Below are 115343 nucleotides of genomic sequence, written 5' to 3' on the forward strand. Positions count from 1 at the left end.
CGGCGCGGCTCGGACCGAGCATGGACACGAGCAGTGCTGTGGCCCTGAACAGCTGGGTCGAGCTCAGCTGGCGCTGATCTCCGGCGACACGAGGTTGACGACGATCGACTGTCCACCGAGCTTGGCGTGGATTTCGGGATGTTCGAACCCCGAGGACAACAGGTAGCTGCCGAGCATCGTGAGCAACTCGTCCAGATCCATCGTGGGATCGGAGGAATGCGTGCTCGAGGGTGAGGCCTGATTCGCGATGAGTTCGGTGTGGGTGAGTCGACCGGCCACTCGAACGGCGGCTACACCCATCGCGTCGCGCCGTACGACGGTGCGACTCCGAGTCTCGAGTGTCCTCGATGATTCGCGTGTTGAAGCTGGCACTGAAAGGTCCTCTCCGCTGCTGTGTGCGGCCGTGGTTCGGGTAGGAAGCGGAAACGTGAATGCATCCGATTGCTTGGGTGCGGTCGACAGAAAATCCGCTGTGGCGGTGGCACTGCTGGAACCGTTGCTCGTGGAAAGGTTGCTCGCAGAACCGTTACCCGTGGGAAGGTTGCTCGCAGAACCATTACTCGCGGAACTACTGGCTCTCAATCCGTTGCCGGAACCGTTGGGGCCCGTTATTCCGTGAGAATTCTTGTCTTCCATTGTTCGCTCCTGATGCCCGTAAACAGACCGCTGGTTTGCTTAATCGACGCAAACATACCAGGAGTCTGTTTACTGTTACACCCCTTGTGGAGTTCGGCGTTGAATGCGCAGCCACATCGCGAAGCCCCACAGAACGAAGAATGCATAGACCAGATAGAGGATCGCCGACGGGTAGTACCCGGCCCGGAATAGAAGGGGAACGCCGACAGCGTCGACGCCGATCCAGATGAGCCAGAACTCGGTCCAGCCGCGTGCCATCCCGTACGTCGCGAGGATCGAGCCGGTGAAGATCCAGGCCTCCGCCCACGCTCCGTACGAGCCGAGAAGGTCGAAGATCCAGGCGAAAGCGATTGTGCCGCTTGCCATGACGGCGATCATGGCGACTCGCTCGCGAGTTGTCGCCCAGTGGGGCAGGACTGCGCGACCGGAGTCACGTGCCCCACGTCGCCACTGGGTCCACCCGTAGACGCTGACGGTGATGAACAACAACTGACGGCCGGCCTGGCCGTAGAGATTGAGCTCTTGCGGCGTGTGGAAAAGTGCGCCCATGAAGACCGTGAACAACAAGGCATTTCCGGCTATACCGACAGGCCACGCCCATACCGAGCGTCGTGCGCCCGCGATCGCGGAGCCTATTCCGAACGCGTTTCCGATGATCTCTCGCCAGAGAATCGTGGCGCTGCCGATGTGCAGTTCAGCGTCGAACAGCGCCTCGATCAGGCTCATCAGTCCGCAGCAGCGACGAGGGGTTCGAGCGTCAGATCCGGGAGTTCCTTCTGGATGTACTGCAGGCGCCACTTGTCACTGACAAGGGCGAGCAGGACACCGTCGGATCGGGTGAAGACCTCCACACCGCGCTGACGGTTCAGTTCGACCTCGGACGCGGCGTCGGTACGGCGGGCCAATGCGTAGCCGAGAGGTTCCATCTTGGCCTCGACGTTGAACTCGGCCTTCATGCGCGCTGCGACGACCTCGAACTGCATCGGGCCGACAGCAGCCATGACGGGGGAGGCGTCGCCGCGGATGTCGTTGCGGAGAATCTGGACGACGCCCTCGGAATCGAGTTGATCGACTGCACGGCGGAACTGCTTGTACTTGCCGGCGCTTTCGGCGCGCAGGATCGAGAAGTGTTCCGGCGCGAACGACGGGATCGGCGGGAACTCAACCTTCTTCTCGGTGTACAGCGTGTGGCCGGGTGCGAGTGCGGTGGCGTTGACGAGGCCGACGACGTCGCCGGGGAACGCGGATTCGACGGTGGAACGTTCACGGCCGAATACCGTCTGCGCGTACTTGGTCGTGAAGGGCTTGCCGGTTTGAGCATGTGTGACAACCATGCCGCGCTCGAACACGCCGGAGACGATGCGCATGAACGCCAGACGGTCACGGTGCGCGGTGTCCATACCGGCCTGCACCTTGAAGACGACCGCACTGAACGGATCGGTGACCTCGCGCGGCTTGCCGCTGAGGTCTTCGCGGCCCCGCGGCGGCGGCGCCAATTCGACGAGAGTGTCGAGGATCTGGCGGACACCGAAGTTGAGCATCGCGGACGCGAAGATCACCGGGGACGTCTGACCGGCGAGGAACATCTCCTGATCGTGGTCCTGGCCGGTAGCGGAGAGCAGTTCACTCTCCTCTGCCGCGGTCTCCCACTCGGAGCCTTCCTTGGCGAGCGCCGCGTCGGCGTCCATGACCTCTTCGGGGGCGATCTTCGCGCCGCCTGCGGTACGGGTGAAGCGGACGTACTCGCGAGCCTCACCGTCTTCGCCGCGCCGCAACAGTCCTCGGAAGTCGCCGGCGATGCCGACGGGCCAGTACAGGGGAGTGGGCGTGAGGCCGATGCGTTCGCTGATCTCGTCGAGCAGTTCGAGAGGAGTCTGGCCGGGACGGTCCCACTTGTTGATGACCGTGATGACCGGAATGCCGCGGTGACGGCACACCTGGAACAACTTGAGGGTCTGCGGTTCGAGGCCCTTGGCAGCGTCGATGAGCATGACGGCTGCGTCGACGGCGGTCAGGACGCGGTACGTGTCCTCGGAGAAGTCGGAGTGACCGGGGGTGTCGACGAGGTTGATGACGTTGATCTGCTCGTCCGGGGTCTCGGACGAGTGGTAGTTGAACTGCAGTGCGGTGGAACTGACGGAAATGCCGCGGGCCTTCTCCATCTCCATCCAGTCCGAGACCGTCGACTTGCGTCCGGCCTTGCCGTGGACGGCACCAGCCTCGGAGATCTTCTTCGCGTGCAGTGCCAGCGCTTCGGTGAGTGTCGACTTACCGGCGTCAGGATGCGAGATGACGGCGAAGGTGCGGCGACGCTCCGCCTCGGCGGACAAGCCCTTGGTCGTCGTCGTGACCGCGACCGACCCGCTCTCGGTTGAATCGGGGCCTTCGGTGTCGGACTGGACAGTCGAGTCGGAAGGGACGGTCGAGTCGGACGGGGTAGTCAACGAAGAACCTCTCGAAGTGGGCGTCGGTGCCGGCGACGTGCCGGTGCGCGGACAGGTGGAGAGTGCGGCAGCACAACAGAGAAAGGATACTCGCAGACCACGAGGCAGTAGCCACTGCGGCGTAACACTCGGCGAAGGATCGCTGATTATCAATGTATGTGTGTGTTCGAACACACAGCCATTTGTGTCCTGCGAAGAGTTGCACTGAATCGAAGAGTGACACTGACCGAGGAGTTGCGTTGAGCAAGTTCACCGAAGAGATGTACGCGACCGCCGCAGTCACCGACCGCGGCCTGGTGACGGGAGAGCCCGACAACGCTTTCCGTCAGACCTGGGGCGACATCCACCAGGAAGCTCGGCGCATGGCCGGTGGCCTGGCCGAGGTCGGCATCGATCGCGGCGTCGCGATCGGCATTCTCGCCGGACAGCCCGTCGACATCGCGCCTGCCTGCCAGGCGACGTGGATGCGCGGTGCGTCGGTGACGATGCTGCATCAGCCGACCCCCCGAACGGATCTGGGCGTCTGGGCTCAGGACACCGAGACGGTGATCGACATGATCTCCGCAAAAGCCGTCATTCTGGGTGCACCATTCGACGCGGCCAAGCCGCTCCTAGAAGAGCGAGGCATCACCGTCGTGACGGTGGACGAGCTTCGTAGCGGAACGTCGATCGATCCCGTGGAGACGGCTGAATCGGATATCGCACTCCAACAGTTGACGTCAGGTTCCACCGGTTCGCCCAAGGCCGTGCAGATCACGCACGAGAACTTCTACACAAATGCGTACGCGATGATCAACCGCATCAAGTTCTCCATCGAGGACGACGTGATGGTGAGCTGGCTTCCGCTCTTCCACGACATGGGCATGGTCGGCTTCCTCACGGTTCCGATGCAGGTGGGCGCCGAGGTCATCAGCATCACGCCGATGGATTTCCTGCGCACCCCGGTGCTGTGGGCGGAACTCATGGGCAAGTACGGCGGAACTGTCACCGCCGCACCGAACTTCGCGTATTCGCTCTTGGCTCGTCGACTCGCACAGGCAGAAGACGGGGCAGTCGACCTGTCCAGCGTCCGATACATGTGGAACGGCGCCGAACCGGTGGATCCCGACACGATGGATGCCCTCGCCGAGGCCGGTGCGCGTTTCGGTTTGAACCCGACCGCGCTCGCTCCCGTGTACGGAATGGCGGAAACCACGCTCGCCGTGTCGATTCCGGATCCCGATCAAGGTCAGGTCCTCGACTACGTCGATCCCGACTTCCTCGAGTCGATGTCTCGGGCGGTGCCGTCCAATCGCCCCAACGCTCGTGCCCTCGCCACACTCGGAAAGATGGTGCCTGACCTCGAGGGACGCATCGTCGACCGCGACGGCCAGGTGCTTCCGGCCCGCGGCGTCGGAATCATCGAGGTTCGCGGCAAGGCAGTGACCCCTGGTTACGTCACCGTGGAAGGTCACAAGCCGGCGCAGGACTCCGACGGTTGGCTCGATACCGGTGACGTCGGGTACTTCACCGAAGAAGGACTGGTCGTGGTGTGCGGGCGAGTCAAGGACGTCATCATCATGGGCGGCCGGAACGTGTACCCCACAGACATCGAACGGGCGGCCGGAAGCGTTGCCGGTGTGCGCCCGGGAAATGCCGTCGCAATCCGTCTCGATGCCGGCCAGAAGCGTGAGAGCTTTGCGGTCGCCGTCGAGACCAACGCTTTCGAAGATCCGGAAGAGGTCAAGCGCATCGAGCGCGAAGTGGTCCACGCCGTGGTTGCCGACGTCGGTGTCCGACCTCGCGCCGTTGCGGTTCTGGGCCCCGGCAGTATTCCGAAGACGTCGTCGGGAAAGCTCCGCCGCGCCAATTCGGCTGCCCTGCTGGGTAACTGACTGTCAGTGCAAGCGGTTCTGTGCGGCTTCGAGCCCGAGTTCGAGCAGTAGCTCGACTGCATCCGCAGCTTCTTCGCACACGAGATCGAGTTCTTTTCGCTCCGTGGACGAGAACGGCTTGAGAACGTAGTCCGCCGGGTCCATGCGGCCCGGCGGGCGACCGATCCCGACGCGCGTGCGCAGGTAGTCCTTGGTGGTCAACGAACTCGAAATGGACCGCAGACCGTTGTGTCCGCCTTCGCCGCCGCCGAGTTTGAGTCTGATGGTCCCGAAATCGAGATCCAGTTCGTCGTGGACGACGATGATGTTCGCGGCATCGACCGAGAAGAATCGCGCGAGACCGGCGACCGCGCCACCCGAGAGATTCATGTACGAGCGTGGTTTCCCGAGAATCACGCGTCGGCCGGCGAGGCGACCTTCGACGATTTCGGCGCCACTCTTCTTGTGTACGTTGAACTTTCCGCCCATGCGCCCGGCAAGGGTGCCGGCGACCATGAAGCCGACGTTGTGCCGGGTCTTCTCGTACTGCGGGCCGGGATTACCCAGGCCGATGACGAGGGCGGTATCTGTGCTCAACGGACGCTACTTTCTGGCTTGTTTTTCCTGCTACGCACGAACGGCGCGTCACTCCGAATCGGAATGACGCGCCGCGCGCAGTGAGTTCTGTTGGAACCGAGAGGATCAGGCCTCTTCTGCAGCCTCGTCGGCGGCGGGAGCTTCTGCGCCCTCTTCGAGGTCAGCCTCGGTCGGTGCAGCAACGACGTTGACGATCAGGGTGTCGGCGTCAGCCTGCAGGACGGAGCCGGCGGGCAGTTCGAGCTGGCTTGCCAGGATCTGGGTGCCGATTTCGAGGCCCTCGACCGAGACCTCGATCTGTTCGGGGATGTGGAGGGCGTCTGCCTCGATGGAGATGGTCGATGCATCCTGCGCGACCATGGTGCCTGCAGCAGCGTCACCGACGACTACGACGTGAACGTCGATGGTGACCTTCTCGCCCTTCTTGATGACGAGGAGGTCAGCGTGCTCGATGTAGCTGCGGATGGGGTGCACGACGACCGACTTGGTCAGTGCAACCTGCTCCGTGCCCTCGATGTCGAGGGTGAGGATGGCGTTGGTGCCCTGTGCGCGGAGGATGCGAGCGAAGTCGCGAGCCGGCACGTTGAGGTGGCGGGGATCTTCGCCGTGGCCGTACAGAACCGTGGGGACCTGGCCGTCGCGACGTGCGCGGCGAGCTGCGCCCTTGCCGAATTCGGTGCGGACGACGGCGACGAGGTTGTTTTCTTCAGACATGATGAAACGGCTCCTACAACTCACGGGGTTCGTGCTCGGTTTACTGACGTGTGGTTTTGCCTGCGGCAAGGCGGACAGGCGCGCACACGGCCAGGAGCGAAACGCTCGAGCTGAGCCGTAGCCGCGTCGATCACGGTAAACCTGCAACGTGTGGAACTGCTGCGATTCACCCTCGCCGAGACAACTTTGGATACGTTACCGGAGTTTGCTCCCCGCCGCTAATCGCAGGTGGTGGGGACCTGGCCGTGTGGACGTGGTTCGCGTCACATCGAAAGCGGTAGCCTGACGGAGTGACCACCGTGGGGAGCGCTCCCGAAGGCAGTCGGCTCGGTGCCGTCGTGCCGGGTACCGACCTGTCGCAACATGCGCGCCTACTGAGCCGGGTGCACGACGCAGTTCTCTCGGGGCAGGAACCACCGGCGCAGCCGCGGACCGTCGTGGCGCGGTCGTGGTCGCGGGTGGCTGCGGGTGGGCTCGCGCCCGATCATTGCGGCGCGTCCGCTGTCGCCGATTTCTCCGAGTTGGAGTCGAGGCGTTCGCGTACCGCGCTGCGCAGCGTTCTGCCCGAACTGAGAACCACGCTCACCGAGGTCGCCGAGGACGCGGGCTTCATCGTGGTCGTTGCCGACGCCGACGGTGTCCTGCTCTGGCGCGAAGGGGCGAAGACCGTCAAACGTGCGGCGGACGCACTCGGGTTTGCCGAAGGCGCGCGCTGGTCGGAGCAGTCGGTGGGTACCAACGCGATCGGTACCGCGCTGATCGAAGATTCTGCGGTGCAACTCTTCTCGGCCGAGCACTATGCGCCGACGCATCACAATTGGTCATGTACCGGCTCACCTGTGCACGACCCCCGGACAGGCGAGATCCTGGGTGTGGTGGACATCAGCGGGTCAGCAGCCTCGGTGCATCCCACCACTGTCGCGCTGGTTCGCACCGCGGTTCGCCTCGCGGAGGCGACGCTGTGGCGCGAGCATGCAGCTCAGCTCGATCGCCTGCGCTCGCGGGCGGCGCCATTGTTCGCGGCGGGCACGGGTCCGGCATTGGTGGTCGACGAGTTCGGCTGGGTGGCCGGCGCCAGCGGGATTGCCGCGCCTGACCGGGTGGCGGCACCCAGTGCGGGAAAGCCCGTCATCGTGCCAGGTCTCGGGATGTGTCTGCCTGAGCCGCTCGGTGACGGCTGGCTGTTGCGCACCGGCGTCGGCGGGCCGGTGATCGAGCTCGAGCTGTCGCTCGGTGCATCGCCGCAGGTGACGGTGCGTGGTGATGCAAACTGGACGCGCGCGCTTTCGCCGCGTCACGCTCAGATCTTGCGTGCGCTGGCAGCCGTGGGATCGGCTGGCGTGGATGCCGCAGGCCTGAGCGAAGTGCTCTTCGGTGATCGCGAGCATGTAGTGGCAGTGCGCGCCGAGGTGTCCAGATTGAGGAAACACCTCGGCGCGGTTCTGCAGACTCAGCCGTACCGCTTTGCCGACGGCGTGCGGGTTGTGGTGACCTAGCGCGCTGCGCTGATTCCGGCACGACGTCCGAAGAAGCTGCCGTCGCCGAGACTGGTTCCGCTGGCGTAACCACCTGCGCAGACACCGGACGTGCAGCGCCCCGCTGCGAACAGTCCGGGGATCGGCGCACCCGAGACGTGCAGAACCTCGGAATCGACGGTTGTCTTCAATCCTCCCAGCGTGAATCCGCCTGTGCGGCCACGTAGATCGATTGCCGCGAACGGGCCGACGATCGGCTTGACCCACTCGGACTTCTTGCCGAGCACCGGGTCGGACCCTTCAGCCGCGTGACGGTTGTAGAGGTCGACGGTCGATTGCAGCGATCCGGCGGGAAGCCCCATCTCGGCTTCGAGTTCCTCGACGGTTTCCGCCACCCAGGTCGGCTGCGCCCGCAACTGCGCACTGGACGATTCGGCATTCATGCCTTCGTCATACGCAGCTTCGTCGATCACGAGGAATGCCTGGTTGTCCTGCTGGAACAGTGTTGCCTGTCCGATGCGGCCCGGGTAGGTGTCTTCGGGGATGTATCGCTGACCACGGCCGTTGACAAGAATGCCGCGCACCATCAACTGTGGGTCGCAGAAGAACGCGACCTCGGTGGCGTCCATGTGTGCGGTGTCGGCGCCCAGGGCCTGACCGATCTGGATTGCGCGGCCGTCGTGCGCTTCGATCGAGGCCGCCGGGTGGCCGAAGATACGCGGTGCGTTCGAGCGCACCATCTCGTTGTTGTACGCGAAACTGCCCATCGCAAGCACGACGCCTTTGCGGGCACGAATCGCGACGTCCTTGCCGTAGCGCTTCGCGACAACTCCCACGACCCGATCGCCGTCGACCACCAAAGTCTGGACACGCAGATCGTATTCTGCACGGACACCGAGCTTTTCGGCCGTCTCGACGAGTGGCTTCATCAGCATGTAGCCGCCGCCCTGCTCGCCGGTCTTCTTCTCGCTCATCTGCGGGACGTGTCCGCGAGGCGCGGGATCGACGAGCGCGTTGAACGGTGCGGCGTTTTCGCCGCCTGAGTACATGAGGCCGTCGTCGTACGGCGGTTCCCAGCCGGGCTGACCCCAGAACGATTCCTTGAACGGGACGCCGGCGTCGACGAGCCAGTTGTAGTGATCGACGCTGCCCTCGCAGTACGCGTCGATCTTCGTGTCGTCGGTTCCGGGGCCGAGCGCTGCCTTCATGAACGTCTTCATGTTCTCGACCGAGTCCTCGAACCCGCACGCCTTCTGCAACGGCGTTCCACCGCCCAGGTAGATGAATCCACCAGCCAGTGACGCGGCTCCGCCCCAACCGCCCGTCCGCTCCAGGACGAGCACCTCGGCGCCCGCACGCGCTGCTTCGATCGCAGCGGTGACGCCGGCGATGCCGTATCCCGCGACGACGACGTCGGCCTCGTAGTCCCAGGTGGTGATGTCTGCAGCGGAGATCGGTCTGACGGTCGGGTCGGCCATGCGAAGCGTCCTTTCGGAAGACGAAACTACTGATCGCCACACAGTTGCAGTTTCGACTTCCGCGGATCAGGCGTGGTCCCGGTCAACGGGAGGTTTGTAATCTCCTGACCGCGCTAAGGAATGCGTCCAGGTCCGCTTCGTCGACGAAGTAGTGCGGCGATGCGCGAACCACGGCGTCGAGCCCGCGTGCATCCATGTCGAGGAGCGTGGACCCGCGACCGCTGACGGTGACGGTGATGTTCTGTGCTGCAAGCTGATCCCGCACGAGGTGCTCGGAAATACCTTCGACGGTGAAGGAAACGACGCCGCTCAGCTGGGTCCCTCGATCGTGGACGTCGACTCCGGGAATCGATGCCAGCCCTTGCCGCAGCGCGACTGCTCTGGATTCGATCTGTGCCCACACCGTGTCGGTGCCGATCGAGAGCAGATAATCGGCGGCGACGCCAAGACCCAGGCGCGCAGCGACACTCGTCTCCCAGAGTTCGAATCGTGTTGCGTCCGGTGCAGGGACGAAGCTGTTCTCGCTCGTCCATTCCGCTCCGTGCAGGTCCATCGCAGCAGGTTCGAGCGCGTCGACGAGTCCGGGGCGGACGTACAGGAATCCGGTTCCGCGTGGCCCGCGGAGCCACTTGCGGCCGGTGGCGCTGAGGGCGTCGATGCCGAGTTCGGTGACGTCGATGGGCAACTGGCCGAAGGACTGGCACGCGTCGAGCAGAACGAGAGAGCCATGGGCTCTGGCCAATTCGACGACCTCGCGGACGGGGTTGATCAGGCCGCCGTTGGTGGGGACGTGGACGACGGAGACGAGGCGAACCCGATCGTCGAGCATGTTCTCGAGTGCGTCGAGGTCGATGCGTCCGTACTGATCGCTCGGGATGATCTCGACGTGGGCGCCGGTCGAACGCGCCCGACCCAGCGCGGCGATGGCGTTGCTCGCGTATTCGACTCCGCTGATGAGGATTCGATCACCAGGTCCGAGCGAAACCGAAGCGAAGAAGTCGTTCCACGCGCGGGTCGCGCTGTCCGTCAACGCGATATCGGTTGCCTGAGCGCCGATGACCCGGGCCAGCGAATGCGGAACAGCAGCCAGGGCGCCGCTCTGACGAGCAGCTGCGACGTATCCGCCGACGTCGGCTTCACGTCGTAGGTGCTCGATCATCGTGGTCAGCACAGGCTCGGGTGGGAGCGAGGATCCCGCGCTGTCGAGGAACACCTTGTCGAGGCATCCGGGAGTGTCGCGGCGGATCGTGTCGAGATCGAACATGGCACCTTCCGTTCATGTCGGTGTGGTTCAAACTACCTGTGAACGAAGCTGTCCCGATGGAGCGAAGACTGGGCACGTCCGATGCCGTGGTGATCGGCCTCGGCGCGATGATCGGCGCCGGAGTCTTCGTGGTGTTCGCGCCCGCTGCCGCGGTGGCCGGTACCGGGTTGCTTGTGGGCCTGGCGATTGCAGCGTTCATCGCATTCTGCAACGCGACGTCGTCGGCGCAGCTTGCGGCCAGATACCCCACGTCAGGTGGGACCTACGTCTACGGACGTGAGCAGCTCGGACCCTGGTGGGGGTTTGCCGCAGGCTGGTCGTTCGTGATCGGGAAGACCGCGAGTTGCGCGGCAATGGCCCTGACTTTCGCGACGTATGTTGCGCCTACCGCCTGGCGTGTTCCCGTCGCGGTATTGGTGGTGGCGGTGCTGGTTGCAGTCAACTACCGCGGAGTGACACGGACGGCGCACATGGCCAGGGTGATCGTCGCTGTGTCGGCGACTGCACTGTGCGTAGCGCTGCTGGTTGCCGTCGTCGGTCCTGGTGCAGTGCGCGAGCTCCCGGATCTCGCGTTCGGGTCGTGGTACGGAATCCTGCAATCGGCGGGGCTGCTGTTCTTCGCCTTCGCCGGCTACGCCAGGATCGCGACGCTGGGGGAGGAAGTGCGCGATCCGCGCCGCACGATTCCGCGGGCGATCCTGATTGCTCTCACCGTCGCCGTCATCCTCTATGCACTGGTAGCAGTGGTGCTGTTGGTGACGTTGGGACCTGATCGGCTGGCGAACTCGGCACGGCCCTTGGCCGATGCAGTGGGCGCGACCGGGTGGAACTGGGCAGTTCCCGTAGTGGTGATCGGTGCCGCGGCGGCGTCGGCGGGGGCGCTGCTGGCTCTGATCGCGGGGGTGAGCCGTACGGCGATGGCGATGGCACGCGAGCGTGATCTGCCGGTTGCCCTGTCGGCCGTCCACCCACGGTTCGAGGTACCTCACCATGCGGAACTTGTGGTCGGTGCTGTCGTGATCGTTTTGGTGTCGACAACCGATCTTCGTGGGGTGATCGGCTTTTCGTCGTTCGGAGTGCTGCTCTACTACCTCGTCGCGAACGTGAGTGCGTACAGCCAGCGCGGGGTGGACCGGATGTATCCGAAGTGGCTGCAAGCGGTCGGCGCGGCTGGTTGTGTCGTTCTGGTGGTCACACTTCCGTGGATTGCGGTTGTTTTCGGGGTAGGTGTTGTTCTGGCCGGTTGTGGGTACCGGTGGATACGACTGAAGAAATTCAACGACACGTAACACCACAAAGGGTGCATCTCGGACGTTGGCGTTCTATCGTCGGTAGCGACCGCGAAGACCGCCCGAAGGGGAAGTCGAATGGTGACAGCAGCGTTGACAGCAGCACAGACCACGCAGGTGGATTCGCGTCCTGCGGCCGAGGCCTACGTCGGTGGTGTGTGCTTCAAACAGGGGCCACCCCGCTTGGTAGGAGCTGAGCTCGAGTGGCTGACCAGCCACGTTCCCGGTGGAGAGAGGCCGTCAGCCGCGACTCTGGCAAGGGCACTCGGGCGACATGCACCCACCAGTATCGACCCGGATTCACCGGCGGCACCGCTTCCGCGTGGCAGCCTCGTCACCGTAGAACCTGGCGGACAAATAGAACTCTCCTCAGCGCCGCGCACGTCCGCTCGCGAACTGTGTGACTGCCTCGACGACGACCGTCGTACTCTCGAAACACTCCTCGCGCCGTACTCCATCGAAATCAGTTCGGCGGCGGCCGACGTCGCCCGCCCACCTTCCCGGATTCTCCGGCTGCCGCGTTATTGCGCAATGGAATCCCGCTTCGCCGGGATAGGACCGTACGGCACCTTGATGATGTGCAATACCGCGGCAGTACAGATCAGTGTCGATGCCGGCGGCAGCCCGGAGTCCATCGCCCAGCGTTGGCGGCTCCTCGGGGACATGGGCCCGGCTCTCATCGCAGCGTTTGCGTGTTCTCCACGCTTGCAAGGGGTTCCGAAGGGAGATTGGGCGTCCCAACGCATGCGGACGTGGCTCGAACTCGATTCCTGGCGAACGGTCGCAGTCCCGGAAGTGCAGGACTACGCCGGCTGGGCGCTCGATGTTCCGCTGATGTGTGTGCGAAACGAGGGTGACGATTGGACGGCTCCGCGGGGTGCCACTTTCGGAGACTGGATAGACGGCGCTGTGGATGCCGAGATCGGACGCCGACCCGTCTGGGCAGACTTGGACTATCACCTGTCCACGCTGTTCCCGCCGGTTCGCGCCGTCGGGCATCTGGAGGTTCGCTACATCGATGCGCAGCCGGGAGATCTGTGGCGAGTACCGGTAGCAGCGATCGACGCGTTGCTGTCCGGGCCTGCCGTGATGAGGGAGGCCAGTGATGCTGCAGCATCTACGGCCGGGCGGTGGCGAGACGCGGCGGAGTACGGATTGGACGATGTCGAACTGCGTTCGGCTGCAACCTCTCTGATGTCGCTCGCCGCGTCGTACGCGCCAGAGCCGCAGTTCGTTCGTCTTCTCGATGCCGCAGCCGAACGGTGTTGTCGCGCAATCGTGCCCGGTGAGAGCGACACATGACGGGGGAGATCACCAAGGAAGCGGTCGAGGCCGTACTTCTGCGAGCGCGTGAGCGGTCGACGCTGCTCACCGACTGCGTCGACGATACCGAATTGATCGCTCAGCATTCCCCGTTGATGAGTCCACTCGTGTGGGACCTGGCGCACATCGGTAATCAAGAGGAACTCTGGTTGGTGCGTGATGTCGGTGGCCGCGATCCGGTGCGTAGCGACATAGACGAGCTGTACGACGCTTTCAAGCATTCGAGATCGTCGAGACCCACACTTCCCCTGCTCAACCCGGCCGAGGCGCGCGAATACGTACGTACGGTCCGTGGGAAGGTCTGGGATGTGCTCGAAGCCAGCACGTTCGGTCGTACAGAACTCGACGTGGACGGTTTTGCCTTCGGGATGATCGCGCAGCACGAGCAGCAACACGCCGAGACCATGCTCGCGACCCACCAATTGCGTTCGGGGCCCACGGCACTCGTTGCGACTCCCGCTCCGCAAGCGGCCCGCATGCCGGAACTCGACGAGGTCACCATCGCGGCCGGCCCCTTCGTCATGGGGACCGACGACGAACCGTGGGCACTCGACAACGAGCGCACTGCGCATCAGGTCTATGTCACCGACTTCGCGATCGACAGATTCCCGGTCACCAACGGGCAGTTCGTCGAATTCATCGAGGACGGCGGGTATTCCCGACCGGAACTGTGGTCTCGCGACGGTTGGCGGCATCGCGTCGACGCGAAACTTCGTGCACCCCTGTTCTGGGAACACGACAGTTCGGGTTGGTGGCACGAGACTTTCGGCGTCGAGGCTCCGGTTCCGCCGGACAAGCCGGTCGTGCATGTGAGCTACTACGAGGCCGAGGCCTACGCCAGCTGGGCAGGCAAACGGCTTCCCACCGAGGCGGAATGGGAAAAGGCCGCGCGCTGGGATCCGGAATCCGGAAGATCACGACGGTTCCCGTGGGGGGACGCGTCCGCAGACGAGAATCTCGCCAATCTCGGTCAACGCCATCTCGGCCCCGCCGGCGTCGGTTCTTACCCAGCAGGGGCGTCAGCAGCGGGTGTCGAGCAGTTGATCGGCGACGTATGGGAGTGGACGTCTTCGGGTTTCCATCCGTATCCGGGTTTCCGGGCTTTCCCGTATCGGGAGTACTCGGAGGTATTCTTCGGCGGCGACTACAAGGTGTTGCGAGGGGGATCGTTCGGGACCGACAGCGTTGCCTGTCGTGGGACGTTCCGTAACTGGGACCATCCGATCAGGCGCCAGATCTTCTCTGGTTTTCGTTGCGCCAGAACGATTTCGGGTAGACCCTGACATGTGTCGGCACCTCGGGTATCTCGGGCCGCCACGTTCGGTTCGTGAACTCATCCACGACGGCGAGAACTCACTGATGCGACAGTCGTGGGCACCTCGCGAGATGCGTGGCGGCGGGACCATCAATGCCGACGGATTCGGTGCGGTGTGGTGGAACGGTGGAAGGCAGGGACGGTACCGCAGTATCTCGCCGATCTGGTCGGACCCGACAGTCGACGAGACGTTGTCCCACATCGGTTCCGGAGCCGTCCTCGCCGCCGTGCGTTCCGCGACGGAGGGGATGGCCGTCGAGATCGGTGCCTGCGCACCGTTCGTCGACGGAACCTACGCCTTCAGTCACAACGGAGCGGTATCCGGTTGGCCTGGATCACTTGCCGACTTGGCGGCAGAAGTTCCGGCCGTCGAACTGCTGAAGATGCCCGCCCCGACGGATGCTGCCTTGTTGTGGACAGTGCTTCGGCATCGGTTGAAGTCGAAGCCCGCGGAGGTCGCCGTGACGAGCCTCGTTCACGATGTGGCGGCGGCGGCGCCGGATTCACGATTGAACCTCCTGTTCGGCGACGGGCAGGAACTGTGGGCCACGGCTTGGGGCCACACGTTGTACACGCGGGTCGACGAGTCGCGGGCCCTGATCGTTTCCGAACCGTTCGATCGATCCCCGGACTGGGAGCAGGTGCCGGACCGGCACATCGTCTGCGCGCGTCCCGGCCATGTGATCATCACCCCGATCCCGATGGGAGAAAAATGAAAACCCCTACGCTCGAGGTTTATCTGACACCGGCCGAATCGGTCGACGCACTGCGAGCCGAGGCCAGGGAAGGGCTCAGCGCAACGCCGAAGTGGCTCTCGCCCAAATGGTTCTACGACGCGCGTGGAAGTGAACTGTTCGAGGAGATCACGGCCTTACCCGAGTATTACCCCACCCGTACCGAACGCGGCCTTCTCGCTCGGTACGCCGACGAGATCGCGGCGTTGACCGAACCCGAGATCCTGATCGAACTGGGTTCAGGTTCCTCGGAGAAGACGCGGTTGCTCCTCGACGCGATGACGGCTCGCGGAACTCTGCGAATGTATGTACCGCAAGATGTTTCGGTGACGGCCCTCGAAGGCGCGGCGCAGCAAGTCGGTGCCGAGTTTCCCGGAATCGACGTGCTCGGAGTGGTCAGCGACTTCACCGGTTCGCTGCATCATCTGCCCGGTGGTGGACGGCGCGCGGTCGCTTTTCTCGGCGGAACTCTCGGTAATCTCGTTCCCGCAGAACGAGCCGAGTTCCTCTCGGGGATCGCAGCGGTGCTCGCTCCGGGGGAGAACCTGATCCTGGGTGTGGGATTGGTGATCGATCCGGCGGTTCTCGTGCCCGCCTACGACGACGCTGCCGGCGTGACTGCCCAGTTCAACCTCAACGTTCTCGCGGTCCTGAACAAGCAACTGGGAGCGAACTTTCCCTTGGAAGACTTCCGTCACGTCGCGCTCTGGGATGCCGAGAACCAGTGGATCGAAATGCGGTTGGAAGCACTTCGTGAACTCTCGGTGCATATCGACGACCTGGATCTGGAGATCACCTTCGCGGCGGGCGAGCAGCTGCGCACCGAGATCTCGGCGAAGTTCACCGAGGACGGGATTGCCGCGGAGCTCGCGTCCGCGGGCTTCGGGGTACGGAAGGTGTGGACAGATCAGGATCAGCGCTTCGCGTTGTTGTGCGCGCAGCGGGCGTGAAGCGAGCGCATGTCAGCGGATGCTGTCTCCTCCTAGAAGTGTCTCAAAAGTTCTGTAGGCGGCAATATTTGAGAAGTGTCGAGAGTAGAGATCGGCGGTGCCAGTATGGACAGCGTCGGACACCGGCGCAAGATCCACGAGATGCGCGAGTTTTACATAGGACTGGTCATCGCTCGCGCCGAGCGGATACTCCTGCTCGCCGGCCTTGCGCTCGAATTTTGACTGCGCCTCAGCGGGGTCGCCAGCCCAGATGAGATAACAGTCCTCTCGGTAGAAGCACCCGACCCCGTCATTCTTCCCCAACTCGAATATCGCTATGCCGAAGTACGGTTGATCTCGTGTCGGATGCTGAGTCATGCGATTGAACGTAGTGACATCGGAGCGCAAAAGGTATCGGTGAATACCCCGGGATTCCGCAAAACTTGTCGGAGGGCGCCCGTAGAATCGCTCATATGTTCGAATCGAAGACTTCCGCGGGCGCGCTGTTTCGGCAGCATGCGGAAATCGCGCGCGCCCACTTCCTCGAGATCGATGCGGTCACTGCGCTGTACTTGGACCGTTGTGAGGAGGATGCCGCGGTTGGAGTCAATGAGGCTTTTCGGGGCAATTCGCGCACGTGGAGATCGCTTCGATACTGAGCATTACGGAGTACGCCGCGCAGAAAATGATTGCACTGGGATGTGACCTGCGCTGGCGACTTCCGCGGGTGGCGGCCGCTTTTGCTTGCGGTGACATCGATCTGGCCAAAGCGACGGCACTGTCCGAAGCTCTCGCCAACGTTTCCGAGCACGCGCTCGATGAGATCGAGCGCCTCCTCGTGGACGGTGCCTGCCGTGCAACCGGTAACAAGTTGAAGGCGCGCGCACGAGGTCTCATTGCTCGGTACGACCCTGATGGGGTGCGTGCCAGGCGAGTTCGCGCGGAGGCGGATCGGGACGTTCGAACGTGCGCGTCGCACGACGGTATGTCGACTCTGGACGGAATGCTTCCAGCGGTCGGCGCTCAGACTTTGGCCACCAGGCTCCGAGCGATGTCGATGCAGGTGTGTGGTTCCGATCCGAGAACTTTCGGGCAACGTCGTGCCGATGCACTGATCGCATTGGCGGAAGGAAAGACGTCGTTGGATTGTCAGTGCGACGGCGATTGCACCCGTAGGGATGATACGAAGACCTCCGCGCTCCCGATTGCGACAATTCTTGTGGGTGTCAACGCTTCCACCCTGCTCGGATTCGACGACCTGCCAGGCTATTTGCAGGGGTACGGCCACATCGATGCCGACCTTGCGCGCGCGATCGCCGCGGACGCCACCTGGCAGAGAGTCCTCACCCTTGCACCGTCCGAGGTGCAACATTGTTCGACTGCGGGGGCAGTCGGACCGGTGCTCGGCGTGGGTCGGTCGATGCGCTCACCGGAGATATTGCCCGCTGCGGCAAGGGATAATCGCTCGAGAAGGAACAGTGGTTCGCGGCGCGGTGAATCCACGTACCAGCCGTCCGCGGCGTTGGCGACGATTGTAAGGACGCGAGACGGTACGTGCCGCTTTCCGAATTGTGTTGTGCGTTCGGATAGTTGCGATATCGATCACACGGTGCCGTTCGATCACGGCAACCCCGCTCAGGGAGGGCCTACTGCAGAACGAAACTTGGCCTGTCTGTGTCGAAAACATCACCGACTGAAGACGTTTGGCAGGTGGACAGTGAAGCAAATCGGAGGTGGTCTTCTGGAGTGGAAAGATCCGTCAGGACGACGAACGGTTACCGCGCCCGTAGGCCCATTCTGTGACCCGGAACCGAGAGTGCCCGACGCGGCGAGACTGCATTTGACGGACGACGATGCGCTGGAACGACGTTTCGGACTTCGGGACAGGGGAGCGGAAGCGGATCTCGAATACCTCCTGGACTGGAGTGTGCCCGGCTGGCGGAAGGCACGATCTGCATCAAGACGTAACGCGTCCCCACTGGCGAACGCCTTCCCGGAGTTTGCCGACTTCTGAAGGGGTTTCGTTTCTCCTGTGGCCTGCGGGTATAGCGAGAGGGCCCGAAAAATGGTGTTTGTCTGTTTATAGTGAGGCGCAGAACGGTTTCCGACCCGAGGAGAACGCGTGCGTCATCCGAAGCTCGCCGCATTGACCGTGGCCCTGACTGCAATACTGGTGATGCCGGTAACGCAGAGCGTGGCTCAACCCTTCCCCTTCGACCCCGGCAGTTTCGGCAACGGAAGCACCGGATCGCTGGGCGGTGACGACCCGGACATCCCCATCGAGAACACCCTCCCGCAGCTGTCGGTCACCACACTCGTCGACGGACTCGACCACCCCTGGGACGTCGTGGCAGCCCCGGACGGCGCGATCCTGACCGGGGAACGGTCCGGCGGATTCTTCGTTCGCCGAGGCGACAACACGACAGGTCCAGTCTCTGCTGACCTTTCGGATCTCTACGCTCAGTCCGAAACCGGGCTCATGGGCATCGCGCTTGCCCGTGACTTCGCTCAGTCGCGCACCCTCTACACCTGCCAGGGATTCAGCGCTGGGGGAGTCACGGACGTTCGAGTGATCTCGTGGACCGTCGACGCCGGATGGACCGCCCTCACTCGAACCGGAACCGTATTGCCAGGAATCCCGGTCTCGTCCGGGCGTCACGGGGGTTGCCGAATTCTGGCGGCCCAGGACGGAACGCTGTTCGTCGGGACGGGTGACACCGCGACGCCGAGCGTTCCGCAGGATCCGAATTCGCTGGGCGGCAAGGTCTTGCACATCAATGCCGACGGATCTCCAGCAGGGGGGAATCCGAATGCAGGCAGCCCCGTCTACACGCTCGGGCATCGCAACGTCCAAGGCTTGGCCGTGCAACCTGGAACCGGCCGGGTCTACTCGGTTGAACAGGGCACAAGCGTCGACGACGAAGTCAACCTGCTTACCCCCGGCGGAAATTACGGCTACCGCCCGGATCGGCTTCCCGGAACGTACGACGAATCCGTGCCGATGACCGATCCCGTGCGAGTGCCGGGAGCAATTGCGGCGGTGTGGCGTTCGGGTAGCTCCACGTTGGCTACCGCCAGCGCTGCCTTCACGGGCGGAGCGGCGTGGGGCGCCTGGGACGGTGCACTCGTAATGGGTGGTCTCAAGAGCAAGGAACTGATCTTCCTCCGCCTCAGTGCCGACGGACGCTCGGTCGACGCGCAGACCTTCGGATTGGTGAACCAGTTCGGGCGCTTGCGCTCGGTGACTCCGACGCCGGACGGCTCGCTCCTGGTGACCACCGACAACGGAGCAGGCGACAAGGTGCTGCGGGTGACGCCAACGCCCTGATCTTCAATACCAGGCGATGACCCGGCACGGACCACCCGAACCACCCGCATGCGTCGGCGCTCCCACCATCACCGTGGCGCCGACGGCCGGGAGTGCGGACAGGTTCGCGAGGGCTTCGACTGCGTACTTTCCTGAGCCCAAAGCGCTTCGGTGAGCCCCGTGGGTGGTGCTTCGGCCCCCGTCGATGCTGAGGGTGTCCGAACCCACGGCCACTATGTCGCGCTCGCGGACGAGGAAGTCGATCGCTTCGGGGGCGAATCCCGGAGTGTGTTGCACGCCGTGTACATCTCGATTCGTGAAGGAACCACCGGCACCGGCCCGAGTATCCCAACCCGAGTTCATCGCAACCAGGCTGCGAGGAGAGATCTTCCCGTGGACGGCTTCCCAATCGAGGATGTCCTGGAGGGTGAGCAACGAGTCAGGGTCGACGGCGGCTCGGACGCTGATATCGACGACCGCAATCGGTACGACGAGGTCGGCGACCGGAATCTTCTCGACGGTGATTCCGTCCGCACTGGCGTGCGCGGGCGCGTCGATGTGCGTACCGGTGTGTTCCTCGAGGCGGAGTTCGTTGAGGTAGAAGTTTCCGCCGAAACCAGCGGACCCGAGCGAGCCCATGGACCCGCCGGCGTCGGCGATCTTCGCCAGGTTCCTCATCTCGAACGAGCGCGCGCCCGGCCACACCGGGAAATCCGGGGTCAGTACATGGGTCAGATCGACGATGGTCCGACCCGATGGCGCTGCCGACGCAGTGGGCTGCACCGCGCCGGCCACGACGGTCGCGCCGAGCGCAGTAGTGCCGAGCGCCGCGAACATCGATCGTCGGCTGACTTTCCTGCCCTCTCGTCCGATCGATTCGTAGACCTCCGACAACACCTTCGGTGAGCACATCAGAAACTCCAGATCACTGGGATCAACACCGTCGCAACTACCAGGAACCACAACAACATCGGGAGTCCGAGCTTCCAGTAGTCGCCGAACTTGTATCCGCCAGGTCCCATCACCATCATGTTCGCGGGAGTGGCGACGGGTGTCAGGAAGGAGGCTGCGGCAGCGACAGTCACCGTCATCAGAAGGGGCAGCACCGAGATATCGAGTTCGCCGGCGACCGAGATGGCGATCGGCGTGATGATCAGCGCGGTCGCGGTGTTGCTGATCAGCTGACCCAGCGTCGCCGTCACGACGAAGAGTCCGGCGACGACGACATACGGGCTTGCACCACCGACGACGTCGACGAAGGCATGAGCGAGTTTCTCGGCTGCGCCGGTCTGCTGGATCGCGGTCGAGAGCGGGATCATTCCGCCGACGAGAATCAACGTGGTCCACGAGATGGACCGATGCGCTTGCTCCACGCTGATCACTCGTAACAAAACCATTGCACACGCCGCGAGGAGTCCGGCTATCGCCGACGGTACCAATCCGAAGGTCAACATCACGACCATCGCCGCGACGACGACGAGGGCGATGACCGCACGAGTTCCCAACGGCGCTGCCTGCTTACGGATCTGACCAGGTGCGTCGACCACGAGGACGTTCGGATCGACCGCGGTGTGCGTGTCGAGATCGTCCCAGCTGCCTTGCAGGAGGAGCGTGTCACCTGCCGCCAACTTGACGCCCTTCGGGCCGCAGTCCTCACCGGCACGCTGGACCGCGAGGATCACCAGATCGCCACTGTCGGTCACCATGCCGGGAAAAGCCCTGTCGCCGATCATTTCCGAGCGCGGCGGGATTATCACTTCGACCACACCGTCGTGCTTGGTGATCAAGGGCTCTGCGGACGGCGCATCCCTGCCCATCAACTGATACTGCTTCGCGAGGGTCTTGGCGTGCCGGCTCAGGTCAGGCGACATCGACGTCCCCGCACGATGGGGGAGGACGTGAGGACCGAGAAGTACGGCGATCGCGATCGTCCCCAATACGAGCGGCGCACCGACCAAGGTGAAACTGAAGAACCCGAAAGCACCGGCCCCGGATTCCTCGGCGGCTTCGGAAACGATGATGTTGACCGGTGTTCCGGTCAAGGTGAGCATCGAACCGGCATGGGCGGCAAATGCCAACGGCAGAAGCAGTTGTGACGTCGACTTACCGAGACGCACTGCCAAGACGACCACCATCGGCACCAACGCGGCTACGGCTCCGTTGACGCTGATCAATGCGGTCAACGCGGCAACCAGCAACATGATCGCACTCAAGAGACGGACTCGGGATTCACCGACTTTTGCCAGCAATTTCTCGCCCGCCCACGTGGTGACACCGGTGGCGTCGAGGGCTTCGCTGACGACGAAGAGCGCGGCGATGAACACCACCGTGGGATCGCCGAATCCGGCAAGCGCCTGCTCCATCGTGATGACACCGGTGGCGTAGAGCGCCAGGGCAGTGCCGATCGCGATGATGCCGACCGGGATTCGGCCGATCACGAACAGCGCCACGACCAGTGCAAGCACGACAAAGGTGATGGTGATGTCATTCACGATTCGTAAAGGTACCTGCTCATACAGAACGGCCCCGTCTCGCAAGGGAGACGGGGCCGTGGGACGGACGCGAAGGAATTAGTTGGAGGCGGCGATGCGAGCCTTCTCGAGAGCGGCCAGCGTGCGAAGAACCGTGGCCTTCTGCTTGTTGAGATCGCTCAGTCGCGCGCGCGCCGGCAACCCTTGTGCGAGTTCGGCGACCTTGATCTGCTCGTCGATCGAACCGAGCTGATCGAGAAGCCCTAGGACGCGAGCCTGGAGCGTGTCGATGTCCACGGTGTCCGTCTTGACCGGAGCGGCAACGCGCGTCGCTGTGCCCGTGCTGGCGGGGCGGGAAGCCCGTGTGGGTGACGTGTCGGCGACAACCGTTGCGGCACGGGGTCGAATTGCCTTGCGAACGGCGGCCGCATCGGGAAGGACGTCCATGCGGATCTCGTTCAGAACTCGGCGAGCCTCGCGAGCGTTGACGCGGTACTCGCGTTCTTCGTCGTCGTCGGACTGCAGCGTGCCGCCGAGCGGGCGCAGACCGTACATACCGAGGAAGCGCTTCGCGTCGTCGATGATGCCTTCGTTTTCACGACATTTTCCACAGCGGGGTTCGTTGCGGAACATGTCCACGGAGTTGTCGTCTCCGCACCAGACACAAGATCCTGGGCGCCACCGCCGGATCGTCGGAACTGATGAATTCAGGGAATGAGATTCGGGCCGGGATTCCAGGGTTTGCGCGTCGATCACGACGAGCCACACTAGGCGAAGATTGCGGCGCGGTGAACACCGCCCCAACATCGACCTGGGTTTCTGGTCGTGGGCGTGATCAAGATCATGCTGAATGCCGTATTCGGTGGTATTCGTGTGTCCCACAGGTGGTTTCATGATGACCGGGTGGTCTGTTTCTGTGGTGTTCACGAAGACGACGACGGGCGCGTACCAGTGACCGTGAAGTCACAGGTACGCGCCCGTAGAACAGCGTGAGACTAGGCGCTGCCGTTGAACAGCGAAGTCACAGAACCGTTCTCGAAAACTTCCTTGATGGTGCGAGCCAGCAGCGGTGCGATGGACAGCACCGTCAGCGTCGGGAACTTCTTCGACTCGTCGATCGGAAGTGTATTGGTGACAACAACTTCCTTTGCGCCACACGTCGACAGACGCTCGGCAGCAGGGTCGGAGAGGACGCCGTGGGTTGCAGCGATGACGACGTCACCCGCTCCGGCCTCCTTGAGTACCTTGACCGCGCCGGCGATGGTTCCGCCGGTGTCGATCATGTCGTCGATCAGGATGCAGGTGCGACCTTCGACATCACCGACGACGCGGTTGGACTTGACCTGGTTGGGTACCAAGGGATCGCGCGTCTTGTGAATGAACGCCAGCGGCGCTCCGCCGAGCGAGTCGGCCCACTTCTCGGCGACACGAACGCGGCCCGAGTCGGGGGAGACCACCGTGATGTTCTCGAGGTTGTATCCCGCGCGAATATGGTTGGCCAACTGGCTGTGTGCGTGCATGTGATCGACGGGGCCGTCGAAAAAGCCCTGGATCTGATCGGTATGAAGGTCGACCGTGATGATGCGATCGGCGCCGGCAGTTTTGAGCAGGTCAGCGATCAGGCGAGCGGAGATCGGCTCGCGTCCGCGGTGCTTCTTGTCCTGGCGGGCGTACGGGTAGAACGGGAGAACGGCAGTGATGCGCTTTGCCGATCCACGCTTGAGAGCGTCGATCATGATGAGCTGCTCCATCACCCACGTGTTCAGCGGTGCCGGATGACTCTGCAGGACGAACGCGTCGGAGCCGCGAACCGACTCTTCGAATCGAACGAAGATCTCACCGTTCGCGAAGTCGCGCGCGGTCTGCGGGGTGACGCGGATGTCGAGTTCCTTCGCCACCTGCTCCGCCAACTCGGGATGTGCGCGACCCGAGAACAACATCAGGTTCTTCTGGTTGTCGATCCAATTCGCAGTCACTGGTTCATGCCATCCTTTTGTACTTGCCGGTCGATCTGGTGGTGATCTGTGCTGTCAGGTCGTGCAGGGCTGTCAGGTTGTTGCAGGGCTGTCAGGTCGTGCAGGGCTGTCAGGTTGTTGCAGGGCCGTCAGGTTGTGCAGCTGCTGCTGCAGCATCGGCCGCGGGCGTGCCGGGACGATTCTTCTGAACCCAGCCCTCGATGTTGCGCTGCAAACCACCGGAGACGGCAAGCGCCCCTGGCGGTACGTCGTTTCGCAGAACGGTTCCGGCCCCGGTGTATGCGCCGTCACCAACGGTGAGCGGGGCGACGAACATCGTGTCGGAGCCGGTTCGCACATGCGACCCCACCACAGTACGGCTCTTGTTCACGCCGTCGTAATTGACGAAGACGCTCGAAGCCCCGATGTTGCTGTGATGGCCGATGGTGGCGTCGCCGACGTAGGTAAGATGCGGAATCTTCGAATGCTCGCCGATGTCCGCGTTCTTCGTTTCCACGTATGCGCCGATCTTCCCGTGGTCACCGAGGCGTGTAGCCGGCCGCAGGTAGGCGAAAGGACCGACGGTCGCGTCGGCTCCGATCACGGAGTCGGTCCCGTGGGAGCGGACGACTTGCGCGCGCTCCCCGACGCTCACGTTGTCCAAGGAGGTGTCGGGGCCGATCACGGCGTCCTCGCCCACCGACGTTGTGCCGGTCAACTGAACTCCGGGCAGGAGCGTCACGTCCTGTGCGATGTGCACGCCGCAATCGATCCACGTGCTCGCCGGATCGACGACGGTGACGCCGGCACGCATCCACGTCTCGAGGATCCGACGGTTCATCTCGCGGGCGAGCGTCGAGAGCTGCACGCGGTCGTTGGCGCCCGCGACGAGAACCGAATCCGCGATGTGCTGCGCGCGAACACGCTTGCCTGCGCGACGGGCGATCATGATCACATCAGTGAGATAGAACTCGTGCTGTGCGTTGTTGGAGTCGAGAGACGCCAGCGCATCGCGCAGAGTCTCGAAGTCGAAGGCGTAGACACCTGAATTGACCTCGGTGATCGAGCGCTGCGAATCGGTGGCTTCCTTCTCTTCGACGATGGCGTTGACTTCGCCGTCCGTCGTACGAAGGATCCGTCCGTAGCCGGTGGGGTCGAGGGCCGTCGACGTCAACACCGTGACCGCGGCCGCGGGAGCGGCAGTGTGTTGAGCGAGGAGGTCTGCGATGGTCTTGCCGTCGAGTAGCGGCACGTCGGCGGCCGTCACGAGTACGGTTCCGGCGAAGTCGGCCGGCAGACCCTCGAGTCCGCAACTGACGGCGTGCCCGGTGCCCTTCTGCTCGTCCTGAACGGCGACGGTGACGGGCCGGCCCAGTTCACCCGCGACTGCGTTGACTGCTTCGGTGACACGCTCACGATCGTGACCGACGACGGTAACCAGGTGCGTGGGGTTCAGTGAGGTTGCCGCGTGAAGCGAATGTGCCAGCATGCTGCGTCCGGCAAGAGTGTGGAGGACCTTGGGAGTCTTCGACTTCATTCGTGTACCGGCACCCGCTGCGAGAACGATCACGGCGGTCTGCACTGGTTTGAGCTCCCTCTGTCGATCAAACTGTCGATCAAGCTGTCGATCAAGACACGCATTTCCGCTCGGAAAATGCATGTTGTTCACCAGCTCCGCCGCCAGGACTCGAACCTGAACTATCTGAACCAAAATCAGAGGTGCTGCCATTACACCACGGCGGATTGCCACGCATTGCCGAGCCTTGCGGCCGAACGCGCGCAAGAATAATCGCATGCCGACCCGCCGTAGGTCGAACCGCTCCTCTGATTGGGTCCCCGAAGTCCCGATAGGCTGAGCGTCCACAGCAGTAATTTGTGTGTCGGCGAGAGGAAGACAATGGCGGCGGTGTCCGGTTCGGGTGGCGGGGATCCAGTTCCCGAACGAGTGACACGGATCCGGATGACCGGTACCCAACGTCGGCAACAACTGATCGAGATCGGGCGGGCATTGTTCGCCGAACGGGGATACGAAGCGACGTCGATCGAGGAGATCGCCCAGCGAGCAAACGTGTCCAAGCCGGTCGTGTACGAGCACTTCGGCGGCAAGGAGGGGCTGTACGCCGTAGTAGTGGACCGGGAGATGTCGCGACTCCTCGAGATGATCACGTCTTCGCTCTCGCAAAATCGCTCGAGAGTTCGAGTCGAGCGGGTTGCGTTGGCTTTGCTCACCTACGTGGAAGAGCACACTGACGGATTTCGGATACTCGTGCGCGATTCGTCCGTCGTCGCGCCCAGTGGGACGTATTCGAGCTTGCTCAACGATGCGATCAGTCAGGTGGGCTACCTGCTTGCGGGGGACTTCTCCAGACGCGGTTTCGACCCCGGACTAGCAACGATGTACGCACAGGCGCTTGTCGGCATGGTGTCCACTACGGCTACTTGGTGGCTCGACGAACGGACTCCGTCGAAGGAAGTTGTCGCCGCTCACCTTGTGAATTTGTGTTGGAATGGGCTGACGAATCTGGAAGCCGACCCACAATTGGAGGGTTAACCAGGCGCGCCTGCCGCGCAGAGATGGATCGCGGTCTAAGCTGTGTTCGCTGTATCACGATCGTTTGATGGGCAAATGTCTCATTTGTTTGCAGGGTGGGTTGAATGCCGAACCGTGCCTTCCATTTTGACGCTGTGAACGGGTAAGACCAAGGATTCGTTCGATGTGTGGTGATTGGAGGCCGGATCGATGGTGAGGCAAGAACGGGCAGAAGCCACCCGTGATTCGGTGCTGCGCGGAGCAGCGGGTGTGTTCTTGCGCCTGGGTTATGCCAATGCCAGCTTGAGCGAGATCATCGCTGAGTCGCAGGTGACCAAAGGCGCGCTGTACTTCCATTTCGGGTCCAAGGAAGAACTCGCGCGGGCGGTGATCGACGAGGGTTCGGCGCGTTTCGACGCAAAATGTGAGCTCTGGTTGGACCGTCGCACTCCCGCACTCGAGTCGCTGATCGGTATTTCGTCGGTCATCGTCGACATCGGTGCGCATGACGCCATGGTTAGAGCGACGTTCCGCTTGTTGGTCGAGATCGGGGACTATCGGGGCTCCGGGCCGGCGACTCTGGACGTGTGGCTCGATATTTACCGTGAACTTGCCAGCCGTGCGGCAGACGAAGGTGATCTGCGTTCGGACGCGGATTCTGCTGACATCGCTCGTTTCCTGTTGGAAGTGGCGTCCGGAGTTCGGCTGATGGCAGCCGCGACCGGGACCGTTCGTGAGCTTTCGGACTCCATGAAGGCATCGTGGAACCTGATACTCCCGATCGTGGTCCCGGAATCGAAAGTGGAGTACTTCAGGCAATTCGCGGCCCGCCGCCTTGCCAGCGATCACTGAAATCACTGGCCCTCCGCACTGCTCCTTTGGTCAGTTTGCTGCAAATGTCCTGGTAGCGACATTGTTCTCTTTGTTCTGCATTCGAAACAAACTAAGAGTATGTTTATAGTGTTGATGGGAATCTGGAAGTCTGATCTTGCCCATCATCTTCGGATTGCGGTATGTTCTACTGGTAGCTGAAGAATTGCTGAGAATGAAGGTTTGTCAGGGCAGGGTGACGGCGTCGGCGCACCGGGCAGCATAGGGGGCTGCCCGGCGTGTACGACCCCAGATGGGGAGTCAACAGATGGGTGACACTGCGCCGACGCCGATGCTCGATATCGGCCCGCGGATCGGCTGTGACGTAGTGAACGTCGTGGATGTCACTCGAAGTATCGAACTCTTCGGGCGGAGGTATCTCGATCGGACCTTCACCCCGCACGAATTGCAGACGTGCGCCGGGCCGGCGCGGGATCAGCGATTGGCTGCACGCTTCGCCGCCAAAGAGGCTGTTGTGAAGGTACTGCGGCCCGGTGACGTCCCCGTTCCGTGGAATTCCATCGAAATCACTCGGGCCGAGTGGGGTGGCTGTGGGGTGACGCTGTCCGGTAATGCCGCGGAACTCGCGCGGGCCCAGGATCTGCACGATTTTCAAGTATCTATCTCGCACGAAGCGGACGTGGCCATCGCAATGGTGATCGCAACACGCTCGGGCGCTCGCATCGAAAAGAAGGACGACATCGCTGATGATTGATCAGGCAATTCGGAAAGTGCTCGTCGAGCACGGTCGGCTGGCAGTCGACGTGAGCACGATCGATGGAGAGGCCGATCTTTACGAGTTGGGTTTGACGTCGCACGCGAGCGTGAATGTCATGTTGGCGCTGGAGGATTCGTTCGACATCGAGTTTCCTGACGAGTTGTTGCGGAAGAGTACTTTCGCAAGCGTCAAGGCGATCGAGGGTGCGTTGACGGAGTTGGGTGCTGCATGAACGCTCCGCAATCGCAGTGCGCCACCGGGACAGCCCTCGAGCGGGCCACACGGTTGGCCGACGAAGTTGCAGCGGTGTGGGCCGACGAAGTCGATGCCGAGGCAAGGTTTCCGCGTGAAGCTGTCGACGCCATGCGAAGCGAACGGCTGCTGTCGGTAGCTGTGCCGAGGGAACTAGGCGGCGAAGGACTCTCGCTGCAGGAAGTGTCGCAGATCGCCCGTGTGATCGGAACACGCTGTGCAGCAAGCGGAATGATTTTCGCGATGCATCAGACGCAGATCTACTCGTTGGTCAAGCACGGCAACACCGAAGCGCTACGCGGGTTTGTCGAAGAAACGGTCGACAAGCAACTGCTGTTGGCATCGGCAACCACTGAGCTGGGAATCGGTGGTGACGTCAGCCGGAGTTATTGCGCGGTCGAAGACTTGGGCGGTCATCTGCTGTTGATCAAGAACGCGCCTGTCATTTCGTACGGCGAACACTCCGACGCGATAGTCGTGACGGCTCGGCGAACCCCGGAGAGTCAGCCGAACGATCAGGTTCTCGTTGTGTGTCGTACCCCAGACCTGACGCTCGAACGCACCACCGAGTGGAACACGCTGGGACTCAGGGGAACTTGCAGTCTTGGTTACATCCTTCGGGCCACCTCGACGCCCGAGATGGTCGCCGACGTACCGTATTCCGATATCTCCACCCATACGATGCTTCCGGTCTCGCACGTCGTCTGGAGTTCGGTGTGGTTGGGAATTGCCGACGCTGCAGTCGAGAAGGCACGCAAGTACGTGCGTGCCGCCGCCCGCAAGCAGCCCGGAGTCACTTCCCCCGGAGCGCTGCGGCTCGCCGAAGTTGCTGCTTCGGCACAACAATTCGCCGATCTCGTCGACGCCTCTGCACGCAGGTACGACCGCGCAGTTCACGCTGCGGAAGGCGCCGCCGATTTCGAGGCGACGGGAGCGGTGGGCTTTTCGCTCGCGATGAACAACCTGAAAGTCACAGCCTCCACCGCGGTGGTGGAAATCGTGGGGCAGACAATGCTGATCTGTGGCATCTCGGGATATCGCGAGGACACCGAATTTTCACTCGGTCGGCACCTTCGTGACGCGCACGGCGCAGCGGTGATGGTGAACAACGATCGAATCATGGCAGGTTCAGCGCACATGGCTATCGGATACCGGGGAACGCTATGACGACGGAGAATGTGACAACCGAGACTGTGACAGGCGAGACCGATCTGGATCGGGCTCGGGCTGCATTTCAACGCGAACTGCTCGTCGAAGGACTACTCGTCGCGACAGAGGTACCGGGACTCTACGGGCGTTCCGGCGTGTTCGAGGACATCGTCGACGGTATCGACCGAGTGGTGGTTGCAGCGGGGCCAGGCGACGCCGCGACTCGGCTGCGGTTCCCGCCGGTGTTCCCGCGTAGCAGTTTCGAGCGCACCGACTACATCGCTTCGTTTCCCAACCTCACCGGCGCCATCAACACCTTCGCTGGTTCCAATCGCGATCACGCGCGACTGCTGGCCGATCGCGCCGACGGACAATCGTGGGATCGCCACCTCGAGCCGACCGATACCATGCTCGTCTCCGCAGCGTGCCATCCTGCCTATGCGCGATACACCGGAGTTCTCCCCGAAGGCGGGGTACTGCTGGACATCTACGGTTTTTGCTTCCGGCACGAACCGGCGATCGATCCGGCTCGCATGCAAGCGTTTCGGATGCACGAGTTCGTGACGATCGGTGACGCCGCGGCAGCGCGAGCGCATCGCGAGCACTGGATCGAGCGGGGGCTCGAGGTGCTCGGCCGGCTCCAACTCGACGCCACCCCGGTGATTGCCAATGATCCTTTCTTCGGACGCGCCGGAAAGATGCTTGCAGCTAACCAGCGTGAAGAGAATCTCAAGACGGAACTGACGGTTCGGCTCTACGGAGATCTCGACGAGGGCACGGCGATCGTGTCCTCGAACAACCATCTCGACCATTTCGGTGTCAACTTCGACATCCGAACGGCGGAGGGGGAGGTGGCGCACAGCTCGTGCGTCGGCTTCGGGATGGAGCGAATCGCGTTGTCCTTGTTGCGGACTCATGGTCTTGATGTGGCTGCGTGGCCAACCTCCGTACGCGAACGAATGGGCATCTGATGTCCCGGCTCATCGACATTTCACCTGATCGCTACCAACCCCATTCGTTGCACCAGGACGACCGGGTGTGGGCGCAGACCAACTGCTATACGGATCTGTGGATCGAAGTGTTGCATTCGCTGGGATTGGACCCCGTCCCGGCGCTGGCATGTGCCTTCTCATCGCGGTTCGACGGGACTCAGTGGACGTTCCTCAAGCTCAAGGCCGAGGACATCTACGCGCTGTACGGAATCGAAGTCGCCGAGATGAACGTCTGGCGGGCCCCGCTGATCCATGTCGAGGACAACCTCGCGGTTGGGATGCTGTCGACGGTTGAAGTCGACGGATACTGGCTTCCCGACACTCTTGGAACGAGTTATCACGAGGGGCACACCAAGACCACGATCGTGCCCAATCGGATCGATCGCGATGCCGGGGAGCTCGAATACTTCCACAACAGCGGGTACTACGTGCTGCGAGGCGACGATTTCTCCGGTGTCTTCGATCTCGATCGTTCCTCACTTCCTTCGTTCGTGCCCTACGTCGAACAGATCAGGTTGAATCCGGTTCACGCGACCAACGCCGGAAACATCGCCGAAGTGGCTCGGCGGAACGTAGCGGTTCGAGCGGCGGGTAATCCCGTGCGAGAGCTGGGACGCCGGGTGATCGACGACCTCGAATGGGTGCAGGGGGCGGGCATGGATGCCTTTCACCTCTGGTCCTTCGGGCTACTTCGTCAGTGCGGTGCCAGCGCGGAGTTGGCAGCCGACGCCAGCGAGTTTTTGGACACTGCAGGTTTCTCCGGGACAGGCGAAGCTGCGCCAGATTTCCGAAAAGTGGCGTCCGGGGCCAAGAGCGTGCAGTTTCAGATGGCGCGTGCCTCCAGGGGCCGCGCGGTGGACCCGTGTGAACAACTCGACGAGATGGCCGTGTCGTGGAAGAGGGCGATGGAAGTCGTTGCCGACACAGTCGGCGTCGACTCGCATCGACACTTGAGGTTGGTCTAACAGTGCCTCGTTCGTCAGCAGACCTGCTGGCCGGCGCGATATGGCGATGCGCTGCAACCGAACCCGGATCCATATCTGATCCGGATGCCCTCGAAACCGTGACCGAGTGGGTCGCAGCGTCTGTGCCTGGGACAGTCATTGGTGCGATACAGGCGGCGCAAACGGACGCCGGACGCACGAAGTCCGTTGCATCGTCGTCGGTTTCATCGTCGTCGGTTTCATCATCGGACTGGTGGTTCGTGACTACCGTGGCCACGACCGGTGAGGGGTCGTGGCTGCTCCAGTTCGACGGTGTGACGGCGTTTGCCGATGTCTGGATCGGCGGCGTCCATGTCGCGTCCACTGAATCCATGTTCACGCCTGGGGAAGTGAGCATTCCGGCCGTAGTCGGCGCTGGTAAACGCGTCCAGGTCGCTATTCATTTTCATTCTCTGTCCGCGATTCTGAGATCGAGGCGTCCTCGAGGACGTTGGCGCTCGTCGATGGTTCGTGAACAGGGTCTTCGGTGGATCCGAACCACGATGCTCGGTATGGCTCCCGTATTCAGTGGCGTTCCGGTACCGGTGGGACCGTGGCGGGGTATCCGGTTGTTGGACAAGGGAGTTGCCGCCGTAGTCTCGGCTGTCAAGCACGCGAGTGTTGACGGCACAACCGGTCACGTTGCCGTCAGTGCTCGGCTCACCGGATTGCCGGCCTCGCTGGAGCACGTGACCGTGCGCGTCGGCGAACACTCGCGACAGTTGGCTGTAATTGCCGGACCGGACGGATTCCTCGAGGTGTCCGGCGTCGTCGAAGTGCCGGACGCGCAGTTGTGGTGGCCGCACACTCATGGCGCTCCTCGCACGTATCCGGTGACGATAGAAACGGTCGGAGTCTCCGAGCATCTCGGTTCAGTGGGCTTCCGGACGGTGGAGGCCGACAGATCCGATGGTGGATTCCGTTTGAATATCAACGGCATCCGGGTGTACTGCCGTGGTTCGGTGTGGGTGCCGACCGACCCGATCTCGCTTCAAGACGACGCCGGCACCACTCGTGTCTTGGAACGCCTGGCTGAGGCGGGCCTGAACATGATTCGAATCCCGGGGACGATGGTCTACGAGAGCGACCACTTCTGGGAGGAATGCGCGCGACTGGGCATTCTCGTGTGGCAGGACATGATGTTGGCGACTCTTGATCCGCCCGACACCGACGAATTCTTCGAACTCGTTGCAGCAGAGGTCACCGCGTTCTTGCACAGAGTGCGTGGAAATCCCGCTTTGGCAGTCTTCTGCGGCGGTAGCGAGACCGAACAGCAGCCGACCATGCTGGGCTTGGTCGATCAACACATCCCGCTCATTCATTCGAGACTGCCGGAGCTGATCTCGGCGGTGGCACCTGAACTCGAATACGTGACGTCGTCGCCCTCGGCGCCTCGCGGGGGAGAGCAATTGGCAACGCATGTCGGAAGCGGGGTCGCTCACTACTTCGGGGTGGGTGCCTATCGTCGTCCACTGGCCGACGTGCTCAGCGCGCGAGTACGTTTTGCGACCGAATCACTGGCATTTTCGATTCCACCGTCGAATGCCGTGATCGAGAACGAATTCGGTTCGCTCGCCGTCGCAGGGCACCACCCGGCATGGAAAGCCGCGGTGCCGCGGGACAACGGATCGTCGTGGGATTTCGAGGATGTTCGGGATCACTACGTCCACGCGCTTTTCGGCGAAGACGCTCGTGAAGTCCGGTGGTCCGACCCGGAACGCTATCTCGACCTGGGGCGAGCAGCCGTATGTGAGGCGTTCGCCTCGACGCTCGGCTACTGGCGTCGCCCGGATTCTCGGTGCGACGGCGCCTTGACACTCGCACTGCGAGACCTGGAGCCCGGACCGGGATGGGGGGTCCTCGATTGGAGCGGCAGCCCCAAGGCTCCGTGGTTCGTGCTCCGTAGGAGCGCCAAACCGATCGCGCTCCTCGTCACGGACGACGGTATGGACGGATTGAGGCTCGACGCGATCAACGAGACTGCCGAACCTGTCGTCGGCGAGATCAGGTTTCGAGCGCACAGTCGGTCAGGTGTCGTCCCAGTCGACGTCGCGCTACCGGTCAAGGTGGAATCGCACTCGAGTCTGACCTGGTCCGTGGACAGCCTTGTCGGCCGTTTCACCGACCTCACTCACGTCTTTCAGTTCGGGGCGCGGACATACGACGCCGTCACCGTCACACTCGAAGACGAAGACGGAGAGATGGTGGACGAAGTGGTGCACCTCCTGGGGAGTCCGGCACGGCCCCTCGAGCGGTCGGTCGGACTTGTCGCCACGGCGCGCAACGTCGGCGACGAAGAGTGGGTAGTCGACGTCTCGACGGATGCTTCCGCCCAATACGTTGCCCTCGAACTGCAGGGCTTCGAGCCCGAAGACTCCTGGTTCCACCTCGCGCCGAACGGTCGCAGGACTGTACGTCTACGGAGAACCAGCCAGGCGACGAAGGTAATCGGCCGGGTTCGGGCGCTCAACTCTCACACCAGCGTGGCCGTGGCACCGCCGAGCGCCCCGGCCACCCGATCTTCACCGGCCAAGCGGACGACGAAGAAGCCGAGCGTTACGGGAAACTGAACGGATCGGACTGCGCTGCGAGATCGCGCACCGATAGAATCGAACCGGCGCACAACTCTGCCTCGGTGGAGATCTTGCGCTCGGGCTGTGCGTCCGCAACCCGTCATCACTGTTCAGGAGCGCGTTCGTTGACTTCCTTGTCCTCTGCCCAGACTGCGCTCGCTGGACTCGCCGAGGTCGCCCTCGCAGACGCCGCGTTCACTCCAGTGATCGACTCCATCGGTGCGCCTGCCCTGGACATCGTGGCGCCGAAGCCGGCTCGACCATTCATCGCCGCTGCACTTGCCGCGCGCACTCCGGTGCTGCTGGTGACGGCCACCGGTCGCGAAGCCGACGATCTGACGTCAGAACTCACCGAGATGCTCGGTGGAGGCGTCGCGCAGTTCCCGTCGTGGGAAACATTGCCGCACGAGCGACTGTCGCCGAGCGCGGACACCGTCGGGCGACGGGTGGAGGTACTGCGCCGGCTCGCCAGACCAGACGACGCCTCGTACGGCTCGCCTCTTCGGGTGATCGTGACCACGGTGCGCTCTCTCGTTCAGCCGATGGCGCCGGGTCTTGGCGAGATCGAGCCGATCACGTTGCGCGTCGGCACCGAGATCGATTTCGATTCTGTTCTGGTTCGTCTGGTGGAGATGGCGTACAGCCGTGTCGACATGGTGGGAAAGCGTGGTGAGTTCGCGGTCCGCGGCGGCATTCTCGACCTGTTCTCGCCGACGGCGGATCATCCGGTACGTATCGAATTCTGGGGTGACGAGGTATCGGAGCTTCGGTACTTCTCTGTCGCCGATCAGCGTTCGCTACCGGACGTCGACGTCGATTCCGTGATCGCGCCGCCGTGTCGTGAACTGATTCTGACAGCTGATGTTCGCGATCGAGCTGCGGCACTCGCTGCTGAGAATCAGGCTGACGCGTCGTTGGTCGAGATGCTGGACAAGATCTCGGCAGGCATCCCCGTCGAGGGGATGGAAGCTCTGCTCCCGGTTCTCAAACCCGGTGAACTGCAACTACTTTCCGATGTCCTTCCGGTAGGGGCGCACATCCTTCTGTGCGATCCGGAGAAGGTGCGCACCCGCGCCACCGATCTGGTGCGCACCGGCCAGGAATTCTTGGAAGCATCGTGGACGGCGGCGTCGATCGGCGGCGCTGCACCGCTCGACACGTCGATCCTCAACGGCGGGGGAGTCGATCTCGGTGCCTCCGCATACCGGTCGCTTCGTCATGTTCGCGAATCTGCCGAAGCTGCCGGCCGTCCGTGGTGGACGGTCAGCCCGCTGGCTTCGGGAAATGGTGAAGAACTGGAAATCCCGGTTCAGGCGGCACCGCAGGTACGTGGTTCCGACGACCTCTTGGCCGAGCTGTTCGTCAGCCTCCGGGCACACGTGAGCACGGGCGGTCGCGCGGCGATCGTGGTGGCAGGCGCCGGCACAGCAAGCCGAGTCGTCGAGCGACTCGGTGAAGCCGAAGTACCCGCCAAGATGCTCGATGGCGGAGCGACCCCTGCCCGCGGACAGGTCGCGGTGCTCCGCGGGTCTCTGCACGACGGACTGGTACTCGCCGGCGACGACTCGACGCCGGGGATGGTGATCGTCACCGAGTCCGATCTGACGGGCAACCGCGTTGCTGCGGTCGGCGACGGAAAGCGCTTGCCGGCCAAGCGCCGGAATCAGGTCGATCCCCTCGCGCTGTCTGCAGGGGACATGGTCGTGCACGATCAGCACGGTATCGGCCGGTTCGTCGAGATGGTCGAACGCACCATCGGCGGGGCGCGTCGTGAATACCTGGTCATCGAGTATGCGCCGAGCAAGCGTGGTCACCCGGGTGATCGTCTGTTCGTCCCGATGGAATCGCTCGATCAACTCTCCCGGTACGTCGGTGGAGAGTTGCCTGCGCTGAGCAAGCTCGGTGGATCCGACTGGGCAAACACCAAGCGTAAGGCCCGCAAGGCGGTTCGTGAGATCGCGGGTGAGTTGGTTCAGCTCTACGCTGCGCGTCAGGCGGCCCCGGGGCATGCGTTCGGCCCGGACACGCCGTGGCAGAAGGAACTCGAAGACGCATTCGCCTTCACCGAGACCATCGACCAGTTGACCGTCATCAGTGAGGTCAAGGCCGACATGGAGAAGCCGGTTCCGATGGACCGGGTGGTGATCGGTGACGTCGGGTACGGCAAGACGGAGATCGCCGTTCGTGCCGCGTTCAAGGCAGTCCAGGACGGCAAGCAGGTGGCGGTACTGGTCCCGACGACTCTGCTTGCACAGCAACATCTTCAGACATTCACCGAACGAATGGCGTCGTTCCCGGTGAAGGTGCGAGGGCTGTCCCGTTTCACCGACGCCAAGGACTCGAAGGAAATCATCGCCGGCATGGCCGAAGGCGAGATCGACATCGTCGTCGGTACTCACCGGTTGCTGCAGACCGGTATTCGCTGGAAGGACCTCGGGCTTGTGATCGTCGACGAGGAACAGCGATTCGGAGTCGAGCACAAGGAACACATCAAGGCACTACGCACCCACGTCGACGTCTTGACGATGTCGGCTACCCCGATTCCTCGTACTCTCGAGATGAGCATGGCCGGGATCCGCGAGATGTCCACGATCCTCACACCGCCGGAAGAACGTCATCCGATCCTCACTTACGTCGGCGCGTATGCGGACAAGCAGGTTGCCGCGGCCATCCGGCGTGAACTTCTGCGCGACGGTCAGGTCTTCTACGTACACAACCGTGTCAGCTCGATCGACAAGGCGGCCAAGAAGATCCGTGAACTCGTCCCGGAGGCTCGCGTCGTCGTCGCGCACGGTCAGATGAACGAGGACACTCTCGAAAAGACCGTGCAGGGCTTCTGGGAACGCGACTTCGACGTGTTGGTCTGTACCACGATCATCGAAACCGGTCTGGACATCTCGAACGCGAACACACTGATCGTCGAACGTGCGGACTCGCTTGGCCTCTCGCAGTTGCATCAGCTTCGCGGACGCGTCGGGCGTAGTCGTGAACGTGGATACGCATACTTCTTGTACCCGGCCGAAAAGCCTTTGACGGAAACGGCATACGATCGGCTGGCAACGATTTCGCAGAATTCGGACCTCGGCGCTGGTATGGCAGTCGCGATGAAGGACCTCGAAATCCGTGGAGCCGGAAACGTTCTGGGCGCAGAGCAGTCCGGCCACGTCGCGGGTGTCGGGTTCGATCTGTATGTCAGGCTGGTCGGTGAGGCGGTCGAAGCCTTCCGGGCTGCAGCCGACGGCAAACCGATCACCATGGACGAGGGCACGAAGGAAGTCCGGATCGACCTACCGGTGGACGCGCACATCCCGCCCGACTACGTCACCAGTGACAGGCTCAGGTTGGAGGGGTACCGCAAGCTCGCTGCGGCAACTGATTCCGACGGCATCGCTGCCGTAGTCGAAGAACTGGTCGATCGCTACGGCCCACTGCCCGAAGAGGTTCGACGGCTGATCTCGGTGGCCAAGCTTCGACTGCTCTGCCGCGAGTACCAACTGGAGGAAGTCGCCGTCACCGGAACTCAGCTCAAGATCTCGCCGATGTCACTGCCCGATTCCAAGCAGATCAGGCTCAAGAGGATCTATCCGAGCGCGCAGTACCGGGCAACGACCGGGCTCGTGCAACTCCCGCTGCCTCGCACCGGCGGAGTCGGCTCGGATCGCCTGCGGGACGTCGAACTACTTCAGTACATCGCGGACTTCATCCTGGCGATAGACGGGCGCGCTGCCGGTGCCGTCCTGGTCGAGGCGTGAGCACACGGTGAACGAATCGCCCGTCGTCGTACTGCTCGATCCTTTGCGGCCGCATGTCTTTCCGCTGGAGGCGCTCCCGTTCCTGTCCGGCGCGATCGATATCGACCCGGACGTTCCCGACTCAGTACGCGGCGCACTGCCGGCCACGACGCCCGGCGCCGCGGTGACTGTGATGATGGACACCGCCGAGCCGAAGATCGAGGCGTTGTCTGCCGCTGGGGTAAAGATGATTCGCGCCGAACCCATTCACGGCGATCGACTGGTGGAAGCGGCGTCGATCATGGACCGGTTGTGGAATCGCGGCGGTTGGGAGTCGACCCAGACGCACGAGAGCCTCTCGGTTTACCTCGTCGAGGAGACCTATGAGGTACTAGACGCGATTCGAAGCGACGACGAGAGCGATCTCCGTGAGGAACTCGGCGATCTGTTGCTCCAGGTGTTGTTCCACTCGCGGATCGCTCAATCTCACGACGTTTTCGAATTGGACGACGTGGCCGGCGCATTGATCGCGAAACTTGTGCACCGCAGCCCGCACCTGGTCAGTTCCGGAGTGGTCGACATCGCTGAGCAGGAGCGGGCGTGGGACGCTTTGAAGGCTGCCGAGAAGGCGCGCGCGTCGTCCATGGACGGCATCGCTCGGTCGCAGCCGCCGTTGCTCCTCGCCGAAAAAGTACTGAGCCGGGCCGCCAAAGCCGGTGTGATCGAAAGCGCCGACGAAGCTGATCTGGAAGCTTTGATCGAACAGTGCCGACGCGCCGACACTGCACTCCTGGGCGCCCTGGACATGCTGATCGCCGACATTCGGATTCGTGAGGGAAGACGTTTCCAAAACGTGGAGGATTAGCCCACTTTGACGTAATTGCCCGGTAATCATCTGGCAACCGGGAAATAGCCTGGACTCGGTGAGTGCAGTTGAAACAAACCTAAGGTATGTTTACGTACGAAATGAGCAACACTGGGTCGTTTTGTCGCACGAAGTGGCCTTTGATCGGCAGTTATGTAGGGGGGTCCGATGACGGTTCGTTTCTGCACTGCGAGCAGCGAGGTACGGCAACCGGCGGGGTGTTGCCGTACCTGGAGGCTCGCAGTGGCTACCGATCAGCGATCCGCTGAATCCGTTCGACCCGCTGAAGTCATTCGAATGACTAGAAGGACTGATGGCAAATGAGCGTTCATGCTGAGGTGGAGAGCCGGTCGGCAGCATTGCAGGATTCCGCTCATGTCGGCACCGACTGGCGTCGGGCATACCGGAAGCGGATTGCCGTGAGCGATTCGATCACGGTTCTGTTCGTGATCGCGCTCGCACAGATCGGCAGCATGTGGCCGCATCCGATCGAGTGGCTGACACCACTCAAGGTGATTGCGTCTGCAGCGCTGGGAGGGCTGTGGATGATCGCGCTCGCACGCGGACGCAGCCGTCATCAGTCGATGCTGGGCGAGGGCAGCGACGAGTACGAGAAGGTGCTGCTCGCTACCGGCCAAGTCTTCGGAGTGGGCGCATTGGCCGGGATCATTCTCGGCGTAGGAATCGCGCGTAGCTATCTCATGATCGCACTGCCCGTCGGGCTCGCTGCGCTGCTTCTCGGGCGCTACCTCTGGCGACGCGACATTCGAAAGAAGCGTGCGAGCGGGGATTGCCGCAACTCGGTGCTGTTGGTCGGTGGACACGCGTCCGTCGTTGCTACTACGCGAGCCTTCGTGCGGGACTCCTCGGCAGGCTACGACGTTGTGGGAGCGTGCATTCCGCGTCGGGCGACCGCGCTGGACGATCACATCGTCGTCGACGGCGCAGCGGTCCCGGTATTGGGCAACGAGTTCGAGGTGGTCGAGGCGATGCGCGCAAGCGGCGCAGACACCGTCATCGTCACCGGAACCGAAGACCTCGGGCAGGTGGGCATACGCAAGCTGATGTGGGACCTCGAAGCCGAGGGCGTCGACATGGCGGTTTCACCGGTCGTAGCCGACGTGTCGAAGGCTCGCTTGATGTTTCGCCCGGCGGCAGGACTCCCGTTGATTCACGTTGCGCGACCGCGCTACCAGGGCGCCAACCGGCTTGCGCCCGCTGTTTTCGACGCGGTGTTCTCGATGCTGATGATCCTCCTCGTGGCGCCGGTCATGGTCGCCGCCGCCGCTGCGGTCAAGTTCACGTCGAAAGGCCCGGTGTTCTACAAGGCAGAACGCATCGGCCTCAACGGGAAACCGTTCCCTATGTTGAAGTTTCGTACCATGGTGGAAGGCGCCGATCAGCAGGTTGTCGATCTGATGGGGGACAACGAAGGCGCGGGAGGCGTGTTGTTCAAGATGCGGGAGGATCCACGAATCACGTCCGTCGGCAAGATCCTTCGTCGATTTAGCATCGACGAGCTACCACAGTTCTTCAACGTCATTCGCGGCGAGATGAGCGTTGTCGGTCCGCGGCCGCCGTTGCGGCGTGAGGTCGAGATGTACGACGACGAGGTTGCCCGACGCCTGCTGGTCAAGCCTGGTATCACCGGTCTCTGGCAGGTAAGTGGTCGCAGTGACCTCTCGTGGGAAGAATCTGTTCGACTGGACTCTTCCTACGTCGAGAATTGGTCTATCCTGCAAAATCTTTCGATCATTACTCGTACCGTCTCAGCGGTCGCGAAGAGCGACGGAGCGTACTGACTACGCGGTTGGTGCCGGCGCGGATATCCGCGCCGGGCACCCTCCTGTCAGCTGTCGAGCTCAACAATGCGAGAACAGATTCTTGACGTAGCCGGCAGATTGGTAAACGTAGTTGAATGCCCACGTCCCGATCGAGAGTTCCGGACGGCTTGCGACCATGACCAGTTCTCCTTGATAACACTGCGAAATGATGTGCCGCGCCCGCGAGATATGAGGAACGAAAGTCACGACGATGACAGTCTTCCATCCGTTGGCATTGGCCATTCTCTCGATTTCGAACCCCTCGCCCTCGGTGGTGGACGGTGACGGGACGAAACAGGCGACAGGGAAGTCGAACGTACCCTCGCAGATCGACCGCATCTTCTTGTCGTTGTCGCCGTAAGGATTCGAGAAGATCAGGCGTGGTGCGTAACCGTCTTTCATCAGTTGGATTCCGACCTCCTCGCGTCCGTCGTGTGCTCCGCCGAGGACAACGATAGCGTCAGCACTTCGTGGTGCATCGATCTTGGGTGAGACGAAGACGGGCCAACCCGCCGCCGCACCAAGGGCGAGGAGTGATAGAGGTATGCCCGCAATCTTCAAGGCCGATTTGATCTGTTTGATGGCCCCACAATACCTGGACCCAGGAGACGACGATGATCGGATGGCAACCACTTCGGACGGTGGCGGGGTTGACCGCCTTACGGGATGCCTATGGGCAGAACATGTCTGGACTCGTACCTGAGACCGGTGTGTATCTCGCTGACGACGGTTGGTGGATCGCTCTCACGGGTGCACCCGATCCCAGCTACAACCTTGCATTGGTCCATGGGGGTGATGTGCGGAAAAACACGGTCGCCGTTGTGGAACGAGTGCTCGCAGAGCGACTGCGCACCGTTGTCATGCTCGCCGGGGCGGGTCTGGATGCCGCGACCGTCCTCGCGGACGCAGGGTGGGTGTGCGTAGGTTCGAGTTCGCTGCGCGCGCTACCGAATTCTCCGTCAGCGCCGGATGCTGCGGTGCGGATCCTGGAAGATGGCGACCTGCGTTCAGCACGACAACTTGCGGAGGATGTTTTCGGTATCGATCGCGAATCTGCGACTCTGGTGTATCCGGAGGCGGCCCCCGACCGACCACGTGAGCGTTCAGTCGTCGGCCTGTTCGAACTCGACACGCTGCAGACCGCAGCGATGCTGTCGTTCGGTAGGCCCATCAGCACTGTGTGGGCGGCCGGCACCAGGGCGCAAGGACAGCGGCGTGGACATGGGTTGCGGGTCCTTCGGCAAGTGTCGGCAGCCGCATTCGAGGCTGTCGGCGACGGCGCCGTGTGTGGTCTCGCCAGCGCTGCCGGCAATGCTCTGTACGACGCGAGCGGAGCCGAAATCGTCGAGTACTGGCAGATGTGGTCGCGACCGCGATGGCTACTTGGTAGCTGACATCAGCCGTCAGGTATGTTTGTGTGCGTTCGGCAAACTTTTGGTTTCTTTCAGCTACGCTTCAACGCGCGATCCAGTCGGGGGTACTCAAGATGGCAGATTCGAGTACCAGGGATGCGGCGATACGTCGCGAACTCGGCGTTCCGCCCACTTTCGACCTGGTGAGGCATGCACGAAACCTTGCAAGAGTGTTCTTCCCCGCTCTTGTCATCGCATTGCTCGTCGGTGGGATTGTCTACGCTGTGCGGGGAAGCGCGACACCGGTGTATCAATCCGACATCGTCGCGGAGGTTCAGTCTGCCTCTCAGGTCGTCGTGACGGACGCGAACCTCGGCCAGTTGGTTGCCCCCTATGTCGCACTGGCCACCGATAGCGATGTGGTTGCCGCCATCCGCGGCCAGTTGAATAACGGGTGGACGACAGCGGATGTCTCGAGCCACATCTCGGTGACGCCGGGTACTTCTCCGGCATTGGTATTCGTCAAGGCGACTGCCTTCAGTCAGGCTGACGCGGACGCGCTGGCACGAATAGTCGTCGCCACCTTGAGCGACGCGCAGGCGCGACGCAATGCAGACACGCTGGATCGTCGTACCCGAGTTCTCACCGACGACATCGCTCGATTGAACGGGGACTTGGACGCAGCGCGGCGAGAAAGCTTGGACGAATACGAGACGCCCGCCGACGATCCGACTATCAAGGCGGATCTCGACGCGAGGCTGGAGCAGTTGCGCCAGTTGAGATCGACCGTATCCGGTTCCGACCGACTGCAGTTGCTTTCCGCCCCCGCGGGAACGGGTCTGCCGGTTGCACCGAAGCCACTCGTCGAGTCGGCGGTTGCGTTCTTGGTGGTCCTCATTCTCGCTGCCGAAATCCTCTCTGCCTGCCGGGGTCGATTCAGTTCGCGAGTGACCGACGCGTGGGCACGTCGAACGGCCCGGAAATACGGAGCCTCACTACTCCTGCAGCACTCCGAAGCCGCTGAGTTTCCACCGAACCTCGCGCTGACGATATGCCAGCGTGCAAGTCTCGGTGATCATGTCCTGGTGCTTTCGGGTGACGGCGTCCCCTCGACATCATGGGATGTTCCTGCGCACGTGCGATCCGGGGTCTCCCGATATTCGCTGAAGTCGGACTGGTGGAGCCGATTTGACTCCAATGGAACCGGGTTTGCCCTGGTTGTTGTCTCCGCACAGCAATCCAACCAACGGGAGATCGTCGAATGCCTCAGGGCCTTGGCCGAAGTCGATGTTGCGCGAACACTGGTACTCGTGGGTCCGTCTGCTCCCGAGCCTCTCCTCGACGTACTTACCCTCGCGGTGCTGCGTCGCAGACGCAGGCCCGCAAGTTCAGTGAAACTGGCGGCCGAGCCGACCAACTCGGCCACGAACTCACAGACCCCGTCCGACAGCGCCTGGGTGAAGTCCGGTGCGCCGCGGCTGAACGAGCCTTCCGTTGCCGTGCCCTACGGAATGGATACTTCCGACCTGGTTTCGAGGAGGGATCGCGCCAGCCTGGTGGATGCGAAAACGGTCAGTATTGCGAAGAAGAACCTGCCGAAGGGCACGGCTACGCCCAAGTCGAGCGCAGGGGTCGAGCTCGAAGAGCCGCAGGTCGTGCAGACTGTTGATGTCGAGGGGGCCGGAGTCGAGGCGTCCGTAGTGGAAACTTCCGGAGCGGAGACGACCAGCACTGATGCAACTGGTGTCAAGGCGTCCGGGGAAGCCGACGGCATCGACTCCGAAGCCTCGACCGAACGAATTATGTTGACCTCCAAGGATATAGCGGAAATTCGAAAGAGGAGGCAAAGAACTCGCGTGAGCCTTATACGTTCGGATTCAGCAGACGGACAGTCGGAATCCTGAAGGACCGGGCTTTCACTAGATCTTGGGTGTGCCGCACCCTCCAACTGCCTGTTTCACCGCCGCGAGTGCGGGTTTCGGAGTGTAGTTGATCGTGACCAGACCGAAGTTCTGTTCGATATCCGAAGTGTTGGTTCCGCGATCACGCATGCTGTAGATGAAAATGCGCTCGATGTAACCGAGCACCTTTGCTTGCGCGAATCCATCCGAGATGATGTTGGCCTGTAATTGCGGGCTGACGGCGGTCGGGCCTGTACCTGTCGGAGCTCCGAATTCGGTTGCCCAGACTTTCTTTCCGCTGTCCCCATTCTGCACCATCGATTCTCGCATCAGTCGGATCCTGTAGAAAGTGTTCCAATTCTGGGTGGACGAATCCGAAGGTAGCGCAGGCCAACTGTACGGATGGATCGAAAAGACATCGAATGAAGACTTTGCTCCTGCCGCGTACATACCCTTGAGATACGTGACCGGTGAGATGTCGGATCCGTTGTCGACGGCCGGTGCCAAACCGCCGTTGAGAATCTTTGCACCCGGTTGTACCGCACGGATACTTGCAGATGCGGCTTTCAGGAGTGCAGTGTAGGTGTTCACATTCGGCTTGGGGCGGAAGAATTGTGTCAGGTTCGGTTCGTTCCAAATCTCCCAAGTGCTGATTCTGTTCGAGTACCGTTGTGCTGCTTGTTGTGCAAACTTGGCAAACGCGGCCGGATCGGATGGATACCCGTGGGTATCGTTGACCCCGGCGACGCGAGCCCAAGCCGGCGTGTACGTAACGATTCCCAAGACGCTCAATCCTTGGAGACGTGCTCGATCGACGACGCGGTCGGTTGCGCTCCAATTCTGTTGGCCCTTGGTGGATTCGACGGCGGACCAATCGACGTCGAACCTGAGCCAGGTCGCGCCGGCATTCTTCATTGCGGTCAGTTCTGCATCGAGATCATTCTGAGAGAGACCGTTGAGTGGGGCGCCCGCGGCGATCCCTAAACCAACGGAACTGCACGTCGAGTTCGGGGTTGGGGTTGTTGTTGGAACTGGACTCGGTGCACACGCGCTCAATGACCCGACAGTCAACAGGGCGCAGGCGAGGGACAATCGAAGTCGACTCACGTCGACCACCTTCTTTCCACAGTGACTCGAAACCGGTGCGGGACAGACAAGTTGGAAGCCGAACTAGATGACCAATCCGACAAATCAAAGAATTGCATGAATTGGGTCACTTGGCACCAGTCTCGAAGTCGGTTCTGCAGTACTTCCGTCCGGTTGGGTGCTACTGCGAAATGCGCCGGTTGGTATTGTCCGATTTTCTCGGTGACTGTGGTCGAAAATGATCAATAGTTCAGAGGCATCCTCCAGTTTCGTTTGCATCTTGCAACACGGCCATAGAGGGCTTCGGTTCGAAGTCGAGATTCAGAAGGCCAAAGTTTTGTTCGCGATCACCGGGATCGGAGCCGCGGTCCTGGAGACTGTAAACGAAGACCTTCTGAACGAACCCGAGGCTACGTGCTTCGTTGAATCCGTCACGCAGTATCTCGGCTTGCATCGACTCGGTCACAGCGTCGAGACCAGTTCCTGTTGGTGCCCCGAATTCGGTCGCCCAAATAGATTTGGTCGAGTCGCCGTTTGCAACCATTGTGTCGTGCATCAGCCGCATTCGATAGAAAGAGTTCCAGTTTCGAGTCAACGGGTCCGAGGGCAGTGCCGGGTAGGTGTACGGATGCATTCCGACAACGTCGAAGTGTTGTCCAGCTCCATATTCGTAGATGTTCGCGAGGAACGTCGTGGGGCTTATGTCAGCGCCGTTGTCAGTTGCGGGGGACAAGCCACCGGAGACAATTGTTGCCCCCGGTTGCACTGCCTCGATTGCTACGCTCGATGCGGCGAGCAGCCTCGAGTAATACTCAGGATCCGGCGTCGGATTGAAGAATGTTTGGAGATTGGGCTCGTTCCAGATCTCCCATGACGAAATGGAATTCGAGTAGCGGGCAGCGGCAAGCGCCGCGAACCTACCGAACTCGTCCGGGTCGGCCGGACGGGTATGCGTGTCTGGACTCGTCGCTGCCGGATCTCTTGCCCAGGCAGGCGTGTAGGTGATGAGACCGAGAATCTCGAGCCCGGAAGATTTCGCGATGTCCACGAGGCGATCGGTTCCGGACCAGTCGAAGGCGCCCTCGGTACTTTCGATGGCGGACCAGTCGATGTCGAATCTGACCCACTGCGAACCCGATGATCGAATAGCTTCCACCGTTCGATCCATTTCGGCGTCACTCATTGCGGTATAGCCGGAACCAAGTGCGATGCCAGTATTGTCTGACGAAGGTTGAACTGCGCAAGGTTCGCCGGTTGCGGTAATCGAAGAATGGACTACCAATCCGACAATCAACAAGACCACTGCGACTGCGGCGACTCGACGCGCCTTAGCCATCGATGAGCTCCTTCAGCAGAGCCGGAAGATTCTTCTGGATGTCATATCGGTCCTCTACCTTCCGCCGGCCGATGCGTGACAATTCGGATCGTGCACTCCCGTCCTCCAACAGTCTCGTTATCTCGGCTGCGAGTTCTACTGAATCAGATGGCTCGACGAGCGATCCGGCGCCGTCCCCCAGCAGCTCGCTGGTGCCGCCGAGATCGGTTCCGACGACTGGCACTCCGATGCTCATTGCTTCGAGTGCTACGAGTGGGCCGGCTTCGGGAGAGGTGCTCGCAGAAATCGCGATGTCCCATCCTTTGATAGTTGCCAGTGAATCGACATATCCGAGAAATGTGACGCGACCCGCCAGATCCGGCTGCTGTGCGCGTTCACGAAGTACTTGTGCGTACATTTCGTCGCCCGGGAACGGAAGTCCGGCGATTTCGAGTTGGACGTCTACTGTGCGGGCGATGGCATCCATCAACACCAAGTGGCCTTTCCACGGCGTCAGTGACCCGATGATTCCGACAACTCGGCGTGCCGGTGATCGAACTTCCGTTACCTCAGGGGGAACTACAACACCAAGTCGTGACACCGAGGTGGGAATTCCCAGCGAAAGAACAGGAAGCGAGGTCGGTCCGGAGACGGCGACTGCTCGTCGGATCCCGGGTTTTGCAATCCGTACGACGATTCGTTGTTTTGTGCTCGAGAGAGTGTCGTGTACAAGCCACGTTGCACGTTGCGGTACGCGGCCGAGCCTGATCACCGGCAATGCGAACAGTGAGTTGACTATCACGGTCGAGCTGGCCGACTGAGCCCGAGACGCAATGATGCGCCCGGCAATTCGCCAATTCTTTGCAACTTCGAGAATCGCCAGGACGCGTGCCAGACCCCCTTCGCCTCTGAGCGACAGGGTTGGTAGCGTGACCGTTTCGAAGTCGACTGACGCGCGTGCGCGATCCCTCAGCGGCCCTTCCGGGCAAGCCAACGTTACCGTGAAACCCTGCTCGCGTGCCAAACGCATCAGTTGGAGCATGACCAGTTCGGCGCCGGAGATCTCTCCTGTGTGGCTGACGAAAATGATCGTTCGTGTCATTTTACTTCCCTGTCGGGTTTTAGCATTGCGAGTGGCGACTTCCCGCCCGCGAGCGATACAAGTGCATAGATTCCGACTGTCCCAAGTGGAGCGAGAACCGAAACGACTGGCCATGGCACGCCCAACCTTTCGACGCAGATCGTTCCTGCCACTGTGACCACCGCGCAGAGGGCGACGGCCGCTCCGAGCGGGAGCATCGGAAACATTCTGTGAACCGGCAGACTTCGCCGCACTACAATCCAGATTGCAACGAAAAGAAGCAGTTCGGTCGATACGGTCGCAACTGCCGCTCCGTTGAATGACATTCGAGGAATCAACGCGATGTTGACCACGATATTGAAGAGTAAGCCGCCCAATGCAATCCACGGATATATTCGATGCCGGCCGCTCGCAACCAGGATCATCAACCCCAACTGGGTGAGCATCGAGAAGCATGCGCCAAGCACCAACAGTCGCGTCGAGGTCCCTGCAATTGCGAACCGCTCTCCGTACAGAAAGGTGAGCACTCCGGTGGCAGCAGGCCAGAACGCGGCGATCGATGCGCTCCCGAGAACTGTCAGGACGATGAATGTTTCGCGGCTTCGTTCTCGGAACACTTCCACGCTGTCGGGCCAATATGACACGAGAAGTGTTGTTACCGGGGTGACTACGGTGATTGCGACGATTTGCAGAAGGTCCGCGAATTTGTACCCGATGGTGTACAAGCCGACCGAATCGAAAGTATCGAGCTTGCCCAAGAGCAGCACATCCACTTTGGACAGAAGCGTGACCAAAGCGAAGCCGATGCTCAAAGGGATTGCTTCGATCAGCATTTCCCGCCACCTACGAAACTGCGCTCGTGACGACGGCCTTGGCCCGGCGACGCCCTTTCGGACACCGCGCACTTTCACGACGGCCGCGACCACTTCGTTGATGACCGCAGGGATGACGAGAACGAGGAGGATCGGCTGCCACAAAACCGCGACGATGGTCGCGACAAGCTGGGCGAGTTGCCCGACGCCCTCGGCGATCGCGACATACGTCATGCGCAGGCGGCTCTGGTACATGACGGAAAGTGCATGGCTGGGAGTGGCAACGACAACGACCAAACCAGCGACCGCCGTTGCTTCTACCACTTCTGCGGGGTAGCGGAGAATCCAGACATAACCCACCGCGACGATGTATCCGAAAAGACCAAGGGCGACCCGTAGGGATATGAACGCGGTGGTGACCAGCGAAACTTCCCACGGATTGCACTCGACCAACTTCGCGAGCACCACTCGGCCGACGCCTAGATCGGTGACGACGGACAACAAGCCGAGCAATCCGAAGATGAGGGAGAACTGACCGAATTCGTCAGGGCTGATCGAACGCGCGATCAGAACCGAGCCGGTCCACCCCATCGCTGCCACTGCGATCCGGCTTCCGAGCATGATCGCAGTGCTTCGGCGTGCATCGTTCGCAGTCAAATCCGGAGCGGCCGGCCCGTGGATTTTCGTCTCTCGCTCGCGACGTTCCTTCTCGAATTTGTCGATAGCGGCCTGGCGCAATTCGGCGAACTCTCGCGGCGATACGGGCTCGGTGCCCGTCGAATTGCGATTCGTCATGAGCAACTCACACGCTCAGCCCTGCAGTGCGGTACGCGTCGACCGTGTATTCGGCTGTTCGGGTCCACGTCGATCGGGCCGCGACACGTGGCGCAGATATACGGAGTGCGGTGTTGACATCGTCGTCCAGGACGACTGAGCGAAGAGCGGCCAACCAGGAAGCCTTGTCGTGCTTGCGGACAAGCACGGCGGCGTTGTCGGCGAATTCGGTCAGTGCTCCGACCGCACTCGCAACCACTGCCGCGCCGCACGCCATGGCTTCGAGTGGCGGCAGACCGAACCCCTCGTAGTGGGAGGAGTAAGCGACAGCAGTTGCGGCGGAATAGAGTGCCGGAAGGTCTTCTGTCGCCACGTAACCCAATCCTCGGGCGGAACGGGGCGCGTCGGGGCCCGTCGAGCCGGAGCCCGCCAGCAGAAAAGGAATCGACAGCTCCGTGCACGCTTCGGCGACCAGAGCGACATCTTTTCGAGGTTCGATCGTTCCGACCTGCAGCACGAATCGCTCCGGTAGTTTCAATCGCCGCCGAACTTCGGTCACTGCAGCTTCGGTGGGGATCGTGGCCCAGGATGCGGGTGCCAGCGGCGTGACAACGGCATGCCGACCGCTCAGTGCGAATATTCGTTCGGCGGTGAAGTCCGATACTGCAATGACGACGTCGGCCTTGCGTAGCGCTGCGGACAGGAGTCGGCGTTCGCCAGCTGCTCGATATCGACTGAAGGCCCACGGAACGTCGAATACCGACATGTCGTGAAACGTCGAGATCTTCAGGCCGCCTTGCCCGATCGGGAGGTCGACGTCGAGGCTGTGGAACAAGTCGCTGCCCGCGACCGGCACCATCGCCCACGCTGCTCTGCGTGCTCCGGAGGCGACAGGGCGCGTCACGGCGCGCACTCCGGTTGGAATCTCATCGACAGCGTCGATTTGCACTGTTGCGCTGAGGTTCGTCGATTCGCTGATCAGTGGGGAGAGTTCTCGGAGTAGTTCGCGTGCATAGGTTTGGACGCCGCCCCCACCAGGTCGGAGTGCCATGGCTCCGAGGGTGATTCGTGATCGGATATCGCTTCTTTCTCCGAGTGGTGTTGAGTCAGTGCGCATCCCACGGTTCCAATCAGTAGCCAAAAGTAGAGGTCGAGGGGAAATATCTCGAAATATGTCGAGACGACAGAAGCGACCGCGGCCGCGACGATCGAGGCGCTGACACCGAGAGCCAAAGCGCCGTCCGAGCCGGGAAGCACACGCGATGCCCTCAGCGCGGACGCTCCGGAAGATATGAGGACCAGGACAAAAATCCACAAGCCGATCGGTCCGAGCTCGACTGCGACTTTCATGTAGTAGTTGTCGGGCTGATAGGGGATCAGCCCAAGTGTTGTCGCGGCCTTGATCGTCATCGTGTTGAGCATCGGTTGCGCTGCTTCCGCCGCCTTTGCCGCCGCGGATCCTGTTGCGCCCAAACCTTGCCCGAGTGGATGCACGAACAGCGAGCTGATTGTCGACGACCATCCGCTACCGCGTTCTTCGAGACTGTACGACGAGAACAGTGGTTTGACGATTGATGGTGGTGCCAACAGAAGTACAAAGGGAACGGCAGCGGCAGCCGCGCCGAACAACATCAAGATAGACCGATACTTGTATACGGCGATCCAGAGAAGCCCGACAGCCAACCCGATGTAGCTGGCCCGCACAATCGAGACTCCCATGCCTACGACCATGATCGGAGTTGCGGCCAGAAAGATAATGTTGCGCAGCCTTTTCGGATCTGCGAGAGCGACCGAAATGCCGACGATCAAACTCAGCATCACGAAGAGGCCGAACGCAAACGGACCGGTGAAAGTGCTGAAGCTTCGCAAGATCGAGCCGGTGATTCGAATCTGCTCGGTGTAGCTGTACCCGAGATCCACCAGGTATGCAGGCCCTACTGCTTGCTGAAGGAGTCCGATGACTGCTGTCAATATCCCCATGCCCATCAAGACGGACACGAGATGATCTCGGTCGTCCCGCGAGAACGGTGCGCGCCAGAGAATGACGGGTATCAAGATGTAGAAGTAGGTGATCTTTATCGATGTCACCCCGGCGATACCGGACAGAAGCAGTGCTGACGCGGAACCGAATGCTACCCAGGCTGCGGCAGCAGGCCACCAAGGCATCGAGGGGCGCTCTACCCGAAGGCGATTGGGGCTGACGAAGGTGCATCCAAACGTGAGCAGGAGCAACCCCTCCTTCCAACCGGCCATCGATGTCCCGCCGGGAATGATCGCCAACAGACCGTGGAGCGGAGCGAACAGTGCAACAAGCAGCAAGCCGCGTTGTGGTCGCTGGTAGATCGCAACGACGATGGGTACTGCGAAGATTGCAGCAACAATCATGAATGATGTGTTCACGCGATGAACCGGTTCGCATTCGCCGTGTGTGCCCGGGGAGCCGTCGCAATTCCGAATGCTTTCGCTATCGAAGAAATCGTCTTTGTTTGCACGATATTTCGGAGGTCACGATGGTAGGACGGGTGATCGCCGACCGGTGGCATGATCGCGTTGAACGTTTGTCCTCGGTGAGTCATCCGGGCAACGCCTTCGGGTCCGCGTTGCTGATTGAACCATGCGGCGTCCGCGGGGGAGAGGATGACGGTGGTATCCACCCCACGCTTGCAGAGTGCCTCCAGCATTACCTCAGGAACCTGCGTGATTCCTCTGATTCCCAGTAGCTTCCACGCTGAATAGGGGAGACGGGACTGCAGTACGCCTTTCACCCGTCCGCGGAGGGGAAGTTTCGTGGTTTCGGCACCTGGATCGATTCGAGGAGCCTCCGGCAAGACAGCATCCATCAGGGACTTCTTGCGCCTCACCGACCACAGAATCATGTTCACGAGTATTGTCGATCTCGCACCCATCTCGAGCGCCATGGACGCGGAGGTCCATGCCCCAGAACACAATCCGGTCATCACGAGGTTTCTCGGATCTGCGCCGAGTGCAGCAACGGCAGTACGTGCGTCCTCGTCTGCCGCGTGTGAATAGACCGACGTCGGATTGTCGGCGTCGATCGGGCCCGAGTCGCCGACCCCTCGTCGGTCGAATCGGAGACTCGTGACCGAGAGAGCCGCGGCCTCACGAGCGATGGTCACCCACGAGCGGCCAGGCCCGACTCGATGCTCGATTGCCGTAGTGAAGAACAGTAGTCCGCGCTCGGGAGGCGCATCGGTGGTCGATATGTTGCCTGCCTCGGATTCGGGAGAAGTTGCGGGATGCGTGCGGATCGCGAAGAGCTCCTGAGCACCGAATCGTTCCAACGTCTCGAACACCTCCTCGCCGACTTCGGTGATCGCGACGCGAGCTGTGGTGGTGATCGCGGGAGTGAACGCGGAGGAACTCGTGGGCGCGTGGCGATCCAACCACTGTGCGATTTCGCTGATGTGTGTGTAGGGGATGTCGACGTAGAAACTGGGAGGCGACGTGAACGCGTCGTGGTTCTCCAAGATCATCATCTCGGGATCAAGAGTTGCTGCGAGCCCGACGACAGCCCTGCTGTCCAGTACCGAAGACTTCACGGCCAGAAGGGTGCGTGGACGTCCGAGAAATGGTCCGGTGATGCGGAGACGTGACAGTTGGTCGGCGCATTCGGGTGCCAGCACGCCACCCATGATCGACACACGTGAGTCGGCGGGATCGTCCTCTCCGACGCTGATCGCGTAGAACGCACGTTGTTCCCTGAGGTAGTTGCGGCCGGTCAGAATTGGGTCCCACAGGACTATCGAGTTGACGGCTCCGCACTCCTGCAATGCCGACGCTGCCAGGAGGGCCCCAACTCTCAGTCCGACGATACTGACGGATTCCGCGCCCGCTCGTCGGACATAGTCCACAGCGCTGACGATGCTCTTCAGCCAGAGGGTGAGAGCGTCAGGATCGTCTTCGGCACCGGCCGAGTCGCCGACTCCCGCGTACTCGAAACGAAAAGCGGCCATACCCTGTGCCGCGAGTTTTTCGCCGAGAAGTCGCATGCCGCGATAGGTGTCGATGTGCTCCTTGCCCAGCGGGGGACACATGACCACGGCTTCTCGGACAGTTCCTGAAGAGGGCACGTGAACGAATCCGAGCAACGGCCTGTCTGCCGACCCGAACCACGTGGCCAGTTGAGTCTCGATGGTGATCACTCCGGTCAAGATCGGTTGCCTGTATGTTGCTAGTAAACATACCAGTAGTCTGTTTGGTGCCGATCCGGCAATCTCTAGGTTTGTGGAGCGCCAAAAAAGCGCATAGGAGTCCGAAAATGTCAGGTGTACTCGTCCATGAATGGATAGAGCGTTCGGGCGGCGCAGAGAAGGTGCTGGACGAGTTCGTCAACTGCTATCCGGACGCTGACCTGTATTGTCTGTGGAACGATGCTCCCGGGCGTTACTCGACAACCGATGTCAACGAAAGTGCGCTCGCTGCAACGCCATTGCGTCGTAGCAAAGCGCTCTCATTGCCTGTCATGCCGTTTACCTGGCGAGGGTTGGAGAACCGCGACTACGACTTCGCGCTGATCAGCTCCCACGTGTTTGCCCATCACGCAACATTCAGGGGGCAGTCTGCGCGATTCCGGAAATTCGTCTACGTGCACACCCCCGCCAGGTACGTGTGGAACCCCGAACTGGACGAGCGTGGAAACTCGCCACTCGCGAGGCTGGGATCACCCATTCTGCGCAAAATTGACCGCAAGAGAGCGTCGGAGGGGGCCTCGTTCGCAGCGAACAGCGAGTTCGTCAGTCGACGGGTTGAGCGTGCCTGGGGCGTGCAGTCACGGGTCATCCACCCCCCGGTGGACGTCGACCGGATCTCTGCCGTCGAGGATTGGCGGTCCCGTTTGAGCGAAAACGAACTTCAGCTACTATCCAGTTTGCCCTCACCATTCGTTCTCGGTGCCTCGAGGTTCATTCCGTACAAGCGTTTGGACTGGGTGATCCGGGCAGCCGAGCGGGCCGGGACGGCTGCTGTCATCGCAGGGTCGGGCCCGGAAGAGGATCGGCTCCGCGCGATGGCTGACTCTGCGTCGGTTCCCGTTCGAATTGTTGGTCGCCCCTCGGATGCGTTGCTTTTTGCGCTGTATCAGCAGGCACTCGCATACGTCTTTCCGGCGATCGAAGACTTCGGAATCATGCCGGTGGAGGCGATGGCTGCGGGTGCGCGCGTGATTACGAACAGCATTGGTGGAGCTTCGGAAACCGTGACACCTGGTGTCGACGGACTCCATTTCCACGACGACAGTTGGGAATCGGTGGCCGAGTGCATCCGAGATGTCGCCGCGGTGGATGTGAATGGTGCACGCTCGTACGAGAAGTACTCCGTGCGCAGATTTCGTTCCGAGATCGCAACCTGGACCGGTGTTCCGGTGTTCGGCTACGCGAACAGTGTTTCGCCCCAGTAGTGTCCGTCGGCGAGACCGCCGGGGCACGCGAAGACGGCAGAACCGACGTGTTGGATGTATTCGTTCAGCGCATCGTGTCGTGAAAGGTTCTGCTGCATCGGAACAAACTGCTCGACCGGATTCCGGCAGTACGCAACGAAGAACAGTCCCGCGTCCAGGTGGCCGAAGCCGTCGGAGCCGTCGGTGAAGTTGTATCCGCGGCGCAAGATCTGAATCCCACCGAGTTCCTCGGCAGAGGCCAGGCGCACGTGTGAATCCTCCGGGATGACGAAGTCGTGGCCCATTTTGGAATCGAGATCGAGTTCGTCGAACTCGTCTTTGCCGCCGAGTGGCGCTCCGCTGCGTTTGGAGCGGCCGATGACAGCTTCCTGTTCCTTGAGTACTGCGCGATCCCACTGCTCGATCAGCATGCGGATTCGTCTGGCGACGAGGAATGAGCCGCCTGCCATCCAGGCCTGATCGTCAGTGGGATCAACCCAGACGTGCTGGGCGAGTGCGTTTGGATCTTCCGCCTTGATGTTGGCTGTTCCGTCCTTGAACCCGAACAGATTTCGTGGTGTCGCCTGCGTCGTCGAGGTCGAGGACGTTCGCCCGAACCCGAGTTGTGACCACTTGACCGACGCGGTCCCGAAAGCGACTCGCGCGAGGTTGCGGATCGCATGGACGGCAACCTGGGGATCGTTGGCGCACGCTTGGATGGCGATGTCGCCCCCGCTGCGATTCGGATCGAGGTTGTCCGCGCGGAAGTGGGGGAGATCGAGCAGGGCAGCAGGTTTCTTGTCTGCGAGCCCGAAACGGTCGTCGAAAAGTGACGGTCCGAATCCGATGGTCAGGGTGAGTTGCGACGGCGCGAGATCGAGTGCCTCACCGGTATCGCTCGGTGGCGCGTACGGACCGTCGCCGGTCGCTCCGTCCTCGGTTGCTTCCTGACCCGCCGTCATTCGTTCGGCCATCGCCGTCCACGTCTGCAGCAGCGTGATCAGTTGGTCGCGCGACTTCGTCGTCACATCGAAAGCGACGAAGTGCATGCGATCCTGGGCCGGCGTTGTGATGCCTGCTTGATGCTCGCCGCGGAATGCCACCACGTCTGCGTGATCGGTGCCGGAATTCTCGTCGGCGGTCACCCGCCCGATGACGGCACCGGCACCGGCCAGGACGGCGCCGGCCCCCACGGCGCCGAACAGTCGGCGCCGTGAGACCGCATGCGGTGCTGCGTTTTCCGCAGCGGGTGTGCCTTCTGGTGAATCAGTCATCTACTGTCCCGCAACTACTTCCTGGACCTGGCTGACCTCGGCGGACAGAGCATCGATTTTACGCGAGAGTTCCTGACGCTGCGCCTCGGTGACGGTGTCGTAGTACACGAATCCGTCGCCGACGCGGAACTGCGCCAGAGCGGCGTCGAGGTCGGCGAATCGGTCAGCGATGCGCTGGGCCAGCTCGGGATTACGTTCCTGCAGAATCGGGTTCAGTGCCGCGATCGCCGCTTGCGAGCCGTCGACGTTGGCCTGGAAGTCCCACAGGTCGGTGTGCGAGAAGATGTCTTCCTCTCCGGTGATCTTGGAAGTCGAGATCTCGTCGAGCAGTCCTTGGGCGTCGCCGGCGATCTTGGTTGGATCGATCGTGTAGTCCTCGGCGTTCACCTGGTCGGCAAGATACTGAATGTCTTCGAGCAGTTGATCGGCGACTGCGTTGGTATCCGGCTGAAGTCCGGTGACCCACAAATCCTTCTCGAGGCGGTGGAATCCCGTCCAGACTTGACCGGGCTCCAGATCCGCTTCGCGCAGGTCCAGCTTGGGGTCGAGTTCGCCGAAGCTCTCGGCTTCGGGCTCGATGCGCTCGTAGTAGGTGCGTGCGATCGGGAACAGTGCCTTCGCCTGGTCGATGTTGCCGGACTGGACGGCGGCGACGAACTGAGCTGCGGTGTCCTGCAGTGCGACGATCTGGCTGCGAATGTACCGCCGGTAGCCGTCGGCAGCTTCGGCGAGTTGTCCGCTCTCGTCGGTGGCCGCCTGCGAATCGCCCGTGACGACGAAGTCCTGGCGGATGCCGGTTCCGACCATGCCCGGCTTGCACGCGAGTTGATAGGTCGCAGCCTCGGGGAGAGAGACGATCAGCTGCCGGGTAAGGCCGGGGCCGATGTTCTCGACTTCGCCCATCGCTCGATCACCCTCGGCGAAGACGTAGAACTCGGTGACCTTCGAGCCGTTGTTCGTCACCTGGAACGTCGAACTGCCAGTGGTCCCGGTGGTGGCACTGACGTCACACGAATCGTCGGTGGCCGTGACGACGATGTCGCCGTCGCTCGCCGTCGTCTTCTCGGTGCACGCGGCGAGGGAGAAGGGAAGTACCGCAGCCGTGGCCAGTACGAGGGTGGATTTACGCATGTCGGCAATGCCTCTCAGGATTTTTCGGGAACGTGTGTGTCGTGCGCAGGCGGGGCCGTCGGCTCGGTTGGCTTCGACGGAAGGGGACGCAGGAAGAGTGCTAGGACGACTACGAGGTAGACGACCCACGCGACGGCTTGCAGGACCGTCGGATCCGGGCGGAAGTTGAAGATTCCGGCGAGGACGGTGCCGTACCAGGTCGACGGGTCGTAGCCGGGCGTCAGGTTGAACGCGAGATTCGAACCGCCCGGAAGCACATTTCCGGTCTGTAGAGCGCGAACACCGTACGAGAGGATTCCGGCGGCGACGACGATGAGGAAGATCGCCGTGTACCGGAAGAATGTCGTCAGGTTGAGACGGAGGGCGCCGAAGTACATGGCGACGGTCAAGACGGCGGCCAGGAGAATTCCGAGGAGCAGTCCGACCAACGGCCAGGAGCTGCCTGCGGTGTTCTCGGCGTATCCGACCATGAGCAACGCTGTCTCGACGCCTTCACGACCGACCGCGAAGAACGACAGCGACAAGATGGCGACGGGGCCGGCGATCAACGCCTTCTCCATCCCCGCTTTCAGATCGCCGGAAATGTTCTTCGCGGCCGTGCGCATCCACAGGACCATGATCGTGACGATGACGACGGCGACCAGGGAGGCAACGCCCGCGATGATCTCTGCGGTCAGGCCGTCGACCGTCGACGTTCCGTAGTGGATCGCGAAAAAGATGATCGCCACCATCGCGACGGCGATGGCGACGCCGAGCCACACCCATTTGAGTGCGTCCCTGCGCTGAGCCTTCACGAGGTAGGCAGCGAGAATCATCACCACGATGCCCGCTTCGAGGCCTTCGCGCAGACCGATCAGGCCACTGCCGAATAACTGGGTGGCAACTGATGGTGTGCTCGCGGCAGCGAGTACCGACACGGGCACGGGCGACTCCTGACTGAGTGAGTGCGACAGCTTCTGACGAACTTATGAGGCTAGGCCAGCCTTAACTCAGAAGAAGATACTCCACAATCGGTGGTGAACCACGCCCTGACCTGTACTTTTGCTGTTCTTTACCAATGGGTTCGGGAGTACTTCGCTCGCATGTGGATGATGGAAGGGTGTACCGAACTCCCGCAGCCCGCAGAAGTCCCCGGCGTCTCTCGAGAGTCGTAGCCGCAGTAGCTGCCGGAACAGCCTTGCTGGGCGCAGGCATCGTGGCGTGTGGATCGAACGAACCGAAAGTAGCCATTCCGGAGGGCATACCCCCAGGTACAGGCTCTCCGACGCCGCCGATCGACATCAATGCCCCCGGCCGCAGTGCTGATCAACTCGCCGACTGGGCCGCGGGATTGTCGGACGACATCGGGATCGGGACGACGGCACTCGAGGCATACGGGTACGCCGCTGCGGTCATGGCCGAGACGCTTCCCAGCTGCGGAATCGGGTGGACGACATTGGCCGGTATCGGCAGCGTCGAGAGCCGCCACGGGACCTACGACGGTTCGTCGGTCGATGCGTTCGGCCAGGTCGCCCCGGCCATTCGGGGAATCCCTCTGGACGGTGGCCCGGGAGTTGCCGAGATCCCCGACACCGACGGCGGGGCGATGGACGGCGATCCAGTGCACGACCGTGCGATGGGGCCTATGCAGTTCATCCCTGAGACGTGGCTCAAATGGGGAGTCGACGCCAACGGCGACGGCCGGGTGGACCCGGACAACATCGACGACGCTGCCCTCACCGCCGCTCGTTACCTGTGTGCACGCGGGGGAGACCTCACTGCCGCTGCCGGGTGGCAGCAGGCGCTCATGGCGTACAACCTCTCGGGCGACTATCTCGCGCTCGTTCGTGATCGTGCGTCGGCGTATTCAGTCGGGGTACGGCCGGACTGACGGCGATCGATCCGCAGGTCGGGCCCGTGACCGCGCGTCGATAAAGAAGCCTTCGGCCCGTGCGGTTAGGCTGTGTGCTGGCACTACAGAGGTGCTGGCACTGCAGAGGCCCAGCCGCGATCGTGGTCCTCTTTCGACCGGAGGGGTCGGAGCCCAAGTGTCAAGCACGCAGAGCGTGCCCCAATGCGAAGCCCATTCGAAGGAGAACCACACAGTGGCCAGTATTGAGCAGGTCGGAGCTCGCGAGATCCTTGATTCACGTGGCAACCCCACGGTTGAGGTCGAGGTTCTGCTCGAAGACGGAAGTTTCGCCAGGGCTGCGGTGCCGTCCGGTGCTTCCACCGGTGAGCACGAAGCCGTCGAACTGCGCGACGGTGGCGCACGCTACGGCGGAAAGGGCGTCGAGAAGGCCGTTGAGGCTGTGCTCGGCGAGATCGCTCCGGCCATCATCGGTATCGACGCAACCGAGCAGCGCACGGTCGACCAGGCGCTGCTCGACGCAGACGGCACCCCGGACAAGTCGCGTCTGGGCGCAAACGCTCTGCTCGGTGCCTCGCTTGCCGTGGCTCGCGCCGCTGCCGAGTCCTCGGGCCTCGAGCTGTTCCGCTACGTCGGTGGCCCCAACGCTCACGTTCTCCCTGTCCCGATGATGAACATCCTCAACGGTGGCGCGCACGCAGACACCGGTGTCGACGTCCAGGAGTTCATGGTTGCTCCCATCGGCGCACCGAGCTTCAAGGAATCGCTGCGCTGGGGTGCCGAGGTCTACCACTCCCTGAAGTCGGTCCTCAAGGAGAAGGGCCTCTCCACCGGTCTCGGTGACGAAGGCGGATTCGCTCCCGACGTCGCGGGCACCAAGGAAGCACTCGACCTCATCACGATCGCCGTGAACAAGACCGGCCTCAAGCTGGGCACCGACGTCGCGCTCGCTCTCGACGTCGCCGCCACCGAGTTCTACACCGACGGCACCGGCTACAAGTTCGAGGGCAAGAACCGCACCGCGGCCGAGATGGCGGCGTTCTACGCCGAGCTCATCGACGCCTACCCGCTCGTTTCCATCGAGGATCCGCTCGACGAAGACGACTGGGACGGCTGGGTCGCACTCACCGATCAGATCGGCAACAAGGTCCAGCTCGTCGGCGACGACCTCTTCGTCACCAACCCCGAGCGCCTCGAAGAAGGCATCGTCAAGGGTGCGGCAAACGCACTCCTGGTGAAGGTCAACCAGATCGGCACTCTGACCGAGACCCTCGACGCCGTCGATCTCGCTCACCGCAACGGCTACAAGACGATGATGAGCCACCGTTCCGGCGAGACCGAGGACACCACCATCGCCGACCTCGCGGTTGCCGTCGGCAGCGGTCAGATCAAGACCGGTGCTCCGGCCCGCAGCGAGCGCGTTGCCAAGTACAACCAGCTGCTGCGTATCGAGGAGAACCTCGGCGACGCAGCACGTTACGCCGGCGAGGTTGCGTTCCCGCGCTTCGCTTTCGAGGCCTGACGGAAATCTAAGATTCAGTAGTGTCTGCACAGCGCGGTAAGCCACGATCCCCCGGCGGAAGTCCGGGGGGTCGTGGTTCCCGTCGTGGGGACACACCGTCGCGTGCGCGTCGTGACAGCGCTCGACGCCCACGCGCGTCGGAACCGGCATCTTCGGTCGATCCGGCAGCAGTTGATTCCGCTGCGACAGACCCCGCGCAACCGGGGGTCTCCGCCGAGAAAGCGTCGGCGCGTGGGTCGAAGTCGGCCCGGGGGAAGAGCGGAACCAACAAGTTCTGGTCTCGGCTTCCGAAGTCGGACAACACCATTTTCGGCTTGTCCACCAGTCGGGCCGTTGTGCTCGCGATGGTTGTGCTCATGCTGGCGCTGACACTGGCAGTGCCGCTGCGTACGTACATCAGCCAGCGTTCGGATGCCGCGCAGGTGGCGGCCGAACGTCAGGTGCTCGAGGAAGAACTGCGAAAGCTGCAGGGCCAGAACGCGCGCTTCGACGACCCTGCGTACATCGAAGCTCTTGCACGAGAACGCCTTCGGTACGTCAAACCGGGCGAGACCCCGTTTCAGGTTCAGCTTCCCGGCGACTACAAGGAACCCGAGAAGAAGCAGGAAAAGGAAACACCGCTGACAGGTCCGTGGTATCGCGATCTGTGGCAAACGATTTCGGAACCGCCAGTGGTTCCCGAGACGACGACACCGGCCCCGATGCCGTTGGCGCCGATAGAGCCAGAAGAACAAGGAGTACCCACCGGGTGAGCAACACGTCCGAAAATTCCCCACAGGTTTCACAAGCGGATCTCGACGCCGTTGCCGCTCAATTGGGCCGTGAGCCACGCGGAGTGATCGAGATCGCGTACCGCAGCCCGGACGGTCAGCCCGGCGTCGTCAAGACTGCCCCCAAACTTCCGGACGGAACACCGTTCCCGACGCTGTACTACCTCACCGACCCGCGACTGACTGCCGAAGCGAGCCGTCAGGAATCCGCCGGCGTCATGCGTGAAATGACCGAACGCCTGACCCAGGATCCGGAACTTGCCGCGGCCTACCGACGGGCATACGAGTCGTACCTTGCCGAGCGGGACGCGATCGAATCTCTCGGAACCGACTTTGCCGGTGGCGGGATGCCGGATCGCGTCAAGTGCTTGCACGTGCTGATGGCGCATTCGCTTGCCAAGGGTCCCGGCGTCAATCCGCTCGGTGACGAGTCCGTTGCCTTGGCCGGCCACGGAAAGCTCCGCGGAACTGCAATTCCCGCGGACTGGCCTGGCATCGACGACGCCGACACCGCCGACCGGTGACTCGCCGTGTTGCCGCAGTCGATTGCGGTACCAACTCCATTCGACTGCTGATCGCCGACGTCGGCGCCGACGGCCGTCTGGTGGATGTCCGGCGCGAGATGCGCGTCGTGCGACTGGGTCAAGGTGTTGATGCGACAGGGACATTCGCGCCCGAGGCCATCGAACGCACCCGGGTCGCGCTGGTCGAGTACGCGTCGATGATCGCCGATGCCGGAGCAACCGCCGTTCGGATGGTCGCGACGTCGGCTACTCGCGACGCTGCGAATCGGGAAGACTTCTTCACGATGACGCGGGACGTGCTCGGTGCGGTGATTCCCGGATCCGGAGCGGAGGTGATCACCGGCGACGAAGAGGCGCGACTCTCGTTCGGTGGTGCTGTGGGAGAACTTGATCCGTCCGAGGGCCCCTTTGTGGTAGTCGATCTCGGCGGCGGGTCCACCGAAGTTGTCCTCGGCGACGCGTCGGGCGTCCAGGCTGCGTACTCCACCGACATCGGCTGTGTGCGCGTCACTGAGCGGTGCCTACCGTCGGATCCGCCTACGGCAGAGCAGGTTTCCGAGGCGACGGCTTTTGCGACCGCGAAATTGGCCGAGGCATTCGAGGCCGTGCCCGTCGAGAAGGCTCACACCTGGGTGGGTGTCGCTGGAACCATGACGACGCTGGCCGCGATTGCTCAGGAACTTCCGGAGTACGACGCCGAGAAGGTGCACCTGTCGAGGATTCCGTTCAAGCAACTTTTCGAGGTGTGCGAGCGACTTACCGCCATGCCTCGGGTTGATCGCGCCGCCTTCGGCCCGATGCATCCGGGGCGGGTGGACGTCATCGGCGGCGGAGCGATCATCACCACGGTGCTGGCTCAGACATTCGAAGCCAAAGCCGGGATCACCGAACTGGTTGTCAGCGAACACGACATCCTCGACGGCATCGCGATGTCGATAGCTCAGACCCACCCGATAGTCTGATTCCCGACGCACCCGACCAGTCGGGTGCGTCAAGGCCCCCATAGCCCAATTGGCAGAGGCAACGGACTTAAAATCCGTCAAGTGTCGGTTCGAGTCCGACTGGGGGCACAAGAATTGGATATTCGAACATGTAGTTCAGAGGCGTTTTCTGGTAGCTAGTTCGAACGCTCACGCAGTCTCTGTCCACAATTTGCCCACAACTGAATCCAACTTCGCCGCGACTGCATTCAGGTCGTCGTCGAAAAGGTCGGCGTAGACGTCGAGAGTCATGGCTGCACTCGTGTGCCCGAGCATCTTCTACTGCCTTCACGTTCGCGCCGGCGGAGATTGCCAAGGAAGCGGCCGTGTGCCGGAGGTCGTGCGCGGTGACGCGAGGAAATGGGGGAGTTGTCGGGTTCTTACCCTCGGCTTCGCGTGCGGCAGCGGCAGCCTTCCTGTCATCGAGCTACAGCTCCACTGAGCCAGGAGTCATTCCTTGTCGTGCGCCCGCGGACCTTTCCGTTGTTCGGTCGAAACATCTGAGCAGAATTGAAAACTGTGCTGTCATGGCGAACTTGTTTCTGAACTTCGGCATGACACCTCTCAACGATGGCCCACTCAGACCGCTGGATATCTCAAGGGGACATGGCCGTCAGAGGTTTGTGTCGCCGACCTCAGGTCGGCGTACTAGTCACACTCCGCGCGGCTATGGCGGGGTCATACCTTAGTGCCTTGGCATCGCTAAGCCGTCGCGACAAGGCGCTTCTATTTTTCATGTCGACATTTCGCCTGTCGGCCGGGCCTTGGGGGTGTTTGCCGTATCCGCCGGGGCTGTTCTCTGTTGTCCGAGAATCATCGCGTGCAGCAATCTGTCAGCATCATCCGAACCGGGCTTTTCGGTCTGCATGCGGTGAAGGCCCCACCGTTTGGTGGGGCCTTCGGATGTAACAGCTGGTTAGCGTGAGAAGGCGGTGAAGTCGCCCTTCCAGACGATCGACCCGATCGTCACCACAGCGGGATTCAATTCTGCGATGTCGACGTCGTAGGCATATTTCACGGTTTGTCGGGATCCTGGTGGAATCGATCCCTTAACACCGTCGCCGAAACCATCAGAAATCGAGAACTGCGATTCGGCAGGCAACCCAGCCTCCCCGTACGTCAGGGTAGGGGTTGGGAAGTTGTATCCCTCGAAGATTTCGTCGCTGCCGTTGTTGAGCTGAAGTGTGAAAACAGTGAGCGGCCCGTATGACGATGACTGTTCGGTAGTCACCGAGAGGATGCTGGTCTCGATGCCGTAGTTCTTCGAGACACCAATTTCATTGGGTGCGAGAACGCCACTTCCGGGTTTCGTGGTCGTGGCGGCTGCCGACGTTGTGGCTGCCACTTCGCTGGCAGAAGTGGAAGGCATGACCGGCTCGGATACCGATTGCGGTTCGTTCTTGCTGCAACCTGCGAGGACCAGCGCGCCGGCTAGGGCGGCGATCGTGAGAGTCTTCTTCATCGCAAATGCATACCTTGTCTGAATTAGTAACTCGGAGGCGGTGGGGGAGTCGCAGATGGCTGCACGTGGGAGGTCCACTGGGCGCCGTCGTACCACCGGATGTAGCCAGGGTTTCCGGGGTCCGGATACCAGTTCGCGGGTGTGGTGTTCGGACGCAGTTCCTCGCGAGTGTTCGCGTGGTTAAGTGCCGCGAGTTGCTGACGCTGAAGGTCTAGATTCACGCCCTGCTGAACGACCTGAGCGCGTGCAGCATTGCGGGTCTGCTTCGTGTATTTCGCGGTGCGCTCCTCGGTATTGCGGAACGGAACGACGCCTGCAGTACTGATGCTGATGGTTTTGCGGATGATGCCCATTGCCCTGGGTCCTCTCAACAGATCGGTGACAAATACATACCAGACCGTCCGGACACGCGTGAAGGTGTATGTGGAAATACTATGGCCGGTGCTCTGAGTTTCAATCGGTGTATGGCCAAAACTGAACCGATTGTTATCTCGCCTCGCCGGCTATCGTCAGCGAACTTCGCATGATCCTCACGCGCCTCGCGATCGACAAACTTGCGTTGAGCAGACAACCGGACGTCACCGAGCCAGTAGACCGTGACGTCATAACTCCGCGTCTACTCACCGCCGTTCAAGCTGGCGAGTTCCTCGGGGGGACCAGACAACCGTTCGAGAGCTATGGCGAGATGGCAAGTTGAAGTGTGTCCGCATCGGGCGGGGGGAGGAAGGTGTCGACTGTCGAACTGTGGCGCTATATCAAAGAGCATGAGCAGTTTGACCACGATCACTGAATTGATCACTGACGTTGGTCGCATCAACCCAACTGTGGCTCTCTGTGGTCTCTGCCCACATTGTTGCAGTAAGGACGTTCGAGTTGAGGTAAGATCAGGCGGGAAAAAGTAAGGTGCACAAGAGATTTCCTCTAACCTGCATGCCCAGAACGGTTCGAGTCCGGCTGGGGGCACAGTGAAATTGCTGGTAGAAGGTCCGTGATCCGTATTTGTCGGAGGGTGAAATAACCCGCACGCGATCGAAAAACCACCCGCATCGAATAGGGGTCCGAAACGATCTGGTACTAATCAGCTTATGAATCAGAACCAGAAGGCAGTGATCAGCGGACTGTGGACAATTGCAGGTTGCGTCACGGTAATCGGTATCGCCCTCCTTTGGTGGGATGGAAACCACATGACCGAAATCTGCACCACGCGAGGCTATGATCCATGCGTCAACATCATGAACATGCGCGGCGCGTATCTACTTGTCGCCGGACTGGTAGCGATTGCAGCGACTTTGGTCGCTGAACGGCAACTACGAAAAGATGATGAAATCGTGCCACTTATCAGCTGAATGTTCAGCCGTTCTCTCGGTTTCTTCCGCCCGACGACTCAAGCGAATCGAGGAATAGCAGTGACGGCGTTATACCTTCCGCCGTTACGGCCTCAATCGGCGATCGCCGCAAAGTTCTGACCGCGCAACGCCGGGCTCCGCTCTGCGTCCTGCTAGCTCGGTGCCGTGAGTGCCAATGGACTGGCCAGTCGGGCACGACAGCCGCCGCAAGTTCCAAAGGTGTTCTTAAAATTCTCTCATTTACTGGACTGACATTCGATGACGCCTCGGTGCCGCGCCATCGGCAGCCAGGGGCGTGCGCTGGAGATTCCACTTCTAAATCACGGTCGGTTCCGGCTATCTGAACGAGTCGATATCGGAGCGCGCCCACTTCTACCGATCGGTCGAGTATCCCGGTGCAGGAAGAATCATCAGTTGGAATACACGGTCATGAGTGGATCGAGTCGAAGGCTTTCGAGACGAACAAAGTCATGAGAATCGTACCGTAGAGCACGTCGATGCGGCTCGATTCGTCGACGATATTCTGTTGATCCACATTGAGTTCGTCGCTCAGTATCGTGGTCTCGATAATTGAATCACATAGCCAACGAGTAGTTGCGCCTTGGTCAGGTCTAATTTTTTCACCCATGAGTTTGCTGTACGCGATTGCGAGTTCGCTAAGCCATCAGGATTTGTCGCGGCCTGATATTCTGGATCTTCGTGCGCTGCGTCACTGGCAGGCCCGCAGAATTCGGGTCCCAACTCAATGTGGTCGTTGTGCCCTAACTGCAGTGAGTAACGGTTCGAGCCCGACGGGGCGCAGTCCAACATTCAGTGAGGTATTGAAAACCCCGCTCGTCCTCATGCGGACGGGCGGGGTTTTCCGTGAAGCAACGACTGCTCACCAAGTGGCTACTGGGCCCAGACAGTCGTCCCTGCAGGCGCATTCAGTGTGTTGACGAGGTCGATGCCGGCTACGACAGCCGCGCCGCCGCCACCGAGGATCGTTCCGGCGACACCGCCGATTCCGGCTCCTGTTGCGAGACCACCCAGGCACAGTGCCGCAGCGACGGGGAGTCCGACGATGGTCAAGCCCAGCGGAGCACCGACAGCGCAACCGATTCCGGCGCCGACGATGGTGCCGAGCAGGCTGCCGACCTGAGTGCCGAGACCGAGCTGACTCTGGAAGTGCGCAATCGCCCGATCATTTTCCTCGGGTGACGCTACCGGCGTCCATTCCTTTGCCGCAGGAGCACTCTCGGGTCGAGGTGTTGCCTTCGCCGAATCGGTGATCGGTGTCAGTGTGAGGGTCTTACCGTCTTCACTGATCGTGCGATCGAAGGGGAACTGCAGATCCCCGAGGTTGTATGCGAGAGGCAGGGAAACAAGGTCGGCTCCCTTGCTGTCCTGCAAGACGACGGAGTGGCCGTCGCCGGATACCTTGAACAGCCCGGCGTCGATAGTGGTGACGATCGACTTGTCGACGATCTTCGCTTCGTAATTCACGTCGGTCGACGGATCAGCTGATGCGATCCCTGTTGATGCTCCGACTGCAGCGACCGCTAGAGCAGTCACAGCCGCCTTCTTGAAGAAACCCATAGTTCAACCCCGTGTTCGCCTGCGTGTGCTCGCAGAAACTCGACAACTTCGGACATTGGTAAACCCCCGACAAAGCCTTCGTATTAAAGCAGACCGAAGTGACAGAAGGGATAGTTGCGCTCGGGCTGACCGGAAGCGGCCGGTGCAATCGAATTTGCAGTGTGCAGTACCAAGGCATCGAACGTGTGTGCGAAAATGTGGAGGTGCGGCTAACCGAGCGATCCCCGGACCGCTGCCCGAACGGACACCCGCTGACGGCCAATACGTGCCTCGTCGGCTGGGAGGTGTGCGGGTGTGCCTCGACCGAGAATGGCGGGCATCGGACCCATTACTGCAGGCGCTGCGGTGAAACTGTCCGGACGCCAGAGTGCGTCGGCGTGGATCCGCAGAAAAGTCGATGGAGTTGAAGGGGTGCCCTGCCTGCTTGGGTGGGGCAACCAGGCAGGGCAGTGGTTGGCCGTCCCTCTCAATACCGACCTACGGCGAACCATTGGCGTTGAAGGTACCCACAGTTCGTGACGCGCGCCACTTACGTACCAGTACCTTCGTTAGCCGAGGTCAGTGGTGGCGACGACGGAAGTCACCGACGTCCCCGCGGGGACGTGGTTCATGGAGAAATCGCGGTCCCGGTCAGGGTTGACGACGCTTGCCAGCAGGAGCATGGCGGCGACAAAGAGAACTCCCGCGGTGAGGTAGGCGATTCTCACGGGCAGGCGCGGGCGTCGGTCTGAATTCGTGGACATTCACGTTCTCCATCGGTACATGTTGGACGAACGCTTAGTTTAATGATCAACTAATAAAAGGGGTCCGAACAGTGACGCAAGATACGAAAAGACCCTCGATCTCGGGGGAAATCGAGGGCCTTTCCGGTCGAACGTCGGTGTCGCCAAGCACATAGCGTCACCGACCCACTATCGGTGTCGAGCGTGACCCCTCATGTCCGACCCCACTTCTCGACACTATCCAGTAATTTGCGACATTGTGGACGATTCAGGCATTGTCATTCGGATGGGGGACACCCCGCCCGCGACACCTACTTTCGTCCAGCCGCCCATTTCATTCCCCAGTTGTAGGCCCGATCGAGATCTGACTGACTGCCGTTGATGTACTGAACTTCGCGGGTCACCGTCACGCCCTGACCTGAACTCTGGATGAGAGCGATTGCGCACAACCGCTGCTGGTTGCTGGCCGAATCGAGCCGCACTTCCACCTCGGGGCCGTTGGTGGGATACAGGGTGACGACGCCGTCCACGGCCGCCCAGTTGGGGGCGCCGTCGTAAATCATCGCGAAGATCAGGATTCGCCGGAAAGCGCTTGGGTCACCGAGATTGACGTGCATGTTCTCGCCGCCGGTGTTCGCACCACTTCGGTCGTCGCCGTCGAGGGAGATGTAGGGCGGAGAAGTCAGTGAACCGAAACTGTTGCCCAAGGCCTGAACTACTCCCTTGGACCCGTCGGCAAGTTCGTACAGGCATCCGAGGTCCAGGTCGACCGCGCCAGAACCTGCGCCGGCGAGTTTGGCGAGGAAACCGGTCTTCTTCGGTGGTGCTCCCTGCGACCAGTTGAGGTTCACGCGCATATTGCCTTGTCGTTCACCCGCCTTCGCGAGGTTGACCGTCGGTGCCGATTTGGTGAGCGTGATCTTGCTCAGGCTGACCGGTGCTTGCGACGGAGTGGACTCGCCGGAACGTCGGGTGTAGTCGATTGCCATCGTGATAGTCCTTGTCTGAACTCGAATGAGTCCGATCGTGTTACCCGTCGAGGAATCTCCACCGACGTGATCGGCGATCTCCGGCCATTGTCCCTCATGTCTGATTTCAACCCATCGGCATCAAACTTGCCGCACCAACTACCGGCAGACCAGTAGTTTGCTGATTACTGTGTCTGTGGGCAGACCTGACTCCGAAATAGGTCGGACGTACTGGTTGACACCGCAGTGCCTAATTACGAGAGAATTGCTGAGTCGGACGTCCGATTCGAATTGCGTCGTGGGAGCGGGAGGTAAGTGATGTCGGTCCTGTCTCTTCTGCAACCCCACCAGAGAGAAAGATTGACGCCTGCGCAGCGCGATGACGTCACTCGTGAGCAGATAGCCGTCACCTTCGGCGTGCTGCCGTGGGCCGCTGCTGTCCACCTCGTCGTCACACTCGGGCTGACGTTGTATGTGATTCCGCCGGACAGCGGACCGTTGCCGCGTCTGTGGCCATTCCTGTCCGGAGTGATCGGGTTGGTGGGGATGTGCGTCGGTCTCGCCATTCATTTCAACCTGATCGCACCCACGTACCGGATGTCCTACGCGTTTCTCATCATCGAATTTGCTGTAGTCGGGATCCTGTATTCCTCGCTCGCCCTGGTCCTGTACCCGATCCTGGACGATTCCGGCGACCTGATCCTGATAGCGGTCACCACATCCATCACCGGAGCCGGAGCCGTGGCCACCGCGATGTTGCGGATGGTGGGGGTCACCTGGATCCTGTCCAATATGGTCATCCTCGGGGTGGCATTCTGGCTTCAACCGGGGCCCGAGTTCGAACGAATTCTCATTGGAATGATCGCCTACGGCGCAGCTCTGATCGGCGGCACGATAGTGGTCTCGGGCAACCTGGAATCTCGCTACCGAGCTGAATTGAGCGCCGCGTCGGAACGATCGGTTGTGCAGATGCTTCTCGAGGATTTCGAAGGCAACGCGGGGGACTTCGTGTGGGAGACGGACCAGAAAGGCAAGTTCAACCGAATCCCGACGCGGCTCGCGGTCGAAGCGGGGCTGGACTCCACCGAGTTGCAGGGAACGGCGTGGCAGGACCTGTTCATGGAGTTGGGCACCCTACGGATCCCCGGCGGAATCGATGCGCTCATGGAGTTGCAGAAAGCCCGCCACACGAAGACCGCATTCGTCGACGTGCTCGTTCCGGTCCGAGTGCACGGTGAAATCCGGTGGTGGCAGATCTCCGGACGCCCGCGCCCCGGCCGCGCGCCCGACGAGTTCGTCTGGCGGGGAGTCGGTTCCGACGTCACGGAAGTGAAACTGCAGAGTGACGAGATCGTGCGGATGGGTCGGGTGGACGCACTCACCGGCATGCCGAACCGACACAGCTTCTGGACCGAGCTCGAGCGACTGCTGCGCGATCCGTACACAAGCGAAAGTGGTCTCGCGTTGGCCATGCTCGACCTCGACAACTTCAAATCGGTCAACGACACACTGGGTCACACCGTTGGCGACGCGGTTCTGCGAGAGGTCGCGGATCGCCTGTCCGAAGCCGGCGGAATGTCACAGTTGTTCGCACGTCTGGGTGGAGACGAGTTCGCGATTCTTTTCACCGATGTAGGTGACAGTTCGCAAGTTCGTACTCTGCTCGGCCGCTACATCGAAACTCTGCATGAGCCGATCACAGTGGCCGGCACGCGGTTGGAGATCGGATGCAGCATCGGGTACTACCTCCCCGCCGAACTGCCGTCCTCCGCCGACGAAATGATGGGCGCTGCGGACCTCGCGTTGTTCGCGGCAAAGGAATCCGGGCGCGGGGCCGTGCGTGAATATCGAGACTCGATGAAGTCCGTGGCCGATCGGCGGGCCCGCCTACTCGAAGATCTGGGAAACACCGTCGCGGAGAAGGACCTCGAACTCGAGCTGCTGCCCAGGATCGACGTGCTCTCCCGCGAGATCGTGGCCGTGGAGGTCCGCGTGGTCTGGCACAACGCCCGCCTCGGAGCTGTGACGTCCGCCGAATTCATGAGCGTCGCAGACGACACCGGTTTGGCTTATTCACTAGGAACGACCGTCTTCGAGCTGGCGTGCGAGGCGGCGTCGCGTCTTCCTGATCACCTGCGGGTAGCCGTCGCGGTATCGACGCGTCAGCTCGAATCGGATTCCTTTGTCGACTCGATAGGGGATTCGCTTCGACGATCGGACGCCAGCGCACATCAGCTCGAGCTCCAACTCAACGAATCCTCGGCGATCACCGACGAGTCCAAGTCTGCATTGCACGCGATCGCGGACATGGGAATCGCGCTGACCGTGGACGAGTTCGGTGCCGGATTCTCCTCGCTCGCATCACTGTCCGGCCTTCCGTTCACTCGAGTCCGGATAGAACGCTCCATTTCGGGTGCAGCGCCTGGTGGACGGCCGATTCTCGAAGCTGTCGTGGATCTGGTCGACGCGCTGGGAATGGAGGTCGTCGTCTCGGGAGTCGACGGTGAGGAGGACTTGAAGTCCGTGGCCGCTGCAGGGGTGAGGACTGTTCAGGGATACATCGCCGGAGGGGTCATGTCGGTCGACGCGGTCGCAGCGGCGGTAGCAGGCCGACGTGGATGACCCGGCGGTACTCCGTAGGCGTCGTGTCGAGACGTCTGTGCGCAAGCTCGGTCGTAGCGGCACGGAACAACACCTCTCGGATTACGATCGCCGTCGCTTACTCGATCGACGCCTGCGGTTCACCGCGCGCGTACTTCCGTGGTCGTTTCTGACTGCAGCGGTTGCGTTGTCAGCGATCGTGGTGCTCCTGCCGGTGGATGCCGGATGGTTCAGCTTCGCCTGGTCGAGTGTCATGCTGTTGTCGAGCGCTGGGTTCAGTGTCTATTGGCTCCGGCGCTCGCGTATGGGAGTCTCAGAGTCCCAGACCACCGAATTGGTGGTGCTCACAGTCGAAATCATTGTCTGGGGAGTGCTCCTGGCATGCTTGGCTCTCGTTCTCTTCCCGATGCTCGATCCTGGTGACGAATTGGTACTGAGTTCGACCTTGATCGGTGGGATCGCGGTCGGCGTGTTTCCCACCATGATGTTTCGCGGAATCACTGTCGTCTGGATCAGCCTGGTGGGAGTCGGGCTGGCCGGGGCGTTCTGGACGGAACCGGGTACATCGCGTTTCGTGCTGATCGGGGTGCTGGTCATCTTCGTAGGTTCGCTCTACAGCGGAACTTTGCTGTTGGCCAACCTCTTCGAGAGACGGCTACGCGCCGAACTCGTAGCCGAGGACGAACGAGATCTCGTCGAATTGTTGCTCAACGATCTCGAAGACGGAGCACAGGATTGGCTCTGGGAAACCGATTCGCGCGGTATCGCCAGTACCGTGTCGTACCGATTTGCCGAGCAGGTCGGTTTACCGGCAGCGCAGATTCGGGGCCGCACCATGCACGAGATCCTGATCGGGATCGGCGCATCTCGAACAGATGCGGGCAGGAAGTCCCTTGATCTTCTCACCGCGAATTTTCAAGCCGGGACGGCGTTTCGGGACCTCACCATGCAAGTTGTCGTAAGGGGCGATACTCGCTGGTGGTCGATGTCAGGTCACCCGGGCAGCGGCGACGGGGCAGACTACGGGTGGCGCGGTGTCGGATCCGATATCACGCACTCCTATCACCAGCGTCAAAATATCTTGCGACTGGCGGAAGTCGATTCGCTGACCGGACTCAGGAATCGGTACAGCTTCAACTCTCAGCTCTCGTCGAGGCTTCGGGACGGACGCAGAGTGTGGTTGGCGATTCTGGACCTGGACAACTTCAAGTCGATCAACGACCGGTTGGGACACCACGTCGGAGACGACGTGCTTCGCGATGTTGCGAGCAGGCTGCACAGCGTTCTGCGATCGAACGAGATCTGTGGGCGACTGGGGGGTGACGAGTTTGCCATCGCCTTCGACGACTCCGCCTTCGACGACATCGCGAGTGCAGATGAGGTCGAGGAACGATTCCAAACGATTCTCGACTCATTCGAACGACCATTTTCACTGGTCGGCAACCAGATTCGCATTCGTGCCAGTCTGGGGTACGGCTCGATGCCCGACGACGCCGACAGCCTCGAAGACCTGGTGATTGTTGCGGACCTCGCGCTCTACCACGCAAAGGAGAGCGGTCGGAACCAGATCCGCGCCTTCGATGCGACTTTGCGGGATCGTGCGACAGGTAGGGCCAGAGCACTGTTGGATCTTCGTCGTGCGTTGATCGACGAAGAGTTCGAGTTGGTCTATCAACCGCAGGTTTCAGCCGCGACGGGAGTTGTTGTCGGGTTCGAGGCTCTGCTGCGGTGGAACCATCCGACGTCAGGTCTCGTCTCGCCGGGAGACTTCATTTCGGTCGCCGAGGAAACTGGCTTGATCGTGCCGATCGGTGCAGGTGTTTTGCGGGCTGCCTGCACGGCAGCGACAACGTGGCCGGAGGACATTCGGGTTGCCGTCAATGTTTCTCAGGTGCAACTGCGTTCGAGTCGATACGTCGAATCGGTACGCCAGACACTGACCGAGGTGAACCTCCACCCCAGCCGACTCGAGATCGAAGTGACCGAATCGCTGGTCATCGACGACGCCGACCGAGATGTGTTGGTACAGCTCTCGGCGCTCGGAATCGCGATTGCGATGGACGACTTCGGTACAGGGTTCTCCTCGGTTGCCAGCTTGGCCCGGCTGCCGCTCGATCGGTTGAAGATCGATCGGGCGTTCGTCGCACCGCTGGACGCGGATCCCTCGAATTCGAGGTTCGCTGTCCTGCGAGCCGTCATCGCGATTGCCAAATCTCTCGGGCTGGACACCGTCGCCGAGGGCGTGGAGACGGAGAGGCAGCGCGCGATAGTGACGGAGTGCGGATGTGACGTGATCCAGGGGTACCTGGAGGGAATGCCGATACGGGCAGCCGAGATTCCGGACTATTTGAATGAGCGACCAGGCGGTCCGAGCAGGCTGGGTGTCGCGGCTACCACTGAGTGAGAACTTTGCGCCCGTTTTGGCGATCGATGTGTGACGGTACGCCGAAGTGATTCACATCGAACTGCAGAAGGGTGTCTTCGTGGTGGTCGGATCGGCGTACTTCCCAGGGCCGATGTTGGTGGGTAAGAAGGCAGTGGTCACAGGCGGTTCCCAGGGAATCGGCGCAGCGATCGTTCGAGCATTTGCCTCGCATGGCGCGTCAGTTCTGGTTGTGGACATGGCACCGCTGGGCGAGGTCGAATTCGACTCAGCTGCAGGTGGTTCGATCAACCATCTCGAGTACGACGTGCGTGCACAGGAGGTCCCCGTCGCGTTGACCGAGTTCGCGCCGGACGTTCTGGTGAACAATGTGGGTCATTTCCTGAACCCGCCGACGGCGTTCACCGGTACGGATCCAGGATTCTGGTCCGAGGCGGGCAACATCAATTTCGATCACGTCGTGCGCCTGACCCATGCCCTGCTTCCCGGCATGATCGATCGCGGAGTCGGTGGATCGATCGTGAACCTGACGACGGTGGAGGCGCATCGAGCGATCCCGGGCCACACCATGTACTCGGCATACAAGGCCGCGCTGACGCAGTTCACCAGAAGTCTTGGTGTGGAGATCGGTCGAACCGGAGTGCGCGTCAACGCCATTGCCCCGGATCTGATCGAGTCGGTACAGGTGCCGTATCGCAGGATCGTCCCTGCCGACGACTGGGACAAGTGGCCGGGGTGGGCGCCGCTGGGTGGACCGGGCCAGCCGGTCGACATTGCCGGCCCCGCGCTGTTCCTGGCTTCAGACCTGGCGAGATACATCACCGGAACCGTCATCCACGTCGACGGCGGCTCGCACGCTGCCGGAGGCTGGTTCCCCACCGAAGAAGGCGGCTGGACCAACCGGCCCCGAAAGGCTTGACACATGACAACTTTCAGTCTGAACGTTCCTAATTTCGGCACCACTCTCGCGGAGAACTCCTACGGGAAACTCGTGCAGGTCTGTCAGAGCGCGGAAGCTGCCGGCTTCGACCGGGTCCTCGTCACCGATCATGTGGTGATGGGCTCGGACAACTCGGCATATACGTGGTCGGCGTTCCCCACCGAGCCTGACGCCAACTGGCTCGAACCGCTGACCGTCCTGGCTTTTGTTGCCGGACAGACGAAGACAATTCGCTTGGGGACCGGAATCGTCATCGCGGCGCTTCGCGGGGGAGCGGTACTTGCCAAGACTGCCGCGACACTCGATCTGCTGTCCGGTGGCCGCCTCGACCTTGGCGTCGGAACCGGTTGGCAGCAACGCGAATACGACGCGGTCGGTATGGACTTCGGTAAACGAGGACCGTTGCTCGACGACGCTCTCGCTGTGTGCCGGGCCCTGTGGAGTTCGGCGCCGGCGAGCATCGACACTCCTCGTCTGAAGTTCGACGACGTGTATTGCGCGCCCCGTCCAGCCGCTGGAATCCCGATCTGGGTATCCGGTTCGCTCTCCAAAGCCGTCGTACGACGCGTCGCAACCTGGGGTGACGGGTGGATTCCGATCATGGGCGCCGCGAACGACGACCTACGTGAAGGGATCGATGTCATCGGGAAGGCCATGGCGGATCTCGGACGCGATCCAGCGGAATTGCAGGTCCGTGGGCGACTGACCGTTGTTCGCGGGGCTGACGGTTCGATCGATCTCCCGGCGACGATGATCGGTGCCGAACAGCTGCTCGAATCCGGTGCTACCGATGTGCTGGTCGCGCTGGCAGCTGTTGATCCGGATCCGGACACGGCGATGTCGGAGTTCGGCGAGCTGGTGTCGGCCTTCGCAAAGGTGACCCGATGACTATTGCGTTGAAGCGATAGTTCTATCGTGCGAAGTGTTGTAGTGCAGCCTGATCGAGGAGAGAACACATGACCGAGAGCATCGTCGTGGATACGAGCCTGGAAGGGTTGCTCGATGCCCGGATCAGCTGCCGCGCCTACGAGGACCGTCAGGTGCCACGTGAGGTGATCGAGGAGATCCTTCGGCTGGCGCAGAAGACGCCCTCGTGGTGCAACACGCAACCGTGGCAGGTTGCGATCACCGAAGGAGAGGGCACCGAACGATTCCGCGCCGGCCTCGGTGAGTACGTGATGGCCAACGCCCAGGAGTCGGACTTCGAGTTCCCCCGCGAGTACCAGGGCATCTACAAGTCGCGTCGGTTCGACTGTGCGATGGCGCTTTATTCGAGCGTCGGAATCGAGCACGGTGACCGCGCCGGTTCCGCGGCACAGACGATGAAGAACTTCGAGCTCTTCGGCGCTCCCCACGTCGCGATCATCACCACCGACGAGGCATTGGGCACCTACGGCGCCGTCGACTGTGGGTTGTACGTGAACAGCTTCCTGCTCGCGGCCCAGAGCCTGGGGGTGGCCACCATTCCGCAGGCGGCGCTCGCGGGTAGCTCCAAGTTCATTCACGAGCACTTCGGCATCGACGACACTCGCAAGGTCGTGTGCGCGATCTCGTTCGGATACCCCGATACCGACCACCCGGTGAACGGATTCCGCACCGAACGCGAAACCGTCGACAACGTCGTGCAGTGGATGTCGAACTGATGTGGATGTCGAACTGATCACCTGCACTTCCAGGGATTGAGTGTTGAGCTGATTCACCTGAAAGACTGGTTGCATGTCCGACACACCCGAACTGTTCGATCGTCTGCGCCGATTCCCCGATGTCGAGGCACCCAATCTCTTTGCCGTCGACGCGGCTGATCGTCTGATCCTCGACGAGGCCGCCGACGCTCTTGCCGCGGCACCGGCGGGCACCGTCGTCGTGATCGGCGATCACTACGGTGCGCTGACCGCCGGTGTTGCGCTCGTTCACGGAATCGCCGGCGTGCGGGTTCACCAGGATCCGCTCACCGGAGAGTTGGCCCTCGCGAACAATGCGCGCGAACTCGGTTTCAGTGATGCCTTCACCTCCCACGGACTGGACGAGGAGTTGCTCAGCGGCGCCCGCGTCGTGCTCATGCAATTGCCGCGTAGCCTCGCTGAACTTGCCGAGATCGCTCAGCTGATCGCGCTCCACGCCGACCCGGCGGTTCGTGTCTTCGCCGGTGGGCGTGACAAGCACATCACCCCGGCGATGAACAAGGTTCTCGGCGAATCGTTTTCCGACGTCAGCGCCTCGCGTGGGCGTCAGAAGTCCCGCGTACTCAAGGCATCGGAACCGAAGACCGATGTTGCCATCACGTTCCCGATGACCGAACGCCTCGACGAGTTCGACCTCGACGTCGTTGCTCACGGCGCCGTGTTTGCCGGTGCGAGCCTGGACATCGGCACCCGGTTGCTCCTGGAGAACCTCGGAAAGATTGCGGTCGATCCGCTGAGCGACGTGATCGATCTGGGTTGTGGCAGCGGCATTCTCGCGGCGGCGATCGCGCGTAAGTTCCCGGATGTCCACGTGATCGCAACGGATCAGTCCTCGGCAGCCGTCGCTTCCGCTCTGGCGACCGCAACTGCTAACGGCGTCGGCGATCGGGTGAGCGGCCTGCGCGACGACGCCGTGAGTTCGTTGCCCAGTGCGAGTGCCGATCTGGTTCTGTTGAACCCGCCGTTCCACGTCGGCGCGGCGGTGCACACCGGCGGAGCACTCAAGATGTTCGAAGCCGCCGGTCGCGTCCTGCGTCCGGGTGGCGAGTTGTGGACTGTTCACAACGCGCATCTGGGGTATCGCGAACCGCTGAAAGCCGCGGTGGGTCCGAGCGAGGCGATGGCGAAGAACGCGAAGTTCATCGTGATGAAGTCGGTCAAACCGTCCTAGTATCGAAGAGTGTTGATCTTCCGGAAATGCGCCGGGAACTACAACCGACGCTTCGACGTTGTAAATTACGAGTGCTTTACTTTTAGTTAGGTACACGGACCGTGTCGGAAACTCGGATCCGTACGGCGAACCCGCGACGCACCCGTCGTAGGCCACCACGATGAAGGGATGATCACGGTGCGCACCACCAGCAACCCGGTGTTCCGCAATCTGCCCAAGCAAGAGGGCAACGGATACGCCTCGTTCGGATCTGCGACGGCGGGCGCCTCGCAGGCAACCCAGCAGTTCGGTCAGCCGCAGTACGCTCCGGCCGAGCCGTACCAGACCGGTCCCACCTCGCGGGCCATGACGATCGACGACGTCGTCACCAAGACGGGCATCACGCTCGGTGTGCTGACGATCTCGGCGCTGGTGTCGTACTTCCTCGTCAACAACAACGCCGACCTTGCAGCCCCGCTGGTCATCGGCGGCGGTCTCGTCGGCCTCGTTCTGGTTCTGGTCGCGACGTTCGGTCGCAAGATGGACAACCCGGCAATCGTGTTGGCGTACGCCGTCGCCGAGGGTCTGTTCCTCGGTGCGCTGTCGTTCATGTTCACCGATATTCAATTCGGTGGCGTCGGCGGATCGGCACTGATCGCTCAGGCGGTCCTCGGAACATTCGGCGTGTTCTTCGGCATGCTCGTGGTTTACAAGACCGGCGCGATTCGGGTGACACCGCGTCTGACGCGAATGATCATCGGCGCGTTGATCGGCGTTGTCGTTCTGGCGCTCGGCAACCTCGTCGCGAGCTTCTTCGTCGACGGCGGGCTGGGACTGCGTGACGGCGGAACGCTCGCCATCATCTTCAGCCTCGTTTGCATCGGCATCGCAGCCTTCAGCTTCCTGCTCGACTTCGATGCCGCTGATCAGCTGATCCGCGCACAGGCGCCCGAGAAGGCAGCCTGGGGCGTCGCATTCGGCCTCACCGTCACCTTGGTCTGGCTGTACGTCGAGATCCTGCGTCTGCTGAGCTACTTCAACAACGACTAGTTCTCGAGTCGTTCCGTAACACGAAGAAGGGCCCCGCGAGGGGCCCTTCTTTTGTCGTCTGTGGGCGGTTACGGTGCTTGGATGCCTAGCAACTGCTTGGTTTGGAGCGAAGGGGAGCGAATGTCGACAAACACCACCGAACCCGTGCTGGTGGCGGATGCCGGAGCAGTGCGAACGCTGACCTTCAACAATCCGGGCCGCCTGAACGCTTTCGATGCGGCCGGCTTTCGAGCGTTGACCAAGGCGCTTGACGACGCGGCGTCGGACGAGGCCGTGGCCGTGGTGATCGTCGAGGGCGCAGGCAAGGCATTTTCCAGTGGCGTCGACCTACGCGCACTCGCCGAACCAGGCGCAGACAACGCCGACTTCGGCCACGCATTCGCGCCGCTGATCGTCGCGCTGGTGGAGTTCCCGAAGCCCTTGATCGCCGCGGTACACGGCGCTGCCGTCGGTATCGGCCTGACCGTGCTGCTTTACTGCGACGTCGTCTACGTTGCCGAGGACGCACGTCTGCGGGCACCGTTCACGTCGCTGGGTACAGCTCCCGAAGCTGCCAGTAGTTGGTTGCTGCCCAAGGTGATCGGAACACAGCGCGCCGCCGAGCTGATCCTGTCGGCCCGGTGGCTCAGCGGCATCGAAGCTGCCGCCTACGGACTGGCGACCGCTGCCCTACCGGCCGACCAGGTACAGGCACGTGCCCGCGAGAGTGCCGAGCAGATTGCCGCCAACATCGGACCGGCAGTCCTTGCCGCCAAGCGACTGCTCCGCCACGGTTGGGCCGACGACGCCCGCGCCGCTGTGCAGCGTGAGGACGACGCTGCACGAGCGTTGATTCGCGAGTTGGGGAGTTTTGCTCGGAAATTCACGACTACCTGAAACACGACCACACGAAAGCGGCCGCCCGGCAGAAGCCGGGCGGCCGCTTTCTACGTGCTCAGGGGATCAGCTGAGGCGCTCGATCACCATTGCCATGCCCTGTCCGCCGCCGACACACATGGTCTCGACGCCGAAGGTCTTGTCCTGCTCCTGCAGGTTGTTGATCAGGGTGTTGGTGATGCGGGCACCGGTCATACCGAAGGGGTGACCCAGGGCGATCGCGCCACCGGAGATGTTGAGCTTGTCCTCTTCGATGCCCAGTTCGCGAGCGGATCCGAGGACCTGCACGGCGAATGCCTCGTTGATCTCGAACAGGTCGATGTCGGAGATCGACTTGCCGGCGATCTTCAGGGCGTTCTTGACGGCCTGGATCGGGCCGAGGCCCATGATCTCGGGGGACAGGCCCGAGACGCCGGTGGAGACGATGCGAGCCAGCGGGGTCAGGCCGAGTGCCTTCGCCTTGGTGTCGGACATGATCACCAGTGCGGCTGCGCCGTCGTTGAGCGGGCAGGCATTGCCGGCGGTGACGGTGCCGTCGGGGCGGAAGACGGGCTTGAGGCCGCTGATGCCCTCGTAGGTGGTGCCGGCGCGGGGGCCGTCGTCCTTGGAGACGACAGTGCCGTCGGCGAGGGTGACGGGCGTGATTTCACGCTCGAAGAAGCCGCGAGCGATGGCTTCCTCGGCGCGGTTCTGGCTGCGCACTGCCCAGCGGTCCTGGTCTTCGCGGGTGATGCCGGTGGCCGAAGCGACGTTCTCGGCGGTCTGGCCCATGCCCAGGTACACGTCGGGGATCAGGCCTTCTTCGCGAGGATCGGTCCAGGCGACTCCACCCTCGGCGAGCTTGGCGCTACGAGCCTGCGCTGCGTCGAAGAGCGGGTTCTTGGTGTTGGGTAGGCCGTCGGCGTTGCCCGTGATGAAACTGGAGACGGACTCGACGCCGGCGGAGATGAAGACGTCGCCCTCGCCTGCGCGGATGGCGTGCAGTGCCATACGGGTGGTCTGCAGCGAGGAGGAACAGTAACGGTTGACCGTCACACCGGGGAGGAAGTCGTAGCCGAGCTGAACGGCGACGACGCGGGCGATGTTGAAGCCCGACTGTCCGGCGGGCTGGCCGCAACCGAGCATGAGGTCGTCGATCTCGGTGGGGTCGAGCTCGGGGATCTTTGCCAACGCGGCGGCAACCATCTGAGTTGCGAGGTCATCCGGGCGGATGTCCTTGAGCGAACCCTTCATTGCGCGGCCGATGGGCGACCGTACTGCTGAGACGATTACTGCCTCGGGCATGAAAACTCCTTTTGTGTACTGCTCGTGGGCGGCTTGAAACGCCGTCGAGCAGGGCAAGTTGAATGCAGCTTCGACTTACAATTTACGTTGCCGCTCCCAGATGGTGGTCACGCAGTCTCACTCAGTTGACGTCGGGGCGCTGAACTGCGGGTTTGGTGCGTCTCGCGAAGGCTTTCCACTGGGTTGCCGCTGCCGTCAGTCGGGCCGCGACGGTGCGAGCTTGCGCCGCCTCCGAGACGTGGGGAAGTTCGGGTAGCGGGCCACCCTGCCACTCACCCAGAGCCGACGCGAGAACCGGGACGATCTGCTTCGCCGCGAGCTCGTAGCCGGCCGCCGACGGGTGGAAACGATCAGCCGAGAACATCGTGTCGGGCGAGGCCAGGAATTCCTTGGCCAGCAGGTCGGCTAGTGGAACGGGATGACCCCCGGCGTTTCTGGTCGCGGACGCCTGGGCGAGCGCGAGACGATGACCCCATTCACGCACCACGGAGCGCAGTGGTTGCGGGATAGCCGTGACCACCCCCAGATCCGGGCAGGTGCCGACAACAACGACGGCGCCACTCTCGCGTAGCCGTCGTACCGCGTCGCCGAGGCGTTTTGCCGAAGCATGAATTGCGTTCTTCGCCGTGACGTCGTTGGCGCCGATCAGGATCACGGCAGCATCCGGGGGAGGGCCGGCGACGAACATGGCGTCGACCTGCCCACTCAACCCGCGTGAGGTGGCGCCGCCGATGGCCTTGGTGCTCAAACGGATTCGCTTCCCGGTTTCACTCGCAAGCAGCTTCGCGACCTGCACACCCGGAACTTCCGACGCCGTCAGCGCGCCGACGCCGGCCGCAGACGAATCGCCGAAGATCATCAAGTGGAGATCGAAGGGCACGGCCCGCCACCAGAGTTCCGGGTTGTCGGCGCCGGGTGCGTACACCCCGTCCGCCTCGGGTGGCTTGGCGATATTGCGACCGATCACCCCACGGGCCGCCCCCGCCTGCGACATCAGATAGTTGTAGCCCAACCAGGAGAGCGTGCCTGCACTCGATCCGGCCACCACCGTGGCCACCGACGCTTTCAGTCCGGTTCGACTCACACTTGCCAATCTAGCCGGATTGCACCACCTTCGCCCGACGTCCGCGCGCACCGTTTTCTTTCATCTGGGAACATGGACGAATGCGCATCGCGGAACACGTCGTCGACCTCATCGGCAACACCCCACTCGTCAAGCTCACGTCCGTCACGGGCGAAAACTTCGGCACGGTGGCAGCCAAGGTCGAATACCTCAACCCTGGCGGTAGCTCCAAGGACCGCATCGCCGTCAAGATGATCGACGCAGCCGAGGCTTCGGGTGAACTGAAGCCCGGCGGCACCATCGTCGAGCCGACTTCGGGCAACACCGGAATCGGCTTGGCACTCGTGGCGCAAAAGCGTGGATACAAGTGCGTTTTCGTCTGCCCCGACAAGGTCAGCGAAGACAAGCGCAACGTCCTGCGTGCCTACGGCGCCGAGGTGGTCGTGTGCCCCACGGCCGTCGCACCGGACAACCCGAACAGCTACTACAGCGTCTCCGACCGCCTCACCCGTGAGATCCCCGGCGCCTGGAAGCCCAACCAGTACTCCAACCCGGGCGGACCGGAGAGCCACTACGAGACCACCGGTCCCGAGATCTGGGCCGACACCGACGGCAAGATCACGCACTTCGTCGCGGGCGTCGGCACCGGCGGCACCATCACCGGCACCGGCCGCTACCTCAAGGAAGTTTCGGGCGGCAAGGTCAAGGTCATCGGCGCAGACCCCGAAGGCTCCGTCTACTCCGGCGGCACCGGTCGCCCGTACCTGGTCGAAGGCGTCGGCGAAGACTTCTGGCCGTCGGCATACGACCCGTCCATCCCGGACGAGATCATCGCCGTCTCGGATGCCGATTCCTTCGAGATGACGCGTCGCCTCGCCCGCGAAGAGGGACTGCTGGTCGGCGGTTCCTGCGGTATGGCAGTCGTCGCTGCCCTCGAAGTAGCCAAGCGCGAAGGCCCCGACGCTCTGATCGTCGTCCTCCTCCCGGACGGCGGCCGCGGCTACCTGTCCAAAATCTTCAACGATCAGTGGATGGCGTCGTACGGATTCCTGCGCACCCCACTCGACGGCAAGACCAACGTCCCGACCGTCGGCGACGTCCTGCGCGGCAAGTCGGGCGAGCTGCCGGACCTCGTTCACACTCACCCGTCGGAGACTCTGCGCGACGCGATCGAGATCCTGCGCGAGTACGGCGTGTCCCAGATGCCCGTCGTCGGTGCGGAACCGCCGGTCATGGCAGGCGAGGTCGCCGGAAGCGTGTCCGAGCGAGATCTGCTGAGCGCGGTATTCGAAGGCCGTGCGCACCTTGCGGATTCCGTCGAGAAGCACATGAGCAAGCCGTTCCCGCTCATCGGTTCCGGCGAGCCGGTCTCGGCTGCCACGAAGGCGCTCGGTGACACCGACGCACTCATGGTCGTCGACGACGGCAAGCCGGTCGGTGTCATCACGCGCCACGATCTCCTGGGTTTCCTGAGTTCGGATTCCTGAGTTCGGATTCCTGCGCCGGTGCCGGCGCCATTAGGCTGGGGACCATGAGTGAGCAACGCAGCAAGGCCGACAACATCAGCTGGCAGGGTTTCTCCACGAAAGCGGTGCATGCGGGTTACGAACCCGATCCGCTGACCGGTGCGGTCAACGTGCCGATCTACGCAAGTTCCACCTTCGCCCAAGACGGCGTCGGTGGAATGCGCAGTGGCTTCGAGTACGCGCGAACGGGCAACCCCACCCGTCGCCCGCTCGAGGCGAACCTTGCCGCGCTCGAATCCGGAACCTACGGCCGAGCGTTCAGTTCGGGAATGGCGGCCACCGACTGCCTGCTCCGTTCGGTGCTTCGACCGGGCGATCACCTGGTCATCCCCGACGACGCGTACGGCGGAACCTTCCGTCTCATCGACAAGGTGTTCACGCAGTGGGGGATCGAGTACACCCCGGCTCCGGTGTCCGACGTCGATGCGGTGCGCGCGGCGATGAAGTCCAACACCAAGCTGGTCTGGGTCGAGACGCCCACGAACCCGCTGCTCAATATCGGTGACATCGAGCTCCTTGCCGAGGTCGCCCACGAGGGCAACGCAAAGATCGTGGTGGACAACACCTTCGCGTCGCCGTACCTGCAGCAGCCGCTGCAGCTCGGTGCCGACATCGCGCTGCACTCCACGACCAAGTACATCGGCGGACACTCCGACGTGGTCGGTGGCGCTCTCGTCTGCAACGACGAAGAACTGGACACTGCGTTTGCCTTCCTGCAGAACGGATCCGGCGGCGTTCCCGGCCCGTTCGACGCGTTCCTGACGTTGCGCGGAATCAAGACGCTGGCGCTGCGCATGGAGCGTCACAGTGACAACGCGGAGAAGGTCGTCGAATTGCTCGACGGCCACCCCGCGGTTGCCAGCGTCATCTACCCGGGCCTGGCTTCGCATCCGTCGCACAAGGTCGCGGCCAAGCAGATGCGACGCTTCGGCGGCATGATCTCCGTCCGCCTCAAGGGCGGCAAGGCGGCAGCTCTCGACCTGTGCTCGCGCACCGAGATCTTCACGCTGGCAGAATCGCTCGGCGGAGTCGAATCCCTCATCGAGTTCCCCGGCGCGATGACCCACGCCTCGACGGCCGGTTCCGCTCTCGAGGTTCCCGACGATCTGGTTCGCCTGTCGGTCGGCATCGAAGACGCCTCCGATCTGGTCGGCGACATCGAGCAAGCGCTGTCCTGATCTTCGCTCTACAGTAATTCGACTTCGAATCTGCAGTGCGCCTTCACACCTCACGAGGGTGTGGAGGCGCACTTTCTGGAGGCATGCGTGAATCTCGAACAGATAAAGGCTGCACAGCAACTGCTCGCCCCGGTCATGCGACGCACCCCGGTCGTGGCCTCGCGAGTGTTGTCCGAAACCACCGGCTTCGCCGTGAGCTTGAAATGTGAAAACCTGCAGCGCACCGGCTCTTTCAAACCGCGCGGTGCGTACAACCGCATTGCCAATCTTTCCGCAGAGGAACGGGCAGCGGGCGTGGTGGCGGCCAGTGCCGGTAACCATGCGCAGGGAGTTGCCTGGTCTGCAACAGAACTGGGAATCAAGTCGACCGTCTTCATGCCGACGGGTGCGCCGCTGCCGAAGTTGGTGGCCACCAAGGCATATGGAGCTCAGGTCCACCTGCACGGTTCGACTGTCGACGAAGCGCTCGTGGCCGCTCGCGAATTCGCGGACCGGACGGGAGCAGTTCTGGTCCACCCGTTCGACCACGAGGACGTCGTGGCGGGGCAGGGGACTGTGGGGCTCGAAATCCTCGAGCAACTGCCTGAGGTCGGCACTATCCTCGTCCCCACCGGCGGCGGCGGTTTGATCGCCGGAGTGGCCGCAGCAGTCAAAGCTGTACGCCCGCAGGTCCGCATCGTCGGAGTGCAGGCCGAGACCGCGGCTGCCTGGCCGGCGTCGTTGGCAGCCGGGAAGCCGACCGCCTTGGCGTCGATGTCCACGATGGCAGACGGTATCGCCGTTGGCTGCCCTGGCGAGGTTCCGTTCGCCGAAGTTGCCGCCCATGTCGATGCCGTGGTGACGGTCAGCGAGGAAGCGCTGTCCAAAGCGCTCCTGCTGTGCCTCGAACGCGCCAAGCTCATCGTCGAACCGGCCGGCGTTGCGGCCGTCGCGGCCTTGATGACCTGCTCTCCGGAGGAGCTGGGACTGACAGGGCCGGTGTGCGCCGTGCTTTCCGGCGGCAACATCGATCCGCTACTGCTCACGCACGTCATCTCGCACGGTCTGCGAGCGGCCGGACGGTTCCTCGGCGTTCACATCACCATCGACGATCGGCCGGGCGCACTGGTCTCGTTGCTCGAAGTGGTTCGAGCGAACGGCGCCAGCGTGGTCGACGTCATCCATTCCCGTACCGGTGGCGAACTCGCGCTCGACGAAGTGGAAGTCTTCCTCACCGTCGAGACGCGGGGTCCGGACAACAAGGCGGAACTTCTCACCGCCTTCGACCGTGCCGGCTACGCCTTACGACTGCAGAACTGACGCGACTTACTCGTCAGGCCAGCCGCCCAGAACCGTTACGCGGTACTCCTGGTCGACCAGCCTGGCGGGTACGTCGAGTTGATGTAGCCAGTCGATGGCCGAACCGCCCATGCCGACCGCAACCCGACTGAATGCGGCGGCCTGGGCGCAGGAGGGCGCAATCACCGACACCGTGCGCCACATCGGCGTCGCCGTCGATTCGCGGTGTAGTGGTTTGACGGTGCTGGCCGTGGCGATCCCGCAGTCGGAAGGAAGCGCTACCTGGCACGTCGGGTCGCCGGGCAGGTCTTGAACCTGAATCTGCCAGCCGTCTTCCGGCGCCGGGCCGGCAACCGCGATGTCCCCGCCGAGGCCGACCAGTACTCCGCACCCGAGAAGCGTGGCGGTCGATGCCGCGCAGTGGTCCGCTGAACTGGCGCGGGCCGTCGCGGACAGATCGAGAACGACGTCGTCCGGGCTGTACACGCGGTTGTTCTCGACGCGGATCTTCCACCAGGAGTGAGGGTCTGCCGACCCGGCCGTCGGCGTGAGTTTGCCGTCGGTCAGTCGTGCGACGGCCAACGCGTCTTCGAGGAAGTGCGCGAACATCGGAGTCACGGCGACGCCGTCGACGTTGCTAGCGGCGCTGACATAGGTACGAATCTCGGAGTCGGCACGATCTCGATTGGTGGCAGCGTCGGCAGCGGTGAGGTATCCGCGAACCAGGCTGGCCGCGGAGGGAAGGACCTCAGGGTCGGTGACTACGACCCGGGCCTGCACACCCCACGTGAGCCACTCGGAGGCCGAGCGCGGAGTGCTCACGAACCGTTGGAGACGGCGTCCGGGGTTCCGAATCCGGCGACCACGACGGGCCGCTTCGCTACGGGATTCTTGGTGTGAGAAGCCGAGGTGTCCGGCGCGAGTGCCGTGGCAGTGGGAGAAGAAACGAGTGAAAGTCCGCCGCTTGCGAGTGCTCCCGCCACAGCCGTGGCTGCGAGGGCGAGGCGAACTGGTCGATACACCGTAGTGCGTCCCCGGGCGGGTCGTGGCCGATCGTCGCTCATGCACTCAGCTTGCACGCCGAACCTGAGAAAAGCCTTGGTGTCTGTAGTCATTTGCGTAACGCCCACGGAGATAAATGAGACATTGGTTACAGGAGTCGCGAGACTGAGCCGTGTCGAATGCATGTTCGAAAGGGTAGATGTTCGCACCGACAAGTTTCGGGTACGACCACGTACGTAGATTTTCAGAGGTTTATCGGAGGTTCGGATGGCAGTCGGTGTCCTGGCGATCGCTGTGTCGATCGGCACCGCACTGGGCGTGATGAGTGGAACTCTCGGAGCGCCCGCACAAGTCGAGAAGAACGAGTCTTCGAATGCTGCAGTCTCACTTGCAGCCTGGAACGGACCGGCACGAACTCAGGACACACCTGAGGGAATCGTGCCTTCCGTACCCTCCAACTTTCCGGGAGCGACATTGGCGCCCGTTGGAGCGGTGGCGGTGTTCGCGCCGTGGATCAAGAAGGCCGGTGCTCTGTGCTCGGAGATCACGCCCGCGGTGATCGCTTCGCTGTACTCGGTCGAGAACGGATTCAAGTACGGACCCGATACCGACATCTCACCGGAAGGTGGGCGCGGGCCTGGCCGCTTCACCACCGCAGCGTGGACGGCATACGGCAAGGACGGTGACGGCGACGGAAAGATGGACATCCTGGGCGTTGCCGATCCGGTGATGACAACCGGATACCGGTTGTGCGATCTCGTGAAGCAAGCGCAGTCCTGGCAGAAGTCCGGTGAGGTCGAGGGCGATACCGTCGACCTCGCGCTCGCTGCCTACGACGTCGGGCCGGACGCAGTTCGCGAAGCGGGCGGCGTCCCCGCCGACAAGGCGGGCGAGGTTCCCGCGGAGCAGGCGGTCGCCGCTCCGTTTGTCGCACAGATCAAATCGTTGCAGGACTCGTTCGCTCTGATGCTCGCACCCTTCGACTACAACAACCTCGCCGCTGCCGTTGGCGGCGTCGTCGAGGCCGGTCTGAAGTTTCTCGGATTGCCGTACGTGTGGGGCGGCGGAAACATCAACGGGCCCTCGATGGGCGGGTTCGACTGCTCGGGTCTGACGTCGTACGCGATCCACGCGGCCACCGGAGTGACTCTGCCCCGGACCTCGGAGACACAGTGGGGCGTCGGCGTCGAGGTCCCGCTGGATCAGGCGCAGCCCGGTGACCTGTTGTTCGGCAACTGGCAGGCAGGCGGTCCCGGCCACGTGGCGATCTATGTCGGGAACGGACAGATGCTTCACGCACCCACATTCGGTGACGTGGTGAAGGTCGGCCCGATCTTCGCAGGCATGAAGGCTCGCCGCGTGGTGTGAGTGGGCCGGAACTGCAACGCCGACAGAGCAAGAAGCGCCACCCGACCGAGTCGGGTGGCGCTTCTTTTCAGAGCTGGTACAGCCGATCAGCTGTGGTAAGGCTCCGCGCTCAGCAGCGTGACCTTCATGGTGCTGCCGTTGGGCAGGTTGTACTCACGCGTGTCGCCGACCTTGGCTTCGAGCAGCGCGCCGCCCAGCGGTGAGTTCGGGGAGTAGACCTCGAGCTTGGCGTCACGTGCGCCTTCTTCGCGGGTAGCGATGAGGAACGTCTCGGTGTCACTCTCGTTGCCGTCGTAGTAGACCTTGACTACGGATCCGGGCAGTGCAACACCGGACTGAGTGGGGGCCTCGCCGACCTTTGCGCTGTTCAGCAGCTCCTGGAGCTGGCGAATGCGGGCTTCCTGCTGACCCTGCTCTTCGCGGGCAGCGTGGTAGCCGCCGTTCTCTTTCAGGTCACCCTCTTCGCGACGCTCGTTGATCTCGGCGGCGATGACCGGGCGATTGGCGATGAGCTGGTCGAGTTCGTTCTTGAGCCTGTCATGTGATTCCTGGGTAAGCCAGGTCACCTGGGTCTCGGTCATCTCGATCACTCCCTAGTAGTCGGAGCCGGGGGCTCCCTCGACGATCGCTGCAACAGCAGCGAACAACGACTCGGAAGCACCACCAGGGATGCAACCTTGCCGTCAAACCTTGCGTCAATGCAGCAATACACGGTTCCACCCGGAACCGTGTATCGGGCAATTCTATCACGCATGACTACCCGCCCTGTCCGGCGCCAAACGTCCGGCAGGGTGGATGCGTTCCGAGGTCAGCTCTTGGTCAGGTACTCCGGAACGTCGAAGCTACAGCCGTAGACGTCGGCCATGCCTGGCGGCTGGGACGTCTTGATCTCGGTGTTGAACTCGAGGGTCTGATGCTCGGAGGACGGGACGTAGACCTCACGTCGTCCGGTTTCGGATCCGTCCTTCGAGCGAGCGCGCACGATGCACATCGCGTCACGTGACGAGTCGTCGCGTGTGACGGTGAAGCGAATCTTCACCGTGGAGTCGTTGGCGATGTCGAACGAGATGGTCTCGGTCTCGATTTCCTTGACCGCAAATTTTCCGTACGCGTAGTACGCGATTCCGCCGCCTACGACGATGACGAGTGCGGTCAGAGCCCACACCATCCACTTGCGGGGACTGCTCGTGCGAGTTGTGCTCGGGTACCGATCTTGGGGAAGCGGTTTGCTCATCACTCTGCTCTCGAAGACTCGAGTTCACGTGTCGTGCAGCAACTGACTGTGTCCCGCCGAATTACCGAAGGGGTCACGGCTGCGCCAGGAACTCTCGGGTGGAACTATAGAGGACGTGTCCCGTCGCGCCGTCGGTAGGTTTGTCGGCAGTCGGTACGTTTGACGGCAACCGCCCGGAGTAATCCGAGCGGTGCACAGCGTGTGACTCGAAGACTGCCGGTGACGGCTACAGGTGAACTGCCGGCAACGGCTACAAGTGAACTGCCGGCAACGGCTACAGGTGAAGTTGAGGTGAACGAACACGTGAGCGGATTCCGGCTCATGGCCGTCCATGCCCATCCCGACGACGAGTCGAGCAAGGGTGCGGCCACCACCGCCCGTTATGCAGCCGAAGGCCACGAAGTGATGGTCCTGACGCTCACCGGGGGCGAGCGTGGCGACATTCTCAACCCGGCCATGGACGTTCCCGGTGTCCGCGATCGAATCAGCGAAGTTCGCCAGGAGGAGATGGCCGAGGCCGCTCGCATCCTGGGCGTGAAGCAGCGCTGGCTCGGTTTCGTCGATTCCGGGCTCCCCGAGGGTGATCCTCTTCCGCCGCTGCCCGAAGGGTGCTTCGCCCTCGTTCCGCTCGAAGAGTCGACGCGCGCTCTGGTCAAGGTGATTCGCGAGTTCCGTCCCCACGTCGTCACGACGTACGACGAGAACGGCGGATACCCGCACCCGGACCACATCCGGTGCCACGAGGTGTCGATGGCTGCCTACGAGGCCGCTGCCGATCCCGAGTACTTCCCCGAGGACGGTCAGCCGTGGGAAATCAAGAAGGTCTACTACTCGCACGGATTCATCCGTAAGCGCCTCGAACTCTTCCAGGAGGAGTACGAGCGTCGCGGTGAGCCGTTCCCGATGGCGGACTGGCTCAAGAAGTGGAAGACCGAGCGCGGCGACATGATGGTTCGGGTGACCACTCAGGTCACTTGCGGCGACTACTTTCCCCAGCGCGACGACGCTCTGCGTGCGCACGCGACGCAGATCGATCCCAACGGTTCGTTCTTCGCTGTGCCGCTCGATATTCAGCAGAAGATCTGGCCCACCGAGGAATTCGAGCTCGCCAAGACGCGGGTCACCACGTCCATTCCGGAAACCGACCTGTTCGCAGGTCTCGAAGAGGACGCTCAGAAGTGAATGCTCTGTCCGCCGAGGTAGTTCTCGGCACCACACAATTTCTTGCTCAGACCCCGAGTAACCCATCCGGCCCGGAGTTCGGAAAGTCGTCTCCGGTCGGCCTGCTGGTGATTCTTGCGCTGCTCATCGGTGTGATCCTCTTGGTTCGGTCGATGAATCGCCAGCTCAAGAAGCTGCCGGAAACGTTCGAACCGGATCATCCCGAACTCGATCAGCAGGCAGACGAAGGCACCGACCGGGGAGCGATCACAGCTCCGAGCCCGGCGGAACCGAACGTCTCTACCGAGAAGAAGCCGAAGCAAGAATCCTGAGACGAACGAGGTAGCGACGATGGACCCACGGCTGCGGAACAACCTGGGTGGGTCCTCGAGCCCTTACCTGCGTCAGCACGCCGACAATCCGGTCCACTGGCAACAGTGGGGCGAAGAGGCGATGGAGTGGGCGCGCGAGCGCAACGTGCCGATCCTTCTCTCGATCGGATACTCGGCGTGCCACTGGTGCCACGTCATGGCGCACGAGTCGTTCGAGAACGCCGAGATCGCGGCCGTCATGAACGCGAACTTCGTCTGTGTGAAGGTGGACCGCGAAGAGCGTCCCGACATCGACGCCGTCTACATGAATGCGACGGTCGCGATGACCGGTCAGGGCGGCTGGCCCATGACCTGTTTTCTGACTCCCGACGGTTCACCGTTCTACTGCGGCACCTACTACCCGCCGACGCCTCGCGGCGGAATGCCGTCGTTCACACAGCTTCTCGAAGCGATAGCCGACACCTTCACGAATCGGCGCGACGAGGTCGACAACGCGGCACAGTCGATCGTCACGGAACTTCAGCGCGCGTCTGGCGGAATTCCGTACGCCGGAGCGCCTATCGACGCCGAGTTGCTGAACGCGGCGGGTCGATCGATCCTCGGTGACGAGGACATCCCGCGCGGGGGATTCGGTGGGGCACCGAAGTTTCCACCGTCGGCATTACTGGAGGGGCTGCTCCGACAGTTCGAGCGAACGGGTTCGGGCGAGATCCTCGGCGGTATCGAGCGCACCGCCGAAGGAATGGCACGTGGCGGTATCTACGACCAGTTGAGCGGAGGATTCTCGCGCTACTCGGTCGATGCCGAGTGGGTGGTTCCGCACTTCGAGAAGATGCTCTACGACAACGCGTTGCTCCTGCGGTTCTACGCGCACTGGGCGCGGCGGACCGGATCGGACCTGGCCACCCGCATAGCCAGGGAGACCGCAGCATTTTTGCTCTCCGATCTGCTGACCGAGAACGGTTGCTTCGCTTCGGCTCTCGATGCCGACACCGACGGCGTCGAAGGCCTCACGTACGTATGGACGCCGACGCAGCTGGTCGAGGTACTCGGTGCGGAGGACGGGCAGTGGGCGGCGGACTTGTTCCGGGTCACCGATACCGGAACATTCGAAGAGGGTGCGTCGGTATTGCAATTGCTCCGTGACCCCGATGACTGGTCGCGCTGGCAGACGGTCTCCGACGCTCTACGCGCCGCCCGGGCTCAGCGTCCACAGCCTGGCCGCGACGACAAAGTGGTGACGGCCTGGAACGGGTTGACCGTCACGGCTTTGACGGAAGCGGGACTTGCCCTGGATCGATCCGACTGGATCGCGGCGGCCGCCGAGTGCGCTGGCGCTCTTCTCGACCTTCACCTGGTGGACGGTCATTTGCGTCGCGCTTCCCTCGGCGGGGCTGTCGGCACCCCGACGGCAGTGCTCGAGGATTACGCAATGTTGGCCACCGGCCTCCTGGCTCTCTACCAGGCAACGGGATTCGCGCGGTGGCTCGATGCGGCGCAGCAGTTGCTCGACGTCACGCTCGACCACTTCGCCGATCCGGCCGAGCCGGGAAGCTGGTTCGACACGGCCGATTTCGCGGAGTCCCTCGTCACACGGCCCCGAGACCCGTTGGACGGCGCGACGCCGTCCGGTGCGTCGAGCGTCGCGGAGGCTCTGTTGACCGCGGCGGCGTTGACCGATGCCGATCGATCCTCTCGTTACGCCCAGGCCGCGGCGGACGCGCTGGCGAGGGCCACGCTGCCGCTCGAGCGTGCGCCTCGGTCGGCGGGACACTGGCTCACAGTGGCGGAAGCATCGTTGCGTGGTCCGATACAGGTTGCCGTCGTCGGGGAAGGTTCGCTGTTGGCCGATGCCCGGCGGCTTGCCCCGGGCGGTGCAGTAGTTGTCGGCGGAGCGCCGGATTCTTCACCGCTGCTTGCAGATCGCCCCCTTGTCGACGACGGTGAAGCCGCGTACATCTGTCGGGGATTCGTGTGTGATCGGCCGGTGACGACGGTGGTGGAACTGGCGAATCAGTTGAACACGACGAGCCATACCGCGATGAAGTGGCAGATCGCTGCAATGACAGTGGCAGCGTGGAAGAACTCGTGATGCCCGAACGTCGTCGGCCACGGGTTGGGCCATTTTGTCGCGTACAGAATTGCGCCGACGCTGTAGAAGATTCCGCCGACGAGCAGCAGCACCATCGGCGCCACACCGACCTGGTGTGTCAGTTCACCGACCACGGGAACGATCGCCCAGCCGAGGAGAAGGTAGAGCGGTACCCCTACCCATTTCGGCGCGGTGGGCCAGAGCATCTTGAGGGCAACGCCGGCCAGTGCACCTGCCCACACGATCGCAAGAATGATCTTGCCGGTGTGGGTGGGAAGGCCGAGCATGGCGAACGGTGTGTAGCTGCCGGCGATGAAGAGAAAGATCATCGAATGGTCAGCACGCTTCATCCACGTACGGCCCTTGACGGTCTGCCACTGGATGCGGTGATACGTCGCGCTGATGCCGAAGAGGCCGCAGATCGTGATGCTGTAGATCGCGGTTGCCCAAGCCGCCTTGGCGCCCACCTGAGCGCCGGCTACGGAGACGAGAACGATGCCCGCGACGACGGAGACACCGAGCGCCCACAGATGGATCCAACCGCGCATGCGTGGTTTGACCGGAAGCTCGTCGAGCCCGAATGCCGTCATGTGCAACCCCTCTCGTTCCGTGCTGTTGCGAACTGCGTAACCTACGGTACCGTAGGTTACGCACCAGTAGCATAACCTACCTGCGGGTTTTCGACGCGTACAAAAAGCGTGACGGCGCTCGCATGTGGCTGTCACTGCCGGGCGTAGTCTTTGACACCATGGTGATGTCACGGTGAATCTGCGCGGACTGCTGTACAGCATCTACGAGCGACGGCTCCTCAGTCATCTCGACGGTCTCGCGCACCCACGGCACGTAGCCGTGATGTGTGACGGAAACCGGCGATGGGCTCGCGAGAACGGCTTCACCGATGTCAGTCACGGGCACCGCATGGGCGCGCTCAAAATTGCCGAATTGCTCGAGTGGTGCGACGCCGCCGGAATCGAGATGGCAACCATCTACCTGCTCTCGACCGAGAACCTGCGCCGCGAGCCGGAAGAGCTCGACACGCTCCTCGAAATCATCACCGACGTCGTCGAAGAGATCTCCGGGCCCGGCAAGAACTGGAGTGTGCAGATCGTCGGTGCTCTCGATCTTCTGCCCCCCGAGCAGTCCAGGCGCTTGCGGGAAGCGGCGGCGGGGACCAGTGGCCGAACCGGGACACATGTCAACGTCGCGATCGGATACGGCGGACGTCAGGAGATCGCCGACGCCGTCCAATCGCTCCTGCGTGACAAGATCGGTGCGGGTCTGAGCGGAGACGAACTGATCCAGGCCGTCACGGTCGACGGCATCGACGGTCATCTGTACACGTCGGGACAGCCCGATCCGGATCTGGTGATCCGCACCTCCGGCGAGCAGCGGCTCTCCGGATTCCTGTTGTGGCAGAGCGCTTATTCCGAGATCTGGTTCACCGAGGCGTACTGGCCCGAGTTCCGTCGAGTCGACTTTCTTCGAGCCTTGCGTGACTACGCGGCGCGCCACCGCCGGTTCGGCGCCTGAGCCGTCTCAGAGCTTGCGCAGTCGGAGCCGGTTGATCGTGTGATCGGCGTCCTTGCGCAGTACCAGGGTTGCGCGGGGGCGGGTGGGGAGAATGTTCTCCACCAGGTTCGGGTGATTGATCGAGTTCCAGATCTCCTTCGCCGCGATGGTCGCGTCACGGTCGGAGAGGCCGGAGTAGTGGTGAAAGTGAGCGTTCGGATCGGCGAACGACGTGTTGCGTAGCGCGAGGAACCGCTGGATGTACCAGGCTTCGATGTCCTCGATGCGGGCGTCGACGTAGATCGAGAAGTCGAACAGATCGGAGACCATCAGACGCGGGCCGGTCTGCAGGACGTTGAGGCCCTCGATGATGAGGATGTCAGGCTGGCGGATCAGGTGGTACTGGCCCGGGATGATGTCGTACGACGTATGCGAATAGACCGGCGCCGCTACCTCTTCCGCCCCGGACTTGACTTCGGTGACGAAGCGCAACAGCTTGCGGCGATCGTAGCTTTCGGGAAAACCCTTGCGGTGCATGATGCCCCGACGCTGGAGTTCCCTGGTCGGATAGAGGAATCCGTCCGTGGTGACGAGGTCGACGCGTGGATGGTGGTCCCAGCGGGCCAGGAGAGCTTGCAGCACACGAGCAGTCGTGGATTTTCCGACCGCGACCGAACCGGCGACACCGATGACGAAGGGCACCTGACGATCGGGATGCTTCTCACCGAGGAACGTCGCGGTGGCCGCGAACAGCCGTTGGCGTGCCGCCACCTGCAGGTGGATCAGACGTGCGAGGGGGAGATAAACCTCGGCAACTTCTTCGAGATCGATCTGCTCGCCGAGACCACGCAAGCCGTACAACTCGTCCTCGGTCAACACCAGCGGCGTCGACTTACGCAGTGTCCGCCACTGCTTGCGGTCGAACTCGACGTAGGGACTCGATTCGTTGGTGCGCGCCATCAGCCCAGCTCACCGGCATGTAGTGAACCCGGGGCCCGGCGGACGAAACAGCTATGCGAGCAAGCCAGGCGCGTGTGCGCACGATCCGAGTGCATAGTCGGATTGTGCTCGGTGCCACGTCCGGGACTTTCGCCGGGTGGCATTCCGGAGCGAGCGGCTAGGCTCGGTCGTTATGGATCCAGACACACTTGTTCGCCAATATCTGCTGCTCGGACTGGGTTTCGACCGTCTCGAAGACGGGTTCGTCGACGCGTTCACCGGTGACCCCGCGCTGCGTAAGCAGATCGAGAGCGCCCCGAAGCCCGATCCGCGTGAACTTGCCCGCACGGCACGTGAATTGCGGGGCGAGCTGGCCGGAAGTGGTCTGAATGCCGAGCGCGCTCACTTCATCGACGTTCACCTTCGCGCCCTTGAATGCTCCGGGCGCAAGTTCGCGGGTGAGGACATCGGCTTCGTGGACGAGGTGGAGGCGTACTTCGACGTACGAATCGAAAAGGGAAACGAGGACGCCTACAGCGACGCGCACCGGTTGATGGGTGAAGTTCTGCCCGGTCCGGGACCGCTGGCGCAGCGAGTGCAGGCGCATCGCAAGGCCGACGAGATCCCCGCGGTGAGACTGAACGAGTGCGTCGAGGCAATGTCGAGTGCGCTGCGCGATCTGGTCCGCGGCACGTTCGGGCTTCCGGCGTCGGAAACCGTCGAATACGAAGTGGTGGGGGACAAGCCGTGGTCCGGCTTCAACTACTACCTTGGTGACTACCGCTCCAAGGTTGCGATCAATTCGGATCTGCCGCAGTTCATGGCCAACCTGCCGCGGCTGATCGCGCACGAGTCCTACCCCGGCCATCACACCGAGCATTGCCGTAAGGAAGCCGGTCTGGTCGGTTCGGGTCAGCTCGAGCAGACACTGTTCCTGGTCAACACGCCGCAGTGCATCATGGCCGAAGGCCTCGCAGATCTGGCGCTGGAAGCGATCGTCGGTCCGGAGTGGGGCTTGTGGGCGCAGGACATCTACGCCGATCTCGGCTTGTCTTTCGACGGGGAAAAGGCGCAACGGCTCTCCGCCGCGTCGGGGCAACTGCTGAGTGTTCGTCAGGATGCCGCTCTGATGTTGCACGACGAGGGGCGCAGCCTCGACGACGTGGCACTGTTCCTCGAACGGTGGTCGCTGTCGACGCCGGAACGCGCTCGCCAATCGCTCAAGTTCCTGTCTTCACCGCTGTGGCGGGCGTACACCAGCACGTATGTCGAGGGATACCGGCTGCTCGGGGGCTGGCTGGACGAGGTGCCGGTGGGCGCAGAGCGCACCGAACGCTTCCGCAGGCTGCTCGACGAGCCGCTGGTCCCCAGCTCTCTGCGTGCTGCCTAGTGCCGGGTGGAGACGGCGGGAGCGAACTTCGTAGACTGGACGCATTCGTTTCCGCATCCAGCTTGGAGATTCCTCGATGACCGCTGTGCCCGGCTCCGACGTCAACTCTGCATCACTCGCCGAACTCGACCCCGAAGTCGCCGAGGCGATGGCTGGTGAATTGGCTCGTCAGCGCGACACGCTCGAGATGATCGCGTCGGAGAACTTCGTTCCCCGCTCGGTTCTGCAGGCTCAGGGCAGCGTCCTGACGAACAAGTACGCCGAGGGCTACCCGGGACGTCGTTACTACGGCGGTTGCGAGCACGTCGACGTCATCGAGGATCTGGCGCGCAACCGTGCGAAGGAACTCTTCGGTGCAGAGTTCGCGAACGTTCAGCCGCACTCGGGCGCACAGGCCAACGCTGCTGTTCTGATGGCACTGATGAACCCGGGTGAGAAGCTGCTCGGCCTCGACCTTGCACACGGTGGTCACCTCACGCACGGCATGAAGCTGAACTTCTCCGGCAAGTTGTACGACGTCGCGTCCTACGGCGTCAGCAAGGAAGATCACCGCATCGACATGGACGAGGTGCGCTCGATCGCCCTCGCCGAGAAGCCGAAGGTCATCGTTGCCGGTTGGTCCGCATACCCGCGTCAGCAGGACTTCGCGGCGTTCCGTGCGATCGCCGACGAGGTCGGGGCGTACCTGTGGGTGGACATGGCTCACTTCGCCGGACTGGTTGCCGCAGGCCTGCACCCGTCGCCCGTCCCGTACGCGGACGTCGTGTCCTCGACCGTCCACAAGACACTCGGTGGACCGCGTTCCGGCCTGATCCTGGCGAAGAAGGAGTGGGCCAAGAAGCTCAACTCCGCTGTCTTCCCAGGTCAGCAGGGTGGACCGCTCATGCACGCCATCGCGGCCAAGGCAGTCACCTTCAAGATCGCTGCCGGTGAAGAGTTCAAGGATCGTCAGGCACGCACCCTTTCCGGTGCGCGCATCCTTGCCGAGCGTCTGGGCAACAAGGACGTCGCAGACCAGGGCATCAGCGTCCTGACCGGCGGCACAGACGTCCACCTCGTTCTCGTGGACCTGCGTAACTCGCAGCTCGACGGCCAGCAGGGTGAGGACCTTCTGCACGAAATCGGCATCACGGTCAACCGCAACGCTGTTCCGTTCGATCCCCGCCCGCCGATGACCACCTCCGGTCTGCGTATCGGTACCGCAGCGTTGGCCACCCGCGGATTCGGCGATACCGAGTTCACCGAGGTCGCCGACATCATCGGTACCGCTCTGGCCGGCAACGCGGATCTGCCGGCGCTGCGTGCGCGCGTCGCCAAGCTCGCCCTCGACCTTCCGCTGTACGACGGTCTCGAGAACTGGGGCCTGCTCAGCAAGAACGTCTAGGTATTCCTTCACCGACGGCCCGGTCCCTTTCGAGGGGCCGGGCCGCTGGTTTTTTGCCAGTCGCGGATTGTGGCATCGGTCACATGACCGATGGTGGCCGAGTTCGGCGCTTCCTAGCCTGAGAGCATCACCCCTCCGGCGAAGGAAACCCCATGACCGAACAGAATCTGCATTGGCTCTCCGCTACCGAGATGGCGGCGTCGGTCGCGTCGAACAGTCTCTCGCCCAACGAGATTGCCGAAGCGATGATCCAGCGCGTCGACGCTGTCAATCCGTCGATCAACGCGATAGTGCAGTTCGATCGCGAGCAGGTCACGCGCGACGCGGCCGAACTCTCACGGCAACAGGAATCGGGCGAGAAACTCGGCCCGCTGCACGGCGTTCCGTTCACGATCAAAGATCTGACGGCAGTCGACGGGCTGCCGACCACGTTCGGGATGAAGCCGATGGCCGACAACATCGCGACGGGAAATGCCGTCGTCGTGGACAGGCTGCGCGGCGCCGGCGGACTGTTCCTGGGAAAGACGAACACTCCCGAAAGCGGTTACTACGGTGGCACGGACAACCACCTGTACGGGCCGACGCACAACCCGTGGAAGCTCGGCAACAGCGCGGGCGGGTCCAGCGGAGGTGCGTCGGCTGCCGTGGCTGCAGGCCTCGGGCCACTTGCCGAGGGCAGTGACGGCGCCGGATCGGTGCGTATCCCGTCGGCGCTCTGCGGGGTCGTCGGGCTCAAACCGACCACCGGCGTCATTCCTCAGACCATCCTGGCCGGGCGCTTCTACAACTGGGCGTACCACGGTCCGATCACCAGGACCGTCGCCGACAACGCGCTGATGCTCGACATCATGGCCGGGCCGGACAATGCGGATCCGCTCTCGATCGAGCGTGCGGAGACCTCGTACGTCGAAGCGGCGAAGGGTGACGTGAAGGGGCTTCGCGTCGCGTGGTCGACGAATCTCGGCCTCGGCCATGTTGATCCGGAGGTGCTGGCGGTGTGCCTCGACGCGCTGGCGGCATTCGAGGAATTGGGTGCCCAGATCACCGAGGCGACCCCGCAGTGGGGAAATCCGTCGGAGTCGATGTGGAACGGCATCTGGGTTCCCGGTTTCGCTTCCGAATACGACTTGCTCGACTGGGAGAACCAGCGCGGCGAGGTCGACGACAACCTGATCGAGATCATGCACGAGGCCGAGCGGCTCACCGGTGTCGACGTCGGGCGGGCCGACGCATTCCGCGGCGTCATGTGGGACACGTGGACCACGTTCATGAACGACTACGACGTGTTGGTCTCGCCGACCTTGGCTTCGGCCACGTTCCCGCTCAGTCAGTTCGCGCCGTCATGGCTCGAAGGTGCGTCGTTGCGTGAGCAGTTGCTCGATTGGCTCTTCACCTACCCGTACAACATGCTCAACAACCCCGCGATCACCGTGCCCGCCGGATTCACCGCCGACGGTCGACCGGTGGGGCTGCAGATCGCCGCACGCCACCGCCAGGACGCACTGGTTCTGCGGACTGCCGCGAACTTCGAAGCGGTGCGTCCGTGGGCGGACAGGAAGCCGGCCGATTCACTGGTGGTGGCCTAGCTCACACGATTGGCTAGATTGGTGTGATGACGTCTGTACTGCCTGATCGCGGCGCTGGACCTGACATGTTCGCGCCGCGATCGCCGGCGGCCGGGGCGTACGGCATTCTCGGCCTGTGCGCCGAAGAACTTCGCGCACGTGGACTCGCGTACTCGGCTGCGGCGGTCACGTACCGAGACCCGTCGAGCGGACGGCATCGGGCTCTGGCGAGTTCCGGATACGACGCCAGGGTGCTCGAGTTCCTGCTCGACGACTTCGTCGCCGATCGCAATCTCTTCGGCATCATTCGCGAGGCTTCGGGCGTGCCAGTGTTCTGGCAGGACGTGCCACGATTCGAGCAGGTCGAGATGGTTACCGATGTTCTGCGGCCGTCCGGGTACGCCGAGGGCGCGTCGGTCGCATTGGGGTTCTCCGGCCGTGAGGTGACCGGATTGCTGCACATGAGCTTCGCGGATTCCGGCGTCGTCGATCGCGTGCGCGAGGTGGTGGCGGCGTCCAGCGCGGCCTGCTCGCGCGTCGTGGGGGACCAGGTGGCGCTCGATCGTGTCCATCTGAGCCCACGGGAGATCCAAGTACTGCAATTGGTGGCCAGGGGCGCGGGCAATGTCGAGATCGCCGAGGAGTTGTTCGTCAGCCGTCGCACTGTCGCCACCCACCTCGAGAACATCTTCGTCAAGACCGGAACCAATTCGCGGGTTCAGGCAGCGGTGCGCGCCGCGAAGTGGGGTCTGATCGAGTCCTGAGTGACGCTGAATCACACGAGTGGCATTTTGTTACCTGGCGTTCACCAGATGTGCGGCTCGTTCCGTGGCGCGAGTGTCCGATCCGCAGTACCGTCGGCAGTAACGAGTAACCAGAAGTTACTTGTGCGGGAGGTTCTGATCGTGACTGAAACACTCAGTACGAGAGGGCCGGCGCCCGGCCCTTGTTTCAGCTGACACAGCGTCACCTGACACCAGAGCCGTCCGGCCCAGCGAGCTGAGTTTGCGCGGGTGCCGCGCAGACCTAGGAGCCCAACGTGACTGCATCACGCTCCGTCTCTGCCCACTCGGCCCGGGCTGATCTATCAGCCGGGAATCATTCGGGAGATGCACTTCGCACGTACGTCTTGGATACCTCGGTACTACTGTCCGATCCATGGGCTGTCACTCGATTCGCCGAACACCACGTGGTACTGCCACTGGTCGTGATCAGCGAACTCGAAGGCAAGCGACACCACCACGAACTGGGATGGTTCGCCCGAGAATCGCTCCGCATGCTCGACGATCTCCGGATCGAATACAGCCGCCTCGACCGTCCGGTACCGATCGGCACCGAGAACGGGACACTGCAGGTCGAACTCAATCACACCGACCCTGCGGTCCTCCCCGTCGGATTCCGCACGGACAGTAACGATTCGAGGATTCTGGCGTGCGCGCTGAACCTTGCGGCGGAGGGCAAGGACGTAGTCCTCGTCAGTAAGGACATACCGCTTCGTGTGAAGGCAGGCGCGGTGGGACTACCTGCCGACGAGTACCACGCTCACGACGTCGTGCCATCGGGATGGACGGGCATGACCGAGCTGGACGTCGCCTCGACGGACATCGACGAGCTGTTCAACGAGGGTTTCCTGGACCTTGACGAAGCACGAGATCTGCCGTGTCACACGGGTCTTCGTCTGCTCGGTGGCTCGTCGAGCGCCCTCGGTCGGGTGACTCCCGACAAGCGCATTCAGTTGGTGCGCGGTGAGCGTGAGGCGTTCGGGCTGCACGGCCGCTCCGCCGAGCAGCGCATTGCGCTCGATCTCCTCATGGACGAGAGCATCGGCATCATCTCTCTCGGCGGCAAGGCAGGCACCGGTAAGTCGGCCTTGGCTCTGACAGCAGGTTTGGAAGCCGTTCTCGAGCGCCGCACCCAGCGCAAGGTCGTCGTCTTCCGTCCGCTGTATGCCGTTGGCGGACAAGAACTCGGCTACCTTCCCGGTAGTGAGAGCGAGAAGATGGGCCCGTGGGCTCAGGCCGTTTTCGACACTCTCGACGGGTTGGCTTCGCCAGAGGTTCTCGAAGAGGTTCTCGCCCGCGGAATGCTGGAAGTGCTGCCGCTGACGCACATTCGCGGTCGGTCGCTGCACGATTCGTTCGTGATCGTCGACGAAGCGCAGTCACTCGAACGAAATGTTCTGCTGACAGTGCTTTCTCGTCTGGGAACCGGCTCGCGGGTGGTTCTCACGCACGACGTCGCGCAGCGTGACAACCTGCGAGTGGGTAGGCACGACGGAGTTGCGGCCGTCATCGAGAAGCTCAAGGGGCACCCGCTTTTTGCGCACATCACACTCACGCGCAGTGAGCGGTCGCCGATCGCCGAGTTGGTGACCGACATGCTCGAGGAGTTCGGCCCTACTTCCTGAGAAGCGATCTCCCCGTGCGGACTTCGGTCTGCACGGGGAGATTCTTGGGTTTTCAGTAGTTCAGTTTTGCAGCGGTCCGAGTTCGTTGTCGAGAACTTCCTGCACCACACGCATTGCCGCCAGCCCCGCCGGTGCGCCGCAGTACGCGCTCGCGTGGATCACGGTTTCGACGATCTCGGTGCGCGTCAAGCCGTTTCGTAGTGCTCCGCGTACGTGGCCTTTGAGTTCGTTCTCCGCGCGCAGCGCGATCAGCATCCCCAGATTGATCAGACTGCGGCTGCGGCGATCGAGTCCGGGACGCGTCCATACCGAACCCCAGACGTTGGCCGTCACGAAGTTCTGCAGTTCTTCGCTGTCGGTGCCGCGGGTGCGCTCGAAGGCGGCGTCGACAAAATCGGCCCCCATGACTTCGGTGCGCACAGCCAAGCCGGCGTCGAAGGAGTCAGGCGTGGTGTTCTCGGGCATGGCAGGTTCGCTCGCTTTCGGCAGGTGATTTCAGGCCGGAGCAAGCCTACTTCGTGTCCCGCTCCCGACGACTGCACGGCCGACCGCGGTCACCACACCCCACGCGACGTCTCGCAGACTGAAGTAGTCACGCCAGACGGAGACCTTGCCGTCGCGCAGTTCGAAAGTTCCGCACACCCAGAATTCGATGCGCAGCGGCCCGACGGTCAGGATGTCGGTGCGTTCGGTGAGCACCGTGGACTCGTCGCCGACGATGTGGTGCATCTCGGCCTCGAATTTCAGTGAAGGCTTGGTGACCAGACGAAGCGCTCGCACGACGGTCTTCTTGCCTCGCAGAGTGGGGAGCGAGACGTTCTGCCAGACGATGTCGTCTGTCATCAATTCGGCTGCGGCGTCCACGTCGAAATCGGTGAGGGCCGCGAACATTGCGTTCACCGTGGCTGTCGAACTACTCATGGGGTGTCCTTGGCTGATTATTCGGCCGGTGTTGCCCGGATGAAGGTACCGAGATGATCGTGATCGAAGTACTCCAAGGTTAGCGAGTTTCCGTCGAAGGTGGCCTTCGAGACCGTCCCGGCCGGTGCGTTCTCGCCGCTGAGCGGAAACGTGAAGGTGTTTCCGTCCCAGTGGGTCAGCGGATACGTCACCGCCGCGGGACCCATGGTCAAGGTCAGCGCACCGTTCTGCTGCGTCACGAGTGCGGGACCCCAGTACGGGTTGCCGTAGTCGCCGGTCAATTGGTTTGTCGGTGGGGCAGGCGCGGGGGAGGTCGGCGGTGTCTTCCCGGCAAGTTCGCCCTCGGGATCGGCTTGTGAGGCAAACGCCGCTTCGTACAGCGGGCGCCACTCGCGGGTGATCTTCCCGAACTGCACCAGATCGGCGAACTCGGCGGTCAAGGTCTCCGCGACGCCGGTGGGCGTGCCGTTGGTCAGAACGACGATGCCGACGTCAGCGGAGGGAATCGTCACGAAATTTGTCCCGGCTCCGACCAGGAAAGCGCCGGAGTGGCTGGCGGTGACACGGCCAGCGGCGCTGTCGGAAACGTTGAACCCGTAGCCGTAGAAGCCGGAGCGTTCCCCGATCTGCTGCGCGTGGCGCGAGACGATCTCCGGGTTCACTGCGGGCACGAGCGCATCCGTCTGAACGACCTGCTGCCCCTGATACTGACCGCCGGACAGCACCATGTCCAACCACTTGGCCATGTCGTTCGCCGAGGAGCTGACTCCACCGGCGGGGGATTGGGCGTCGGCGTCCCGAACCGGCCCTACCTTGTACTTTCCGTCTTCGAGGATGTGGCCCACTGTTCGATTTTCTCGGGCCTGGTAATCGGCGAACCGCGAAGACGTCGATGTCATACCGAGCGGGCCGTAGATCGTGTTCTGCGACAGCGTTTCCCAATCGGTGCCCGCCGCAGCTGCAACGGCCTCAGCGCCGGCTGTGACGCCGAAGTTCGTGTACTCGTATGTGATTCGGAATGGATTGAGCGGTAGTTGGCGAAGCTTCTCGAGCACCTGGGCCCGGTTGTAGCCCAGGTCCTCCAGCCCGTCGCCGGCGTGGTCCGGTAATCCCGACCGATGCGTGTAGAGATCGGAGATCGTGAGGTGGTCGGTCACCCACGGATCGCCAAGCGCAAACCCCGGCAGTTTCGAGATCACCGGAGTGTCCCAGTCGACGGTCCCGATTCCGACTTCGTGGGCGACCACCGTGGCTCCTACCGATTTCGACACCGATGCCAGTTGGAACACGGTGTCGGCATCGACGGTGGCGCTCTTACCCAACTCGCGAACCCCGAATCCCTTTGCATACACAGTCTTACCGCCGTGCACCACGGCCACAGCCATGCCGGGGACGCCCGAACTTGCCATGAGATCGTTCGCGAGGCCGTCGAGCTTCCCGACCGCGTCGTCGATTTGCCCGTCCGGGATCGGCACCCCGGCGTCGAGACCGGGGCTGGCGTCGCTGACGACCGGCCCGGGCGCTGAGGTGGTGTCTGAATCGGACGAGCATCCGGCGAGCAGGGCGACCGTCAGTACTACCGGAACCGCCGCTGCCGACAGTCGCGAGCTGTTTCTACTGGTGATGGACACGAGATTCTCCCTAGCAGGGCTGTCGTCGGTACCACTCGGTCAATCCAGTATCGGGGAACGGCGGGCTGAGATACGGACAAATCGGGAAACCTTGTAGCTACTTCGGGGTCTTGGTCGCCAGACTGCCGAGAATGGAGCCTTCTGTGACCGGCTTCCAGGGGAGCAACAACGCGACCAGCAGCGCGGTGATCAGTGCTGCGCCGACCGTGAAGTACGACGCGATGGCGAAGCCTTCCAGGCACGCGGTCTTCATCGTGTAGATCAGACTGTCCTTCTGCTGCTCGAAGAGCGGACTGATGTCGCGCGAGCGGATCTCGATGACGCTGAGCACCGACTCACGAGCGAAGCCCTTCTCCTGTGCCGACATCACGGCGTCGGGAATGGCGTCGACGATCGGAGCCACCTTGGACGTGTAATACGAGGCGACGATCGAGCCGATGACGGCGACGCCCAGGGTCCCACCGAGTTCCCGCGTCGTGTCGTTGACTGCCGAGCCTGCGCCGGCTTCGTCGAGGGGCACCGAGGACATTATGGAGTCGGTAGCCGGTCCCTGGACAATTGCGAGGCCCAGACCCATGAGAACCATCGAGATCACGACGGGTCCGAGGTAGGGCGTCTCGACGGTCGTCTGGCCGGCCAGGAACATGCCGCCGCTGAGGACGAGGAGGCCGAACACCATCACTGCGGTCGTGCCGAGTTTCTGTGCCGCCAAGGTGGCAACTGGGGCGCCCACCGCAACAGCGGCGGCGAAAGGCAAAGAGTGGATGCCGAATTCGAGTGGCGAGTATTCGCGAACGCCCTGGAAGTACTGCGTGATCAGGAACAAGAACCCGAACATGCTGAAGTAGCTGACCGCAATAGCCAAGGCGGGGAATGAAAACCGCCGGATTCGGAAGAGATTCATGTTCAGGATCGGCGCATCGGTGCGCAGTTCCCATGCGACGAATGCCGCCAACAACACTGTTGCAGAGAGGTATCCCGTGATGCTGAATGGCGACACCCATCCGCGATGTGGCGCGTCGATGATGGTCCACACCAGAATGACGATGCCGAGGAGCGACAAGATTGTTCCGACGAAATCGAATCGGCCGACGTGAAGCGCCTTCGATTCCGGAACAACCAGCAGCACACCGACGATGACCAGCAACGCAGCCGGAACGTTCATCCAGAACACCGAGTGCCAGGAGAAGTGCTCGAGAAGCCAACCGCCTGCCGTCGGGCCGATGGCAATCGCGAAGCCGGCCATTGCGGTCCAGGCAGCGATGGCGATGGCTCGTTCTCTGGCGTCGGTGAAGATGTTCGTGATCATGGCCAGGGTGGCCGGAAAGACCGCTGCGGCAAAGACACCCATGGCAGCGCGCGCCATGATCACCTGTTCGAGGTTGGAAGCCAAAGCGCCGACGAGCGACATCGCGCCGACGCCGATCAGACCGATGATCATCACTCGGCGGCGTCCGAAGCGGTCACCCAGGTGGCCGAAAGTGAGTAGGAACCCGGCGAAGGTCAACGTGTACGCGTCGACGATCCATTGCAGGTCACTGACGCTGGCGAACAGGTCGACGCTCATCGTCGGCAGTGCGACGTTGACCACTGTGTTGTCCAGCACGACAAGGAGTTCGGCGAGGCAGATGAAGATCAGCGCAGTGAATCGACGGGACTTGGTCATCATAGGCGCCGAGGGCGCCGGTGCAAGTGTGTGAGACATGTTTGTACGCCATCTCTGCTCCTGCGCGGACGGCAGCAGCGGTTGGAAGTAGAGGGGTTGGTCAGCTCGGGGCCGAGACCAGAGCCTTGAGGTGCGCGCCGATCCGATCGAGAGGCGCGGTGGTGTGCTGAGCTTTTGCCATCAGAGTCGCGCCTTCGATCGACGCGATCACGACGGTTGCCCACTGTGCTGCAGTCTCGGACGGCTGTCCCTGCTGCCAGAAGAACGATGTGAGAAGCGATTCCCACGAGGTGAAGGATTCGCCCGCAGCAGTTAATGCCGCCGGCGTCGACGCGCCCTCCACCGCCGCGGCTGCGACCGGACAGGAGGAGGTGAAATCGCTCTCTACCAAGCTGTTTCGAAATATTGTGACAACCGCGTCGATGATCTCCGGTGGGGAAGACTGAGCGATCATCGAACTGATGGCGGCGCTGACGCCTCGGCCGAAGTAGGCAACTGCTTCGCCGGCCAGCTGTCCTTTGCCTTCGGGAAAGTAGTGGTACACCGACCCGCGGGGAGCTCCCGAGCGTTCGACGATCTCGGTGAGCGAGGTCGTCGCGATCCCGTGTTCACGGAAGGCATTGATGGCGCCGACCAGCATCAGAGTGCGGGAATCGGAGTCGGCCATCCCGCCATCGTATGCAATCGCAGAGCTGTTCGATTCATCTGGTGCCGCTGGTTCTCTTGGTACTCCCCACTTGCGACGCGCTGCGGCGATCGGACAACGCGTCTGCGGGCCGGTCATGGCAACGAGGTGTCTCGAGGTGTGTTCATCACTGCCTCCCAGTATGTCGATCGGTATAGGAACGAATCTGAGACTAGATGTAACCGACAGACACAGTCAAGTGTTGTGTGCAGGTAGTGGGTATTGATCGATATTCATGGTGGCAAAACTCCCGGATCAGTGGTTATATCGTGCGGTATAGAGCTGTTGCTTCGAGCGCCAGCTCCGGAGGAGAGGAAACGGCATGCCGGTACCGACGTCAGTTGCACGAAAACGAAGAATCGAAGTCGCAGTCGGGAAGTATTTCGCCAATCCGCTGGTCACCGGATTGAATCGGATCGGCTTGATGCCGTCGTTGATGACCGAGATCGAGACGGTTGGACGCCGAACCGGTCTGGCCCGCCGAGTGCCCGTTGCGATCACCTACGACGGCGACGAGGCGTGGGTCATCGCGCAGCACGGCATCGACAGGGGCTGGGGCGCCAATATCTCTGCGACGCCGAAGGTTCGGATCCGTCGCCGCGGCGAGTGGGTGGACGGACAGGCCCAGATCATGCCGGACGACGACGTCCCGGCGCGGGTGAAGACATTCACGTCGGGGAAGTTCAGATCGGCGCTGACGGCCTCGGCCTTTCGCGGATTGCAGACCGATCCGGTCAGTGTTCGCATCAGGCTCGAACTCGATCCGTCAACCGATTGAATCAACGGGAATTGAAGTAGTCGGTACGGAATGACCCGGTGCGTTCTCGTCGTTGACGAATGCAGCGGTGGCGCGATCGCCACTGCACACGACGAAGGAGCAGGGTCATGCGCATCGGAATCATCGGAGCCGGTCAGATCGGTGGCACGCTCACACGTAGGCTCGCTGCGCTCGGTCACGACGTGCGCGTCTCGAACTCGCGGACACCGGACACCCTTGCAGAACTGGAAGCGGAGACGGGCGCGAAGGCAGTCCGCAGCACCGAGGCCGCCGAGGGCGCCGAGCTGGTCATCGTGAGCATCCCGCAGAAGAACGTGGTCGATCTACCGGCGGGGATCCTCAGCGGTGCGGTCGCCGGTGCCCCGGTCATCGAGACCAACAACTACTACCCGCAACAGCGTGACGGTCTGATCTCGGCCATCGAGGACGGACAGACCGAAAGCGGATGGGTGCAGGAGCGCCTGGGTGTACCGGTATTCAAGGCGTTCAACGGAATCTGGTGGAAGCATCTCCTCGAGAAGGGGCTCCCCGAAGGTGCAGAGGGGCGCATTGCGCTACCCATCGCCGGCGACGACGACGCGAACAAGCAGGTCGTGTTCGATCTGATCAATCAGTTGGGCTTCGATCCTGTCGATGCGGGAACGATCGACGATTCCTGGCGTCAGCAGCCGGGAACTCCGGTGTACGGCAAGGACTTCGATCGAGAAGCGACGTTGAAGGCATTGGCCGAGGCGAGCCCCGATCGCACCGACGAGTGGCGCGCAACCACTACGGTGTAGGGAAAAGAGTGGCGGTTTCCGAAGTGGAAACCGCCACTCTGTTGTTTGTTCAGTCCTTGACCTTCGCCATCGCCAGAACGTCGAGACGCTTGTCGAGTTCTTCCTCGCTCAGCTTGTCCGGGACGAGTCCGCGCTCGATGACGACTTGGCGGATCGTCTTCTTCTCTTTGAGCGCCTGCTTCGCGACGGCCGCGGCTTCCTCGTAACCGATCGCCGAGTTGAGGGGCGTCACGATCGACGGTGACGATTCGGCGAGTGTCTTGAGGTGCTCCTCGTGTGCGACCAGTCCGCTGACACACTTGTCGGCGAACAGTCGAGAGACGTTGGCCAGCAAGGTGAACGACTCCAGCAGGTTGCGAGCCATGACCGGGATGTAGACGTTGAGTTCGAAAGCTCCGGCAGCGCCGCCCCACGCGATGGCGGCGTCGTTTCCGATCACCTGAGCCGCAACCTGAGTGGTTGCCTCGGGCAGGACCGGGTTCACCTTGCCGGGCATGATCGAGCTACCCGGCTGCAGATCGGGGAGTGCGATCTCGCCGAGTCCGGTCAGCGGGCCCGATCCCATCCACCGAATGTCGTTGGCAATCTTCGTCAGTGAGACTGCGATGGTCCGCAGCGCGCCCGACGCCTCGACCAGTCCGTCACGCGCGGCCTGTGCTTCGAAGCTGTTCTTCGCCGGAGTCAGCGCGTCGACGCCTGTCGATTTGACCAGCTCGGCAACAACTTTGGGGCCGAATCCATCCGGAGCATTGAGACCGGTGCCGACTGCTGTTCCGCCGATCGGCAGCTCGCCGAGGCGGGGGAGTGTTGCGTTGACGCGCTCGATGCCGGCCTCGATCTGACGTGCGTAGCCACCGAACTCCTGACCGAGCGTGACCGGCACAGCGTCCATCAGGTGGGTGCGTCCGGATTTGACGACGGTCTTCCACTCGGACGCCTTCGTGGCGAGTGCAGCGTGCAGATGTTCCAGTGCCGGAACAAGATCGGTGACCGCTGCTTCGGTAGCTGCGACGTGCGTGGCGGTGGGGAAGGTGTCGTTGGAGGACTGCGACATGTTGACGTGATCATTGGGATGTACGTCTACACCGGCGGCCTTCGCGATGGATGCGATGACCTCGTTGGCGTTCATGTTCGAGCTGGTTCCGGAACCGGTCTGGAAGACGTCGATGGGGAACTGATCGTCGTGCTTGCCTTCGGCGATCTCGTTCGCGGCGGCGATGATTGCGTCGGCCTTGTCCGCGTCGAGCAGTCCGAGGTCCTTGTTGACCTGCGCACACGCTGCTTTCAGCAAGCCCATTGCGCGGATCTGGGTGCGCTCGAGTGGGCGCCCGCTGATCGGGAAGTTCTCGACTGCACGCTGGGTCTGTGCCCGCCACAGCGCGTCGATGGGCACCCGAACTTCGCCCATGGTGTCGTGTTCGATTCGGAACTGTTGATCGTTGCTCTCCGTCATGGCTCCACATTGCCACTTTTGGAGGGCGGGTAGGGGACTACGTCCCCCGTGAGCGGTTAAGGAGTGCAGGGACTCCCTAACCGCTCACGGGGCGGAGCCGATCAGAACGTCGGGGGAACCGCGCCCTCTTCGCCGTCGAAGTCGACGGAGCTGTACTCACGCAGCTTCTCGAGACGGTGGTACGCGTCGATCATGCGAACGGTGCCGGACTTGCTGCGCATCACGATGGACTGCGTGCTGGCGCCGCCGCCGTAGTAGCGGACACCGCGCAGCAGGTCACCATCGGTGACGCCCGTGGCGCAGAAGAATACGTTCTCGCCGGAGACGAGATCTTCGGTGGTCAGGATCCGATCGAGATCATGACCGGCGTCGATGGCCTTCTGGCGCTCTTCGTCGTCGGTGGGTGCGAGCTTGCCCTGCAGCGATCCACCCATGCAGCGCATGGCTGCTGCGGCGATGATGCCCTCAGGCGTTCCGCCGATGCCGACGAGCATGTCGGTGCCGGACTCGGGACGCGCTGCGGCGATGGCGCCGGCAACGTCACCGTCGGAGATCAGACGGATACGAGCGCCGGTGTCGCGCACGTCCTGGATCAGCTGGTTGTGACGCGGGCGGTCCAGGATGCAGATCGTGATGTCGGAGACCGACGCCTTCTTGACCTTGGCGACGCGCTTGATGTTCTCGGCGATCGGTGCGCTGATGTCGATGACATCTGCAGCATCCGGTCCGACAGCGATCTTCTCCATGTAGAACACGGCCGACGGATCGAACATCGCGCCGCGCTCGGCAACAGCCAGAACGGAGATCGCGTTGGGCATGCCCTTGGACATCAAGGTGGTGCCGTCGACCGGGTCGACGGCGAAGTCACAGTCGGGGCCGTCGCCGTTTCCGACCTCTTCGCCGTTGAACAGCATCGGCGCTTCGTCCTTCTCGCCCTCACCGATGACGACGATGCCGCGCATCGACACGGAGGAGACGAGCTGACGCATAGCGTCGACGGCTGCTCCGTCGCCGCCTTCCTTGTCGCCGCGGCCTACCCAGCGGCCGGCAGCCATAGCACCGGCTTCGGTGACTCGGACCAATTCGAGTGCGAGGTTACGGTCCGGGGTCTCACGATGAGTGCTGCTGGCCGTCATGTGCGGTGCCTCCTGGCGCGGTCGCGGTCGACGGGGTGTGTCGACGCAGTGGTTTCTTCAGGCGTCATTGTCCCAGATGGGAGCGGCTACGTGCGCTGTCGGGTCGCTGCTGCGACGTTTTGTCTCGCTCGAAGGGGACCGGGAATCGTATCTACTGCGCAGTACCTGGATACTGGGGGTGTGGCATCGAAGAAACCCCGCATTCTCGAAGACAACAAAGACATGGTCTGGTCTCTCGTACCGTTGGTGCTGTTCTGCATCATCATTGCGGGCATCGCCAGCCAGTGCACATTCAGTCCTGGCGGCCCGACGCAGGGGCCTATCCCGAGCGTCGACGTGGACGCAGCTCTGAACTACGACGCGAAGGAACTTGGATTTCCCATCCGTAATCCCGGTGTTCCGGACGGGTGGACCCCGAACTCCGGCAGTCGCAAAATCATCTCCGGCGACGGTGGCGGAGATTCGAGCACTGTGGGATTCATCACGACCAGCGGTCGCTACATTCAGCTGACACAGAGCAACGCCGAGGAATTCCCGTTGGTGTCACACGTTGCCGGTGGACAGCGATTCGCGACCGGAGTCGAGACCGTCGGCGCCGACACGTGGAACGTCTTCGGCGGCGAGGGTGTCGAGTCGATCTGGGTCACGGACGTCGGGGATGTTCGCCTGTTGCTCACGGGCGCGGCGACGCCGGACGAGTTCCGGATTCTTGCCGAGAAGGTCGGCGCAGCGCAGCCGATCACGCCATAGGATTTCCGGTCGGAGCGGACGTTACTCGTCCGCTTCGGCCAGAGCCTTTTCGACGCGAGCCCTGGCGCCGGCCAAATGCTCTTCACAGCGCTTGGCCAACGCTTCGCCTCGCTCCCACAGTGAGAGTGACGCGTCGAGGTCCAGGCCGCCCTGTTCGAGAATCTTCACGACGCTCACCAATTCGTCGCGGGCTGCTTCGTAGCCGAGTTCGTTGATGTCGGTGTCGGTGGCGTTGCTCATTTTTCTCTTCCCATCACTGCGGCGCGAACGGCGCCGTCTGCAAGTCGAACTCGAATCTGGGTTCCGGGTGGCGCGTCCTCGACCGAGCGCAGAACCTCCGGATCGCCGTCGGCGACAACACGTTGCACGACTGCGTACCCGCGGGCCAGCGTCGCGGCGGGGCCGAGAGTGGTGAGCCGGGCGCGCAGATGCTCGATCGTTCGGGACTCGGAGTCGATCAACCGAGTTACATCGCGTCGCCCGGCGGCCTGGAGCCTTTCGACCTCTTCGGCGCGACGGTCCACCGCGAGCAGCGGTGATGCCATGACCGGTCGAGTGCGCAACTGTTCGATCAGATGAGACTCACGCTTGACCCAACTGCGCAGTGCCGCAGCGCTGCGGTCACGAAGATCGGCAACCAGAGCAGCTTCCGCAACCGCATCGGGTACGACGCGCTTGGCCGCGTCGGTGGGTGTGGCTGCGCGCAGGTCGGCGACGTGGTCACTGAGCGGGCTGTCCGGCTCGTGGCCGATGGCACTGACGATCGGCGTCGTGCAGGCCACGATGGCGCGGCACAGCGCCTCGTCGGAGAACGGCAGGAGATCCTCGACGCTACCGCCGCCGCGAGCGAGGATGATGACGTCGACTACCGGGTTGGCGTCGAGTTCCTTCAGCGCTTCGATGATCTGGGGAACAGCAGTCGGGCCCTGCACCGCGGTGTTACGCACCGCGATAGCCACTGCGGGCCAACGACGGTGGGCGACCGAGACGACATCCTTTTCGGCCGCGCTGGCTCGGCCCGTGATCAGGCCGATCGTGCCGGGCAGAAACGGAAGAGGCCGTTTGAGTCTCGGATCGAACAAGCCCTCCGCGGCGAGCAAGGCGCGCAGTCTCTCGATGCGGGCCAGCAGCTCACCGATACCCACGGCGCGAATCTCGGTGACACGCAACGACACCGTTCCGCGTCCGGTGTAGAACGAGAGCTTGCCGAACATCACGACACGCGAGCCCTCGGTCAACGGCACCGGAGAGTTGTGCAACAACTGTGGTGAGCATGTGATCGACAGCGACATGTCTGCCGACGGATCACGCAGAACGAGAAAGGCCGTTCGGGTACCGGGGCGTGCATTGATCTGGGTGATCTGACCTTCGACCCAGATGCTGCCGAGTCGATCGATCCAGCCGGCGACCTTGGCGGAAACCGTGCGGACCGGCCACGGCTGTTCAGCGCTGCTGGCGCCGGACGATCGCTGCGATGAAGCGGGGGGCGTTGCGGAAGTCACTTTGCCTTGGCTGTGGTGATGCGGTTGGTGAGCATGGTCTGGAACGGTGCGCGGGCGAGCGTCGCATTCTCGTAGTCCAGGACGGCGGTCAGCTCGTCGATGCTGAGCGTCCGGATGCGCGCACGGAGCTGTGCGAGTGTGAGGTTGGGGTAGTCGAGTTCGGTGACGATTTCGGGCTCTTCGGCAGGTCCGTCCGTCGTAGCTGCCGCGGATTCGGACTCGGCGCCGGGTGCGGGCTCCTCGATGGGGGCAGTCGGCTCGAGCGAGTAGAGCGCGAAGCGTCCGGCATTGGTCGGGGTGTCAGCGGTGGTCGACCCGGTGGAAGACGCCGAGTCCGCGGGAGCGTCGGCGTCCTCGTCGAAGACCGCCCACTCGGGCTGTTCGTCCTCGGAAGACCAGTTGATCAGTGCAAATGCCTGATCGCCCTTGATCGCCAACGAGGTGATCGACTGCTGCACGCGCATGCTTGTCTGCAGCATCTGGCTCACGGCGGTCATCGGCAGGGCGACAGCGGTGGTGGGCAACTTCTTTGCCTCTTCCATCGCGGTGACGGCGAGTCCCGCGGCAACGCGCGCCACGAACGGTGGTCGGATCATTCCCACAGCTTGCCGCAAAGCTCCGACAATCGGTAGCCGACTTGCCTGTGACGGCCGTACTCGTTTACTTCGGAACCTTCGATCGGAGCCCGAAACCGAGGTGTTCACGTTTGCCGGAGTGTCTCACGTTCGAGGTGCCAGTAGGCTGGTCACATGTCTTCGGCTGTTCCTCTCAATCTCGGTATCGCGCACTCGGCTGATTCGCCGTCCACCCGCAAGGGCAGCGCCAAGCGCGTGCTCCTCGCCGAGCCTCGCGGCTACTGCGCCGGCGTCGACCGCGCGGTCGAGACCGTCGAGAAGGCGCTCGAGAAGCACGGCGCACCCATCTACGTGCGTAAGGAGATCGTCCACAATCGCCACGTCGTCGAGACGCTCGAGGATCAAGGCGTGATCTTCGTCGACGAAACCGACGAGGTTCCGGAAGGATCACTCCTCGTTTTCTCGGCGCACGGTGTGTCTCCGGCCGTCCACGACTCGGCTGCCGAGCGGAACCTGCGCACGATCGACGCTACGTGCCCCCTGGTCACGAAGGTGCACCAGGAAGCAAAGCGATTCGCTCGCGACGATTACGACATTCTGCTCATCGGCCACGAAGGCCACGAGGAGGTCGAGGGCACCGCAGGTGAGGCTCCCGATCACGTCACGATCGTGGACGGTCCGGATTCGGTCGACGCAGTCACGGTTCGGGACGAGTCGAAGGTCATCTGGCTTTCCCAGACCACACTGAGCGTCGACGAGACGATGCAGACTGTCGCGCGCCTGCGTGAGCGCTTCCCCAATCTGCAGGACCCGCCGTCCGACGACATCTGCTACGCCACGCAGAACCGTCAGGTCGCGGTCAAGGCGATGGCTCCCGAGTGCGATCTCGTGATCGTGGTGGGTTCGCGGAACTCGTCCAACTCGGTTCGCCTGGTCGAGGTCGCGCTCGGGGCGGGCGCTGCCGCGTCGTACCTGGTCGACTACGCCCGTGAGGTCGATCTCGCGTGGCTCGAGGGTGTCCAGACCGTCGGCATCACATCGGGCGCATCAGTGCCCGAGGTGCTCGTGCGCGGCGTGATCGAACTTCTTGCCGAGCACGGATACAACGACGTTCAGCCCGTCACCACAGCCAACGAGACCTTGGTGTTCGCTCTTCCCCGTGAATTGCGAGCAGCGCGCACGTCCTAGAACAAGAAAATGCGGGGCACCTTCCATCTGGAAGGTGCCCCGCATTTTTTGCTGCTGGGCTCGTCTGTCAGGGCTCTTCGCGATCGCGGTACCGAACTCGCGGCGGCGGATACGCCGGAAGATCGACTCCGGGTGGGCGGCGCCGAGGGGGCAGCGGCGGCGATACGTCGTCACCCGAAGCGAAGAAGGGCTCCATCCGCTCCTCACGCCTGGGCGACGGACTGGGCTCGGGCGCCCGGCGGCGACCGTACGACGGGTAGTCGTCGTCTGCTGTCGGTCTGCTGTCCGGCTGAGGGCGACGCGTAGGCGGTTGGTGCGTGCGATCGACCCTGGGTGGCAGTGGGCTTCTCCGGGGCGGCAGCGGGCGATCGTCTTCGATCGGTTCGCGCCGGGGAGCGCTTCGGTAAGCGGGCTGTTCGTCCACCTCGGGGGCGCGGCGACGCGGGGGCCCGGGGACGGGCGCGTCCGAGACTCTGCGGCGACGCCCGGTCTCGGGCGCGGATTGTTCTCGCGTGGCAGCCGCAGAGGATTCTCGAGTGGCGGTCGCCGAGCGGCGGGAGCGGGTCGAGCGCGCAGGCCCGGTGGGACGCTGATTGAGCAGGAAGTACCGGAAACCGCCGACTATCAGCACGACGACGGTTGCGGCCAACATGATCGGAAAGCGGTTGACCAACGGGTACGCGATGTTGATCGCGATGTCGCGCAGTGCGGTGCTGTTGTCCTTGCCGATGAGCGTGTGCCCGATCGGCACCGCAGCGAAGAGCAGCAACGGA

The 115343-nt window shown here is 62.5% G+C and carries 105 protein-coding genes, 2 tRNA genes and 1 pseudogene (2 of these 108 only partly in view); 58 read left to right on the top strand and 50 right to left on the bottom strand.

The genetic code is table 11. The annotated features are described in order from the left end of the window. On the top strand, nt 1-48 hold the 3' end of the coding sequence (locus AC2ETI_RS18025) for a pyridoxine/pyridoxamine 5'-phosphate oxidase (RefSeq protein WP_046378961.1). 627 nt of this gene lie to the left of the window's left edge; 48 of the gene's 675 nt are visible here — the last part of the coding sequence; its start codon lies beyond the left edge, outside the window; its stop codon occupies nt 46-48. A gap of 15 nt (nt 49-63) precedes the next feature. Here AC2ETI_RS18025 and AC2ETI_RS18030 read toward each other — a convergent pair whose 3' ends face one another. Then, entirely contained in the window at nt 64-372 is a 309-nt protein-coding gene (locus tag AC2ETI_RS18030) for a hypothetical protein (RefSeq protein WP_283301934.1), read from the bottom strand. Between the two features lie 55 nt (nt 373-427). Between AC2ETI_RS18030 and AC2ETI_RS18035 the strand changes: the two genes are divergently transcribed. Next, nucleotides 428-619, top strand: a complete 192-nt coding sequence (locus AC2ETI_RS18035; protein ID WP_483634184.1) for a hypothetical protein — start codon at nt 428-430, stop codon at nt 617-619. 92 nt (nt 620-711) lie between these two features. Here the strand turns inward: AC2ETI_RS18035 and pnuC are convergent, their stop codons facing one another. Together pnuC and AC2ETI_RS18045 are read right to left on the bottom strand one after the other, a co-directional pair. Further along, the gene (gene pnuC / locus AC2ETI_RS18040) at nt 712-1362 is read right to left on the bottom strand and encodes a nicotinamide riboside transporter PnuC (protein ID WP_019744670.1); all 651 of its coding nucleotides are present in this window, start codon (nt 1360-1362) and stop codon (nt 712-714) included. Beyond that, a complete protein-coding gene (locus tag AC2ETI_RS18045; RefSeq protein WP_135000451.1) occupies nt 1362-2966 on the bottom strand; it encodes a peptide chain release factor 3 in 1605 nt (534 codons plus the stop codon). The genes pnuC and AC2ETI_RS18045 overlap by 1 nt, the downstream gene beginning before the upstream one ends. Before the next feature lie 353 nt (nt 2967-3319). On the opposite strand from AC2ETI_RS18045, the gene AC2ETI_RS18050 reads away from it, so the two are divergent. Beyond that, nucleotides 3320-4954, top strand: a complete 1635-nt coding sequence (locus AC2ETI_RS18050) for a fatty acyl-AMP ligase (protein ID WP_031331014.1) — start codon at nt 3320-3322, stop codon at nt 4952-4954. 3 nt (nt 4955-4957) lie between these two features. On the opposite strand, the gene pth is transcribed toward AC2ETI_RS18050, so the two are convergent. Together pth and AC2ETI_RS18060 are read right to left on the bottom strand one after the other, a co-directional pair. Further along, nucleotides 4958-5530: an aminoacyl-tRNA hydrolase gene (pth, locus tag AC2ETI_RS18055; protein ID WP_003946229.1), complete on the bottom strand. Its 573-nt coding sequence runs from the start codon at nt 5528-5530 to the stop codon at nt 4958-4960. A 105-nt stretch (nt 5531-5635) separates the two neighbouring features. Next, nucleotides 5636-6244: a 50S ribosomal protein L25/general stress protein Ctc gene (locus AC2ETI_RS18060; RefSeq protein ID WP_020908579.1), complete on the bottom strand. Its 609-nt coding sequence runs from the start codon at nt 6242-6244 to the stop codon at nt 5636-5638. A 290-nt stretch (nt 6245-6534) separates the two neighbouring features. Here AC2ETI_RS18060 and AC2ETI_RS18065 point away from each other — a divergent pair, with 290 nt between their 5' ends. Then, the gene (locus tag AC2ETI_RS18065; protein WP_019744666.1) at nt 6535-7740 is read left to right on the top strand and encodes a GAF domain-containing protein; all 1206 of its coding nucleotides are present in this window, start codon (nt 6535-6537) and stop codon (nt 7738-7740) included. On the opposite strand, the gene AC2ETI_RS18070 is transcribed toward AC2ETI_RS18065, so the two are convergent. Further along, nucleotides 7737-9197, bottom strand: coding sequence for an FAD-dependent oxidoreductase (locus AC2ETI_RS18070; protein WP_021345102.1), 1461 nt, complete (start codon nt 9195-9197; stop codon nt 7737-7739). The two genes, AC2ETI_RS18065 and AC2ETI_RS18070, sit on opposite strands and share 4 nt — an antisense overlap. A gap of 82 nt (nt 9198-9279) precedes the next feature. Beyond that, nucleotides 9280-10461 (bottom strand): aminotransferase class V-fold PLP-dependent enzyme, encoded by a 1182-nt coding sequence (locus AC2ETI_RS18075; RefSeq protein WP_483634185.1) that lies wholly within the window; start codon nt 10459-10461, stop codon nt 9280-9282. 14 nt (nt 10462-10475) lie between these two features. Between AC2ETI_RS18075 and AC2ETI_RS18080 the strand changes: the two genes are divergently transcribed. From AC2ETI_RS18080 to egtD, 5 genes are all read left to right on the top strand, one after another. Continuing rightward, entirely contained in the window at nt 10476-11750 is a 1275-nt protein-coding gene (locus tag AC2ETI_RS18080; protein WP_400819623.1) for an APC family permease, read from the top strand. A gap of 78 nt (nt 11751-11828) precedes the next feature. Continuing rightward, a complete protein-coding gene (gene egtA, locus AC2ETI_RS18085; RefSeq protein WP_060939772.1) occupies nt 11829-13052 on the top strand; it encodes an ergothioneine biosynthesis glutamate--cysteine ligase EgtA in 1224 nt (407 codons plus the stop codon). Further along, a complete protein-coding gene (gene egtB / locus AC2ETI_RS18090) occupies nt 13049-14356 on the top strand; it encodes an ergothioneine biosynthesis protein EgtB (RefSeq protein WP_483634186.1) in 1308 nt (435 codons plus the stop codon). The genes egtA and egtB overlap by 4 nt, the downstream gene beginning before the upstream one ends. Nucleotide 14357: 1 nt before the next feature. Further along, nucleotides 14358-15104, top strand: a complete 747-nt coding sequence (egtC, locus tag AC2ETI_RS18095) for an ergothioneine biosynthesis protein EgtC (RefSeq protein ID WP_020908572.1) — start codon at nt 14358-14360, stop codon at nt 15102-15104. Further along, a complete protein-coding gene (gene egtD, locus AC2ETI_RS18100) occupies nt 15101-16072 on the top strand; it encodes an L-histidine N(alpha)-methyltransferase (RefSeq protein ID WP_133727865.1) in 972 nt (323 codons plus the stop codon). The genes egtC and egtD overlap by 4 nt, the downstream gene beginning before the upstream one ends. Before the next feature lie 12 nt (nt 16073-16084). Here egtD and AC2ETI_RS18105 read toward each other — a convergent pair whose 3' ends face one another. Further along, the gene (locus AC2ETI_RS18105) at nt 16085-16429 is read right to left on the bottom strand and encodes a DUF4288 domain-containing protein (protein ID WP_400819633.1); all 345 of its coding nucleotides are present in this window, start codon (nt 16427-16429) and stop codon (nt 16085-16087) included. Between the two features lie 259 nt (nt 16430-16688). Here AC2ETI_RS18105 and AC2ETI_RS18110 point away from each other — a divergent pair, with 259 nt between their 5' ends. Both AC2ETI_RS18110 and AC2ETI_RS18115 read left to right on the top strand, forming a co-directional pair. Further along, entirely contained in the window at nt 16689-18065 is a 1377-nt protein-coding gene (locus tag AC2ETI_RS18110) for an HNH endonuclease signature motif containing protein (protein ID WP_483634187.1), read from the top strand. Between the two features lie 108 nt (nt 18066-18173). Next, the gene (locus AC2ETI_RS18115) at nt 18174-19379 is read left to right on the top strand and encodes a PQQ-dependent sugar dehydrogenase (RefSeq protein WP_483634188.1); all 1206 of its coding nucleotides are present in this window, start codon (nt 18174-18176) and stop codon (nt 19377-19379) included. A gap of 3 nt (nt 19380-19382) precedes the next feature. Here AC2ETI_RS18115 and AC2ETI_RS18120 read toward each other — a convergent pair whose 3' ends face one another. From AC2ETI_RS18120 to AC2ETI_RS18145, 6 genes are all read right to left on the bottom strand, one after another. After that, nucleotides 19383-20270 (bottom strand): cyclase family protein, encoded by an 888-nt coding sequence (locus tag AC2ETI_RS18120; protein ID WP_483634189.1) that lies wholly within the window; start codon nt 20268-20270, stop codon nt 19383-19385. Further along, nucleotides 20270-21850, bottom strand: coding sequence for an SLC13 family permease (locus tag AC2ETI_RS18125; protein ID WP_047888908.1), 1581 nt, complete (start codon nt 21848-21850; stop codon nt 20270-20272). The genes AC2ETI_RS18120 and AC2ETI_RS18125 overlap by 1 nt, the downstream gene beginning before the upstream one ends. A gap of 78 nt (nt 21851-21928) precedes the next feature. Then, nucleotides 21929-22585, bottom strand: a complete 657-nt coding sequence (locus AC2ETI_RS18130; RefSeq protein WP_308215574.1) for a hypothetical protein — start codon at nt 22583-22585, stop codon at nt 21929-21931. Between the two features lie 239 nt (nt 22586-22824). Further along, nucleotides 22825-23805 carry a ribose-phosphate diphosphokinase gene (locus AC2ETI_RS18135; protein WP_019744654.1) on the bottom strand — a complete coding sequence of 327 codons (981 nt, stop codon included), beginning with the start codon at nt 23803-23805 and terminating at the stop codon, nt 22825-22827. A gap of 109 nt (nt 23806-23914) precedes the next feature. After that, nucleotides 23915-25366 carry a bifunctional UDP-N-acetylglucosamine diphosphorylase/glucosamine-1-phosphate N-acetyltransferase GlmU gene (gene glmU / locus AC2ETI_RS18140; RefSeq protein ID WP_081341339.1) on the bottom strand — a complete coding sequence of 484 codons (1452 nt, stop codon included), beginning with the start codon at nt 25364-25366 and terminating at the stop codon, nt 23915-23917. Nucleotides 25367-25456: 90 nt separating this feature from the next. Next, nucleotides 25457-25527 (bottom strand) — tRNA-Gln (locus tag AC2ETI_RS18145). A gap of 154 nt (nt 25528-25681) precedes the next feature. On the opposite strand from AC2ETI_RS18145, the gene AC2ETI_RS18150 reads away from it, so the two are divergent. From AC2ETI_RS18150 to AC2ETI_RS18200, 11 genes are all read left to right on the top strand, one after another. Beyond that, complete coding sequence (locus AC2ETI_RS18150) at nt 25682-26335, top strand: TetR/AcrR family transcriptional regulator (protein ID WP_019744652.1); 654 nt, start codon at nt 25682-25684, stop codon at nt 26333-26335. Nucleotides 26336-26524: 189 nt separating this feature from the next. After that, complete coding sequence (locus AC2ETI_RS18155) at nt 26525-27166, top strand: ScbR family autoregulator-binding transcription factor (protein WP_003946317.1); 642 nt, start codon at nt 26525-26527, stop codon at nt 27164-27166. 286 nt (nt 27167-27452) lie between these two features. Beyond that, nucleotides 27453-27899: a holo-ACP synthase gene (locus AC2ETI_RS18160; RefSeq protein WP_020970291.1), complete on the top strand. Its 447-nt coding sequence runs from the start codon at nt 27453-27455 to the stop codon at nt 27897-27899. After that, nucleotides 27892-28134, top strand: coding sequence for an acyl carrier protein (locus tag AC2ETI_RS18165; RefSeq protein WP_003946296.1), 243 nt, complete (start codon nt 27892-27894; stop codon nt 28132-28134). The genes AC2ETI_RS18160 and AC2ETI_RS18165 overlap by 8 nt, the downstream gene beginning before the upstream one ends. Continuing rightward, entirely contained in the window at nt 28131-29321 is a 1191-nt protein-coding gene (locus tag AC2ETI_RS18170) for an acyl-CoA dehydrogenase family protein (RefSeq protein ID WP_020908563.1), read from the top strand. Before AC2ETI_RS18165 ends, AC2ETI_RS18170 begins: the two co-directional genes overlap by 4 nt. Continuing rightward, on the top strand, nt 29318-30274 hold the full coding sequence (locus AC2ETI_RS18175) for an amino acid--[acyl-carrier-protein] ligase (RefSeq protein ID WP_020908562.1): 957 nt from the start codon (nt 29318-29320) through the stop codon (nt 30272-30274). Before AC2ETI_RS18170 ends, AC2ETI_RS18175 begins: the two co-directional genes overlap by 4 nt. Further along, entirely contained in the window at nt 30274-31260 is a 987-nt protein-coding gene (locus AC2ETI_RS18180) for a DUF1839 family protein (protein WP_483634190.1), read from the top strand. The genes AC2ETI_RS18175 and AC2ETI_RS18180 overlap by 1 nt, the downstream gene beginning before the upstream one ends. Before the next feature lie 2 nt (nt 31261-31262). Continuing rightward, nucleotides 31263-33848, top strand: a complete 2586-nt coding sequence (locus tag AC2ETI_RS18185; RefSeq protein ID WP_483634191.1) for a glycosyl hydrolase 2 galactose-binding domain-containing protein — start codon at nt 31263-31265, stop codon at nt 33846-33848. A 128-nt stretch (nt 33849-33976) separates the two neighbouring features. Next, nucleotides 33977-37603 (top strand): transcription-repair coupling factor, encoded by a 3627-nt coding sequence (mfd, locus tag AC2ETI_RS18190; RefSeq protein ID WP_031331022.1) that lies wholly within the window; start codon nt 33977-33979, stop codon nt 37601-37603. A gap of 7 nt (nt 37604-37610) precedes the next feature. Continuing rightward, on the top strand, nt 37611-38447 hold the full coding sequence (locus AC2ETI_RS18195; RefSeq protein ID WP_259121050.1) for a nucleoside triphosphate pyrophosphohydrolase: 837 nt from the start codon (nt 37611-37613) through the stop codon (nt 38445-38447). A gap of 320 nt (nt 38448-38767) precedes the next feature. After that, nucleotides 38768-40249, top strand: a complete 1482-nt coding sequence (locus AC2ETI_RS18200; RefSeq protein WP_259121051.1) for a sugar transferase — start codon at nt 38768-38770, stop codon at nt 40247-40249. Nucleotides 40250-40309: 60 nt separating this feature from the next. Here the strand turns inward: AC2ETI_RS18200 and AC2ETI_RS18205 are convergent, their stop codons facing one another. Further along, on the bottom strand, nt 40310-40831 hold the full coding sequence (locus tag AC2ETI_RS18205; protein WP_483634192.1) for a YdcF family protein: 522 nt from the start codon (nt 40829-40831) through the stop codon (nt 40310-40312). Between the two features lie 53 nt (nt 40832-40884). Between AC2ETI_RS18205 and AC2ETI_RS18210 the strand changes: the two genes are divergently transcribed. Both AC2ETI_RS18210 and AC2ETI_RS18215 read left to right on the top strand, forming a co-directional pair. Further along, complete coding sequence (locus AC2ETI_RS18210) at nt 40885-41664, top strand: hypothetical protein (RefSeq protein WP_069146362.1); 780 nt, start codon at nt 40885-40887, stop codon at nt 41662-41664. Between the two features lie 92 nt (nt 41665-41756). Beyond that, nucleotides 41757-43526 (top strand): YveK family protein, encoded by a 1770-nt coding sequence (locus AC2ETI_RS18215; protein ID WP_483634193.1) that lies wholly within the window; start codon nt 41757-41759, stop codon nt 43524-43526. 15 nt (nt 43527-43541) lie between these two features. Here the strand turns inward: AC2ETI_RS18215 and AC2ETI_RS18220 are convergent, their stop codons facing one another. From AC2ETI_RS18220 to AC2ETI_RS18250, 7 genes are all read right to left on the bottom strand, one after another. Next, nucleotides 43542-44639: a cellulase family glycosylhydrolase gene (locus AC2ETI_RS18220; RefSeq protein WP_031333713.1), complete on the bottom strand. Its 1098-nt coding sequence runs from the start codon at nt 44637-44639 to the stop codon at nt 43542-43544. Between the two features lie 220 nt (nt 44640-44859). Beyond that, nucleotides 44860-45945 carry a glycoside hydrolase 5 family protein gene (locus AC2ETI_RS18225; RefSeq protein WP_031333711.1) on the bottom strand — a complete coding sequence of 362 codons (1086 nt, stop codon included), beginning with the start codon at nt 45943-45945 and terminating at the stop codon, nt 44860-44862. Beyond that, nucleotides 45938-47026, bottom strand: coding sequence for a glycosyltransferase family 4 protein (locus AC2ETI_RS18230; protein WP_021345076.1), 1089 nt, complete (start codon nt 47024-47026; stop codon nt 45938-45940). The genes AC2ETI_RS18225 and AC2ETI_RS18230 overlap by 8 nt, the downstream gene beginning before the upstream one ends. Then, on the bottom strand, nt 47023-48612 hold the full coding sequence (locus AC2ETI_RS18235) for a flippase (RefSeq protein ID WP_031333709.1): 1590 nt from the start codon (nt 48610-48612) through the stop codon (nt 47023-47025). Before AC2ETI_RS18235 ends, AC2ETI_RS18230 begins: the two co-directional genes overlap by 4 nt. Nucleotides 48613-48619: 7 nt before the next feature. Then, on the bottom strand, nt 48620-49642 hold the full coding sequence (locus AC2ETI_RS18240; protein ID WP_228117960.1) for a glycosyltransferase family 4 protein: 1023 nt from the start codon (nt 49640-49642) through the stop codon (nt 48620-48622). Continuing rightward, the gene (locus AC2ETI_RS18245; protein ID WP_257207218.1) at nt 49570-50976 is read right to left on the bottom strand and encodes an O-antigen ligase family protein; all 1407 of its coding nucleotides are present in this window, start codon (nt 50974-50976) and stop codon (nt 49570-49572) included. The genes AC2ETI_RS18240 and AC2ETI_RS18245 overlap by 73 nt, the downstream gene beginning before the upstream one ends. Nucleotides 50977-50987: 11 nt before the next feature. Next, a complete protein-coding gene (locus AC2ETI_RS18250) occupies nt 50988-52754 on the bottom strand; it encodes an alpha/beta fold hydrolase (protein ID WP_021345074.1) in 1767 nt (588 codons plus the stop codon). A 116-nt stretch (nt 52755-52870) separates the two neighbouring features. On the opposite strand from AC2ETI_RS18250, the gene AC2ETI_RS18255 reads away from it, so the two are divergent. Beyond that, on the top strand, nt 52871-54007 hold the full coding sequence (locus AC2ETI_RS18255) for a glycosyltransferase (protein ID WP_483634194.1): 1137 nt from the start codon (nt 52871-52873) through the stop codon (nt 54005-54007). Here the strand turns inward: AC2ETI_RS18255 and efeB are convergent. From efeB to efeU, 3 genes are read right to left on the bottom strand one after another with little or no spacing between them, the layout of a single operon-like run. Next, nucleotides 53980-55260, bottom strand: coding sequence for an iron uptake transporter deferrochelatase/peroxidase subunit (gene efeB / locus AC2ETI_RS18260; protein WP_019744632.1), 1281 nt, complete (start codon nt 55258-55260; stop codon nt 53980-53982). The two genes, AC2ETI_RS18255 and efeB, sit on opposite strands and share 28 nt — an antisense overlap. Next, the gene (efeO, locus tag AC2ETI_RS18265; protein WP_021345072.1) at nt 55261-56391 is read right to left on the bottom strand and encodes an iron uptake system protein EfeO; all 1131 of its coding nucleotides are present in this window, start codon (nt 56389-56391) and stop codon (nt 55261-55263) included. It abuts the gene before it with no gap. Between the two features lie 14 nt (nt 56392-56405). Continuing rightward, nucleotides 56406-57308, bottom strand: coding sequence for an iron uptake transporter permease EfeU (gene efeU, locus AC2ETI_RS18270; RefSeq protein ID WP_021345071.1), 903 nt, complete (start codon nt 57306-57308; stop codon nt 56406-56408). 140 nt (nt 57309-57448) lie between these two features. On the opposite strand from efeU, the gene AC2ETI_RS18275 reads away from it, so the two are divergent. From AC2ETI_RS18275 to AC2ETI_RS18300, 6 genes are all read left to right on the top strand, one after another. Then, complete coding sequence (locus tag AC2ETI_RS18275) at nt 57449-58261, top strand: lytic transglycosylase domain-containing protein (protein WP_020908544.1); 813 nt, start codon at nt 57449-57451, stop codon at nt 58259-58261. Between the two features lie 214 nt (nt 58262-58475). Continuing rightward, nucleotides 58476-59762: a phosphopyruvate hydratase gene (gene eno / locus AC2ETI_RS18280; protein WP_019744628.1), complete on the top strand. Its 1287-nt coding sequence runs from the start codon at nt 58476-58478 to the stop codon at nt 59760-59762. 20 nt (nt 59763-59782) lie between these two features. Continuing rightward, a complete protein-coding gene (locus tag AC2ETI_RS18285) occupies nt 59783-60514 on the top strand; it encodes an FtsB family cell division protein (protein ID WP_020908543.1) in 732 nt (243 codons plus the stop codon). After that, nucleotides 60511-61056, top strand: a complete 546-nt coding sequence (locus AC2ETI_RS18290; protein ID WP_020908542.1) for a DUF501 domain-containing protein — start codon at nt 60511-60513, stop codon at nt 61054-61056. Before AC2ETI_RS18285 ends, AC2ETI_RS18290 begins: the two co-directional genes overlap by 4 nt. Then, complete coding sequence (locus AC2ETI_RS18295) at nt 61053-62018, top strand: Ppx/GppA phosphatase family protein (protein ID WP_020970277.1); 966 nt, start codon at nt 61053-61055, stop codon at nt 62016-62018. The genes AC2ETI_RS18290 and AC2ETI_RS18295 overlap by 4 nt, the downstream gene beginning before the upstream one ends. Before the next feature lie 34 nt (nt 62019-62052). Continuing rightward, nucleotides 62053-62126: transfer RNA gene (locus AC2ETI_RS18300), tRNA-Leu, on the top strand. Between the two features lie 60 nt (nt 62127-62186). Here AC2ETI_RS18300 and AC2ETI_RS18305 read toward each other — a convergent pair. From AC2ETI_RS18305 to AC2ETI_RS18315, 3 genes and pseudogenes are all read right to left on the bottom strand, one after another. Continuing rightward, nucleotides 62187-62394, bottom strand: a pseudogene (locus AC2ETI_RS18305) (tyrosine-type recombinase/integrase); the annotation flags it as partial. Nucleotides 62395-62952: 558 nt separating this feature from the next. After that, complete coding sequence (locus tag AC2ETI_RS18310; protein WP_317558793.1) at nt 62953-63498, bottom strand: hypothetical protein; 546 nt, start codon at nt 63496-63498, stop codon at nt 62953-62955. 23 nt (nt 63499-63521) lie between these two features. After that, nucleotides 63522-63851, bottom strand: a complete 330-nt coding sequence (locus AC2ETI_RS18315) for a DUF2510 domain-containing protein (RefSeq protein ID WP_193595090.1) — start codon at nt 63849-63851, stop codon at nt 63522-63524. Nucleotides 63852-64021: 170 nt separating this feature from the next. Here AC2ETI_RS18315 and AC2ETI_RS18320 point away from each other — a divergent pair, with 170 nt between their 5' ends. After that, complete coding sequence (locus AC2ETI_RS18320; protein WP_270008079.1) at nt 64022-64195, top strand: hypothetical protein; 174 nt, start codon at nt 64022-64024, stop codon at nt 64193-64195. A gap of 388 nt (nt 64196-64583) precedes the next feature. Then, the gene (locus AC2ETI_RS18325; RefSeq protein ID WP_193595091.1) at nt 64584-64844 is read left to right on the top strand and encodes a hypothetical protein; all 261 of its coding nucleotides are present in this window, start codon (nt 64584-64586) and stop codon (nt 64842-64844) included. Nucleotides 64845-65735: 891 nt separating this feature from the next. On the opposite strand, the gene AC2ETI_RS18330 is transcribed toward AC2ETI_RS18325, so the two are convergent. The 3 genes from AC2ETI_RS18330 to AC2ETI_RS18340 all read right to left on the bottom strand — a co-directional run bounded on the left by AC2ETI_RS18330 (nt 65736) and on the right by AC2ETI_RS18340 (nt 68133). Continuing rightward, the gene (locus AC2ETI_RS18330) at nt 65736-66422 is read right to left on the bottom strand and encodes a DUF8020 domain-containing protein (RefSeq protein WP_060939524.1); all 687 of its coding nucleotides are present in this window, start codon (nt 66420-66422) and stop codon (nt 65736-65738) included. Nucleotides 66423-66970: 548 nt separating this feature from the next. Next, nucleotides 66971-67165: a hypothetical protein gene (locus tag AC2ETI_RS18335; protein ID WP_029255862.1), complete on the bottom strand. Its 195-nt coding sequence runs from the start codon at nt 67163-67165 to the stop codon at nt 66971-66973. A gap of 290 nt (nt 67166-67455) precedes the next feature. Further along, a complete protein-coding gene (locus tag AC2ETI_RS18340; RefSeq protein WP_483634195.1) occupies nt 67456-68133 on the bottom strand; it encodes a TerD family protein in 678 nt (225 codons plus the stop codon). 297 nt (nt 68134-68430) lie between these two features. On the opposite strand from AC2ETI_RS18340, the gene AC2ETI_RS18345 reads away from it, so the two are divergent. The 8 genes from AC2ETI_RS18345 (at nt 68431) to AC2ETI_RS18380 (ending at nt 78794) form a co-directional block, all read left to right on the top strand. Then, nucleotides 68431-70734, top strand: coding sequence for a putative bifunctional diguanylate cyclase/phosphodiesterase (locus AC2ETI_RS18345; protein ID WP_256063448.1), 2304 nt, complete (start codon nt 68431-68433; stop codon nt 70732-70734). Beyond that, nucleotides 70727-73117 carry a putative bifunctional diguanylate cyclase/phosphodiesterase gene (locus AC2ETI_RS18350; RefSeq protein WP_483634196.1) on the top strand — a complete coding sequence of 797 codons (2391 nt, stop codon included), beginning with the start codon at nt 70727-70729 and terminating at the stop codon, nt 73115-73117. Before AC2ETI_RS18345 ends, AC2ETI_RS18350 begins: the two co-directional genes overlap by 8 nt. A 46-nt stretch (nt 73118-73163) precedes the next feature. Continuing rightward, a complete protein-coding gene (locus tag AC2ETI_RS18355) occupies nt 73164-74015 on the top strand; it encodes an SDR family NAD(P)-dependent oxidoreductase (protein WP_021332745.1) in 852 nt (283 codons plus the stop codon). 3 nt (nt 74016-74018) lie between these two features. Further along, nucleotides 74019-74924 (top strand): TIGR03619 family F420-dependent LLM class oxidoreductase, encoded by a 906-nt coding sequence (locus tag AC2ETI_RS18360; protein ID WP_483634197.1) that lies wholly within the window; start codon nt 74019-74021, stop codon nt 74922-74924. 68 nt (nt 74925-74992) lie between these two features. Beyond that, nucleotides 74993-75679 carry a nitroreductase gene (locus AC2ETI_RS18365; protein ID WP_020908534.1) on the top strand — a complete coding sequence of 229 codons (687 nt, stop codon included), beginning with the start codon at nt 74993-74995 and terminating at the stop codon, nt 75677-75679. 73 nt (nt 75680-75752) lie between these two features. Continuing rightward, nucleotides 75753-76889 carry a class I SAM-dependent methyltransferase gene (locus AC2ETI_RS18370; RefSeq protein ID WP_264613118.1) on the top strand — a complete coding sequence of 379 codons (1137 nt, stop codon included), beginning with the start codon at nt 75753-75755 and terminating at the stop codon, nt 76887-76889. Nucleotides 76890-77066: 177 nt separating this feature from the next. Continuing rightward, entirely contained in the window at nt 77067-77918 is an 852-nt protein-coding gene (locus tag AC2ETI_RS18375) for a Bax inhibitor-1/YccA family protein (RefSeq protein ID WP_007728810.1), read from the top strand. Nucleotides 77919-78038: 120 nt separating this feature from the next. Then, the gene (locus AC2ETI_RS18380; protein ID WP_483634198.1) at nt 78039-78794 is read left to right on the top strand and encodes an enoyl-CoA hydratase/isomerase family protein; all 756 of its coding nucleotides are present in this window, start codon (nt 78039-78041) and stop codon (nt 78792-78794) included. A 66-nt stretch (nt 78795-78860) separates the two neighbouring features. On the opposite strand, the gene AC2ETI_RS18385 is transcribed toward AC2ETI_RS18380, so the two are convergent. Then, nucleotides 78861-80078, bottom strand: a complete 1218-nt coding sequence (locus tag AC2ETI_RS18385) for an acetyl-CoA C-acetyltransferase (RefSeq protein WP_019744600.1) — start codon at nt 80076-80078, stop codon at nt 78861-78863. Nucleotides 80079-80199: 121 nt separating this feature from the next. Beyond that, a complete protein-coding gene (locus tag AC2ETI_RS18390; protein WP_046378939.1) occupies nt 80200-81171 on the bottom strand; it encodes an SGNH/GDSL hydrolase family protein in 972 nt (323 codons plus the stop codon). Nucleotides 81172-81242: 71 nt separating this feature from the next. Between AC2ETI_RS18390 and AC2ETI_RS18395 the strand changes: the two genes are divergently transcribed. From AC2ETI_RS18395 to ilvA, 3 genes are all read left to right on the top strand, one after another. Further along, nucleotides 81243-82628, top strand: a complete 1386-nt coding sequence (locus tag AC2ETI_RS18395) for a cystathionine beta-synthase (protein ID WP_003943292.1) — start codon at nt 81243-81245, stop codon at nt 82626-82628. A gap of 44 nt (nt 82629-82672) precedes the next feature. Next, nucleotides 82673-83845, top strand: coding sequence for a cystathionine gamma-synthase (locus AC2ETI_RS18400; RefSeq protein WP_007728802.1), 1173 nt, complete (start codon nt 82673-82675; stop codon nt 83843-83845). Between the two features lie 135 nt (nt 83846-83980). Further along, nucleotides 83981-85144, top strand: coding sequence for a threonine ammonia-lyase (gene ilvA, locus AC2ETI_RS18405; RefSeq protein WP_483634278.1), 1164 nt, complete (start codon nt 83981-83983; stop codon nt 85142-85144). Between the two features lie 6 nt (nt 85145-85150). Here the strand turns inward: ilvA and AC2ETI_RS18410 are convergent, their stop codons facing one another. Beyond that, entirely contained in the window at nt 85151-85945 is a 795-nt protein-coding gene (locus tag AC2ETI_RS18410; RefSeq protein ID WP_020970264.1) for an FAD:protein FMN transferase, read from the bottom strand. Further along, nucleotides 85942-86187, bottom strand: coding sequence for a hypothetical protein (locus AC2ETI_RS18415; protein WP_153211881.1), 246 nt, complete (start codon nt 86185-86187; stop codon nt 85942-85944). Before AC2ETI_RS18415 ends, AC2ETI_RS18410 begins: the two co-directional genes overlap by 4 nt. Before the next feature lie 205 nt (nt 86188-86392). On the opposite strand from AC2ETI_RS18415, the gene AC2ETI_RS18420 reads away from it, so the two are divergent. Further along, a complete protein-coding gene (locus tag AC2ETI_RS18420) occupies nt 86393-87493 on the top strand; it encodes a C40 family peptidase (protein WP_051636488.1) in 1101 nt (366 codons plus the stop codon). 86 nt (nt 87494-87579) lie between these two features. Here AC2ETI_RS18420 and greA read toward each other — a convergent pair whose 3' ends face one another. Further along, on the bottom strand, nt 87580-88074 hold the full coding sequence (gene greA / locus AC2ETI_RS18425) for a transcription elongation factor GreA (protein WP_483634199.1): 495 nt from the start codon (nt 88072-88074) through the stop codon (nt 87580-87582). Between the two features lie 227 nt (nt 88075-88301). Then, nucleotides 88302-88727: a DUF4307 domain-containing protein gene (locus AC2ETI_RS18430; RefSeq protein WP_029536816.1), complete on the bottom strand. Its 426-nt coding sequence runs from the start codon at nt 88725-88727 to the stop codon at nt 88302-88304. Nucleotides 88728-89030: 303 nt separating this feature from the next. Here AC2ETI_RS18430 and mca point away from each other — a divergent pair, with 303 nt between their 5' ends. The 3 genes from mca to AC2ETI_RS18445 are packed head-to-tail and all read left to right on the top strand — an operon-like array spanning nt 89031 to nt 92312. Then, nucleotides 89031-89909 (top strand): mycothiol conjugate amidase Mca, encoded by an 879-nt coding sequence (mca, locus tag AC2ETI_RS18435; RefSeq protein WP_020908526.1) that lies wholly within the window; start codon nt 89031-89033, stop codon nt 89907-89909. Then, nucleotides 89906-90220: a hypothetical protein gene (locus AC2ETI_RS18440; protein ID WP_007726381.1), complete on the top strand. Its 315-nt coding sequence runs from the start codon at nt 89906-89908 to the stop codon at nt 90218-90220. Before mca ends, AC2ETI_RS18440 begins: the two co-directional genes overlap by 4 nt. A gap of 19 nt (nt 90221-90239) precedes the next feature. Continuing rightward, nucleotides 90240-92312: a thioredoxin domain-containing protein gene (locus tag AC2ETI_RS18445; RefSeq protein WP_483634200.1), complete on the top strand. Its 2073-nt coding sequence runs from the start codon at nt 90240-90242 to the stop codon at nt 92310-92312. On the opposite strand, the gene trhA is transcribed toward AC2ETI_RS18445, so the two are convergent. Then, nucleotides 92234-92902: a PAQR family membrane homeostasis protein TrhA gene (trhA, locus tag AC2ETI_RS18450; RefSeq protein ID WP_483634201.1), complete on the bottom strand. Its 669-nt coding sequence runs from the start codon at nt 92900-92902 to the stop codon at nt 92234-92236. The genes AC2ETI_RS18445 and trhA overlap by 79 nt on opposite strands. A gap of 172 nt (nt 92903-93074) precedes the next feature. On the opposite strand from trhA, the gene AC2ETI_RS18455 reads away from it, so the two are divergent. Continuing rightward, nucleotides 93075-93842 carry an isoprenyl transferase gene (locus AC2ETI_RS18455; protein WP_003945211.1) on the top strand — a complete coding sequence of 256 codons (768 nt, stop codon included), beginning with the start codon at nt 93075-93077 and terminating at the stop codon, nt 93840-93842. 6 nt (nt 93843-93848) lie between these two features. Here the strand turns inward: AC2ETI_RS18455 and coaA are convergent, their stop codons facing one another. Beyond that, on the bottom strand, nt 93849-94781 hold the full coding sequence (gene coaA, locus AC2ETI_RS18460) for a type I pantothenate kinase (RefSeq protein WP_003945270.1): 933 nt from the start codon (nt 94779-94781) through the stop codon (nt 93849-93851). 172 nt (nt 94782-94953) lie between these two features. Between coaA and AC2ETI_RS18465 the strand changes: the two genes are divergently transcribed. From AC2ETI_RS18465 to phoH2, 5 genes are all read left to right on the top strand, one after another. Next, nucleotides 94954-96150: a DUF885 domain-containing protein gene (locus AC2ETI_RS18465; protein WP_387405562.1), complete on the top strand. Its 1197-nt coding sequence runs from the start codon at nt 94954-94956 to the stop codon at nt 96148-96150. A 76-nt stretch (nt 96151-96226) separates the two neighbouring features. Beyond that, nucleotides 96227-97534 (top strand): serine hydroxymethyltransferase, encoded by a 1308-nt coding sequence (glyA, locus tag AC2ETI_RS18470; RefSeq protein WP_020970258.1) that lies wholly within the window; start codon nt 96227-96229, stop codon nt 97532-97534. Between the two features lie 152 nt (nt 97535-97686). Then, nucleotides 97687-99120 carry an amidase gene (locus tag AC2ETI_RS18475; protein ID WP_019744590.1) on the top strand — a complete coding sequence of 478 codons (1434 nt, stop codon included), beginning with the start codon at nt 97687-97689 and terminating at the stop codon, nt 99118-99120. Nucleotides 99121-99146: 26 nt separating this feature from the next. Next, nucleotides 99147-99863, top strand: coding sequence for a helix-turn-helix transcriptional regulator (locus tag AC2ETI_RS18480; protein ID WP_007726367.1), 717 nt, complete (start codon nt 99147-99149; stop codon nt 99861-99863). A gap of 275 nt (nt 99864-100138) precedes the next feature. Further along, nucleotides 100139-101506, top strand: coding sequence for an RNA 5'-3' helicase PhoH2 (gene phoH2 / locus AC2ETI_RS18485; RefSeq protein WP_003945274.1), 1368 nt, complete (start codon nt 100139-100141; stop codon nt 101504-101506). A 60-nt stretch (nt 101507-101566) separates the two neighbouring features. On the opposite strand, the gene AC2ETI_RS18490 is transcribed toward phoH2, so the two are convergent. The 5 genes from AC2ETI_RS18490 to AC2ETI_RS18510 all read right to left on the bottom strand — a co-directional run bounded on the left by AC2ETI_RS18490 (nt 101567) and on the right by AC2ETI_RS18510 (nt 106391). Then, entirely contained in the window at nt 101567-101971 is a 405-nt protein-coding gene (locus AC2ETI_RS18490) for a carboxymuconolactone decarboxylase family protein (RefSeq protein ID WP_019744588.1), read from the bottom strand. A 30-nt stretch (nt 101972-102001) separates the two neighbouring features. Further along, nucleotides 102002-102427 (bottom strand): limonene-1,2-epoxide hydrolase family protein, encoded by a 426-nt coding sequence (locus tag AC2ETI_RS18495; protein ID WP_019744587.1) that lies wholly within the window; start codon nt 102425-102427, stop codon nt 102002-102004. A 17-nt stretch (nt 102428-102444) separates the two neighbouring features. Beyond that, nucleotides 102445-104058, bottom strand: a complete 1614-nt coding sequence (locus AC2ETI_RS18500; protein ID WP_264613115.1) for a serine hydrolase — start codon at nt 104056-104058, stop codon at nt 102445-102447. Between the two features lie 97 nt (nt 104059-104155). After that, on the bottom strand, nt 104156-105727 hold the full coding sequence (locus AC2ETI_RS18505; protein ID WP_020970254.1) for an MFS transporter: 1572 nt from the start codon (nt 105725-105727) through the stop codon (nt 104156-104158). A gap of 97 nt (nt 105728-105824) precedes the next feature. Beyond that, nucleotides 105825-106391 carry a TetR/AcrR family transcriptional regulator gene (locus AC2ETI_RS18510; protein ID WP_003945239.1) on the bottom strand — a complete coding sequence of 189 codons (567 nt, stop codon included), beginning with the start codon at nt 106389-106391 and terminating at the stop codon, nt 105825-105827. A gap of 340 nt (nt 106392-106731) precedes the next feature. Here AC2ETI_RS18510 and AC2ETI_RS18515 point away from each other — a divergent pair, with 340 nt between their 5' ends. Both AC2ETI_RS18515 and AC2ETI_RS18520 read left to right on the top strand, forming a co-directional pair. Then, nucleotides 106732-107187: a nitroreductase family deazaflavin-dependent oxidoreductase gene (locus AC2ETI_RS18515; RefSeq protein WP_021332755.1), complete on the top strand. Its 456-nt coding sequence runs from the start codon at nt 106732-106734 to the stop codon at nt 107185-107187. 59 nt (nt 107188-107246) lie between these two features. After that, complete coding sequence (locus tag AC2ETI_RS18520; protein ID WP_019744583.1) at nt 107247-107966, top strand: NADPH-dependent F420 reductase; 720 nt, start codon at nt 107247-107249, stop codon at nt 107964-107966. A 49-nt stretch (nt 107967-108015) separates the two neighbouring features. Here the strand turns inward: AC2ETI_RS18520 and AC2ETI_RS18525 are convergent, their stop codons facing one another. Both AC2ETI_RS18525 and glpX read right to left on the bottom strand, forming a co-directional pair. Beyond that, nucleotides 108016-109419: a class II fumarate hydratase gene (locus tag AC2ETI_RS18525; protein ID WP_019744582.1), complete on the bottom strand. Its 1404-nt coding sequence runs from the start codon at nt 109417-109419 to the stop codon at nt 108016-108018. 101 nt (nt 109420-109520) lie between these two features. Further along, entirely contained in the window at nt 109521-110555 is a 1035-nt protein-coding gene (glpX, locus tag AC2ETI_RS18530; protein WP_019744581.1) for a class II fructose-bisphosphatase, read from the bottom strand. A 180-nt stretch (nt 110556-110735) separates the two neighbouring features. Here glpX and AC2ETI_RS18535 point away from each other — a divergent pair, with 180 nt between their 5' ends. Beyond that, complete coding sequence (locus AC2ETI_RS18535; protein WP_029255848.1) at nt 110736-111305, top strand: DUF4245 domain-containing protein; 570 nt, start codon at nt 110736-110738, stop codon at nt 111303-111305. Between the two features lie 21 nt (nt 111306-111326). On the opposite strand, the gene AC2ETI_RS18540 is transcribed toward AC2ETI_RS18535, so the two are convergent. From AC2ETI_RS18540 to AC2ETI_RS18550, 3 genes are read right to left on the bottom strand one after another with little or no spacing between them, the layout of a single operon-like run. After that, the gene (locus AC2ETI_RS18540; protein ID WP_003945276.1) at nt 111327-111545 is read right to left on the bottom strand and encodes an exodeoxyribonuclease VII small subunit; all 219 of its coding nucleotides are present in this window, start codon (nt 111543-111545) and stop codon (nt 111327-111329) included. After that, nucleotides 111542-112807 carry an exodeoxyribonuclease VII large subunit gene (gene xseA, locus AC2ETI_RS18545; protein WP_003945258.1) on the bottom strand — a complete coding sequence of 422 codons (1266 nt, stop codon included), beginning with the start codon at nt 112805-112807 and terminating at the stop codon, nt 111542-111544. The genes AC2ETI_RS18540 and xseA overlap by 4 nt, the downstream gene beginning before the upstream one ends. After that, entirely contained in the window at nt 112804-113403 is a 600-nt protein-coding gene (locus AC2ETI_RS18550) for a lipid droplet-associated protein (RefSeq protein WP_113683167.1), read from the bottom strand. Before AC2ETI_RS18550 ends, xseA begins: the two co-directional genes overlap by 4 nt. A 153-nt stretch (nt 113404-113556) precedes the next feature. Here AC2ETI_RS18550 and AC2ETI_RS18555 point away from each other — a divergent pair, with 153 nt between their 5' ends. Continuing rightward, complete coding sequence (locus tag AC2ETI_RS18555; protein WP_003945273.1) at nt 113557-114570, top strand: 4-hydroxy-3-methylbut-2-enyl diphosphate reductase; 1014 nt, start codon at nt 113557-113559, stop codon at nt 114568-114570. 67 nt (nt 114571-114637) lie between these two features. On the opposite strand, the gene AC2ETI_RS18560 is transcribed toward AC2ETI_RS18555, so the two are convergent. Further along, on the bottom strand, nt 114638-115343 hold the 3' portion of the coding sequence (locus AC2ETI_RS18560; protein WP_029255846.1) for a DUF6542 domain-containing protein. Its footprint extends 251 nt past the window's final position; the window shows 706 of its 957 coding nt (coding positions 252-957); the start codon falls outside the window, past its right edge; its stop codon occupies nt 114638-114640.

It is taken from the genome of Rhodococcus sp. MurmanLake-1 (genome assembly GCF_056945715.1).

Excerpts from the sequence above, each read along its gene's own strand:
- AC2ETI_RS18240 (WP_228117960.1), bottom strand. The coding sequence starts at position 49,642 with ATGGCACTCCGACCTGGTGGGGGCGGCGTCCAAACCTATGCACGCGAA.
- AC2ETI_RS18070 (WP_021345102.1), bottom strand. The coding sequence starts at position 9,197 with ATGGCCGACCCGACCGTCAGACCGATCTCCGCTGCAGACATCACCACC.
- AC2ETI_RS18395 (WP_003943292.1), top strand. The coding sequence starts at position 81,243 with ATGCGCATCGCGGAACACGTCGTCGACCTCATCGGCAACACCCCACTC.
- AC2ETI_RS18215 (WP_483634193.1), top strand. The coding sequence starts at position 41,757 with ATGGCAGATTCGAGTACCAGGGATGCGGCGATACGTCGCGAACTCGGC.
- AC2ETI_RS18465 (WP_387405562.1), top strand. The coding sequence starts at position 94,954 with ATGGATCCAGACACACTTGTTCGCCAATATCTGCTGCTCGGACTGGGT.
- AC2ETI_RS18480 (WP_007726367.1), top strand. The coding sequence starts at position 99,147 with ATGACGTCTGTACTGCCTGATCGCGGCGCTGGACCTGACATGTTCGCG.
- AC2ETI_RS18370 (WP_264613118.1), top strand. The coding sequence starts at position 75,753 with ATGTCCGACACACCCGAACTGTTCGATCGTCTGCGCCGATTCCCCGAT.
- AC2ETI_RS18380 (WP_483634198.1), top strand. The coding sequence starts at position 78,039 with ATGTCGACAAACACCACCGAACCCGTGCTGGTGGCGGATGCCGGAGCA.
- AC2ETI_RS18325 (WP_193595091.1), top strand. The coding sequence starts at position 64,584 with ATGAATCAGAACCAGAAGGCAGTGATCAGCGGACTGTGGACAATTGCA.
- AC2ETI_RS18180 (WP_483634190.1), top strand. The coding sequence starts at position 30,274 with ATGTCCCGGCTCATCGACATTTCACCTGATCGCTACCAACCCCATTCG.
- AC2ETI_RS18505 (WP_020970254.1), bottom strand. The coding sequence starts at position 105,727 with ATGATGACCAAGTCCCGTCGATTCACTGCGCTGATCTTCATCTGCCTC.
- AC2ETI_RS18420 (WP_051636488.1), top strand. The coding sequence starts at position 86,393 with ATGGCAGTCGGTGTCCTGGCGATCGCTGTGTCGATCGGCACCGCACTG.
- AC2ETI_RS18385 (WP_019744600.1), bottom strand. The coding sequence starts at position 80,078 with ATGCCCGAGGCAGTAATCGTCTCAGCAGTACGGTCGCCCATCGGCCGC.
- AC2ETI_RS18155 (WP_003946317.1), top strand. The coding sequence starts at position 26,525 with ATGGTGAGGCAAGAACGGGCAGAAGCCACCCGTGATTCGGTGCTGCGC.
- AC2ETI_RS18430 (WP_029536816.1), bottom strand. The coding sequence starts at position 88,727 with ATGAGCAAACCGCTTCCCCAAGATCGGTACCCGAGCACAACTCGCACG.
- AC2ETI_RS18515 (WP_021332755.1), top strand. The coding sequence starts at position 106,732 with ATGCCGGTACCGACGTCAGTTGCACGAAAACGAAGAATCGAAGTCGCA.
- egtA (WP_060939772.1), top strand. The coding sequence starts at position 11,829 with ATGGTGACAGCAGCGTTGACAGCAGCACAGACCACGCAGGTGGATTCG.
- AC2ETI_RS18365 (WP_020908534.1), top strand. The coding sequence starts at position 74,993 with ATGACCGAGAGCATCGTCGTGGATACGAGCCTGGAAGGGTTGCTCGAT.
- AC2ETI_RS18415 (WP_153211881.1), bottom strand. The coding sequence starts at position 86,187 with ATGAGCGACGATCGGCCACGACCCGCCCGGGGACGCACTACGGTGTAT.
- trhA (WP_483634201.1), bottom strand. The coding sequence starts at position 92,902 with ATGACGGCATTCGGGCTCGACGAGCTTCCGGTCAAACCACGCATGCGC.
- AC2ETI_RS18555 (WP_003945273.1), top strand. The coding sequence starts at position 113,557 with ATGTCTTCGGCTGTTCCTCTCAATCTCGGTATCGCGCACTCGGCTGAT.
- AC2ETI_RS18445 (WP_483634200.1), top strand. The coding sequence starts at position 90,240 with ATGGACCCACGGCTGCGGAACAACCTGGGTGGGTCCTCGAGCCCTTAC.
- AC2ETI_RS18160 (WP_020970291.1), top strand. The coding sequence starts at position 27,453 with ATGGGTGACACTGCGCCGACGCCGATGCTCGATATCGGCCCGCGGATC.
- glyA (WP_020970258.1), top strand. The coding sequence starts at position 96,227 with ATGACCGCTGTGCCCGGCTCCGACGTCAACTCTGCATCACTCGCCGAA.
- AC2ETI_RS18175 (WP_020908562.1), top strand. The coding sequence starts at position 29,318 with ATGACGACGGAGAATGTGACAACCGAGACTGTGACAGGCGAGACCGAT.
- egtC (WP_020908572.1), top strand. The coding sequence starts at position 14,358 with ATGTGTCGGCACCTCGGGTATCTCGGGCCGCCACGTTCGGTTCGTGAA.
- AC2ETI_RS18520 (WP_019744583.1), top strand. The coding sequence starts at position 107,247 with ATGCAGCGGTGGCGCGATCGCCACTGCACACGACGAAGGAGCAGGGTC.
- egtD (WP_133727865.1), top strand. The coding sequence starts at position 15,101 with ATGAAAACCCCTACGCTCGAGGTTTATCTGACACCGGCCGAATCGGTC.
- AC2ETI_RS18170 (WP_020908563.1), top strand. The coding sequence starts at position 28,131 with ATGAACGCTCCGCAATCGCAGTGCGCCACCGGGACAGCCCTCGAGCGG.
- AC2ETI_RS18495 (WP_019744587.1), bottom strand. The coding sequence starts at position 102,427 with ATGAGTAGTTCGACAGCCACGGTGAACGCAATGTTCGCGGCCCTCACC.
- AC2ETI_RS18245 (WP_257207218.1), bottom strand. The coding sequence starts at position 50,976 with ATGATTGTTGCTGCAATCTTCGCAGTACCCATCGTCGTTGCGATCTAC.
- AC2ETI_RS18255 (WP_483634194.1), top strand. The coding sequence starts at position 52,871 with ATGTCAGGTGTACTCGTCCATGAATGGATAGAGCGTTCGGGCGGCGCA.
- AC2ETI_RS18540 (WP_003945276.1), bottom strand. The coding sequence starts at position 111,545 with ATGAGCAACGCCACCGACACCGACATCAACGAACTCGGCTACGAAGCA.
- AC2ETI_RS18105 (WP_400819633.1), bottom strand. The coding sequence starts at position 16,429 with ATGACTCAGCATCCGACACGAGATCAACCGTACTTCGGCATAGCGATA.
- AC2ETI_RS18075 (WP_483634185.1), bottom strand. The coding sequence starts at position 10,461 with ATGTTCGATCTCGACACGATCCGCCGCGACACTCCCGGATGCCTCGAC.
- efeB (WP_019744632.1), bottom strand. The coding sequence starts at position 55,260 with ATGACTGATTCACCAGAAGGCACACCCGCTGCGGAAAACGCAGCACCG.
- greA (WP_483634199.1), bottom strand. The coding sequence starts at position 88,074 with ATGACCGAGACCCAGGTGACCTGGCTTACCCAGGAATCACATGACAGG.
- efeO (WP_021345072.1), bottom strand. The coding sequence starts at position 56,391 with ATGCGTAAATCCACCCTCGTACTGGCCACGGCTGCGGTACTTCCCTTC.
- egtB (WP_483634186.1), top strand. The coding sequence starts at position 13,049 with ATGACGGGGGAGATCACCAAGGAAGCGGTCGAGGCCGTACTTCTGCGA.
- AC2ETI_RS18525 (WP_019744582.1), bottom strand. The coding sequence starts at position 109,419 with ATGACGGAGAGCAACGATCAACAGTTCCGAATCGAACACGACACCATG.
- AC2ETI_RS18310 (WP_317558793.1), bottom strand. The coding sequence starts at position 63,498 with ATGAAGAAGACTCTCACGATCGCCGCCCTAGCCGGCGCGCTGGTCCTC.
- AC2ETI_RS18275 (WP_020908544.1), top strand. The coding sequence starts at position 57,449 with ATGGGTTCGGGAGTACTTCGCTCGCATGTGGATGATGGAAGGGTGTAC.
- AC2ETI_RS18315 (WP_193595090.1), bottom strand. The coding sequence starts at position 63,851 with ATGGGCATCATCCGCAAAACCATCAGCATCAGTACTGCAGGCGTCGTT.
- AC2ETI_RS18320 (WP_270008079.1), top strand. The coding sequence starts at position 64,022 with ATGATCCTCACGCGCCTCGCGATCGACAAACTTGCGTTGAGCAGACAA.
- ilvA (WP_483634278.1), top strand. The coding sequence starts at position 83,981 with ATGCGACGCACCCCGGTCGTGGCCTCGCGAGTGTTGTCCGAAACCACC.
- AC2ETI_RS18360 (WP_483634197.1), top strand. The coding sequence starts at position 74,019 with ATGACAACTTTCAGTCTGAACGTTCCTAATTTCGGCACCACTCTCGCG.
- AC2ETI_RS18060 (WP_020908579.1), bottom strand. The coding sequence starts at position 6,244 with ATGTCTGAAGAAAACAACCTCGTCGCCGTCGTCCGCACCGAATTCGGC.
- AC2ETI_RS18550 (WP_113683167.1), bottom strand. The coding sequence starts at position 113,403 with ATGATCCGACCACCGTTCGTGGCGCGCGTTGCCGCGGGACTCGCCGTC.
- AC2ETI_RS18150 (WP_019744652.1), top strand. The coding sequence starts at position 25,682 with ATGGCGGCGGTGTCCGGTTCGGGTGGCGGGGATCCAGTTCCCGAACGA.
- AC2ETI_RS18120 (WP_483634189.1), bottom strand. The coding sequence starts at position 20,270 with ATGTGCTCACCGAAGGTGTTGTCGGAGGTCTACGAATCGATCGGACGA.
- glpX (WP_019744581.1), bottom strand. The coding sequence starts at position 110,555 with ATGACGGCCAGCAGCACTCATCGTGAGACCCCGGACCGTAACCTCGCA.
- AC2ETI_RS18210 (WP_069146362.1), top strand. The coding sequence starts at position 40,885 with ATGATCGGATGGCAACCACTTCGGACGGTGGCGGGGTTGACCGCCTTA.
- AC2ETI_RS18345 (WP_256063448.1), top strand. The coding sequence starts at position 68,431 with ATGTCGGTCCTGTCTCTTCTGCAACCCCACCAGAGAGAAAGATTGACG.
- AC2ETI_RS18400 (WP_007728802.1), top strand. The coding sequence starts at position 82,673 with ATGAGTGAGCAACGCAGCAAGGCCGACAACATCAGCTGGCAGGGTTTC.
- coaA (WP_003945270.1), bottom strand. The coding sequence starts at position 94,781 with ATGGCGCGCACCAACGAATCGAGTCCCTACGTCGAGTTCGACCGCAAG.
- AC2ETI_RS18165 (WP_003946296.1), top strand. The coding sequence starts at position 27,892 with ATGATTGATCAGGCAATTCGGAAAGTGCTCGTCGAGCACGGTCGGCTG.
- AC2ETI_RS18200 (WP_259121051.1), top strand. The coding sequence starts at position 38,768 with ATGAGCGTTCATGCTGAGGTGGAGAGCCGGTCGGCAGCATTGCAGGAT.
- AC2ETI_RS18230 (WP_021345076.1), bottom strand. The coding sequence starts at position 47,026 with ATGACACGAACGATCATTTTCGTCAGCCACACAGGAGAGATCTCCGGC.
- AC2ETI_RS18235 (WP_031333709.1), bottom strand. The coding sequence starts at position 48,612 with ATGACGAATCGCAATTCGACGGGCACCGAGCCCGTATCGCCGCGAGAG.
- pnuC (WP_019744670.1), bottom strand. The coding sequence starts at position 1,362 with ATGAGCCTGATCGAGGCGCTGTTCGACGCTGAACTGCACATCGGCAGC.
- AC2ETI_RS18475 (WP_019744590.1), top strand. The coding sequence starts at position 97,687 with ATGACCGAACAGAATCTGCATTGGCTCTCCGCTACCGAGATGGCGGCG.
- AC2ETI_RS18490 (WP_019744588.1), bottom strand. The coding sequence starts at position 101,971 with ATGCCCGAGAACACCACGCCTGACTCCTTCGACGCCGGCTTGGCTGTG.
- AC2ETI_RS18340 (WP_483634195.1), bottom strand. The coding sequence starts at position 68,133 with ATGGCAATCGACTACACCCGACGTTCCGGCGAGTCCACTCCGTCGCAA.
- AC2ETI_RS18330 (WP_060939524.1), bottom strand. The coding sequence starts at position 66,422 with ATGGGTTTCTTCAAGAAGGCGGCTGTGACTGCTCTAGCGGTCGCTGCA.
- AC2ETI_RS18225 (WP_031333711.1), bottom strand. The coding sequence starts at position 45,945 with ATGGCTAAGGCGCGTCGAGTCGCCGCAGTCGCAGTGGTCTTGTTGATT.
- AC2ETI_RS18510 (WP_003945239.1), bottom strand. The coding sequence starts at position 106,391 with ATGGCCGACTCCGATTCCCGCACTCTGATGCTGGTCGGCGCCATCAAT.
- AC2ETI_RS18080 (WP_400819623.1), top strand. The coding sequence starts at position 10,476 with ATGTCGGTGTGGTTCAAACTACCTGTGAACGAAGCTGTCCCGATGGAG.
- AC2ETI_RS18335 (WP_029255862.1), bottom strand. The coding sequence starts at position 67,165 with ATGTCCACGAATTCAGACCGACGCCCGCGCCTGCCCGTGAGAATCGCC.